Consider the following 110873-nt stretch of genomic DNA (forward strand, 5'->3'; position numbering starts at 1 on the left):
GAGAGCGTCTCAGGGAGGGAAGTTTCAGCCCTGCGGCTCACTAGCTCCACCACCTCGTGAAGCATGAAGAGCCTCGCTTCAGCGGAAGAAGCAAGCCTAGAGTAGGCTTCGAGAACACGCGCCTCTAGAGGGCTGAGCGCCCCCGCTAGCTTCTCGCTGGCCAGCTTCTTTACTCGACCCAGCTCGGCGTAAACCTGCGGCGGGTTCAGCGGTACAGGGGTCAGCTTCGCAGAGCTCAGCTCTCTCGCTATCTCGAGAAGCTTCTTCTCGCTCTCCTCCAGCTCCAGCCTCTCGTGCGGCATCACTACGTGTAACGCCTTGTGAATCAGCTCCTGCACCGCTTCAAGCTCGCTCAGCATAAGCCTTACAGCTTTGCTGTACTCAGCGCGGGCTCTAGCCTCTAGCTGCTCCCCCTCCTTCACTAAACTGGAAAGAACATCGGCTGCTTTATCCAAGTTGAGCGCGCTCAACCCGCTCAGCACTCGAGATGACCTCGAAGCGAACCTGCTCAACTCCGAGTACAAGGGAGGGTTAACATCCCTGAGAGCTGCAGCCCACGAGCTCAACCTGCTCTCGAGCTCCCTCACGCGGGGAGCTAGCTTCCCAACGTGCTCCACCGCCTCTAAAATCGCCCGCAGCTTAACGATCAAGCCGTCCAGCTGCTTCTCGTAGTCCTCCAGCCTCCTTCCCACCTCTTCTGCGCTGCTGGGCAGAGGGGGGTCCGGCACCCATAGCGTTTCAGCCACGTTGCCCAAGAGCTCCTTAAGCACCGGCTCGCTCTCTACCTTACCCTTTATCGCGCTCAGCAGCCTCTCTGCTTCGGCTAGCTTCTCCCGAGTTCTCGAGCCAGACGCGAGAATGTAGTCGAGGAGCTCTCTCCTGCTTTTCTGCTCGAGCAGAGCCGCTTCCATACCCTCCTAAAGAAGACGCTCCGTAGCCTACCAGATTAGGCTATCTTTCAGAAAAACATCTAGAAGCCCGGCAGCCCTGCCCGTCTAAATGAGGCCCTTCTCTTTCGCTTTCGCGATAACCTCCTCAACCAACTGCTCTTTAGTCTTCCCCTCGCTCGCAATGCCGAGCTTTTCGGCAAGCTTCTTCAACTCCTCATCAGAGACTGACGGCTTCCTGCTTTCCTGCGGCTCCTCGGACGTGAGCTTCTGGCTTTCTTCCCTGAAGACACGGACAGCCTCACCTGCGGCTCTCGCAAGCTCGGGGAGCTTCTTCGGGCCGAAGAGAATCAGCGCTATTATGATCAGTAGGAGTATCTCCGTGGGGCCCACCTGGAACTGCAGCGGCAGAACCTCCTGGCTGCCAACGGGGAGCATCGAGCCTTCGCCAGAAGTAGCTGATGTTCTGCATAAATATAAGCGTTTAGTACGGGTGGCGTGAGCGGAGAGACAGTAGCCGTTCATGGGGGCGCTGGTAGGCTGCGCAGAAGCCTCCTCGATACGAGGCAGCAGCTCGAGAGAGGGCTCAGGGAAGCTTTGTCCGCGGGATTAGAGGAGCTGGGCTCGGGGAGCGCGCTCGACGCCGTGGAGGCAGCTGTTAAGAGCATGGAGGCCTCCGGCGTCTTCAACGCGGGTAAGGGTGCTGCTCTCAACGCGCTAGGCCAAGTCGAGCTCGACGCGAGCATCATGTTCGGGAGAGACCTCTCCCTAGGTTCTGTCGCCGCCCAGAGGTACACCTGGAACGCCGTCTCCCTAGCGAGGAAAGTGATGGAGCTCACAGACCATGTCCTCATCGTCGGCGCGGGAGCCGACGAGCTAGCGATGAAGCTGGGTTTCGAGAAGCACCCGGGTCCCAGCCAGCGAGCAAAGGAGATCTACGCCGAGATGCTGGAATCCGCTAGGAGAGGCGAGTACGCGCTCTGGCGTAAAAACGCTGAAGTACTCAGAATGCTTGCTGGCGACACTGTCGGAGCGGTGGCTCTAGACAAAGAAGGCAACCTGGCAGCTGCGACGAGCACTGGCGGAATCTACCTGAAGCTCCCCGGCCGAGTGGGGGATACGCCTTTACCAGGAGCGGGAGTCTACGCGGAAAACGGAGTGGTCGCGGTCAGCGCCACGGGGGTTGGCGAGTACATCGCCAGGTACCTCGCGGCAGCGAGGGTGGCGGAGCTTGTCAGGAGGGGCACCCCGCTGCGGGAAGCAGTAGTCACCGTTGTTAAGGGTATGACGGAGTTTTTCGGCCTAGTAAACACGGTTGGCTTGATCTCGCTGAGCTCGACAGGCGAGTACGGTGAAGCGACGAACTGCGAAGTCTTCCTCAGGGGGCTGGCTAGGCGAGGGGAGCCTCCGCGGGTGGCTGTGCTAGCCGAAGAGTCGGTCACCTGACAAGCATTACCGCGAAGGGGAGCATCACTAGCGTAGAGAAGAGCGTTGATACGAGAACGATCCTCGCGGTTTTTGCCGCGTCGAGATTCAGTGCTCTAGCTACGGGAATGCAGCTCGCGGCGCTCGGCATAACGCTCTCGATGAAAGCCACTCGTGCATCTATGCCCTGAACTAGCTGTGCAGCAGCGAAGAGCAGAGTCAGCGGAACGGCAAGCGAGACCCTTAACGCGTAGGGTTTCAGGTCTCCGGCCTCCACGCGCCCTAGGCTCCTGCCCATCTCGAGACCTACAGCCATCAGAGCCAGTGGTGGAGCGGTGGAGGCCAGCGTGCTTAGCGTACTTGCTATGAATTCCGGAAGCTGTGCGCGCGCGAGCGAAAGCGCTAGGCCTAAGAAGAGTCCGTAGAGCGGCGGGAAAGCTAGGAGCCTCCTGCTGCTTTCTCTAAGGCTCTTACCGCCCAGCACTAATGGAGCGGCGGTGTTGGAGAAAGCGTTATTCCCTATGATGTAGAAGCCGACGCTAGCTGCTCCCTGCTGGCCCCAGAAGCTTGTAGCGACACCAAGCGGTATGTAGCCGGCGTTCGCGTACATAGCTGTAAGAGCTTCCTCGGCGGAGAACCTGAGGAGGCGGGCAGCCGCTAGAGCTGCTGCTGAGCAGAGAGCGCTCAGGGCGATGAGGCGCAAGCCGAGAAAGTCGCCTGAGATGAGGCGAGAGTACGTTGACGTGAATATAACTAAGGGCATGAGAACGTCCAGGATCAGCTTTTCGAAGAAGCTAAGCTGCTCCTCGCTGGGTTTTCTCAAGATCCCGTAAGCTGCGCCCGCGGCGAGCGGCACGTAAACCTTCGCTAGCTCTGCGAACACAGCTCGCTTAGTAAGCAAAGCTTTTTAGCGCTTTACTCGCCTTCTCAGCGATTGAAATGTTCGCTGTTCTATCGAGGAAAGGCGAGGTTGAGGTTGTAGCCCGCTTCCCCTGGCGCGTCAGCATTGTCGGCTTCATGGCGAACCCGCAGGTTCTTCAGGCTGTCCCTCAGGCCGTCAAGGAGACTTTCGAGATGCTCAGCGAGGATCCGTTCTTCGATATCATTGAGGTGCAGCCCCTTCCAGAGGAGGCGTGGCAGGTAGCAGAGAAAGTAGCTTCCGCGAGGGGTGTTGAGATCGCGCTAGGCATGCAGCCTTTCGTGCTCACGAGGGGGGTTAACCCGAGCGCACTGGACGAGGACATTAGGAGAAAGTCTGTGGGAGTGATTCTCGAAGAGATGAAAAGAGCCTACGCGCACGGGGTGAGGAAACTGGCTTTCAGTAGCGGGCCTGACCCAGGGCCGGCGAACCGTGAGGCGGCGTTAGACGCGCTCGTGAGGAGCCTGAAGGAGGTTTGCGCTGAGGCGCAGAAGCTGGGAGTTACAGTGATCCTTGAGACGTTTGACCGAGAGTGGGACAGAAAGCAGCTGATCGGCCCTATAGGAGACGCCGTGAAAGTCGCTAGAGAAGTTCGAGAGAGCTACGGCAACTTCGGGCTCATGTGGGATCTAAGCCACGGACCCCTGCTCAACGAGAAGCCTTCCGACATCAAAGTGGCGAAAGAGTACCTGGCACACGTGCACATAGGATGCGCGAAGAGGCTTCCCGACGGGAGGATGGTGGACTGGCACCCCGGTTTCTACAGGCCGGGAGCCATCAACGGGGTTGAGGACGTGGCAGAGCTCCTGAAGGTTCTGCTAGAGATAGGCTACAAGGGCGCTGTGGGTTTCGAGGTTAAGCCTGAGGAGGGCCAGGCCTGGCTAGAACCTGTTCAGGCAGCAAAAGGAGTCCTCTACACGGCGTTCGCGAGGCTGGTGAGCCAGCTCCATGGGTGAACTTGTACTCATCTTCGAGAGCATAGGCGAGGTTCACGTGGAGCTCACGGGAAGGAATCGGAGGACCGCGGAAGCACTGATCGGTGCGGCGCCTTTCGAGAGCCGCGTGAACCTCTGGGGCGACGAGATCTACTTCCGCACTCCCGTAAAGGTCGCGCAGGAGGTGGGCAGTGAGGTCGTCGAGCTGGGCGATGTGGCGTACTGGCCCCCAGGCGATGCGCTGTGCATTTTCTTCGGCCCCACTCCCGTAAGCAGGCCAGGCGAGATCAGGCCGGCCAGCCCAGTGAACGTGATCGGCAAGGTGAAGGGCGACCTCGAAAAGCTAAGGAAAGTTAAGCAGGGAGAGAAAGTCAGAGTAGAGTTCAGGCCATGAGCGGGAAAACTATCAGGTTGAGGAGGCTTTTCCGCGACGGGAGAGCGCTCATAGTTGCTCTTGACCATGGGCGGAGGCACGGCCCCATACAGGGTATAGAGGATCTCGGGTCAACGCTGCGGGAAATACTCCCGGCTAGACCGGACGCTGTAATGCTGACGCCAGCGATGATCGAGCGCTACAGCGACCTGCTCGCTGACACCTTCATAGTTGCTCGGGTAGATGGCACGGGTGCTGTTAGGAGCACTTCGGAAACGGACGACAGGCTGATATCCTCTGTGGAGAGGGCTGTCGCCGCGGGAGCAGATGCGGTCAGCGTAATGGTGTACCCCGGCAGCCTTCACGAGCCACAACTGTGGGAGAAGCTGGCCACCGTCGCCGAGGAGGCCCGCTCTCTCGGGATTCCCGTCATGGCTGAAGTTGTGCCCAAGCCTCCTGTTTTCCAGACTTTCTCGGCCGATATTATCGCCTACGGGGCCAGGATCGCTGCCGAGCTTGGCGCCGACATCGTGAAGACGCTCTACGTTGAGGGGTTCGAGAAGGTTACCAGGGGGGTGCCGGCTCCAGTGGTTATTCTCGGCGGTGCGAGGGCTTCGATCGAGGAAGTCCTTAAGTGGGTCGAGAGAGCTGTGAGAGCTGGTGCCGCGGGCGCAGCAATAGGTAGGAACATTTTCCAGCACGAGAAACCGAGAGCAGTCGTAGAGGCGCTGATGGCAATTATCCATAGAGGCGAGAGCGCGGAGGAGGCTGCAGGGAAGTACCTCACCTGAAAGGTTTTATCTAACTGAAGGGATTAATCACGAGACTTCGAGATGGAGATCACAGCCTCCAGCGTGATCGGCAAACCGGTGTACGATGCTTCAGCGGTCAAAGTCGGTGAGGTTAAAGACCTTGTCCTTAACCCGAGCACTGGGGAAGCTTTTCTCGTCATCCAGTCTCGAGAGTCCGAGAAGCGAGTACCTATCGCGCAAGCAGTTATCGGGGAGATCGTCCTTCTTTCAGAGCACAGCTCGCGGAGCTGCCCCAACTGCGGCTTCGGAAGAGTTCCTGCCGACGCAAACTACTGCCCAAGGTGCGGCCACCCTTTAACGCACCCTTTACAAGTAGGCCAGGGTTGATTGGCGCAATACTCCGCATTTTCTCCCGCAGATCTGGCGGCTTCAGCGACGAGAGCGCTGGCGCGTGCGGCGAGTTCGTCGAGACCAGCCTTAGGAGCCTCGAGGCGGGAGGCTCGCTCCCTAAGAGCCTCCTGCTGGAAATCATCGAGACATGCGGTGCTAGCTTCCTTGACGCGATCTACGCGAAACCCAAGCTTTCACTGGCACTAGCACCACCCCTTGCGAGCATGGTGATCAGTGCTAAGCTGTCACCGAAAACCTTGTCGAGGGCGGCTGCCCTGCTAGACGTCGCAGCTGGCGCCGGTTATGTCCCGCCTGCCGAGGTGGCTGTGCGCTTGATGGGAAGCCCTCTCACCAGGAACAGGGCTTGGCGCATAGGTTTAGCAATCTTCGCCCGCAAGCCTTTTCAAGTGCTAGCTATACCGGAGCTTGCGGGCGACAAGAGCTTTGCACGCTACCTTAGATCTTCCCTTCGGGAGGTAGAGTTGGAGGAGGCTTTCCGCGAGGCTCTCAGCAAGAGGCTTGACTTCCAAGCACTTCTCGCGCTCCTCCTAGCTGCTGGCGAGCAAAAAGCTGTAGCTTTTCTCGCACCCAAGCTCCTCTCGAGGGGACGTGAAGCATCTCTCGCTTTAAGGCTTCTTCTCGCTATGGGAGCCGAGATGCGTATAGCAGCTCAAACGCCCCAGGCGGCAGTAATCTCCTTACTCTCAGGGGAGTTTTCCCGGGATCTCCGCCCGGAGGCGCTCGAGAGGGCTCTCGTGGAGGTGCTAGCAGCAGCGGTTTTTCTCGATGGTAGTCTACCCGAGGAAGCAGCTCGCGAAGCAGTGCGCAGAAGTGCAATAGCGTTCGCCAAGCTGGCGAGGAGCGGCGAGCCCTACACGGTAGCGCGGAAGCTGCTCTCTCGAGTAGACCTCTTCCTGTCGGCGGCTGAAGCATGGGAGAAGCACGGTGTGCTTGAGGAGCTCGCCGCCGACCTCAAGGAAGCGTTGGGGGTATACGCGCTCATGCTTTACGCAGCGCTTCTGCAGCATAGGGGTAAAGGGCGCCGCGCGTCAACTGCTGCAAAGCTGGCTAACTTGCTGTCTCCTGCGCCTGAGCCTAGCGCCGTCTCGAAACCACTGAAGGTGGGAGTGCCGCGCGCGAGCGGGCCGCTGGAGGCGGGCGAGCTTGACGGCTACTCTGTTTTCATCGACGTTAGCAACGTCATCGGCAAGAGGGGAGAGCTCTCGCTGGACGACTTGAGAGGGTTCATCGAAGAACTTGCGGAGAGAGGGGTTGAGGAGGTCGTGCTCTGCTACGACTCTAACCTTCCCTGGAAGCTCTTCGGTCACTATGCTAGGAACAAGAGGAAGCTTTACTCCGCGTTTCGGCAGCAGATCTTCAAGATTGAGGAGTTCGCGAGGAGCTTGGGCTTGAACGTCAGAGTGCTCGACCCCGCACCGGGGCAGAGCGCCGACGAACTGATCATCGAGGGCGTGGAGCGATGCCTAGAAGCAGGGGGGAGGTGCGCTATTCTCTCCAACGACCGCTACGCTGAGTATGCCAGGAGATACAGCTGGCTGAAAGATGAGCGGCTGTTCATCAGGTACAGGTACGATGGGGATCGCCTGGCCCTCTACAGAGCTGGCAGAAAAATATAGCACGAGGGTCTTTCCTACCGCTTTTCACTCTCCTTGGAAAGCTTCTCGAGATGCTCCTCGAACGGCTTGAGCAGCTTGAAAACCTCTAGGGGCACGACTATCTTCGTGCTGGGAGCCGAAGCTATCGTCCCCAGAGTCTCGAAGTACCGGAGGAGGAGCGTGGCTGAATCTAGAGTGCGTGCCGCCGCGTCAATTTCCTTCAACGCGATAGCCTCTCCCTCCGCTTTCAGAATCGCAGCCTGCCTCTCACCTTCAGCCCTCAGGATAGCTGCCTGCTTCTCTCCCTCGGCTTTGAGAATCAGCGACTCCCTCTCTCCCTGAGCGACGCGTATCGCAGCTTCACGCTTACCCTCAGCTTCAGTCACCATCGCGCGCCTGTTCCTCTCGGCTGCCATCTGCTTAATCATCGCCTCCTGCACGTCGCGGGGCGGGATAATCTCCCGGATCTCCACAGCCGTGACCTTGACGCCCCACCTAGCTGTCACCTCGTCTAGCTTCTCGCGCAGAACCTCGTTGATGTACTCTCTCTTCGCGAGCACCTGGTCGAGGTCTATGTCGCCTACAACCGCTCTGAGCGTAGTGGTTGCTATGCCGACGGCCGCCCCTCGAAAGTCCAGGACCTCTACGACGCTCTTCTTCGGATCCATCACGCGGAAGTAGATCAGGAAGTCTATGTCGACGGGCGCGTTATCCTTCGTGATGCACGTCTGCTTAGTTACCTCGATGTACTGTTCTCTCAAGTCGACGACTATGCCCTTGTCGATCAGGGGGACGAGCACGACGAGCCCGGGGCCCGCGATTCTCCTCACACGGCCCAAGCGGAGGATGACGAGGCGCTGGTACTCGGGGATAACCCTAATGTGGTTGGCTATGATCGCTAGGACTATCAGTAGAACTAGCGCAAGGATTAAGAGGTCTATCATTTTTCGGCTTTTGAGACTCGAGGAACAGAGCTATAAACTTGCTGCAGCTCCCCCTACTCTGCTTTCCTCACGCGCAGGGTTAGGCCATCCACTCCGACGACGATAACCCTGCTGCCAGCGGGTATCTCCTCCTCGCTCACAGCGCTCCAGAGCTCACTCTCAACGAGCACAACTCCTCCCGCCTGAGAAACAGGGGTTCTTGCGATCCCAATCTTCCCTATAAGCACGCTTTCCCGAGAGGGAGCGGGTGTTCTGACGACCTCTGCTCCCTTTGCGACGATCACTGCTGCGAGACCCGCGAGTATAGCCAGACCCGCTAAAACCGGTACAGCAGCACCGCTAAGCGCTGGTGGGTTGCTGAAGTACTCGAGGAGCGTGGCGAGGAGCAGCATAGCCGCCCCAGCTAAGCCGAAGATCTGGATCCCCGGCTGGAGAAGCTCGAGGAGAATGAGGGCAGACCCTAAGAGGGCTAGAAATAGAGTTACCAGCCCGAGACCCACTAAGTTGAACGTGTAGAGTGCTAGGAGAACTAAGGCCGCGCCTGCAACTCCCCAGCCTTGGAAGCCCGTCACGTGGAACTCGAGCGAGATTAGCAGTACTCCCAGAAGCAGGAAGAGAATCGCGAGCAGCGGGTTGAAGATGAGAGAGTATACCTCCCTAAGGGTATCTGAAGGTAGCCGCTCCGCGACAGCTCCCGAGAGCCCTTCTGCTCTGAGCAGCTCCTCAATGCTCCCAGCGCTCCCATCAGCCACTCTCAGCCTCAGCGCCTCCTCATAGGAGATAGCCTTAGCGTCGTACACCATACTTCTAGCGATCAAAGTGGAGTTCGGGACACCTTTTCTCTCAAGTAGGCTGAGCAGCCGGCTGTACACGTACTCCATCGTCTTCTCATCTGAAGGCGTCGGCTTAACAGCGCCGAGCACGGCGCCTGGCGCGATGTAAAGTTTCTCCGCGGCAAGGGCGATGATTGTAGCTGCGCTGGTAGCTTTCCCCCCTGGCGGGACCCAAGCCACTACCCTGCAGTTGCAGGCGATAATCTCGGCTACAGCTCTATCCGCGGACTGTAGGTAGCCGCCGTAGCTGTCCAACTCGACAACTAATACTCCCCGCTCTGCCTCCGCGGCAGCTCTGCGGATCAGGTAGACCATTCCCTCGTCCACTGCGCCGTCTAGACGCACTACGACGACGCGCGGTGGCTGGGCTGCCGCCAGGATCGCTATCGCCGTGAGAAGAGCTACGAGCAACTTCCAGCGCTTTCTCATCGTTCCCTAAGCTAGAAGCGATTCCGAGCTATAAAGGTTCACGGAGCTGCCGCTAGGAAGCCGAGCAGGGAGACTGCACCTGTCGCGATGACGTTCGTTACTTCGTTCGTGACCTGGGTGAAGCCCCCAGCTAGCTTTGCCGGCGAGCCACAGCCGTGAACCTCCTTATCTGTGAGCACTGAGCAGCGAGGACAGTAAAACTTCCTCTGCAGCGTTGCTCCAATGATGCTGTCTAGAAGCTCGCCGAGCCAGCCTAGGAGGAATACGAGCACCAGCTGGGCTGCAGAAGCGGGGCTGCCTAGAGCGGAGGTTGCGAGGAGGAACGTGAGAGCGATGAGGGCGGAGCCTGCAACTGAACCCAGCTCTCCGAGAAGCGTGACACCACCGGAAGTGCCAGGCTCCACAAAGACCCTTGGGCGCGTTATCAACCTGGGTCTCTCCCGCGAGAGAGACCCGATCTCGGCAGCCCATGTGTCGGCGTTCGAAGCAGATATCGCAGCCAGTGCTGCGGTGAGAACTTGCTTCTTCATAGCTTCCGGTGCTGCCACGAATAGAATGCTCAAGGCGGCAGCGACTCCTCCAGCGCCTACGACTTGAGCCGCGCTTCTTCCCGCTTCTTTCTCTGCAGACCCCTTAGCTTTCTTGGCCGAATAGCCAATCTTCGTGACTGCTGATGAAGAGAAGAAGAACGCAAGGGAGCACGCGAAGAAAGCTGGCCCCATCAGCATGTACAGTCCTGAGAAGAGAACGCTGAGCACAGCGGCGCCCCTGTCCAGTGATCTTCTGCTTCTCGCTAGGACGGCTAGCGGGATGCCGACGGCCACTCCCATGGCGAAGCTTTCCAGCACGCTCTGCACAGGGAAGGCTGTGGGAGGAGGATCCTAAAATATGTGCATTTTTCAAGCTCGGAGCTGCTTCTCGGCGCCGCACACCCCTCCTCTGGCCCTCCTAGCCATTCTGCAAGCCGAGTACCGCGGGAGGATCGCCCTGAACGGAGCCGAGGCCAGCAGTATGAACCCCTGTGAGGAGTGGCCCGAGAGCGCGAACCCCTTTGAGATTCAGGTTGTCTTCGGCGGAGCTTCACGAGTAAGGAGAAACACCGGTGCTGGCTGATGGGTGCTAGAGCGTGAATACTATTCGCTCGTAACCGTGAATCCTATCCCCTTCCTCGATCTTCACTGCTACGACGTTTGGGCCTAGCATTATCACCTCTCCTGACATCTCGACAGTCTTAACGCGGGAGCGGGGCGGGAAGAGCCAGTACGCGGCTATGGGGTATTCCGCTACCTCGTCTTCGTAAACATTCTCGTAGTAGTTCTCCCCCTTGACGGGCTTTCCTTTGAAGTGGATGAAAAACGCGATGTAGATGTCCTCGGGAGATCCTCTGAACCCCACGTCGACGCTCACGACGCGAGGCCTCACTCTCATCCCGTTTATCACGACTTCCTCTCTATCCAGAAAACTCTGCATGTTCGCCGTCAGCGTTCTCAGCTCCCGCTGCGCGCTCTCCTCGTCCTCCATCAACTTCGCGTACTCTCCGGAGGTATCTAAGTAGTCAAATACGACGATCTGGTGGACTTCGAGTCTTCGGCTCACCGCGAAGAAGCCGACAGCGCTTATTGGTTCGAGGTCAACCATCGCGACACCCAGCTACGCGCGGAGTGGGGAGCCCATAACTTTTGCTACGGTGCGCGGGCCGGAGGCGCGACATTAACAATTTAAGATGTTATGCAGTTTCTTTTGTGGCTGTCAAGAGAATGATAAAGAATGCTGTTGTTCTGGCGGGCGGTAGAGGGATGAGGCTTATACCTCTCACCTTACGCACGCCTAAACCTCTTTTGCCTGTCGGTAATACTCCCATGATCGATCACATCATCAGCTCTCTAGCCAGGAGCGGCTTCGATAGGATTATCGTCGCGGTGAACTACCTCGGCTGGAAGATTCTCGCCCACCTGCTTCAGCGCTGGTCCGAGAGCGGGCTGGAGATCATCGCACCATCTATTCAACCCGAGGACACGGCGGACGCCGTGAGGAAGCTCCGCGACCATATCGACGGAGATTTCATCGTCGCGATGGGCGACGTCATAACCAACATGAAGCTTCGGGAATTCGCGAATGCGCACGAGAAGTGGGGAGGAATCGCATCGGTAGCGCTCGTCGAGGTCCCTAGCTTGAAGGACTTCGGCGCGGTGATAATCGACAAGGGTGGAAGGATCCTCCACTTCATAGAGAAGCCGAGGCACGAGGAAGTCTACGTGGTCTCGCTCGCCTACTGCGATCCCGCAAGGCTTCACATGCCTTACAGGAACTTGGCGAACAGCGGCTTCTACGCTTTCCGCTACGATATTCTCGACATTCTAGACGATAACCCTCACCTCATGGACTTCGGGAAGCACGTTTTCCCCTGGTTGCTCGAGAGCGGTTACGAGGTGAGGGGGTGGGAGGCGGCGGATGCTTACTGGATCGACGTGGGAAGGCACTCGACCTACCTGCTGGCGAACTTCGACCTACTCTTGGGTAGTGCTAGCCCGCTGAAGCCTTACGGCGTCGAGCACGGCGGCGTCTGGCTCGGGGAGGATGTAGACATCTCGGAGGGTGCGAGAGTGCTCCCGCCTTCAGCCATCGGGGATAACGTGGAGATCGGCAGCGGTGCTACCGTAGGGCCTTTCGCCGTTCTCGGGCACGGAGCGAGGGTAGAGAAGGATTCCCGCATTAGCTACAGCGTCCTCTTAGACGGTTCCAGTGTCGGTGAATCCTCTGTAATCTACCAGAGTATTTTGGGGAAAAACGTTTATGTATCTCCCAGCTGCGCCCTCGAGAGAGCCGTGGTGGGCGATAACGAAGTAGTCAGCGGCAGGATCAGAGCTTCACTAGAACCTATTATATACGAGAAGATGAAGTTCGATGGGGTGAAAGCGTGAGGCGCCCGTTCCCCATCTACAATAGGAGAATTTACGGGCCAGCAAATACGTTCCTGACACCCGAGACATCTGCAGAGCTCGGAGCAGTGCTGGGCACGCTGCTCGGCGAAGGGTCTCTAGTTACGACGGCCAGGGACCTCTACCCCCCGTCCAGGATGCTGAAGAGAGCCTTCACCGCCGGATTAATGTCGACAGGAGTAACTGTGATCGACTTCCACGAGGCGACGCTGCCTGAGCTCGCCTTCTCGGTAAAGCGCTTCGGGGCGAAGGCGGGCGTGCACTTTTCAGCAGCACCTTTCAACGGGAACAGCATCCAGATCACCGTGCTCGACGCGACGGGTGCCGAGATCTCGGAGGATAGGCTCAGCGACTTAATCTCGATGTACGAGGCTCATAGAGCCGTACGCTCGCTGCCCACGCGGGTGGGCTGGGTTAGCTACGCAGAGTACATACACGATATTTACACCGCGTCAGCGGCTGGCTTCGTGGACTCCTCACCCATCGCCGCTAAGGAGCCTATGGTCGTTATAGACATGAACCACGGTCCAGCTCACCTGGTTCTCCCCAGCTTGCTTAGCACGCTGAACGTGCGCTACATCGCCGTTAACGCCGGGAGACCTGCCCCCAGGGCCCCCCTCGGGCTGTTCCCGCAGCCGAAGTTCCTGACCATGCTCTCCGACCTGAGCAGGGCGACCTCTTCCTACTTCGCAGCGGCCCTCTCCTCAGACGCCTCACAAGTGTTCATCGTGGACGACAAGGGGCGCTTTGTCGACCCCGACGTACTTATAGCTGCTGTGGCGTCTGTGCTGCCCCCAGGATCGCGGCTCGCCGTAGTTGACTCTACAAGCAGGATTGTTGACGAGGTAGCGGAGAGGAGCAAAATCACCCTCATCCGGGTTAAAGGGCTCTCGAGCGATATATCGAGAGGCATGAGGAGGTTGAAAGCGACGCTCGGCGGCTCAGACTCAGGCGAGTTCATTTTCCCCAACTTCTCTCTAGCACCCGACGGAATGCTCTTCATCGTGAAGCTTTTGGAGACCCTCTGCGCGAAGGAGATGCGCCTATCTACACTCGTGGAATCTCTCCCCGAGGTGCAGAGGTTCAGGCTCGAGATCGACGTCGAGGAGAGCAAAGCAATGAGCGTGTTAGAGCACCTTCTCGATACAAACTCGGAAGTCGCTCTCACACCCTTATCGGTAAAGTACAGGGTCGCAGACGTCTGGGTTAAAGCCGAGCTGGATCCCATCCGGTCCAAGCTGTACGTGAGTGCTGACGCCGTTTCGAGAAACTCCATAGAGACCGTGAAGAGGGAGTACGAGAGGCTGATCGAGTTCCTGGAGGGCCTCCAGTGAAGCTCTCGCTATTCGGAGACCCGGAGAGGGCGAGGAGGGTAGGCCGGGCTTTGGCGCGCAGCGGGCTAGTAGAGAAGCTTGTCTCCGCAGACCCTCAGATGGCAGCCGTGGAGGAGATTCTCCGAAAGCTGGGCTTCAAGGAGGGCGCTCTCTTCATCGTCGGAGTCGCTCTCGTGAGCTATATGCTATCCAGGAAAGGTGAAGAGCATTGGGCGCTAGCCGCCTCCTCAGCCCGCGCGCCGTACTGGGAAGCGCTCACGAGTTTCGTGGAGAACAGCCCCTCTCTCGCTCGTCTGCGCAGACAACGCCTGGCTAGGCTCAGCACGTATCTCGAGCACGCCAAGCGCTTCGAGAGCCTTCTAGAGGCTCCGGAGGTGGACCTAGATGCTTTTCACAGCCTGCTTGTGAGAGCTATGGGGTCCAGCGCGGACAGCAAGACAGCTGCTTTCGCCGCCAAGATGCTACTCTACTCCTGCTTAGCTTCCGGCCGCAGGTTTACGGGAGGGTGGAGCATCCCGATGCCCGTAGACATCAGGGTTGCTCTCGTCTCGCTGACTTCAGGGATGGTTCGCGGGTGGAACTGCTCAAGCGACCTGCTCGCTCTAGCCTCCGAGCTCAGGAGCCGCTGGAGGCCAAAGCTGATAAGCCTCTGGAACCTGGCGTCGGAGGAGGCAGGCACCCCTCCCGTAGTGCTGGATGCCGCCGTTTGGGTGCCGGGCGGGTGCATTGAGGAGTATCTGCGCACCGGATCTCCGCTCAGAAGGTGCGTTGAACAACTTGTCGGCAGCGAGGAAGACTACGTAGCCCCGCTTGAAGAGCTCTGGGGCGCTCTCTCCGCCTGCGGGGAGCGAGCAGATTAAAACGAGCTGTTGCGGTAACCAGGTGGCGATGATTACAAACTCGGGTTCTGAGCGGTGAAGAACAGGGCTAGATGATGAGCCGCTCCGGTAAAACATTTCAAAAAGCGGAAGGCGAAGCTACTTCAGTATTGGCTCCACGAGGTCTCTGATCGCTTTCTCCCAGTCTTTAGCCTTCACGACGCCCGAGGCAAGAAGCACGCCTACGGTGCCCAACCTCAGGGCGGCCGCTACGTCGTCACCCGTCGTAATGCCGGCGCCGCAGAGAACTTTCACCTGGGGGTTAACCCTCTTAACCAGATCCACGGAAGAGGTGACTACCTCCGGCTTAGCCTTGGAGACGGGTATCCCTGTCCCGATAAGCTCCGGCGGCTCGATGGCTACCAGGTCGGGGCCGAGGGCCGCCATCGCTGCAGTAACCTCGGGGGTATTGGTGCACACGACGGTGACGAGGCCGAGCTGTTTCGCTCTCTTCACCACCACGTCCACCTGGTCAGCTCTCACCCTCCTCTCGGAGTGGTTCAGCATCGTCCCCACAGCGCCCGCGTCCTTGACGGCCTCCAGGGTGATGTGCCCCGTGAAGCTCCCGGGTGCTACGTCGTCGACATGCTGCGAGAACACCGGTATCTCCACCTGGTTGGCGATAAAAGCGAGGTCCGTTAGCTGAGGTGCGACGGCGATCGTGATTCCAGTATCGCGGCTAACTTTCTGCGCGACCTGCGCTAGCTCCAGCCCCTTGCGGCCGCTCGCTTCCCGGTATGCTTTGAAGTTTATCAGAATTAGTGGGTACTCTATCTTCATCGGCTTAAGCTTCCAAGGCGAGAAATTAAAGGCAGAGAAATAACATTTAGGCTTAACTTGCCTTCCCGGCGAAGACAAAGCTTTTAGCAGCGGGTCGACCCTGGAAAGCGGAGGGATGCCGAGCTGGTACGCGCTTGTTAGGCCCGACTCTCTTAGCGTGTGGGAGGACCCCGAGGTTCGGAAGCGGCTTAGCCACTACTACGCCGTCATGGTTAAGGAGAGGCCCGCGAAGTACCGGGTGGTGAAGAAGGTTGAGGTGGACTTCTCCCCCGAGGAATCCACCGGGAGTTTATGGAGGCTTCACGATTCGCTGAGTAGAGAGTTCGAGGATCTCTACAGCCAGGTGGTTGCAGGCGAGGTGAATTTCGAGAGCCTAAAGCCCCCGCGCCAGAGCTTTCTCGACTTGAAAGTAGAGTTACTCAGAAGGATTGTGAGCAGCTGCCACTTGTGCGAGTGGAGGTGCGGCGTGAACCGCTTGAGCGGCGCTACTGGGGCTTGCCGCCTCGATGCGCGTGTGCGTGTTGCCTCAGCGTTCCTCCACATGGGTGAGGAAGCGCCGCTGGTTCCCTCGGGGACGATCTTCTTCACCGGCTGCAGCTTCAGGTGTGTGTTCTGCCAGAACTGGGATATCTCTACGAAGCCTGAGAACGGAGTCGAGGTGTCGCCCCAGGACCTGGCGGATATCGCTGTCCAGCTGTACCTTCGGGGGGCGAGGAACATAAACTACGTGGGAGGGAACCCTGACCAGCAGGCTCACGTGATAGTTGAGAGCCTGCGCTACATGGACGTCAACGTGCCTCTGCTCTGGAACACGAACATGTACATGAGTACGGAACTGCTGAAAATCCTGCTGGATCTCATCGATATCTGGCTCCCAGACTTCAAGTACGGTAACGATGAGTGCGCGAAAAGGCTCTCTGGGGTGGGGAGGTACTTCGAGGTTGTTTCGAGAAACCACAAGATCGCCTGCAGCAGGGGCGATATGATAATCAGGCACCTCGTTCTGCCTAACCACGTCGATTGCTGTACGAAGCCCGTTCTCGAGTGGATCGCCGAGAACTGCCCTCGAGCACTTGTCAACGTGATGGAGCAGTACAGGCCCGAGCACCTCGTCGCTAGGCACCCCCAGCGGTGGCCCGACATCGCCCGCAGGCCGAGGTGGGAGGAGCTGCAGAAAGCCTACGAGTACGCTGACCGCCTGGGTCTCGTCTGGCGCCCAGTCTCGTGATTCCCATGCTTCGTGCTGGCAGCTTTACCGTGAACGAGGAGCTAGCAGCCAGCTGGGCTCGCGGCAAGCGGTTGAGGAAGCTTCTCGTAGAGGCTCCCGACGGTATAAAACACGTAGCGGTGGAGCTCGCTCGGCGCCTCTCGGAAGCAGGCTTCGACGTGATCGTCTCCGGGCGGCACGCGTGGGGCGGCTGCGACGTGGGCGTTAGAGAAGCTTTAAGCTTAGGAGCAGAGGGGGTGATACACCTGGGACACCACGGGCACGTGGGCCCGCGGGTCACGGAGATCCCTGTTCTCTTCCTCCCAGTCCTCAGCGAGGCAGACCCTATGCCCGCTTTTCGCAGAGCTGTGCTCGAAGCCCTCTCGAGCGGCTACCGGAGGATAGCGATCGGGGTTACCGTGCAGCATATGCACTTCCTCGGCGATCTCGAGCGGGAGGCGCGCGAGCTGGGGGCCGACCCCGTTACAGGCTCGCTGGACGGGTTTAGGGGTTTAGTAGTCGGGTGCATGTACTCTTCCCTCAGCGGTGGAGAAGCCTCGGTGGTTGTCGCTGGCGGTGTTTTCCACGGGCTGGGCGCCGCTCTGTGGACGGGAAAACCCGTCTGGGTTGCAGACCCATTCACTGGTGAGGCGAAGAGGGTGGACGTCAAGACAGCAGTGGCCAGGAGGCTGGAAGCCATCAGCAGGGCGATAGATGCGAGGAGCTTCGCAGTAGTTGTTTCGTCGAAGCCGGGCCAGATGAGGCTGCGGGTGGCTGAGCTCGTCGTTGAAGCTCTCCGGAAGCGCGGCAGAGAGGCCTGGCTAGTTTCCCTAGACGAGGTTACGAACGAGGCGCTGGTCAACCTCGGCGCCGCGGAAGCTTACGTCAACACTGCTTGCCCCCGACTGGCTGTCGATGATCCAGAGCTCTTCCCCGGGCCTGTCGTGAATCCGGGCGAGCTGAAGTACGTGCTGCTCGGGAAGCTGGACGGCTACTCCCCGCGCGACGTCTTCTTCTTTGATGCGCGCGACCTCGCGTAGAGGTCTCTCAGAAGCATCGCATCGCCCTCCAGGTTCGGGCTCTCCGATATCACAACGCCTTTGATGTTGAACTCCCGGAAAGCCCTGACGAGCAGCCTGTAGTCGAGGTCAGCTTCGCTGAGGTTAAGGTGCCTCACCTCTCCCTTACCCGTGTACTCTATTCCCGAGACGTGGATGTGCATGTTCTCAAGCCCCTCTCTTCCCAGGTGTATCTCTATGAGCTCGAAAACTTCTGCGAAGTCGTTGTACCTCTGAAGCTTCCCACCCGATCTAGCATGCAGGTGCGCGAAGTCGACTACCGGCATCACCATCTCGAGCTCTTGGCTTAGCTCGAGGAGCTCCTCTAGGCTCCCGTACTGCGAAGGCTTCCCCGTGGTCTCCGGCCTTATCCAGATCTCCACCCCCTCATCTCTAAGCCTGCGAACTATCGAGGATATTCGCTCTTTCATCAGCGAGTGCACCGCGCTCGGCTCGTTTTTCCCGTAGTACCCTGCGTGGAAACAAACACTCCACGCTCCAGCTTTGAAGCCCACTCTCGCGGACTCGATAATCCGCTCAATGCTCGCCTGCACTTTGCTCTCCTCCTCGCTGTTGAGGTTTATGTAGTAGGGAGCGTGCACCGTGAGCGCGACCCCTAGCTCGCTGCTAATCTTCCTCACGTCTTCGGCGGACTCCTCGTTGAGGAAGATTTTCCTGACGAACTCTATCTCCATAGCGTCTAAGCCCAGCCTCCTCACTTCCGATAAGCCCTCGATTACTCCCCCCTTCTTCACGGTTGTCGGTATACCTGCAGGGCCGAAGTACACGCGCTCAGGACGCCAGAGCGCCACACCCCCTCACCGCGGTGAATCCTTATATTGGTAAGCTTTGTGCAGCAGGCAGGTGAACGGCTTATGGTAGAGTACAAGCCCGCTAACAAGAAGCAGGAGATGGTGGTGAACTCTTTAACAAGCCCCGACGTCGATATCGTTGGGGTTTTCGGGCCTAGCGGTACGGGAAAGACCCTCAGCGTTGTGATGGGCTCGATAAAAGCGATCAAGGAGGGGAAGTTCAAGCGGCTGGTGGTTATCCGCCCGCTAGCCAGCCAGCTCCACTCGAGGCTCTACAACTCAGCTGAGCTGGGGCAGCTCTACTTCAGCTTGGTTTCAGACTACCTTAACGACATGGCTGGGATTTTCATCGAGCGGGACGAGCTCGACGCGCTTGTGAGGGATCAGCGCATCGTGTTCATTGACCCGAGCTTCCTGGGAGGTAGGTCGTTTGACGACTCGGTAGTCTTCGTTGACGATGCCCAGTTCATCGACCCCTCCATAGTCCCGGAGGTCTTCCTGAGGGTGGGGAGGAACTCGAAGCTCGTGGTTGCCGGCGACCCTATAATCCAGGCGCTGACGACTGGTGGCAGAAACAGCGCAGCGATAATCAGGAGCATGCTCCTCGGCGAGGAGCGCTCTCTCGTGATCGACATGGGTGTAGATGACATCGTGAGGCCTGGCTCGCGTAGAGCTTTCAAGCTCGCTCTGGAGGCGAGGCTCCGAAAGCGCGAGCTCAACGAGGAGGAGAGCAAGGTGAAAGCCGCGCTGCTCTCCCATGCTCCAGACGCTGATATCGTGACAGTTGTGTGGCTGAAGGATCTGAAGGAGAAGTACGGAGCGAAGACGTCGCCCGACGCGCTAGCCATAGCTAAGGAGAACACGCTCAGCAGGCTGATCGGGAAGGGCGGCGAGAGGATTAACAAGGCTCAGGAGGAGGTAGGCCTCCACATAAGGGCTGTGGAGCTGACGGGGGATATCGGCGAGGTCATCAAGGCGATTCACCCGGTGAGCTGGATCAGGAAGCACATAGTCAAGGCGGAGCTCGTCGGCGCGGAGGTTGAAGTGCACGTGCGCAGAGACGAGTACGGTGCCTTCGTGGGTAAGGGAGGGAGCTACATACGCTTCATCGACGAGGCTATGAAGAGGATGCTCGGCCTAGGCGCTAGGGGTAGGCAGGCGGAGGAAGCTACGACGCCGGAGGATAGGAAGGGGAAGGCCAGGGCCAGAAGGTAATGAAGTACAGCGAAGTCATCGTAGCTGAGAAGCCCACCGTGGCCCTAGCGTTCGCGAAGTACCTCTCCAAGGGTAGGTACCGGGCGTTGTCGATCTACGGCGTTAGAGCTTACGAGTTCCAGCTGAACGGGGGCCAGGCCCTCTCGATAGGTCTGAAAGGCCACATTCTGGACTACGATTTCCCCGAGAAGTACAACCGCTGGAGTAGCGTTGACCCTCGAGACCTCTTTTTCATCAAGCCCATTGTCGTCGTCCGGGAGGGCGCCGGGAAGTATGTCAAGGCTCTGAGGCGGTTAGCTTCAGAGACTCGTCGCGTGATACTCGCTCTAGACGCGGACGTCGAGGGGGAGTGCATAGCTTTCGAAGTGATGAGGATAATGAGCAGCGTTAACCCAGACTTGGAGTTTAAGCGCGCCTGGTTCTCGGCGGTAACGCCGGAGGACATCTGGAGAGCTGTCCGGAACCTGCGGGAGCCGAACCCCCTGCTCGCTAACAAGGCTGCGGCGCGCATGATCGTTGACCTCACGATAGGTGCTGCCTTCACGCGCTTCTTGACGCTGAGCGTGCAGGATAAGCTGCCCAGAGGCCGCTTCCTGAGCTATGGGCCCTGCCAAACCCCCGTGCTCTACCTCGTCGTCAGGAGGGCTCTGGAGAGGGAGCAGTACAGGCAGAAGCTCTACTACGTTATTGTCGCCGAACTCAAAGCTGAAGGAGTCGTCTTCAAGGCATCCGCTAATGTCGGTGAGGACAAGGAGAAAGCCGCTGAGATCTTCGCGAGAATTAAAGCGAAGGAGAGAGCCCTTGTTCTCGAATCGGAGAGGAACGTGGTCGAAGTGTCTCCCCCTGTTCCCCTCAACACCGTAGAGCTCGAGAGGAGGGCAAGCCTCTACTTGAACATCCGCCCAAAAGAGGCGCTCGACCTGGCGGAAAAGCTGTACCAGTACGGTTACATCTCCTACCCACGCACGGAGACGACGATATACCCGCCCACCCTTGACCTTAGGAAGCTAGCCGGCATGTTCACGCAGTGGGAGGACTCAGGGTGGTACGTCAGGAAGATCCTGTCCAGAGAGGTCGTGCCGACACGCGGTAGGGAGGACGATAAAGCCCACCCGCCCATACACCCTACCCGAGCTGCCGCTCGGGGAGAGCTGCTGAAGCGGTTCGGTGAGAAGGGCTGGCTGCTCTACGAGCTCGTCGCAAGGCACTTCCTCGCGACGCTCAGCGAGAAGGCTGAAATCGAGAAGCAGAGCATCAAGGTCGGCTTGGACGGGCTGGTCCTCGCGGCGGAGGGGAGGAGGATCCTCTACCCGGGTTTCTTCTACGTGTACCCTTACGCTAAACCTCAGGAGGAGATTCTCCCGTACGTAGTCGAAGGCGAGGAGGTTGAGGTGCTTAAAGTTAAGCTGGAGGAGAGGAAGACCCAGCCGCCGCCCTACCTGAGCGAGGCAGAGCTCCTCGCTCTGATGAAGCGCTACGGCATCGGCACCGACGCGACAATGCAGGACCACATCCACACGAACGTTTTGAGAAAGTACATGGTCATTAAGTCGAAGAGGTGCATCCCTACCCCTCTCGGCAGAGTGCTCGCGGTAACGCTTCACGAGACTGCTCCTCAGCTGGTCCTCCCCGAGATAAGGGGGAAGATGGAATCATCACTGATGGCTATCGCTCGAGGTGAGAAAGAGCCTGAGGACGTTGTGAAGAGTATTCTGGAGGAGTTTCTCGAGTACTACGACCAGCTGAAGGCAAGGCAGAGTCTCTTCGCCTCCAGGCTCGCTGAAGCTCTCGCAGAAGCACTAAGCGAGGAGAGCCGAGTGCGGGCAAAAACGGCTAAAAAGCGCTCCCCAGGTTCCAAGAAGAAAACGCCAACGTAGCCGGGCTTGGGCACGCGCGTGGCTGGTTTCGCGCCGGGTCACTCCTCTTCACGGGCTTCCCGCGTGTAGAAAACGACTTTTAAACCGCTGAGGATGGGAAGCATGTTTAAAAAGCGCAGCTTAAAGGAGAAGTGGGATGACTGAAGTTTCCCGCTTGCGTCTCGGCAAGTTCCTGAACTTCAAGAGGAAGTATCTCGAGAGGGTGCTGAGAGGAGAGAAAACAACAACGATTAGGAGAGGGATAGTTACCCCTTCTAAGGATCACGTGTACCTGGCTTGCGAAGGCAAAGTTCTCGGGGAAGCCAGGATAAGTTCTCTCCGCTTTGTGAAGATAAAAGACCTCACCGACGCGGACGCTAAGCGGGATGGTTTCGAGAGTAGAGATGAGCTGCTCAAAGCCCTCAGAGAAATTTACCCGGATATTTCCCAAGAGGACTGGGTAACTGTCATCGCACTGGAGGGGGTAACCCGCTACTCGAAGCCGCTAGCTGTGGAGGATCTCCAGGGTTTACCCAGCGAGCGGCTGGCTGAGGTTTCCCGCCTAATCCTCGCCCACGGCTTAGCGACGACGCTAGAGGAGAAAAGGCTCTTCGCCCTACTCTCTCTCGGGTACAGGTTGGACGACGCAGCCAGGCAAGCGGGGATGAGCAGGTCTGAGGCCAAGAGGGTGCTGCGGAGAGCGGTGAGCGTACTCTTGAGGAGAGAGGTTCCAAGCGATGGCGGTCAAAAAGGTTGAGTTCGCGTGCCAGGGCTTCTCTATCGTTGTCTTTGATGAAGGCAGCTTCTACGCGTTTTCTATCTCGCGAGAGCTCGACGAGCTGTGCTTTGTCTCCCAAGCGCTGCAGGGAGATCCTGCCTCCGCACGCGCGAGGGTGAGCAAGCAGCACTTCGAGGAGCGTTTTCGCAGTATCGAGGCTTTCGTGGACTGGCTCGCGGACAAGTGTAGCATATGGAAGCGCGCATCATCCCTCTCCGCTGTTGAGAAGCAGCTTCGAAGCTCTGGCTGGCTCACCGCTCTCTCCGAGGAGGGGTTAGAGGCACTTAAGATAGTGGAAGGTTTCGCGGTTGAAGCGCGCGCTCGCCCCTTCTCAGCAGTGTTCTCAAAAGTGAGTGCAGTCGTGAAGGCTTACCCGGCGCGCCTAGAAGAGGCTCTCCTGCTTAAAGGCATCTTCTCCTCGGAGGGCTTCACCGTGGAGTCTCTCCTTCCGGTTGTCGTCGCCAGCCTACGGGAAAGCGTAGCGTTCAACTGCAGTATCCCCGGATTCCTTGCAGGCCTCGAAGGGGTAGCGAGGAGGGTGAGGCAGAGGGCGAGCCTCCTCGCATCAACGTAGAAGGTGAGCGTTTTTTAGCCGGGATTATTCTTGCGAGGTGTGGCTTCCAGGGTGGGGGCGAAGCACGTAGCTGTAGTCTGCCACAGGGACCTCGACGGCTTAGCTTCAGCGGCGATCCTGCTGTCGAGCCGGCTAGCAGAAGACCCGTCGCTGAAGTACTTCGTCCGATTCGCTCAGCCTCATGAGCTTGCCGCCGCGTTAGCTGGTTTGAGCTCGCTGCCCAGCCTAGCCGAAGTCTACATCATTGATGTAGCGGTAGCCAGCGACTCTTGGAGCGAGGTGAAGAGGCTCTTGCAGCGCCTTGTGGAGAGGGGAGTGAGGGTCCTCTGGGTAGACCACCACCCCTCGACCGCTAAGAGGGTGGGGGAGCTCGAGAATATCGGGGTAGAGTGCAGAGTTGGCGGAACTGTCTCGGCGGCAACCCTGGTGCGGGACTTTATCCCGAAGACCTCTTCTCCCGAGTTTTACGAGAAGCTAGCGGCGATCGCGGAAGCCTATGACGGCGGCTACAGGGCAGAGGGGCCGTTAGCCGAGGTCATGGAGACTCTAGCTGACGCGCTCGCGCTGGAGCCTTCTGATGAGGAGTTCCTCGCCAGCCTGCTGGCAGCCTGGGTTAAGAAGAGAGAGCTTATTCCAGACGAGGCTGCTGAGAGAGGGGAGAAAGCTCTCGAGCTCTTCTCGGAGCTGCTGAGGAAAGCTGGAGAAAACATCGTGGTCGATACGCCGAAGCTGAGGGTTATAGACCTGCGAGAAACCCGCGTCAGGGGCTTCGCGGGCAAGCTCCTGTCGATGCAGGTCGCCGAGACGGGGAAGATCGTAGTGCTCGTCTTCCGGCTCGGAAGCCATAGCGCAGTAATCTCGGCCAGAGCTCCCCAGGATCTTCACGTGGATCTCAACGAATTGTTCAGCAGAGTAGCTGCCGAGTACGGCGGCAGCGGGGGCGGTCACGCGCGTGCAGCCTCCCTGAGAGTTCCTTTACCGTACGCTGACATCACCCTGAAAAGACTAGTCGAGGCTCTCGGCGCTAGCTGATAGTCACACGCTTGATAGCCGGGTGCTGTAGAATCTTATTCACCGCGCCCTCAGGGATATCCTGGGATACGACGACGTACAGCTTCGGCTCCTGGTATATGTTAGGGTCTTCAGCGACAACCTGAAGTATGTTGATCCCCTTCTCAGCCAGCGCGGAGGCAACCCACGCCAGAATCCCGGGCCTGTCCTCGTGCACCTCGATCACTAAGCAACGGTAGCCTAGAACCCTCGAGACGCTCACCAAGGATGGACCCGCAGGCCTCAGCTTCTCGAAAAACTCCTTCAGCAGGGAGTCCGACCCAATAGCCCTCAAAGTCTCCAAGACCGTTCTCCTGTCTACTCCAGCCTCCTCTGCAATGGATTTCAGCGAGACTTTCACCTTTTCTCCAACGTAGACTTCATCTCCACGGACGCTGAAACCGTACTTCAGCAGCAAGGTTAGCACGCGGAGCCTCTTCTCCCTCCCCCCAACCGCCGCCTTCACGTGATCCCAGAAGCTGTTTTCCACACCTTCCAGCTGCTTCTGCGGCTCATAAACAATTCTGTGCTGCTGAAGAAACAGATAAATACCATCATGCTAAAACCAGGTCTCTTGTGATCAAAAAATGACATTGAAGTACACTATTGATGAGAACGAGATGCCGAGGCAGTGGTACAACATCCTGCCCGACCTGCCCGAGAAGCTACCACCTATGCTGAACCCTGCGAGCGGCGAGCCGCTGCCGAAAGAAGCCTTGTACAGGCTGTTCCCGAAGTCGCTCGTAGAGCAGGAGTTCTCGGAGGAACGCTTCATTAGCATCCCCCCGGAGGTGCTGGACGTCTACCTTCTCTGGAGACCTACGCCGCTCGTGAGGGCGAGGCGGCTGGAGGAGGCGCTCAGAACTCCAGCGAAGATATACTTCAAGTTCGAGGGTGTCAGCCCGCCGGGAAGCCACAAGCCCAACACCGCTGTCGCGCAAGCCTACTTCAACGCTAGAGAAGGGGTAGAGCGCCTAACTACCGAGACCGGGGCAGGCCAGTGGGGGAGCGCTCTCGCTTTCGCAACCAACCTCTTCGGACTTAAGTGCACAGTGTACATGGTCCGCGCCAGCTACGAGCAGAAGCCGCTGCGCCGAGTTCTGATGAACCTCTGGGGGGCTGAAGTCATCCCCTCCCCCAGCGAGCGGACCAAGGCTGGCAGGAGCGTCCTGGAGAGCGATCCCCGGCACCCGGGCAGCTTAGGCATCGCGATTAGCGAAGCTATCGAGGATGCTCTGACGCACGAGAATACGCGGTACTCGCTGGGCAGCGTCCTGAACCACGTGCTACTGCACCAGACGGTTATCGGGCTGGAAGCTGCGCGGCAAATGGAGATCGCGGGCGACTTCCCGGACTACGTGGTGGGCTGCGTCGGGGGCGGCAGCAACTTCGCAGGCTTAGCTTACCCGTTCTACTACCTGGTGAAGAGCGGGAAAGCGCCCAAGGAGACGCGTTTCGTAGCTGTCGAGCCAACAGCCTGCCCCTCGATGACCAAGGGTATCTACACCTACGACTTCGGGGACACCGCTAGACTGACGCCGCTCCTCAAGATGTACACTCTAGGCCACGACTACGTCCCGCCGCCGATTCACGCTGGCGGCCTCCGCTACCACGGGGCGGCACCGTCATTAAGCCTCCTCGTGAAGCACGGCGCGGTGGAGCCTGTCGCGTACAACCAGGTAGAGGTGCTTGAAGCCGCCGCGCTCTTCGCGAGAACTGAGGGCTTCGTCCCCGCGCCAGAGAGCGCGCACGCGATAAAGGCCGTTGTCGACTTAGCGGTAGAAGCCAGGAAGAGAGGGGAGGAGAGAGTAATTCTTTTCAACCTGAGCGGCCACGGCCTCCTCGACCTCCAGGCTTACCGGGAGTTCCTCGAGGGCAAGCTGCCAGCGTACGAGTACCCTAAGGAGAAGGTTGAGGAGAGCATTCTCAGGCTTCAGCAGCTCCTCGCGGGCCGAGTACCGGCTTAACCTTTTTCTAGCTTTCTTCCTCTTTCCCCACGTGAAAGAGATCGTTGCAAGCGCTCCAGGCAAGGTTATCCTCTTCGGCGAGCACTTCGTAGTTGAAGGGCAGCCCGCGGTCGCGGCCGCGATATCCCTTAGGGCTAGAGTGAGCGCGAAGCCTCTCGAAAGCCCTGTAATCCGGGTTACCTCGAAGAACCTCGGCTTGAGCGAAGCCTTCGAGCTTGGCAAGCTGGAGCCTCGCAGCCCCCTCTACCCCGTAGCCTACGCAGCTTCCCTAGCCCTAAGAGAGGTGGAAGCCGGCGGGGGAGTTGAGCTGCTCATAGACTCCGATATAGCTCCTGGAGCCGGCATGGGGTCCTCGGCTGCCGTCGCAGTCGCAGCGGTCGCAGCGGCATCGGCAGCATGGGGGCATGTACTCCCAAGAGAGCAGGTCTCGAAGCTTGCTTTCGAGGCCGAGAAGATCGTTCACGGTAAGCCGAGCGGGATCGATAACACTATAGCGGCTTACGGCGGCGCTATAGCTTACAGGAAGGGGGAAGGCTTCCTAAAGCTGAAAGTGGATTTCTCGCCAGTTGCGCTTGTGCTCGCCGACACAGGGAAGCCGCGCAGGACGGGCGAGCTCGTGCAGAAGGTTCTCAACTTGAAGGCCGCTTTCCCCCAAGTTCTCGACCCCCTGTACTACGCTGCCGGAAGGCTGGTGGTCGAAGCGGCAAAGATGATGGAGAGAGGCGACTTCGAGGCTGTCGGCACGCTGATGAACGTTAACCACGGTCTCCTGCACGCGATCGGGGTCTCCACCCTTGAGATCGAGCAGCTTGTTTACAGAGCGAGACAGGCGGGAGCCTTGGGGGCAAAGCTCACAGGCGCCGGTGGGGGAGGCTTCATCGTTGCTCTCTGCTGGAGGGAAGCTTTGCAGAGCGTGGTGCAGGCTCTGAGCGAGCTTAGTCCCCGCGTTCTCACAGTCGGAATCGACACAGAGGGCGTAAAGGTTGAGCGCATACGCGAGAAAAGTTAATAAGTGAAGAGGCCGCCATCCCGTAGAGCCCCGGTAGCTCAGTCGGTAGAGCAGGAGCGCCGAGAGCGCCGCTCTGGTAACTAGCCCTGCCCGAGAGGCGGAGGTCCCGGGTTCAATCCCCGGCCGGGGCTCCACCACCGGAAAAACTCCCCGTTCCTCAGGGCAGCCGGCTTCTCAAACTCTAACCGCTGAACCGCTCTTTCCCTCCGGCGGTGGCGGGCAGGCTTCGCTTCCCGGCGCTTCTCAGCTGAAACTAAGGTTCGTGAAGCGAGCTGCCCCACGGGTTTGCAATTTTAGAGGCGCCAGAGAGAGATATAATAGCTGAACTGGACAGGTTGCAGCGAATTACTTGCGAGTTTTTAATAAAATCGCTTAATAAAGCAACATGCTCAAGTTCTAGCGAATGAGGATACTCGAACACCCGATCCTGGAGTTCAAGCGTGGCACCCGTGCCGAGTTCCTCTACAATGGCAAGCCTCTTGAGGGGTTCGAGGGCGAGTCGCTAGCAGCCGCGCTGTGGGCCAGCGGCGTCAGGAGCTTTAAGGAGGAGGAGTGGGGGCCGGTCAGCCCCTTCTGCATGATCGGTCACTGCGCCAAATGCACTGTCAGGGTGGACGGGAAAAAAGTTCGCGCATGCCTCGAACCAGTGAAGCACGGTGTATCCGTTGAGAGCGTTAATGAACCCATGCCGGAGCTGGGGCCCCCGCCTGAGTCCCGGCGTGAAGCGATCGAGGTAGACCTCATGGTCGTTGGGAGCGGCCCTGCAGGGCTCTCGGCAGCGATAGCCGCAGCGGAAAGCGGGCTTGAGGTGCATGTTTTCGAGAGGCATTTCCGCCTCGGCGGACAGCTGGTAAAGCAGACCCACAAGTTCTTCGGGTCCGGAGAGCTCTTCGGCGGCCTCCGAGGCTTCCAGATCGCGGAGAAGCTTCTCGCTAGGGCTAGAGAGCTCGGCGTCAAGCTCCACGCCTCAGCCCCCGTCCTCGGGTGGTTCCGGGGCGGCATCTTCGCCGTCCGCGAGGGCGACAACCTGCTCGTAGTTAGGCCCAAGGCTGTCGTGGTCTCCACGGGAGCGGTGGAACGGCTCCTCGTCTTCCCCGGTAACCACCTGCCCGGCGTTATGGGTGCGGGCGCGGCCCAGACGCTTATGAACGAGTACGGGGTAAAGCCGGGAGAGAGGGCGGTGGTCGTAGGAGCCGGAAACGTGGGGCTCATCGTGAGCTACCAGCTTCTGCAGGCTGGCGTAGACGTGCTAGCGATCGTCGAGGCCATGCCGGAGATCGGCGGCTGGCTCGTCCACGCGGCGAAGCTGCGGCGGCTGGGGATCCCGATCTTAACAAGGCACACGGTAGTCCAGGCGGAGGGCAGAGGCCGCGTGGAGAGAGTTGTCGCCGCCCAGGTTGACGAGCGGTGGCAGCCGATCCCAGGCACCGAGAAAGTATTCGAGGCGGACCTCCTCCTGCTCTCCGTCGGCCTCACCCCAGAGGCGAGGCTCCTCGCGGAGATGGGCGCGAAGATGGTCTGGAACCCCGAGCTGGGAGGCTACGTGCCCTTCCGGGACGAGAACATGGAGACCAGCATCCCCGGCGTCTACATCGCGGGCGATGCCGGCGGCATCGAGGAAGCAACGACAGCGATCCTGACAGGGAGGATCGCAGGCTACTCGGCCGCCCTGCGCTTGCTGGGGCCGAGGCCAGATCTACTGGAGAAGAGGGAGGAGGCAGCTAGGCTGCTGCGCGAGGTGAGGCGCACACCGTTCTCCGCGAAAGTTATCCGAGGCCTCGAGAGGGTGATAATACGTGGAGTGGAGGCGTAGAGGCTACTTGAGCCTGGAAGAGCTCCGGTCGAGCGGCTTCCTGCCTCCAGCAGATAGAGTGCTAAGGGGCCCCGTCGCAGTCACCGAGTGCATCGAAGAGATACCTTGCAACGTCTGCACGACTGCCTGCAACTTCGCCGCTATCACCACCGAGGGCTTGAGGGGGAAGCCGAAGGTCGACTGGGACCGGTGCACGGGCTGCGGGATGTGTGTGGGTGTGTGCCCCGGGCAGGCAATGTTCGTGGTGAGCTTAGCAGGCGGGGAGGGGCGGGTGACCCTGCCCTACGAGTTTCTCCCGAAGCTGCGCCCAGGAGCGAGGGTGAAGCTTCTGAACAGGGAGGGGGAGCGCGTGGGCGAAGGCCTCGTCGAGAGGGTGTTTGAGGTGAATAAGACTCAAGTTGTAACCGTTAAAGTTCCGCCGGAGCTCGTGTGGGAGGTGAGAGCCGTATGGCCGGTCTGAAAGCAATGCTGTGCATGTGCGAGGGTGTAACTCTCGAAGACGTTGACAGGGCGATCGAGGAGGGCTTCGCAGACGTCGAGTCGATAAAGAGGAGGCTCAGGATCGGCATGGGCACCTGCCAGGGCCGCTACTGCGTTCCGATCCTCATCGCCTACCTGAGCCGTAAGCTTGGCGTGCCCCCCGAGAAGCTCGCGCCCCCGCTGGTGAGACCACCCCTCGAAATGGCTCCTGCCTACATCTTCACAGGTGGCGACCATGAGGGCTGAGGTAGTGGTCGTGGGCGGCGGGATCACCGGGGTCTCAGCGGCGTACTTCCTGGCGAGGGAAGGGGCGCGGAGCATCATCGTCTACGAGAAAAACTACATCGGCTCCGGCTCGACCTTCAAGTGCGCGGGCGGTATAAGGGCGAGCTTCACGAGCCAGGAGCACATCGTTCTGATGAAAAGGAGCATCGAGCTCTGGGGTGAGCTGGCGAGAGAGCTCGGCGTGAAGTACCTTCGCAGCGGCTACCTTTGGCTCGCGTCCAGGGAGAGGGATCTCGAGAGGTTGAAGAGCTACTCGGCGATTCACAACAGCTTCGGGGTTCCCACCAGAGTTGTGGGGCCCGATTTCCTCTCGAAGGTCGCACCCTACGTGGACTCCTCGAGGCTCGCTGGAGCGCTCTTCGACCCGCTGGCCGGGAAAGCCTGTCCCTTCGACGCGACCCAGAAGCTGTACTCCGTTTCGAGGAGGATGGGCGTCGATTACCGCTTCGAGGAGGTGACCGGCCTACTCGCGGAGGGAGGTTCCGTGAGAGGGGTGCGCACGCGCACGGGAGACGTTCACGCGGAGCATGTGGTCGTGGCTGCGGGCGTCTGGTCCAAGCCGCTGCTCGAAAAAGCGGGTGTCGACCTCCCCCTGGCTCCGGAGCCTCACCACGCCGTCATCACGGAGGAGTTCGGTAGGCTGTTCGACCCCCTCATCATCGACGTGGAGACGGGCGCTTACGCCGTGCAGACGTTCGAGGGACATGTCCTGATGGGTGTGGAGGTCCCGGAGGAACACTTGTGGGAGCCCACACCCAGGCTCGACTTTCTCGAGAAGGTGGTCAGGGTCTGGTCTAGGTGGCTGCCCTGGCTGCCTCGCGCGAACTTGATCAGGTACTGGGTCGGTCACTACGAGGTTACTCCAGACCACCACCCGGTGCTGGGCCCGGTAAGCGGCGTTGAAGGGCTCTACGTGGCTACAGGCTTCAGCGGGCACGGCTTTATGATGGGGCCTGTCGTCGGCGAAGAGCTTGCAAGCTGGGTTCTGAAGGGGCACTCGAGGACACGGGAGGCCCGGAACCTCACGGTCGACAGGTTCAGGGAGGGCCGGCTCATAAAGGAGCTGGCAGTCATCGGCTAGCTTTTTAACGAGACGTCAACCTAGCAGGCGGATGCAGGACTCTCTAGTTAACCTGCTAATCATACTTAGAGCTAAGCTGGAGGGGCGCCGGCTAGGGCTAGCGGACGCAGGCGACCCAGACGGCGTTGTAAGCGCAGCGCTGTTCAAGAGAAAGTACCCGGATGCCGCTATCGTCCTCGCGCACCCTTCAAGCGTGCAGAAGGGGATGCTTTACCGCGCAGTGAGGTGGGACTTCGTCGCAGACCTCCCCTGCCCCGGCAGGGTTAGGGTTTACGCCGACCACCACGAGACGAATACTCCCTGCGGCGAGGTGAATTTCCACGACCCGCAAGCTCCAGCTGCCGCGCTTCTCGCGCTTCAAGCTCTCGGGTTGGAGGGCGACCCCGTAGCTAGGCGGCTAGCGGAGCTGGCGGTGGAAACCGATACCGCGAACATAGTTTCAGCGGAGGCGGAGGCTCTGGAGGCTTCAGTGAAGGGGGCGAAGCACACCGAGAAGCTGAGGCTAGTCGAGAAGCTCTCGGAGAAGGGTGTGGAGGCCTTGAAGGAGGATCCGGCGCTGAGAAGCTCGCAGCGTTTCTCCGTGAGGAAGAGGAGGACGGAGGAGTTCGCATACCGGCTTGACTCCCAGCAGGTGGTGATAGCTTTCTTCAGAAGAGACATAGGCCTCTCGTACAGGTACCTCACGATCCTCCTGGAGAGAAGGGGGGCGCGGCTCGTCGCCTTAGTAGTCCCGCGGGGGCTGTTCACGTACCGGGTTTATCTCGGGGCTCAGCGAGGCTCGGGCTACGACGTCTCGATCCTTGCAAAGATGCTCGGCGGCGGAGGGCACTCCTATGCTGCCGGAGCCCTCGTCCACGCGCTCACACCCAAAAGAGCCTGGAGCAGGCTGCTCTCCACAGCTAAGGAGCTGTACAAGCTCGACAGCGTGAAGGCATTCGTGGTGGAAAGCGAACTGGAAGTGAGGGAAGTGGATGTCTAGCTCTGCTGAAGCACTACCCCTCGCAGCCGCAGCTTTCGCCGCTGGCGGAGCCGCTAAACCTCCGGTACGCTAGTCAGATTTCCTTCCTCATGATTATGGCGTCTGTCCCGTCCAGGTAGAATCTCTTCCTGATGCCCACGGGGCTAAACCCCAGGCTCTTCCAGAAGCTTATACCGGCCTCGTTCGCTATGCTTACCTCCAGCACGACGCTTTTGACGCCACGCTCTCGAAGCATGCGGAAAGTTTCCTCCATGAGCGCCCTCCCCACCCCCTTCTTCCTGAACTGAGGGTCCACCGCTATCGAGTGCACGTGCCCAACAGAATCACCTCCGCTACCCTCTACGCAAGTGACGGAGTAACCGATTACGCTGCCGCTCAGCTCCGCCACGAGGAACAGATCGCCGCAGGAGCGGTAAAGGTAGAGAAAAGTCAGCCTATCGTAGGCGTCAACTCCGAACGACTTCTCTTCGATCTCTAAAACGCGCTTAAGGTCTTTCAGCCGGAAGCGCCTAATTGTCGGTTCCACGCTTTCTGCCCCTTCTCCTTCCGCACCGATATATCTTCACCGCGCGCCGGCAGTGCCCCGGAGGCGTTTAAGCATCACTACGTCGTCTTCGTAGGCATAGAGGGGAGCCTCCAGCTTCTCGAAGACCTTGGAGCCGCGCCAGTGCAGCTCATAGCCCAAGGACCTGAAGAGAGCTAGGGATGCTTCGTTATCGCTCCTAGTGCTTGCAGCGGCATACGCGCAACCCTCTTCAGCGAAGAACCTCTCAGCAGCTTCAAGGAGCTTCCTGCCCACCCCTCTCCCGCGGAAACCTTTCTCCACGGCGATGAAGGAGACCACCCCCACCTTACCGTACTCTTTCACCTCCGTAGTGTAGAGTTCAGCAGCCCCGACCACCCTGCCCCCCACCTCGGCGACGAGGAGCTTCAGCACGTCGAGGAGGCGGAGGCTCCAGTACCTCCAGCTCCCCGTGAAGGACTCTGCGAAAATTCTCGCAGCATGCTGCTTATCCTCCTCTCGAGCCTCGCGGACCACTACTTCTTCCCGGCCTGTCATGGCTATCGCCTCAAGGAGGCGATAGCCTCCCTGAGCATCGCGAGGCTCTCCAGCACTGCACGCTCGAGCGCGGTATAGTACTCCCTCAAGCTGCTCTGCGAAAGTGTAGAGCGCCTCAACGGCTCTAGGGATGGAAGCGCCTGCTCGAAGCCGGGCACTCTCCGCAATCCTCTCAAAGCTGCGTCCAGCGAGCCGCCCCCTGCTAGAGCCTCCCTAAGCTTAACGAGGTCGTCAGCTACGTCGAGCTGGTAAGGGTAAACTACCTCGCTCTCTACGAGCTCTGTCTCGTAGTGGCCCCTGAAGATAGCTCTAGTTAGAGCACGCCTCAGCTCGCGCGCTTCCTCCTCGCAGCCAACCCTCAGCTTCGCCACCTCACTCGCGAGCTCGCGCGCCTCTCTGAGGAAGGACAGCCTCTCCAGCTTCTCCAGTATACTGGACACCAGGAGGTCGTACCTCATTAAGCTCCACCTCTTCTCCGCGAGAACCTTCGCCACGTGCACCACGGCGCGGTACGCTCTCTCAACTCCCTCCCAGTTCACAGCCGCTGATGTATCTGCGTCGCTATGGTACACGCTCCACAGCTCCGGGAAGGTGTGGAAGGTCGCCGCAGGGATGCCCGCCATCGTGAAGCTAAAGCTGTCGAATAGTACGGAGTCGGGCCCCACCTCGGCGCCTGCTAGCTCCCGAAGGGCTTCAGCGAAGTCGGGCCCCGAGGCAGCAATCCTCAGTCTTGCACCTCCGAGCGTGTCTAGGTTCAGCAGAGCTCCGAACTCTCCGATGCTTCCTGCCCGCGCAAGGTGCTTTACGAAGCTTCTTGAACCCCATATCCAGTACCAGGGGCTGTACGCTGGCGCACCTGACTCCTCAGCTCCAAAGAGCACGTAGCCCGCACCCTCGCGGAGCTCTCTAGCTAGCTCGAGCAGCATGCCGACGCCGAGAACATCGTCTGTGAAGCCTGAGAGCCACTTATCAGCGTGTGCTGAGATCACGGGTCCGGAGAGGTCCCCAGCGAAAACCACCTGGGATGTGGCAGCGTGGTCGACCTCTGCTTCAACTCTCACGGAGACTTTCTCGCCTCTCCGCGCAATCTTCGTAAGGCGTACTCCATCCTCGAAGCTCACAGCCACTGCGGGCACTGGCGGCGGCGCGCCCGGGCCGAAACGGTAGTCAAGAGAGAAGAGAACCACCATCCTCCTCCTGCGGGAGGGGAAGCGGTCGTAGAAGATGACTGCTTCCGCACCGTGGAGCACGGCTTCGATGTACTGCCACGTAGCCTCGTCCAGCTTCCTGTACAGCTGAACTAGCGCGACTTTACCGCTGAGGTCTAAGCCCTCCCAATCCCGCGGGTGAGCAGCATCGCCCACGTGGACGAGCTCTCCCTCGATCTCCGCGGAAGGCGAGTAGGGCATCGCAACCGCGCTAAACCTGTGAGACTTCACGCTCACTTCGGTGTACTTCTCCCTCCAAGACATGCACTCGAAGCTGTACCTGCTCACGTCGAGCCCTAACCCTTCCAGCTCAGCAGCTGCGTGATCGATGATCTGGCGTTCTTCCGGAGAGCCGGCTACAGCGTCGCTCGGCGGGAAGAGCCTGCCCTTGGCTTCGAGCCTCTCTCTCAGCACGCGGTTTAAAAAACGCCTAGGTGATAAGCCTGCCGTGGAAGAGCAGCGCAAAAAGCTTTCGAGAGCGCTGGACCTGATCGACGAGGCGATCGACCTTCTCCGTGACGCGGCGAGAGCGGACAGAGCGCTGGCGGAGCTGCTCGAGGATGTGCTCTACAGCCTGGAGGAAGCGGGAGAGGCCCTCAGCAGCATTCTTGAAGGGAAGAGCACCCGGTAGCTTCTGTAGTGTTTTTCTTTCTCGTTCCTGCCGATCGAGCCGGGAGCCAGCTTTCTATCCCATCGTAGCGGTGGAAAACGACGCATTACATTTATTTCTCGTGGGGCAGGGGGTTGCAGCGGTAAATGAAGGGGTCGATTACTTACGCGGTCAGGGAGTACTCAAAGGAGGAGGTTCTTAGAGTTCTGAACCCGCTCGTAGCGGAGTGGTTTTCGAGGAAGTTCGATGATTTAACGCCGCCTCAGCGCTTGGCGCTGATACCGATTCACGAAGGGAAGAACGTGCTGGTTTCTAGTCCCACGGGTACGGGTAAGACGCTCACAGCTTTCCTCATAGCTTTAAGCGAGCTATTTGACATGGCGCAGCGAGGGGAGCTGGAGGATAAGGTCTACGTTCTCTACGTCTCTCCGCTAAGAGCGCTCAACAACGATATTTTCAGGAACTTGGAGGAGCCCCTCCGCGAGATCTACGAGCTCGCTAAGGAGAGGGGTGTCAGCCTTCCGCAGATAAGGCACGTCGTGAGAACCGGCGACACCACTTCCAGCCAGAGGCAGAGCATGCTGAGGAGACCCCCTCACATCCTCATAACAACGCCCGAGACGCTCGCGATAGTGCTCGTGGCCCCGAAGTTTCGGGAGAAGCTTAGGAGCGTGAAGTGGGTAATTGTAGACGAGATACACAGCCTCGCTGAGAACAAGCGCGGCGCTCACCTGACGCTATCGCTCGAGAGGCTGCGCGAGCTTACCGGCAGAGACTTCATCAGAATCGGGCTTTCCGCCACCATCAACCCCTTAGAGGAGGTCGCCCTCTTCCTGGTCGGCTACGACGACGAGGGCAACCCGCGGCCCTGCGTCATCGTCGACGCGAGGTACGCTAAGAGGAAGAGCATCAGGGTGGTTTCGCCGGTTAGGGACCTTGTCCACACGCCTGCTCAGCAGGTAACGCAGGCGATGTACGAGACGCTCTACGAGGTTGTGAAGAGCAGTAAAACCACCCTCGTGTTCACGAACACGCGGAGCGGGACCGAGAAAGTCGTCTTCCACTTGAAGATGCTGGCTAGGAAGCGGAAAGACTTCAGCGAGGACTCTATCGCTGCGCACCACAGCTCGCTGTCTAGAGGCGTGAGGCTAGATGTGGAGGAGAAGCTCAAGCGCGGCGAGCTGAAAGCGATCGTGAGCAGCACCAGCCTGGAGCTAGGCATCGATATAGGCCACATCGACGTTGTCGCTCAAGTCGGCTCCCCTAAGAGCGTGACTAGGTGCCTCCAGAGGATTGGGAGGAGCGGGCACAAGCTTCACGAGACCAGCCGGGGAGTGATGGTGTGTGTTGACCGCGACGATCTCGTGGAGGTTGCCGTGATGGTGAGAGAGGCCTACAGGCACCACCTCGACAAGGTGCACATCCCTAAGAACGCGCTCGACGTTCTCGCTCAGCACGTTGCCGGTATGGCTATCGAGAGAAAGTGGAGTGTCGATGAGGCTTACAGGGTCGTGAAGAGGAGCTACTGCTACCACGAGCTACCTAGAGAGGATTTCCTTAACGTGCTGAAGTACCTGAGCGGGGGCTACGGCGAGCTGGAGAGCTACAGGGTCTACGGCAAGATATGGTACGATGAAGTGGAGGGGGTTTTCGGGAGGCGCGGCAAGTATGCTAGGGTCATCTATACCCTGAACGTGGGCACGATACCCGACGAGGTGAGCGTTAAGGTTCTCACGCTCGACAGGAAGTACGTCGGCAACATCGAGGAGGAGTTCCTCGAGAGGCTGACCCCAGGCGACCGCTTCGTTCTCGGAGGGAAAGTCTACGAGTTCGTGAGAAGCGACGGCATGGTCGCGTACGTGAAGCCGGCCTTCGAGCAGAAGCCGACAATTCCGGCCTGGTTCAGCGAGATGCTTCCGCTCAGCTACGACCTAGCGCTGAAGATCGGCGAGTTCAGGAGGAGGATGTTCGAGTGGCTAACCGGCGGGAAGAGCGAGGAGGAGGTGAAGCGCTACCTGAAGAAGGAGTGCCGCGTCGACGATAACTCGGCTGAAGCGATAGTCGGCTACTTCAAGGAGATGATACTCTTCCTCCGCTCGCTCGGGGTCAGCGAGTTCCCCAGCGATAGAGTCATCCTCGTTGAGCGCTACGTAGACGAACAGGGGAGGACGCACCACGTTTTCCACGCGCTCTACGGGAGGAGGACGAACGACGCACTGGCGCACGCCCTCGCTTACCTGGCGACTCAGGCTTCAGGTGTGAACGTCGGCTTAGCTGTGCACGATAACGGCTTCGCGCTAGTCTACCCGAGAGGCGTGGAGCCGCGAGTTTCCCTATCCGATGTGAAACCCGAGAAGCTGGAGGAACTTTTGAAGAGGGCTATAGGGAACACCGAGCTGATGAAGAGGCGCTTCAGGCACGTGGCTGCGAGGGGCTTGATGATCCTCCGCAACTACAAGGGCCACGAGATCAGCGTGGAGAGGCAGCAGGCGAATGCTGCCACTCTACTGAAGGCTGTGAGGAAGTGGGAGGATTTCCCGATGCTGAAGGAGACGTACAGAGAGATCCTGGAGGACTACATGGACATCGCGCACGCGAGAGAGGTTCTCGAGAAGATCGAGAAGGGGGAGGTGAGGCTAGTGGAGCTGCCCCGCTTGGATACCCCCAGCCCCTTCGCCTACAACATTGTCCTGGAGGGCCTGAGCGATATCGTGCTAATGGAGGATAAGCGCGCGATGATCGCCCGATTCCACGAGCAGTTAATGAGAAAGATATCGACGCTTTCAATAGCGAAGAGATCCTGAACCGCGGAAGTTCGTGCTCAGGCTTTCTGGAGGAGTATCCCCCTCTTCTCTATCTCCTTGTAGACCAACCAGGTCGAGCCGGCGCTCACCGCTACGTGGATAATGTTGAAGATGGCTGTAAGAATGAACAGTGCTTCCACGCTCCCGGCGAGCTTGAGAGCGTAGCCGAGGAAGTTTGGGAACAGTACGTAGAAGTAGATGTAGTTCATCAAGCTCATGAACAGCGACCGCGAGGCTGCGGCTAAGGCGAGTCTCGCCAAGAAGCCGCCCCTAACGGGGATTGCGAGACCTACAAGCATTGATAGAACCGCTAGGAGCTTCATAGACGCGTCGATAGGCTGAGAGCCTCTTATTAGGAGACCGAGGAAGTGAAGTAGCTCTGCCGCGACCGCGTACTTGAAGCCGCAGAGGAACAGTGTGAGCGTGACTGGTAGCTCTGCGAAATCCAGCTTCAGGTAGGGTAGGGGCAGGTACGGTAGCTGGAGACGTAGGATCGAGAAAGCAATGGCTAGAGCTCCGAACACTGCTGTCAGGACTAGATTTCTCGTCCTCCTCATCGGTGCAGCCTCCCTCCAACCTGAAATTTAAACAATTCCTCAACAAAATTATCTTGTTATACATTACACCGTCTTGCAGTATGGAAGTATAGTGTTACAAAAAGCAGATTTAGCATATCCGCCGCGAGGAGCACAGCTACCACTCTCAGCTCCAGCGGCAAGCCGTATGTTACCGCGGCAACGTTGTAGGCCGCGTGCGCTGCCGCGGAAAGGCGCCAGCTTCTACGGTCAGCTATAACTCCGAAGGTCAGGCCCAGCGCGAAGTAGTGCGGCCAGAGGAGAGCTGTGAGAACGAGGCTCACGGGGTCCGAGAGCGACAGGTGCGTGAGCGCGAATACAAAAGCCTGAATCGCCAGCCCCGCTTTCTCGAGCAGAAACCCGCGAAAGAACATCTCCTCAACTATGCCCGAGACTGCGGCGAAGACCAGCGATACTGCTGACGGGTTGTAGCTGAAAGCGAAGCCCGCGGCCGGCAAGTGCCCGGCTAGAACCAAGAGAGGTACTACTACGGCGTCTCTCCTCCTGGTTCTCCTGTCGCGGACCCCTCCTGTCTTCAGTAGAGGGGCTGCGTACAAGAGTAGGAGAATGTACGCTAGAGTTGGTGACAGTGTGCTCGCGGCAGCTGTGTAAGCGAGGCAGACAAGAGGCCACGCGTCCTCGAGCGTAACGCGCACGCACGTGAATGTAGAGCGCGAAATATATAGTAGCGCCCGCACTTCTCTTCCTCGTGAGCGACCTTATCCGGAGCCTGAAGCAGTCCCATGACTCTAAGTCTCTTGCTATGCTCGATATTCTACGCGCTCTCGTTGCTTTCGGCGGCTCTCTCTGGGGTAGCGAAATACCTGATACGGTGAGCCAGCTTCACGTGGAGGGTTTAAGTTATGAGCTGAGCAAGAAGCTCATCGAGTCTGCGTTAAAGGAGCTTGCGAGCGCCGGCGTGGTTTCCGTAGAGAAGGCGAAGAGAGCCACGGAGAAAGGCGCGGAGGACGATGTGCTTGTGAGGCTGAGGGACGACAGAGTCAGGGTCGAGTTGAGCGGCGACCCGGTTTTAGCCAAGTACTTTGCTTACCTCTCAAAAATCACTTCATCGAATTACAGCGCTTCGGAGTGAATAGCTAGAAAATCGCTCTTTGACTGTTTCCTTGAGACCGGAGACTCCGGGAGCTTTGGTCTCGCTCTACCCCTTTCTGTCCGCTTCCCCTTCTCTCGAGAGCTTCTCGATGAGTTCCTGGGCGTAAGCGAAGTTGATTTTACCTTCGCGAACCATTATCTCGGCTACCTTGTCGATGAGGTCGCCTTTCGCCCCCGCCTGGATAGCAATGTTCCTAGCGTGAAGCTTCATGTGCCCTCTCTGTATCCCCTCGGTGGCCAGCGCTCTAAGAGCAGCGAAGTTCTGCGCGAGCCCTACAGCGCCCATAACCTCCGCCAGCTCGGTCGCGCTCTTCACGCCGAGAATCTTCAGCGCAACCCTAGCCACCGGGTGAACTTTTGTAGCACCGCCGATCGTGCCGACCGCTAAGGGCATCTCGAGCGAGCCGACCAGGTTGCCCTCCGGGTCCTTCTCCCACACGCTCAGCGGCTTGTACCTTCCATCTCTCGCAGCGTACGCGTGGGCACCTGCTTCTATCGCCCTGTGGTCCTGGGCTGTTGCAAGCGCGACGGCGATAACTCCGTTCATGATTCCCTTGTTGTGGGTTGCCGCACGGTAGGGATCTGCAGCGGCGAAAGCCCAGGCGTCGACGATCGCGTCCACGACCTCCTCGCCGCCTATATCCTCCTTGTAGACTTTCACCCAGGATCTCACCAGCCTCTTGTCGGCTAGGTTCGAGATTATCCTGAGGAGAACCCTACCCCCCGTTATCCTCTCGATTAATGGAGCTACCCTCTCTGCCATCGTGTTCACAGCGTTAGCGCCCATCGCGTCCCTCACGTCGACGATAAGGTGTACGACGAGCATAGGGCCTCTCGGCCCATCGACCACCCGCGCCTCGAGGTCTCTCGCCCCGCCCCCCACCTTCACCAGCATGGCGTCTACCTCGTTGGCAGCTTGGAGGATCTCCTCCTTGTGGTCGAGGACGAGCATGCGCTTGTACCAGGGGTCTTTCAGGCCTAGAACTTGGATCTGGCCGATCATGAGGGGACCGGTGGTTTTAGACTTGATTCCCCCGTCTCTCCTCATCACCCTGGCAGCGTTGCTCGCAGCTGCCACTACGCTGGCCTCCTCGATAACCATCGGGACCAGGTAGTCTTTCCCGTTGATCAGGAAGTTCGTAGCCACGGCGAAGGGGTAGCTCATCGCGCCGATCACGTTCTCAATCATCCTGTCGGCGATTTCAGGGTCAAGGTTGCCGAAGTTTCTCAGGAGCTTCACTTCCTCCTCGGAGAGGCCGGCGAACTCGGCGACGATCCTCAACCGCTCATCGATGGGCTTCTTGTAGAACTCCGGTATGCGCGAAGTCTTCTCCCCGCTCATCGAGCTTCTCGGGTGCCGGGCCCTTAAATATTTAGGCATATGAAAGTTGATCTGTGCAGAAGTTCGGATAACCTGTGCGAGTGGTTTGGAAATGCAGGTGCCGAGGCTCAGGATAGGTGAGGGGGTGGAGATCGTCGGTCTAGGCCTCTACGTCGAGAGCCTTGACGCGCTGCTAGCGGCGGATCTGCACTTGGGCTACGAAGAGGCTCTAGCTGCCCAAGGTGTTTTCCTGCCTCCGGCGCAGTACTCGGAGATAAGGGAGCTGTTGACGTCGATGGTGAAGGAGAGCGGGGCCCGCAGGTTGATCCTGCTGGGTGATGTAAAGCACGAGTTCGGCGACGTCACCAGGATGGAGTGGAGGGAAACGTTATCGCTTCTCGAGCTCCTCCAGCGAGACTTCGGCCTCAGGGTTGAGGTTGTCCGCGGGAACCACGACAACTACCTAGCCGGCGTTCTGAAGCGCTTGGGCGTGCCTCTTCACGACCCGTATCTGCTCGAGGATGGCTGGCTGCTCATGCACGGGCACTTACCGCCGCCGATGGAGTTCTACTCCGATAAGGTAGAGCGCTTGGCCATGGGGCACGAGCACCCAGCCATCCTGCTTAGAGACGAGCTCGGCGCTAAGCTGAAGCTGAAGGCTTTCCTCTCCGGCGAGCACTCGGGGAAAGCAGTCTACGTCCTCCCGGCGCTCAGCCCCCTTATGCCCGGCACCGAGGTGAATGTGGATAGGCCTCTGCTCTCGCCGCTACTGAAGGACGCGGAAATCGACGCTTTCCGCGTGTACGCAGTCGACGTCGAGGCTGGAATCTTCGACTTCGGGGAGCTGCGCAGCGTTAAGCTCGCGCTCGCCTACCCCTAGGCTTTCTCAGTGCGATGACAAAGCCTCGAATACCCACAACCTCCGCGCCCAGCTTCTCTGACAGGAGCTTCGCTACCTCTTCCCGCGTGAGGTCCGCGCTCTCCCGGTAGCTTCTCAGCAGCTTGACTTTCACTACACCGCGAGCGCGAAGCACGTTATCCAGCTCGCTGAGGAGCGAGTCCGTTATTCCTTTTTTACCGATGTTCACTGTAACTACGCTCTCGTCCTGGAAGATTTTGCTCATACCGTGAGCTCTTCAGAAGCGGATAAAAATCTTCAATTTATCCCTGTTTTTCCCGGTGCTGAGCGTGAATAGCGGAGGAAGAATCAGAGTAGTGGTCGACATCTTCGGCAGGGAGGTGAGAGAGCTAAGCTTAGCCGAGGGCGCGACTGTGGTAGACTTGCTGAACCTTATCGGCTTTAAGGCGAGCGAGGTCGTCGTCGCTGTGGATGGCGAAGTCGTAGCTGAGGACGAACCCTTGAGGGACGGATCCCGGGTCAAGCTCCACTCTGTAGTGTCGGGAGGCTGAGGTGGTCTACGCGGCTAAGTGTTTTATCTGCGGCGAGCGTGCTGCTGCACGCGTATCTTACTTGAGCGAGTTTCTCTGCTCTAAGCACTTCGTAGAGTACTTCGAGAGGAGAGTCCGCGCTGCCATAGAATGGTTCCGGATGGTTGAGCCGGGCGATAGGGTCGCGGTCGCGGTAAGCGGGGGGAAAGACAGCCTAACTACTCTCTACCTTTTGTCGAAGTACTCCGGAGAGCTGGGCTACGAGGTTTTCGGGATCGCTGTCGACGAGGGCATCGCCGGCTACCGGGAGTTCAAGCTCGAAGCGCTGAGAAGCTTCACAAGCGAGCTTGGGGTCGACCTCCATGTCGTCTCCTTTAAAGAGCTTTTCGGGCTGACGCTAGACGATGCTTTCAAAGCTCTAGCGGAGCGGGGCCTGGAGATAAAGCCGTGCGCGGTCTGCGGCGTGTTCCGGAGGTACGCGCTGAATAAAGCTGCTAGAGAGCTGGGTGCAACGAAGCTAGCTACGGGGCACAACCTCGACGACGAGATCCAGGTCTTCGTGATGAACCTCCTCAAGGCGCATGTCGACGGTGTAGTCAGGGAGGGCGTAGTCTCGGAGCCCGGCGAAGAAGCTCTAGTCCCGAGGATAAAGCCGCTTTACTTCGTACCGGAGAAGGAAGTGCTCGTGTACACTCTGCTAAAGGGGATCTACACACCGTTCGTGGAGTGCCCTTACATCGTCCACGCGCTCCGCCACCCCGTGCGGCGCTGGCTCAACGCTGTTGACAGCGAGGATCCGGGCGTGAAGTACAGGGTGCTGGCGATGAAAGAGGTTTTCAGGAACGTTCTACAGCCCCCCTCTAAAACGCTGGGGCGCTGCGAGCTGTGCGGAGAGCCAACCTCTCACCGCGTATGCCGAGCCTGCGAGCTAAAAACCTATATACTTGGCAGTCATAACAGTTTAAAGAAGCCCGCTGTTTGAAAGGGGGCCGTCCTCGCGGGTTGCGGTCTCGCCCCCTCTACCCCGGGTGAGGTTGCCCGCTGACGGCCCCCACGCGCGGGTAAATTCGGCCCTATTTATCCTCCTCGCGAGCTTGGCGATAACATTTCCATTTGAAACCTCACTTTTCCGAATATCTTTCAGTGAGCCATGCGGATAGCTTTCTCGCTGCTGCGCCGCGGTGTGAGTACAGGTTTTTCTCCTCAAGAGTCATTTCAGCGAAGGTTTTCGCTTGCCCCTCAGGCTGAAAGATCGGGTCGAAGCCGAAGCCTCCAGTACCTCTCTCCTCATGGGTGATAGTGCCTCTTGCCTCCCCGGTGAACACGAGTATCTCGCCGCCGGGTAGGCGCAGAGCGATGGCTGATTTGAAGGTTGCAGCCCTGTTCTCAACCCCCCGCATCAACTTCAGGAGCCCTCTGCATCCTATGGTTTCGTACACGTAGTGGCTGAAGGGCCCCGGGAAGCCTTTCAAAGCCTCTACGAAGAGGCCCGCATCCTCGACGACTGCTGGTGCATCAAGGGGAGGGAGGTGCTCTGCAGCTACGCGCGCGATTTCTTCGAGGCTCTTCGACTGGACTTCCAGCTTCTTCAAGCTGAGCTGAACCGCCTCTATCTTGCTCCGCGCTAGTACCTCAGCCATTTCTAAGAATTTCCCCCTGTTTCCAGTGACTATGTATACACGCATACCCGCTATACGCGCAGCGCAGTTTATTTATCAGTCACACGGTATTTCTACTGTGCTATACTGGCGTTTACCGCCAAGGATAAAGGTCCTTGAGGCGCTCGGCTGCATAGCAGACGGCAGGGTGCAGTTCGTCAGTGACAGGGAGGCGCGCGTGACAGGGTCTGACGGCACGAGGACGTACCGCGTTGTCTGGGATGGGGGTCTCGGTATAACGTCCAACGACAACGGCTCGATGTACAAGGGTTACCTAGGATACCCATCGATAGCTTTCCTCATGCTTAAGGGTATTCTGCCCTATGACGAAAAGCTGGCGGAGGCGCTGAAGGGTATTCCTTGGAGGGATCTGAACGAGAAGTTCAGGAGCTACTCCGCTACCGAGAACTACGTGAGAGAGCTGCTCGCGGAGAAGGGGATCAGCTGGGCGTATACCGAGGCGTTCGTGGAGAGAGTTCTCGCGGAGATTAAGCGTTTAAAGCCTTATAAGATCATGTAATCCATCGCTATTTTTTTAAGAGAGGCGGTACCTCCGCGCAGCGGAGAAATGGCGAGAGGAGTTGAGGTAAAAGTCGAGAATGTCTGGAAGACCTACAGGGATAGGGGTGCGACTCAGGCCTTACGCGGCGTAACGCTCGAGGTGAGGAGGGGGGAGCTCTTCAGCATCCTGGGTCCCAGTGGCTGCGGGAAGACAACTCTCCTACGGATCCTGGCGGGGCTTATCGAGCCCGACGAGGGGAGAGTCTACTTCGATAAGCGCGACGTGACGCACACGCCTCCTTACGAGAGGCCTATCGGCATGGTCTTTCAGGATTTAGCCCTCTTTCCCCACCTAACAGTTTACAGGAACGTTTCCTTCAGCCTCGAGATTGCCGGCTGGCCCGAAGATAGGATTGAGCGCCGCGTCCGCGAAGTGCTGGAGCTGGTTCGACTACCTTTCGACCAGTTTGCCAACAGGAGGATTAGCCAGCTGAGCGGTGGGCAGCAGCAGAGGGTGGCTATTGCCAGGGCTTTGGCGCGGGAGCCGAGGCTCCTCCTCCTCGACGAACCGTTCAGCCACCTGGACTACAAGGTTAGAGTTGAGCTGATAACTGAGCTGAAGCGCCTGCAGAGGGAGACAGGGGTCACGACGATCTATGTCACTCACGACCAGAATGAGGCGATGATGCTTTCGGACAGGCTCGCGGTCATGAAGGACGGGGTTGTTCAGCAGGTCGGCTCACCGCTGGAAGTTTACCGCCGCCCAGCCAATGCTTTCGTCGCTTCATTTCTCGGTGAGGCTAACATCCTGCGCACCAGGGCTGTAGCTGGCCTCATCAAGCTGGGGGGCGCGAACTTCCACCTCGGAAAGCTCTCCCCCGAGCTCGACAACTATACAGGTGAGGTCATGCTGCTCCTCCGCCCCGAGAGCTTGAACCTGGAGCCGCTACGGAGTGAGGCAGCGCTCACCTTCACCGCCCGCCTCCTAGATAAAATCTTCCTCGGGCCGCTCACGAGGCTTATTCTCGACGGTCACGGCGACTTCGAGCTTCAAGCTCTAGTACCGACGCGGGAGGCTCTCCCCCTGGAGCCCGGCTCCACGGTTAGCGTGTACGTGGACCCTGAGGAGGTACGGGTGTACTTGGTTGACGGCGAGGAGGCAGCCTCCGCGCGTTAGCGCCCTGGCAGCTATAGCGGTAATCCCGCTCGCGTACGTGCTGGCGACGTTCTACCTACCTCTCCTAATCCTCTTTGCTGAAAGCGTGAGGTGGGAGGGGCTTGGCACGTACTCAGGGGTTTTCCTGAACCCCGACTACCTTTCGGTGATCGGGTACTCGCTCACGCTAGCCGTGCTAACAACTAGCCTCACTTTCTTAATTGCGCTGCCGGCTGCTTACCACCTGGCGTTCAACGTGGATGATGAGGCCGTGAAGAGTCGTCTGCTCGTCCTCTTCACCGTGCCCATGCTGGTGAACTTCCTCTTAAGGACTTACGCGCTAATGAACATCCTCTCGTTTTTCGGGCTCACGGGGACGTATGCGGGAATGGTCATCGGCATGGTATACGAGTTTTTGCCGTACATGCTTCTACCCCTTTACTCGACCTTCGAGAGGATAGAGCGAAGGTACCTGGAAGCCGCGCAGACGTTGGGGGCAAGGCCGGCGCAAACTTTCCTTAGAGTTACATTGCCGCTCGCTATCCCGGGTGTAGCCTCGGGTGTAGCGCTAGTCTTCCTCATGTCTTTCACCGAGTTTATCGTGCCTGCCATGCTGGGAGGCGTCTACGGGTACACGGTGGGCTACTTGATCTGGGACTTGTTCTTGAAGTTCCGGAACTGGCCTGCGGGTTCCGCGCTCGCTTTCGTAGTGACTCTAGCTTCTCTGCTAATCGTTTACGCTTACGCACGATGGGGGCTCGGGTATGAGGCTTAAAACGATCCTCTCAGGCTACACGATCCTACTCCTCTTCCTGCTGTACATCCCGCTCGCGTACGTGGTTGTCCAGTCGTTCAACTCCTCAAGGTACCCTGGCACCTGGGAGGGCTTCACGCTCAGCTGGTACGCTAAGCTGCTCTCAGACGCAGAGGTCGCTCGCGCGGCACTCAACGGGTTCGCGGTGGCTCTAAGCTCTGCTGTAATCTCGACAGTGCTGGGTGGTGTCGCGGCCTACCACTTCTCAAAGAAGAGCTCACACAGCTTTCTAGACAGCTTCTTCTACGTGCCGATAGTGCTTCCCGAGATTGTCGAGTCTGTATCCCTGCTCATGCTCTACTACTATGTCGGGGCTGAGCTTGGCTTCTGGACTGTGCTCGTTGGACACACAGCTTACAACATTGCTTACGCGTACGTGGCCCTGAAGCCCCAGTTCGCGATAACCTCGAGAAATATCGAGGCCGCGGCCCTCACTCTCGGCGCAAAACCATTCGACGTCTTCATCCGGATCTACTTCCCTCTAGCTATGCCCGGAGTCGTGAGCTCCCTCCTAATCACCTTCGTCATGTCGTTCGACGATTTCGTGAAAACAGCTTTCACGACGGGCCCCGGCTTCAAGACACTGCCGCTGGTAATCTGGTCGAGAGCAGCTAGAGGGAGGGCTACCCAAGACCTGAACGCGCTGGCTACAATACTAATCGTGGTTTCGCTGGTAGCGAGCTACGTATACACGAGGCAGGTTTTTGCGAGAAGAGAGTGAACCGTTTCCGCTAAATCCTTCTCACAGCAGTGCTTATCCTCTCTACGGTTCTGATGGCTTCCTCTGTCAGAGGAGAGGTGTGAACCAGCTTCACCCCGCTGGGCGGGTAAACTGCCGGGTTCTCCAGTATGCTTTCCTCTACTAAGCCCTCGATAACTTCTCTCCTCAACGGGCTGGGGTAGTAGGTGTAGCTCGTGTTTTTCGCGGCGATTTCTGGATCAAGGACGAAGTTTATCCACGCGTGCGCAAGCTCCACCTCTCTAGCTCCTCTAGGAATTGTCATGAAGTCTATCCAGATGAAAGCCCCCTCCTTCGGCAGGACGTAGCCTACGCTCGGCTCCTCAAGCTGAGCCTGCACCACGTCGCCGCTCCAAGCATGTGCGGCGTGAAGAGTCCCCCGCGCTAAGCCCGGGATGTACAGATTCGCCCCGTAGTATCCGGCGAGGTATGGCTTCTGCTCCCTCAGCAGCTCGATCACTCTCTGCACGCTCTCCTCGCTCCAGTCGTCGAGCGGGATTCCCAAGTAGAGCTTTGCAGCATTCACAACCTCGAGAAACTCCTCCAGCATGGATACCTTCCCGGAGTGCTTAGGGAGGAAAACCCTCGTGTCGAAGAGCTGCTCGTAACCCTCCACCTCTCCCTCTGCCACGTGCTTGCCGTTGTAGCCGATTCCCGTGGTTCCCCAGCCGTAGGGCACCGAGTACCTTAAACCTGGGTCGAATCTGTTCTCGACGAGCACGCTATCAACGTACTTGAGGTTGGGGATCAGCGAGTGGTCGATCGGGCGGATGAGCCCTCTCGCCGCTGCCTGCGCGACGTACTGGTCAGTGAGCACGATGATATCGTAGCCTCCGCCCCCCAGCTGGAGCTTCGCGAAAGCTTCTTCCGCCGCCTCGTACTCGTCGTAAACCACTCTCACGTCGAACCTGGACTCAAACTCCTTGATTACCTCCGGGTTGATGTACGCGCTGTAGTTGTATATTCTCAGCTCTCTCTTCCTCGGTGCGAGGTACTGGTAGAGGCCGAAGGCACCCAGTGCGGCAGCTGCTGCTAAACCAGCGATAAACTGCCTTCTTGTAATTTTCACGAGCTCGCGAAGTTATCTAGGGTTAAAAACTTCACGCGCCTAGAAAAGGTTAAACGTCCGCTCGCAACCACTCGGGCGTGCCGCTGTTTTACAAGGGAGAACTGGTAGAGCTGCTGGTCGCCGTTACCGCGGTGTTCGCGGTGTTCGCGGGAAGCTTCGCGTGGTCTTTAACTCCCGTGAGCGCAGCGAAGCTTTTCCTACTGGCATTCGTCATATATGCCCCTCACGAGCTGGCTCACAAATTCGTAGCGGAGTACTATGGCTTCCCGGCCAGGTTTCAGATCAGCCCGACGCTTCTAGCACTCACGCTGATCAGCGCCATCCCTTACATGCCTCTCAAGTTCATCGTCCCAGGGGCCGTGCGGGTCTACGTTCACTCAGGGTACAGCAGGAGTATCGACGGAAAAATTTCAGCTGCGGGGCCGCTCGTCAGCGTAGCTCTAGGCTTCGTAGCTCTCCTCTCAGGGTTGAAGTGGCTGGCAATGTTCAGCGGGTGGATCTCGCTGTTCAACCTCCTCCCCCTGGGCCCCCTAGACGGGAGAAAAGTTCTCTCCTGGAGCCCCCCGTTCTGGGCTCTCCTGATGGGGGCCAGCCTCTTCCTACTCCTCCTCTCCTGAAAAGCCTTTTATTTCGACTAGGGCTGCTGGGGTTATGACCACAGAGAAGGAGAGAGCCTTAAAGCTGGAGATGCTGCGTAAGATGCGGGAGCAGGAGGAGCTCGCCAGGCGGAGGCTGAGCAGCGTTAAGCATAAGGTGGCTATTCTAAGCGGTAAAGGAGGAGTTGGCAAAAGCTTTGTCACAGCAAACCTCGCTGTAGCGCTAGCCGTTAAAGGGCGGTCAGTGGGCGTTCTGGATGCCGATATACATGGCCCCAGCATACCGAAGATACTAGGGCTTCACGGACAGGCGATGTACGCAGGTCCTGCAGGGCTTTTCCCTCTTGAGGGGCCGGCCGGCGTCCGCGTGGTTTCAGCAGACCTCATGCTCCCCGACGATGACTCGGCGCTCATCTGGAGAGGGCCGATAAAGACCTCTTTCCTCAGAGAGCTTCTCTCGATGGTTGCGTGGGGGGAGCTGGACTATCTTCTCGTCGACCTACCCCCCGGGACCGGAGACGAGCCGCTTACAGTGGCGCAGCTGATCAAGGAGCTGAACGGTGCGCTGGTCGTGACAACTCCGAGCGAGCTGACCCAGCTCGTGGTCAGGAAGGCGATCACTTTCTGCAAGCAGCTGAAGATCCCTCTTCTCGGGCTCGTGGTGAACATGAGCTACTTTACCTGCCCCGTGTGCGGTACTAGGCACCGACTATTCGGAAACACTAGCTCTCAGGACATAGAAAAGCAGCTAGGAGTGAGGGTCCTCGCCGAGATACCTGTCGACCCTCGCGTAGCAGAGAGCGCGGACTCAGGAGTGCCGGTGGTCCTCGCCTACCAGGAGTCAGAAGCTGCGAAGAGTTTCCTGAAGCTAGCAGAGGAAGTTGAAGGTATTCTCAACTCGCAGAGCGCTCGAGAACCTCGAGAAGGTTCCTGATGACCTCGACGGCACGCCCTACATCGCTTCTGCTAACCACGAAGATCACATCCCGGTAGCTCGACAACACTTCTGTCAGGTTGATCCCCCTACTTGACAGCGACATCGCGAGGTGCGAGACGACGCCCGGAGTCACAAGTATGTCTGGAGGCCCTGTGAGGATGATCGCTGCTTGCTCTCGCAGGTATTGGAGCACGTTTCTCGAGCTGACTCTGGAAAGCAGTTCGCTAGCGACACTTTCCTCCGCGACAACCGTGAATGCTGAAAAACCTTGAATGAACTGAACGAACTTAGCTTTCTCTACTTGGCTGAGACCTTCCAGTAGTTTATCCCCTTCATGCATGGCCACCGAGAGAACCGATAAACCCTCAACCACCCGGAGCTCGCTGCCTCTAAGAGCACGCGATAGTCTCTCCGGCGGGGGATACTCTTCGAGCAGGCTTTTCACAGCCCTCAGGACAGCTATCTTGACGGATCCTTCGCCCAGCTTTCTCCCGGAGAGTCTCTCCATATCTTCTTTTAGAAGCCTCGCGAGCGATGAATAGTTTACAATGTTAAGCTTCATAGCCTCTATAATGTAAGGCATTGAAAGGATGAGCCTTTGAGCGATTTTTACTAAACTGGGCTTTCTTCTCATGCTCGCTGCTCACAGAGCCCGTGAATATAATCTTTTTCTTGAGAAAGGAACTTATATTAAGCATTTTAACTCTGGTTAAAGAATCGTTAATAAATGAAAAGATATATAAAGCTAGCTGAGCGAGGCTCTTTTGACAGCAACTATGCAAAACACCAGAGCATTTCTCCCAGCGGGAGGGAAGCTCTTTCTCGCAGGATTGCTCGTCGGCCTTCTCCTTGGAGCGCTGCTAGGGTATTCGCTACTATCGCTAACAGGAGGATATGTGGCTACACCAGCTCAGAGCTATGTTGAGAAGATAAAGAGCAGGGGGAAGCTGATCCTAGGCACGTCTGCTGACTGGCCGCCTTTCGAGTACGTTGATGCGAAGGGGCAGTACGCGGGGATAGATATCGAGATAGCGAAGAGAATCGCAGCCGAGCTCGGAGTGCAGCTGGAAGTGAAGGATATGAAGTTCGCCGCCCTCATAGAGGCGCTGAAGAAGGGCGACATAGATATCATCCTCGCCGACATGACTCCAACAGCTGAGAGGGAGAAGGAAGTCGACTTTTCTCTACCTTACTACTACAGCAAGGGGTACGCTGTCGTAACTCTGAAGACGTCTGCAATCTCCAGCGGCGCAGACCTGCTGGGGAAGAGAATAGGTGTGCAGCTCGGGACGATACAGGAGGATTGGGCGAAAGAGAACCTTGAAGGAAAAGCTACGGTAATATCCTACAACAGGGTCTACCCAGAGATGGTGATGGTTCTGAAGAGGGGGGACATCGACGCCATCATAATCGGCGACACTATCGCGAGCGCGCTTGTTACGAAGGACCCCGACCTCAAGATCGCGACCTACGTCGGGCAACCTACGATCGGTGCCGCTGTGGCAGTGCCTCAGGGCGCAGAGGATTTGAAGTATGTGGTGAACCGGGTTATTGAAAGGCTTATCGAGACGGGGGAGATCAGCGCTATCTTCCAGCAGGAGACGCTGAAGTGGCTTGGCGAACAATAAGCATATCTCTTCAAAAGAATATTTTTCTCTTCTGAGGTGGAACTTCGTGATAGATTTCCTGACGAGCTACGCGGGCTATATCGCGGAGGGTATCGCAGTAACGCTTCAGATAACTTTGATGTCCTACACGCTGGGCTTCGCGCTTGGAGCTCTCCTCCTTGCGGGAGGTCTTTCCCCGCTGAGCCTGTTGACTCGAATGTACATAGAGCCCGTTAGAGGCACCCCTCTACTCGTCCAGATCTTCATCATCTACTTCGGGCTGCCGGCAATAGGCATCAAACTCGATGCTTTCACTTCAGCGGTGCTGGCGCTAGGCCTGAACAGCGCGGCTTACCAGGCGGAGATCTTGCGCTCCGCCGTGAAGGCGATCCCGGAGAGCCAGATTCACGCTGCCGAGGTTCTCGGCTTCTCGGGGGCCCAGACCTACAGGTACGTTATCCTGCCCCTAGCTCTCAGATCCTCCATCCCCGCGCTTGTCAACGAGTTCGTCACAGTGCTCAAGGAGAGCTCTCTGGCGAGCGTGATCGGCATCGTCGAGCTCACCCGCCGGGGAGAGTACGTGGCGGCTTACACGTACAGGGCTTTCGAGGCATATCTGATCGTCGCGCTGATCTACTTCATCGCGTGCTACACTTTCTCCCAGTTTTCGAGGCTACTTGAGAGAAAGCTGAGAATACCGGGGTACACGGGTGCGTAGCATGAGCGAGAAGGTGCTCGTCCTCGATAAGGTAGTAGCGGGCTACGACGGCAAGCCGGTAGTTAAGGGCGTATCGCTCGAGGTCAGCAGGGGAGAGAAAGTAGTGATCATGGGCCCCAGCGGCAGTGGGAAGAGCACGCTCCTGAAAGTGGCCGTGCTGCTTGTGAGGCCTTTCTCGGGTAGGGTCTTCCTCGACGGGGATGAGCTTACGTCTAGGCACGCGAACCTGCGGAGAGCGCGCGCAAAGACAGGGTTCGTCTTCCAGAGCTACAACCTATTCCCCCACATGAAGGTGATAGACAACATCGCTCTGCCCTTAAGAATCGTGAAAGGCTTCTCTAACGAGGAGGCCAGGCAGAGGGCGCTGGCAGTGCTTAGGGAGCTAGGCCTCTCGGGCTTCGAGGACAAGTACCCCCTGCAGCTCAGCGGTGGACAGCAGCAACGGGTAGCTATCGCCAGGGCACTGGCCATGGACCCCGTTATAATGTTCCTTGATGAGCCCACCTCCGCCTTAGACCCCGAGCTGAAGGCAGAGGTTCTCGAAACTCTGCGTGAGGTCGCCCACCGGGGCATTGCGATGGTGACGGTGACGCACGAGCTCGACTTCGCGAAAGATATCGCCGACCGGGTGGTGATCATGGAGGACGGCGTCATAGTCGAGGAGGGTGACAGGAGCGTTCTCACAAGCCCGAAGACGGAGCGCGCGAGAAGTTTCCTAAGGTTGATCGAGAAAGAGGTTTAGCCAGCCCGCTACCCCCTCGGTCGTTCCTAGAGGCAGCACGCGAGCACCCGTCTGAGGAGCTTGAGCAGCTCGTAGCTGCTTCTTACACCGATTTTCGTAAGGAAGGAGGAGTAGTAGCTCCACGCGTGCTCGGCGAGGAGGTCCAGCTTCCTCCTCGCAGCGCGCCTGAGCCACCCCTCGCAACTATAGTTGCGGAAAGCTTCGAGGACTGCCTTAAGGGCGGTTGCTATTTCCACGCCGGCTACCGCTGCAACCGACGCAGACGCTAAGAGCAGAGGGCCTGGCCCGTGCACCGCGTAGGAGCGGCAGAATCTCAAAACTGCGGAGCAGTTACTTGGGTCGAGCGGTTCGAGCCCGAGGAGCTCTGCTTCCGCGCGGAGAGCCTCAGCCTCGAGAGGGTCTCGGAGAAAAGCTTCAGCGCACTTGTCCAGAGGAAGCCATACTGCGTCGAGAGGCATTAGTAGAGCGTAGTAAACTGGCACCATCGAATCCCAGATAACAGTGATCTCGGATAGAGGGGTGCAGAAGCCGAGGCTGAAGGGGACTGCAACCACGGGAACGCTGGGGTTTAAGTATTCGAAGAGCGACTCGCGCAGTGAGAGGCGCTTGTGTTTCGTCACCGCGAGTGCTCTCGCCGCAGATGCTGCAGCCCAGCCCCCGAAAGCTACTATGCTTTTGAAGCCTCCTGAATCCAGGAGCGCTTTCACCTCCTCTAGCTCCAGAATGTCGGGAGCCCTGACCTGGAAGTGCGGCTGGATGCCTATCTCGGCTAGCTCTCGCGCTGCGAGCTCGTCTGAGAGGATTGCCGCGCGCTCTGGAAGCTTCCTCGGTATGAGATCGAGCCTCGTGAAAACGATTCTCATGCGAGTTTCCGCGAGATAGGGATATATATTGTCCTCCGCAAGTGGGATGCCTGCTGGTGGTCCCTATTGTGCAGCGAGTATTCAACACGCTGACGCGAAGCCTTGAGCTTTTTGAGCCTGTTACTCCAGGCAGAGTGAGTATTTACGTCTGCGGGCCAACGGTCTACGACTACACGCACCTTGGCCACGCTCGAACCTACGTTGCTTTCGACGTCATTAAGCGTTACTTTAGGCTTCGAGGCTTCGACGTCATGCACGTGCAGAACATCACGGACATCGATGACAAGATCATTAACCGCGCTAGGCAGGAGGGTCGTGACTGGAGGGAGATCGTGGACGTCTTCACTAGAGACTACTGGACGATGCTGAGCCAGCTCCGCATAAGCGTCGACGCGCACCCCCGGGTAACTGACCACGTTCAGGAGATCATACGGTTCATAGAGGAGCTGATCGAGAAGGGTTACGCCTACGTGGCTCCAAGCGGGAGCGTGTACTTCGACGTTGACACGTACGATGACTATGGTAGGCTGAGCGGCAGGCTGGACAAGCAGCTGTGGAGCCAGGAGGAGTTCGCCGCGGAGAAGAAACACCCTTACGATTTCGCCCTATGGAAAGCGAGGAAGCCCGGTGAGCCGTACTGGGATTCTCCCTGGGGTCCCGGGAGGCCGGGCTGGCACATTGAGTGCAGCGTAATGTCCTCCAGGTACTTTGGCCGGCAGTTCGACATACACGGGGGAGGCTCCGACCTCATATTCCCCCACCATGAGAACGAGAGGGCGCAGAGCGAGGCTCTTTTCGGGACCAGGCCGTGGGTAAAGTACTGGCTGCACACGGGTATGCTTCAGATACGTGGAGAGAAGATGAGCAAGAGCCTCGGCAACATCATCCCTATGCACGAGATTCTAGGAAAGTACGACCCACTGGTGTTGAGGCTCTGGCTGGCTACGGCCCACTACAGGACTCCACTGAACTACACCGAGGAAGCTTTAGAGCAGGCGGCTCAGAACCTCTCAAGGCTGAGAACTTCAGTGTCCATTCTTAAGCAGATTCTCAAGGAGGTTGAGCCCAAGGGGCGGGCTGACGAGTGGGAGCTCGAGGTGCTTAGGGAGCTTAGCGCCATAAGGTCCCGGTTCCATGAAAGCATGGAGGACGATTTCAACGCGAGCGCGGCCTTTGCGGAGGTCATGGCGCTTTCGAGGGTGATCTTCGCTAGGATAGCTGAGAAACCATCGTACACGCTCGCGGTTAGAGCTTACAGCATGCTCCGGGAGTTCAACGCCGTTTTAGGCGTTCTCGACGAGGAGTTCGCCGAGGCTCCGAGGGAGCTCGTAGAGGACCGGCTCCTCGACTTGCTCGTCGAGGTAAGGAGTGTGCTCAGACGCGAGAAGCGCTACGAGCTCTCAGACTACATTCGGGAGAGGCTTCTAGAGCTGGGTATCCAGCTGATGGATGAGAAAGATAAGACACGATGGGTTAGAATGCGCTAACGTAGGGGGATTTTCTTCTCGAGGCCAAGCCCGAGAGCCAGAGCACCGAGTATTCCCACGTTCCCCCCGAGCCTCGTCAGCACGATCTCGGGAACAGAGTTCACGGCGTACTTTTCAACCCTTCTCCTCAACCCCTCCAGAAGGATATCCTGATTGTTGAGCGCTACGGAGCCCCCCACAACTATCAGCTCGGGGTCGTACACGTCCACGATGTTCGCAAAGCCGTAGGCGTTGAACCGGTTGACCCAGGTGATCACCTCGCGGGCGAGGGGGTCTCCTCTTCTGAAAGCTTCGAAAACATCCTTAGCGGACAAGCCGGAGTCAAGGACCAGCGATGTTTCTTCCCGAAGGTCCGGCCTGAGCTCTGCGAGGTACCTGGTTAGGTTGGGAATGCCGCGCCCCGAGGAGTAAGCCTCCCAATGACCTCTCCTGCCGCAGCCGCACTCGAGGCGCTCCTCAGCATCCACGACCGTGTGTCCCACCTCGTGGGCGTTACCCTCCTTCCCTAAGAGAAGCTCGCCATCCACGTAGACTCCGCCGCCGATCCCAGTGCTGATAGTCACGTAAACGAAGTTGCCGACGTCCCGCCCCCCACCCCACCACTTCTCCCCGACAGCTGCAGTCACAGCGTCGTTGGCAAACGCCACGGGCCTGCCGAGCAGCTCCCGCAAGGGTCTCACAACCTCGATTCTGCGGAAGGGCATGTTGGGTGCTCCCACGACTTCCCCTCTCCTGATATCGAGAGGGCCCGGAGACCCGACACCGACTCCTGCTGCCTCCACACGGTGCTTCCGCTCAAGCTCTCTTGCGATGCTCGCTATCCTAGCTATGTACTCCTCCGGATCCCTGGTTTCCCACGTGGCGAAGACAACAACCTCGAGAAGCTCGCCGTCATCGCTGCCGAGAGCCACTCTGGTGTTCGTCGCCCCGATATCTACTGCAATGGCGTATCTCACGAGCTCTCGACCATTGATGGTGTTCGTTTCGCTTTAACTTGATTTCGCCTCGCTAGCTCAGGTCTTATTCTTCACGCCCGAAACGCATTAAAGATCCTTCGCGAGAGGTTGTACGGAATGATGAGGGATAAAAGCTCAGAGGCGTGAAGAGAGCCACCGGGCTGACGTTTACTCCTTGGCTAGCAGGCGGCTGAGGAGAACTACTACATCTACGTTTTCCGGGCTGATGACGCCCTCCGCGACGACGTGCCTGCCTTCAGTGCGGACCACGATGAGCGACCCGCTATTCTCCTTCTGGAGGAGCACCCACTCCTCGCCTGCATCAAGGAAGCTGGAGACGGATACTGCCACGCTCTGCATCGCTCTGCCATCACTCTCGGTGGGATGGGCGAAGACGATGTCCCACTGCTCGCTGAAAACCGCCACTCTCTCTACTCCAAGGCTAGCCAACGCTTTCACCAGGCTCTGCCTGTCCAAATCTTCTATTTCCACGTAGGGTTTGCTCGCCACACGCGCTCCCTACCGCTTCCCGTACTTCTTAGAGCTTGGGCGCTACAATATAGTGTTTTCGCGATGCCTCCTGCTTTTTCTTCAAGAATAATGGTTTTATAACCCCATGCGAGGCAAGGTCTTGACCCAACATGAAACTAAGAGCCCTACTTAGAGACGAAGAAGAGGAGTGGGAGGAAGAGGAGGAAGAGTGGGAAGAGGAGGAAGAAGAAGAGGAGTGGGGCGAATTCGGAGAAGAGGAGTGGGAAGAAGAAGAAGAGGAAGAGTGGGAGGAAGAAGAGGAGGAAGAGTTCTAAAGCCGAGCTCGGCTTTTTCCGCGATTCGCTTTCCTCCTCTGCTTGGTCTTTCTCTTTGCGTGAAAGAATGCGACGAGAGCCAGCACTACCGCTGCTAATGCCGCTACAGCCAGGTGAGTAAGTTGCAGCCCGGAGCTCTCCTCAGCCTGTGCGTAGTAAACCGCTACATGTAGAAGTACTGGGTCGTGGTTGTCCGCAAAGGCCGTGATTATGAGCGTAGCGTTACCTTGACCGCAGCTTCTCAAGAAGACTAGTTGCCTAAGGCTGCTCCTAGCTGGGAGGTCTCCCAGCCTGATACTCATGTTTCTCCGCCAAGCTAGCCCGTCTATCGAGACTTCCAAACAGCCCGCGGCAGCGAGCTGGAGAAAAGTGTTCAAGGCGGCTCCGCTGCCTCCGTTGGAGATGGTGATCGTTAGCGCTACTACATCGCCTACACGCGCCTTCACTTCGCTCGGGTGGGAGGTGAGGAGTACCGCTGGAAAATCTTCCTGAGCCAGCGCGGGCAGCGCGACCAGTAGAAGAAGAACCGCTATGGTTTCTCGAGAGCGCATGTCAGGATCAATTTCTCTCCTCCCCATAAACTTTGCATCAAGCTGGAGGGAGTGCACACCTCGCCCCTGCAGATTCTGAGCTCCCAATTCCCTCCTACGCCGAAAGCCGGCACGGAGACAACTCTAATTGTGCTTCCGTTACCCTCCACCTCCAGGGCTGTGCAGCTAGATAAGGGGAGGAGCGCAGGAGAACCCGCATAAGTGTAAACTCTCCCACAGCTGAGGGTCATGTTCTCGCATGCGAGGAGAACGTCAGTGCTAACTAAGACGCTGCTGCCCGTAAGGGCTTTCTCTACGTTGTTGACGTCCGTTTTCACAGCAGCTAGCTTTTCCTTCACCTCGAGAAGCTCCACCTGAATTTTCACAAGCTCTAAGTAGACAGCGAGCAGAGTGATTGCCAGGATAAGAGATATGGAGATCGCCGCAACAAGTAAGATTTTTTCCCAATGCATCCGCCAGCTTCCCCCAAATCTCCTAAAAATTAATTTTTTCCAAGAGTCCCTCACTGACGCGTTGGCCGCCTGCTCCCTAGGCTCTAGCCCCTTAGGCTCTCCCGCTCAGCTACCGCTGGCTTTAAAGGCAGCTCGCTCGATAGGGCACGTATGAGCGCAATCGCTCTTCAGTACCTGATAGGTATCGTGTTGATGGTGATGTTTGCGTTCATCAGCGCGATGTTTCCCGAGCAGACAGGCCTCTTCTTCATTCTCTACTTCGCGGTGTTCATGGGGATTCTCTTCCTGGTGACTGGCCGGCAGGCTAGAGGGATTCTGAGAGATATCGACTACGTTAGCAAGGGTGCTCTCGTGTACGAGGCTCCTCGCGATGAGGTTCTCAAACTTCGCGAGCGCGATTTCCAGTACACGCGGCCAGAGCTCTCCGCCCAGATGAAGTACGCTATGCTTCCTTTCCTTTCCATAGTTCTCTTCCTGGTGGTCTACTCGGTTCCCCAGACTCGCGAACTGTTCATGGGTATCGGCTCTTCGCTAACTCGCGACGAGCGGCTCGCCAGCTTCTTCTCTTTCCTTGCGCTATACGGCTTCTTCTACGCAGCTTCTACTCTCATAGGCTTGTACGCGCGGCGAGCCCAAGCGCGGGTTGGGACACTCTCCATAGCCACAACTTACAAGATCACTTCCGCGGGGCTGATAGTGGACGAAAGGCTTCCCGTGAAGTTCCCGATAGAGGGGCGCGTTGTCGTGAACACTAGGCGCAAGTTCGTGGAGATAGAGATGGAGCAGAGCGTGATGGGGTCAAAGGTGAAGCAGAGGCTGCGTCTGTACCACCCCGAGCCCTCGAAGCTGGCTGCGCTCCTGAAGACTCGCGGAGGAACAGCAGAGGGGACAGCAGGCACCGCCTCCCCCTAACTTCTTCTGCCTGCTTGACCCAGGCGCGGAAAACTTAAAAGAACCCTCTTACTTCTTAGCCTCCGGCGGCCGTAGTCTAGTCTGGTAGGATGGCGGCCTGCCACGCCGCAGAGCCTTCAGGCGCGGAGATCCCGGGTTCAAATCCCGGCGGCCGCACCAACTTCTCCCCCGCAGCCCCTATGGGAAGGTTTTTAGCTTTCCCTTGTCTGCTGAGAGGTGTGGAGCGGGAGAAGGGGGAGAGGTTCATCTACGCGACTTTCGACGAGGTCAAGCAGGGGCTGACAACGGACATTTACTTTGTCAGAACCAGGAAGATTCTCGAGAAGTACGGCCTCCTCGATGCCGTGGTGCACGCTGAAGTGACGGTTAGCGGTCTCCCGGAAGGCTACTCCTGGGCTATCTTCGCAGGGCTTCGCGAGGTTTTGAAGCTGCTCAGGGGCCGCAGGGTCACCGTTTACTCCATCGAGGAAGGTGAGTACTTTAGGAAGACGGACTACCGCGGGTACAAGGTTCCTGTGATGTCTATCGAGGGACCCTACGGAGAGTTCCTTGAGCTCGAAACCCCTGTTCTGGGCTTTCTCGCCTCTGCCTCCGGGATATCTACGAAGGCTGCGAGGGTGAAGAAAGCGGCTGGCGAGAAGCTGGTTTTATCGTTCGGTGCTAGGCGCCAGCACCCCGCCCTCTCAACGTTCGTCGAGTACTACGCTTACATCGGAGGCGCCGACGGTGTCTCAGCGGTTTCGGGCGCCCAGGCTCTCGGTATAAGACCTACAGGAACTATGCCGCATAGCCTCATGATACTTTTCAGGGCTTTCTACGGGGATCACACACTTGCGTGGAAAGCATTCGACGAGGTCGTCGAGCCCGACGTGCCGCGGGTAGTGCTGGCCGACACCTTCTACGACGAGGTAGAGGAGGCGCAGCTGGCTGTAAAGGCTTTGGGCGAGCGCCTCTGGGCTGTGAGGCTGGATACACCCGGAAGTAGGAGGGGCAGCATGGAGGATATCATCAGGGAGGTGAAGTGGAAGCTGAAGGTTATGGGCCGCGAGGACGTGAAAGTTGTTGTCTCGGGCGGCGTCGACGAGTACAAGATACCTTCTCTAGCTTCTGCAGGCGCAGACGCGTTCGGTGTGGGAGCGGCTATAGCAGCTGCCCCTCCCATCGATTTCGCAATGGATATCGTCGCGGTTATGAGAAACGGTGAGTGGGTGCCGGTGGCCAAGAGGGGTAAACTTTCCGGGAGGAAAGCGCTCTACCGGTGCAGCTCCTGCGGTGTGGATGCAGTAGCGCTCCTTGATGAAGAGCCTTCCTGTCCCCGCTGCGGGGGCCCCATGAGCAGGCTGACTAGGGTCGTCATGAAGGACGGGGAAGTGGTGGAGGAGCCGCCGGAGCCCCAGAAGGTTAGGGAGAAAGTCCTCCGGAATCTCAGGATGCTTGAACTTTAGAAGTTGTTACGGGCTACCGGCAAAAATAGAATTTAATAACCCCTTTACATAGTTCGAGGGGGACTGATGGAAGCTCTTCACGTGCTTATTGCGGGTCCCGCCGGCGCCGGTGTTTTCGCAACCAGCAACATGCTTGGAAAAACCCTCCTGAGGCACGGCTACGAGGTTTTCATTACTAACGAGTACCCCTCGCTCATCAGGGGGGGACAGCAGTGGGCGCTAGTGGTAGCCTCTGCGGAGAGCCCTGTCTACTCCCACAGGAGAAGAGTCGACTTGCTGCTGGCCCTCGACAAGCAGGCGCTGGGATCGAATCTATCCAAGCTCGGGAGTGAGGGTTTAGCGGTATGCGACACCGCCGATAAGGGGGTTGAGGACCCCAGGGTCGTACCCCTGCCTTTCCGCGAGGCCGTGAAGGAGCTCGGAGCTCCCACTGTCAGCATCAACACTGTAGGCGTCGGCGCGATCGTCGGGGCGCTTGGGGGTGATGTAGAGCTGCTGAAGTCCGCTGTGGCGAGCCAGTTCCGCTCGAGAGAGGTTGCGGAAGTTAACGTGAAGCTGGCGGAAAAGGGCTACTCAATGGGCGTCGAGCTTAGGCGCAGAGTGCGATTTCAGCTTAAACGGCTCAGCTCCTCGAGGCGCCTGCTCATAGATGGGAACTCCGCGTTAGCTCTGGGGCTCCTGGCGGGAGGCATGACGGCTTTCTTCTCGTACCCCATGACCCCGGCCTCGCCGATCCTGCACTTCCTCGCTGAGATACAGAGGGAGTACGGCATCGTCGTCTTCCAGCCGGAGAGCGAGCTCGCGGCCATCAACATGGCGATAGGAGCTGCCTACGCCGGCGCTAGAGCGGCTGTTGCTACCAGCGGCGGAGGCTTCTCCTTGATGGTTGAGGCGCTCGGGCAAGCAGCCATGACAGAGACCCCAGTGGTTATCGTTAATGTGCAGAGGCCTGGACCGAGCACTGGAATGCCGACACACACTGCTCAGAGCGACTTGAGGTTCGTGCTCCACGCTTCTCAAGGTGAGTTTCCCAGAGTTGTGCTGGCCCCCTCGAACCCCCTCGAGGCCTATGAGCTGGGCTGCGAAGCGATGAACATTGCCTGGAAGTACCAGGTGCCGGTGATCGTTCTCTCCGATAAGTTTCTCGCCGAGAGCTTCTGGACGATCCCAGACCTGCCTAGGCTCGAGCCAGAGGAAGGCAGGGTGCTTCGAGGAGAGGTTCAGGGCGATTACGCCAGGTATCGCTTAACCGGGGACGGAGTTTCTCCGATGGCGGTTCCCGGCACCAGGGGGGCGCTTGTCTACGCGAACACCAGCGAGCACGACGAGTACGGTTTCGGAACCATTGACCCTGCCGTTGTCAGGGCAATGCAGGAGAAGAGGTTCCTCAAGCTCCGCTCGCTTAGAGCGGAGGCTGAGAGGAAAGGTGTTAAGGTTTACGGCGAGGGGCAGGTCGTGCTGGCGACGTGGGGATCTACGACCATGGTTGCCCGCGAAGCTCTTCGCGAGCTTGAGGGAGTTAAGCTCGTTCAACTCGTGTGGCTAGAGCCTTTCCCCGCTGAAAGCTTCGCGCAGGAGGTATCCGGGCGTAAGCTCCTCGTGGTCGAGAACAACATGAGGGGGCAGCTCGTCTCGCTTATTAGGGAGCATGTCCTTCGGCAGCCGGAAGGCTTCCTCGGCAGGTACGATGGGAGGCCGCTGGATCCGGAGGAGGTAGTGGAGTTTGTAAAAATGCACATGAGGTGATCTCATGGACGAGAGGGTCTACGACACGAAGAAGCGCCCTGTGTGGTGCCCAGGCTGCGGGAACTTCGCGGTACTCACTGCACTCAGGAGGGCTCTCGCCGAGTTGGACCTTAAGCCGGAGGAGGTGGTTATCGTCACCGGTATCGGCTGCCACGGGAGGATGAGCGACTACGTTAGGGCGAACGCGTTCCACACTATCCACGGCAGGACTCTCCCGCTAGCTACCGGCATCAAGCTGGCTAACCCTAACCTGACGGTCATTGCTCACGCCGGTGACGGAGATGCCTACGCGATAGGGCTAGGGCACCTACCCCACGCTGCACGCAGGAACATTGACATCACGCTTATCGTTCACGACAACATGATTTTCGGGCTGACAACGGGCCAGGTGACGCCGACAACCCCCCAGGGCGTGAAGACGAAGTCGACACCTTTCGGCAACCCCGAGAGGCCCCTCAACCCTCTTCTCCTAGCTCTCGCGAGCGGTGCGACATTCGTGGCTCGAGGCTTCAGCGGCGAAGCGGATCATCTGAAGGAGCTGATAAAGCAGGGGATCTTGCACCGCGGCTTCGCTTTCATCGAAGTTCTCCAGCCTTGCGTAACGTTCTTCAATACTTACCAGCTCTTCCGGGAGAAAGTATACAAAATCGATGGGTCTCACGATCCAACAGATTTCGAAGCAGCACTCAGGCTCGCGCAGCAAGAGGACAGATTGCCCATAGGCGTCTTCTATAGGGTGGAGAGGCCCACGCTCGAGGACTACTTCGCCTACGCGATGAGCCCGCCGCCAGCGCTCAGGAAGCCGCAGGCTCCAGATCTATCAAAGACTATTGAAAGGTTCCGCTGAACAGCTTCCGAGAAGATTCCCCTGGCTTTTTTATGAAGCCCGCTGGCGGCCAGCGCGCCTGCTCAAGCTCTCATGCGTGCTCTTCTCAGCGCGCTTGCGGGAGCGGTACTGCGCTGGGAGGCCCTACTGCGAGGGTGCTGGCGGTTCGAGAAGTGGGATTATCTTATCGGCGATGTACTCTTCAAGCTCCTTCTCGGTGAGCATCGAGAAGGTAACCACGTAGCCAGCGCTTCCAACACCGAACACTCCGACGTCGTCCTCGTAAACCACGTACACCTCTCGGCTCTCAGCAAACCTTTTCCTCAGCTCCTGCAGCTGCAGATCCACCCCGTAGAGCACCGCTGTCTTCAACCCTTCTCCGTAGCTCTTCAGGACAACCTGCCTCACCTTCACCCCCTCTCTGGAGCAGAGCCTGCGTAGCTTCTCTGGGGGGATGTACATCGCCTGCAGGCGTCCCCCTTCTCCGAAGAGCGCGTGTGAAAGCGAGTCAGCTACTCTAAGCGCTCTCCTCCTCTTCGCGAATACTAACGCGTAGCAAGCCCCTCTCACCCACGCCAGGCGGAAACTGTTCCGGACCCGCACAGGTATTCTGGCCGACACCGTATCGACCTCGATGCTTACCGGCAAAACTTCCTCGAAAACTCCGGAAACACCTTCAGGCGTTTCAACGACATCTCGTATAGCTACGCCGAGCTCAACTCTCATGTCGAGAAACTCCAGGTCGCCGAGAGACACGCGGTAACTACGCAGTCTCCTGGCGCTCTCGCCGGGGCTCACCTCCTCCGCTACCTCAAAGACCGTGCACGCCACCGCCACCGGCGTCACCCCCGTAACCCTCCTCGACCAGGAATCTGGTGAGCCCCTCCCTCACCTTCACCAACCGCCTGAGGTTTAAGCGGCGGTACTCGAGCCCCTCTCTAGCAAGGACGGTTAAAGCTTTCCTAGATATCGACGGTGCTGCCAGGATCCCCCTCACTCTCGGGCCCACCGCCCCCCTCATGTGCTCAACGTACCGCTTTAGCTGGTACACTGCCTCCACATCGGCTTTATCCCGCTTTACTTCCACGACCACGAAATTACCTTGCTCGTCCACCATTAAGAGATCCGCGAACCCAGCCCCGCTCAGCTTTGCTTCAACCTCCACGGGCTTCAGCTTCTCCCCGAGAAGGAGCTCAGCAGCCTCCGCAATAGCGTCGCGTATCTCGCGCTCAGAGCCGCCGACCTCGAACTCCGCGTTATCTACAACTTCCGCGGTGATGAGGTGGAGCACGCGTGTCACTCTGATCACCAGCTTCTCGGATGGTTTAGCTCTTGCCGAAACGATCACGAGCGAACCCTCTTCGCGCTTCACGCTTACGAGTGAACCCTCCGGCTGGTAGTTCACGGGGAGAGAGCCGTAGGGGCGGTGGACGAGAGTACACCCGTCCGGCTTTACTATGATGAGCCTTTCCCCCTCTCCAAGCCTGGAGACCGTTCTTCCCTCGTAGCTAACAGTGCACGATGCGAGCATGACGATCAGCTTTCTCTGAGTTACCGCCTCGGCGATTCGCTCTGCAGCTTCACTTATCCGCAGGTAACTCCACCTTCTTCTCACCTAACGGCTCCGCGTTAAAGTTATCGTGCAGAACCCCGGCTTCCTCTTAAATGCCGCTATCAGCCGCGGCTTAGTACCTCAGGATCGTGTAGCCGTGATCATCCATAGTGAAGTCCACTATCTTCTCGAAAATCTTCTCGTCTCGCTCCTTCTCGAGTTTCCGCCACTCTTCAACCATTTTCAAGTTCTTCTCCCAAGCTTCCTCGTCGCGGACGAGAAGGACAACTCGGCTTTTCTCGTCTGTGAGCTTGACCGAGTAGCCGGTGTGCTCTGCGATCTTTGCGGCGAAGCTCTCGAGCTCTCTCATCTCCGGCATAGCCGTTATGGGCAGTCTCTTCTGGCTCTCGCCAACCCAGGTGTACCCTTTCAGCTCTACGAACATCGGAGAAGCTTTTGAGATCAGCTTAGCGTAGCCCTCCGGCTCAACCATGTTCAGTCCTCGAACGAGCGTAAGCCTCACGACAGTCCTACTCTCGCCGAATTTGCCCAGGAGTTCTAGGCTCTCGTTAACCATCTCCCACGCTCTCGGTATACGTGGGTCAGCTGCCGCCTCGAAGACCTCCCTGTTAGGGCCGTAAACGCTTAGGTAGAGGTTGGTCGGCTGAGCATCCTTGCGCATCAGCTCTCTGAGCCTGACCGGGATCGAGCCGTTAGTCACCAGGAACACCGTGAGCCCCCTGCTCTTCGCCTCCTTCACGAGCTCAGCAAGCTTCGGGTATAGGAGAGGTTCACCGTCTAGGCTTATCGTCAAGTGGCGGGGGAACATGGCCTCGAGGAACCTCTCAGAGGATACTGCCGGGTTACCCTTGAAGCCTATCAGCAGGAGTCTCTGCGCGACTATGGACTTGTCGAGAATTTCGGCGGGGCTATCCCATCTCCAGCCAGGAGGGATCTTGAACCTACCGGGCAGGTGCATTCTCCAGCAGAACTTGCAGGCGAAGTCGCAGAAGTTGAGAACCGGTGTCATCTGGATGCACCTATGGCTTTTGATCCCGTACCAGCTCTTGTAGCAGAGCTTACCTCCCTTGATAGCTGAGCGTGCCCAGCGGCAGATAGCAACCGCGCTATGGCTACCGACCAGCCTGTAGCCTGCTCTCAGGTAGCGCTCAGCGCTTAAAGTGCTCTCCACAGGCGCCCCTCTTTCCCCACTAGCTGCGGGGTTAAATTCTTCTGCTCGCCCCGCGAACAGCAGAGCCTACAGAAATCTATATAAACTCTTTTAAATCAATATGTGAAAGGTGCATCTTGAGGGAAAGTACCATCGCGCTTCTCGTATTGGCTACGGAGGTCTTCATAGGCAGCGCTACCGGCATCCAGAGGACCATCCTAAGCATAGAGGTTAGCAGAACCCTAGGCGTCACTCTCTCGCTCACGCCAATAGTCACCTTCGGCATCTTCAAAGCGCTCGCAGACTACTTCGCCGCCCTCCTGGCTCAGAGCAGGGGCAGGAGCCGCGTCCTCCGGCTAGGTGCTCTGCTTTACGCGATCGGCGCTCTCTCAGTACTGCTCCTGCCGCAGCCATTCAACTTCTTCCTGGGGAACGTGCTGATCGGCGCAGGAGAGGGCTTCGTCTTCGCAGCTTCAGCGATGATTCTGCGTAGCCTCTTGGGCTTGGAGAAGTCCGCCCTTTCTTTCAGCTATATCGAGAGCGCGTGCTACCTGGGATACGCTCTGGGAGCCTACGCGGGCGGCGCTGCCCTAGTGCTCGGCGGCTCTGCAGCTCCGCTGCTCCTAATAGCTGTGTTTTCTATCTCGGCGCTCGTAGTCTCGCTGAGGGTGAGGGAGGTCAAGAAGGCAGAGCAGTTTTCAGGCGAAGAGTCCTGGGGGAGTGGCGAGAAGTTCAGCTTAAAGCTAATTTACCGGAACCCCAGCACCCTCTCCGCCCTCCTGGCTGCCCACGTAGCGAAGACTGCTGACAGCATTGTCTGGGGTGTTCTCCCGCTATTCGTCGTGGCGAGGGGATGGGGGTCCTACTACGCGGGCTACGCGCAGGCGCTTATCCTCGTAATGTGGTCGCTAATGATGCCCTTCTGGTCTTACTACTCTGATAGAGTGGGAAGGAAGCTTATCTCCACAGCAGGTCTCCTGTTCACGGCGGGCCTGCTTCTCCTTCTCCCCAGCTCTGGCAGCCCAGCAGAAACGCTACTCGTGGCAATGCTGATAGGCATTGGCTACGCGATGTACTACCCCATCCTGCCGACCCCGGTCGCCGACCTCACGCCTCCCGGTGCGAGAGACGTCGCGATAGGCTTGTATAGGGCGGTGAGAGACTCCGGGTACTTTACCGGGGCTCTACTAGGGAGCATGCTCCTCTCCGCCCCAGGAGACCACATAAGGGAGACTTTTATGAACACGGGAGTTCTACTAGCGCTCTCGGCAACTACCTTCTCGGTGATCTTCCGCGAAACAAGACCAACGTGGCCTTTCCTCGACCTGGTGATAGAGCATGTGAAGATAATTCGCGACGTGCTGCGCCTCCATATCGAGACGATTAGGTGTTTCTTCGAGGGCAGGCAGAGCGAGATGGAGGAGAACGTGAAGAGGATAAAAACCCTCGAGAGGAGGGCGGATACGCTTAAGCGAGAGATCGTGTGGAGGATATGGTCAAGTTTGCTCCCCTCATCGGGGAGGGCGGAGTTCGAGAAGCTTGTGGGGGAGATAGACAAGGTCGCGGGAGCTGTGCTCGAGAGCAGTGAGAGGCTGCTCTGGGCGAAAAGGGGGCCCGAGCTCACCCGCGCTTACGAGCTGCTGGTCGGGATGCTGCTCGAGACGGAGCGCCTCGCCGACCGACTAGTAGAGAACTTGAAGCTGCTGAGCCTTTCCCCCCTCTACGCTGTGAGGGCAGCTGTCGAGATAGATGCTGGTGAGCGTAGAGTGGACGAGCTCCGCACAGAGCTCATCCACGAGCTCCGCAGGCTAGTCAACGAGGGGAAGATCGACACCTTGACTTTCCTAAGCCTTGTAGAGGTTGCGAACCTGATCGAGCTGGCCTCGGACGACTTCCAGGACGCTGCCGACCTGATCAGGGTAATCGCCTACAGGCATGCCGCCACTCCTCTTCGCTAGCCTCTATATGCCGCATGTTTTCTGCAATTAAGGTGAGTCAATAAGGCATCTCCTTATCGTCCCTCCTGAGCGGAGGAAGCAGGGCGCGACACCCTCTTGCTCCCCTGCTCTAATGTTCTCACCCACACTTCCGCGACACCGTTCAGGATCTGCGCGGCGGTGCTAGCTGCTCTCTCGAGCTTGTGGATTGGAGTGGCCGGGAGAGACCTGTACTCCGCGGGAACATCAGGGTACGGTATGAACTGCTGCACTACGTAGACTAGCCTCTCGGCTTTAAGCCCCATCTGGGCGATCTCTGTGGCGATTATCTGCACGTCCTCCTCGTCGAGGAGGCTGGGAACTACCGTAGTTCTAAGCTCCAGGAAGGGGACTCTCCCGGATAGCGAGAGCAGTCCTTCCTCGACCATCTCCACCACTTTTTCCCCGTTTTTAGCGCTCACACCTGCCGCAGCAGCGTACTTGAGGGGGTTTTCGAGAGGCGCTTTCACGTCGACTGCTACATGATCCACGCTCACTTCGCTTAGGATATGCTTGAGCGCCTGAGGCAGCATAGCGTTCGTGTCGAAGCTCAGCTTCAAGCCTGTAGTTTCGCGTACTAGCTTCAAGAGGCGTGCTAGTGGCCTGTACTGGAGGGTTGGTTCACCTCCAGTAACGTGGAAGTAGTCGACTACTGCAGCGGTCTCCCGCACGGCTGCAGCTATCTCCTCGACGGAGACGAGCCTCCTATCCTTACCTTTCGCGAGCTTAAAGTTAGCGCACCAAGGGCAGCTCAAGTTGCAGAACGCCGTCCACAAAGTGAAGCTGACGTTCTCAAGCACATCAACCAGGCTAACTTCCTTCCACCCACCGATCCATAGAAGGTGCTCCGCCGGAGCTCTACCTGACACAGACCCTCCACCTCACAACCTAGGGATAAGTTCTCGAAACGGTTCTCGGGAACGGGAGAGCGTCCACTATGTGATCCAGCCCAGCAATCCACATCACAAGCCTATCCATCCCCAGCCCGAAGCCCGCGTGGGGAACCGTCCCGTAGCGTCTGAGGTCGATGTACCACTGGTAGTCCGCCGGGTTCAACCCAAAGCGCTTAATCTTCTCCACGAGCTCGCGCGGGTCGTAGATCCTCTCCCCGCCGCCTATAATCTCGCCGAAGCCTTCCGGGGCGAGGAGGTCGGCCGAAAGAGTAACCTCAGGTCTCGATGGATCGTTCCTGTGGTAGAACGCTTTTACCTGCTCCGGGAACCCGTAGAGGAAGAAGGGCTTATCGAAGAACTCCGTAAGTACCCTCTCCTCATCTGCGCCGAGGTCATCACCCCACTTGATCGCGAGACCCCTGGACTGCAACAGCTCTACCGCCTTATCGTAGCTAATTCTCGGGAACGGTGGGCAGACGTTCTTCAGCGGTTCGAGGTCTCTTCCAAGGAGCTCGAGCTCATCCTTGTTCTGCTCGAGAACCCTCTCGACAATATGCGTGACGAGCTCCTCCTCCACTTTCAGGATCTCCTCCAGCCCCACCCACGCGACCTCCGCCTCTGCGTGCCAGAACTCGGTTAAGTGTCTGCGTGTCCGGGATTTCTCAGCCCTGAACGATGGTGCTACAGTGTAAACTTTCTCAAGGCTGTAGATCAGCGCCTCTAAGTAGAACTGGGAGGACTGCGTCAGATAGACGGTGCTACCGTCAACGTACTTCACCGGGAATAGCGTAGCGCCCCCCTCCACGGCGGCGGAGATGAACATGGGGGCCTGTACCTCGTAGTACCCGTTGCTCCTGAAGTACTCGTGCAGCGCAGCGAAAACGGTGTGGCGCACTTTCAAAACCGCGGTAAGCTTCCTGCTCCTGATAGCCAGGTGGCGCACTTCGAGGAGGAACTCTCTGGAAGCGTCCTTCCTTATCGGGAAGTTGTCTGCGAGACCCACGATTGCAAGCTCTTCCCCTCTGAGCTCCTTCCCCCCGGGAGCCCTTGGGTCGTTTCTCACTACACCGCTTACGATAACTGAAGATTCTACAGTGACTTTGCTGGCGTGCTCGAAACCCGGTGTTCCAGGCTCGAAGACGCACTGCAGGATCCCCGTAGGATCCCGGACTACGACGAAAGCTTTACCGCCGAGATCCCGCCTCCTGTAAACCCAGCCTCGTGTCCTCGCCCGCGCCCCCTCGGGCAGCTTCAGTACGTCGCTGATGTAGAGGAAACTCTCCGGCATCGCTTCCCACACCTTCTCCGCGCACTCTATCAAGTGTTTTTCGCCGTGATGGCTGATGTTAAACAAGAGGCCTTCCAGACCTCTCCAGGCGCACCGGCGCCAGCTTGAGGCTTATCGTCTCCGCTAAGACCTCGGAAGCCTTCCTCCTCGAGAGCACCTTGTTGTTGTTGCCGCAGTAGGGGGAGAAGATGCAGCGGGGGCACCCGTCCTCGCAGCTGCACTTAGACGTTATGTCGTAGGCGCGCTTCAGCGCCTCCTCAAGCTCCTGGAAGAGCTTAGCGCTGACGCCGGAACCTCCCGGGAAAGCGTCGTAAACGAAGATGTGCCCTGTCGGGAAGCTTATGCCCCCCAGGTCTGTGGGTCCCGCGCCTACGACCATCTGGGCTGCGTAGATCAGCGCGTGCTCGACTGCGTGGAAAGCTTCCGCGTTCTGCATATCCGTCCATTCCGCTTTCGGCGGGAACTCGAGTAGAATCCCCTTCGTCCTGAACGAGTAGCTCAGCTCGCTCTCAAGGAGCCTCTGGGAGATCACCTGCCCCTCCGGGAAGGTTTTCGTGACGTAACCATACACCACCTCCTGCACCGATAGGCTAAGGTAGCTGACCGGGATGCCGAAAGCTCTGCGGGACGCGAGGATTTCCTCCTCCGCCGGCACGGTGTAGTGTAGCGGCGAAGTGGAGATCGGAGGCACTTTCGCCGGGAGGAGCTTGACCACCGCACGCTTACCCTCGAGGCGCAGGGACATGTAGGCCCTCCCCCCGTGGAGGTAGATGGCTCCGGGGAAAAGCTCCTTGAGTGCTTGAGGAAGCTCGCGGTGGCCGATCACGCGCCCCGTATCGGTGACTATCACCACTTGCTCCCCCACCCCCCGGATGTTGTCCCTCTCGCGCAGAAACGCAAGCCCCTTCCTCGTAGGTCTGAGGTAGCCTCCCTGCGCCAGCTTCAGGAGCCCAGCTCCGAGCAGGCTCTCCACCACCGTTCTCTCGAACTCTGTCAGCTCGGAAACTCTGAGAACGCTCTCAGTGCTCATCGAGAGCAGGTGAACCTTAGCCACCTCTTCGTTGCACGGCTCGACGAACACGGGGTCTGGCCTCTGACCGTAGTACTCTTCGGGGTGCCTCCCGTAGTAGCTGCTGATGGGGTCGTTGCCCAGAACGAGAAGCACGTATCCTGCGCGGCCCCGCCGCCCCACCCTGCCGGCTCTCTGAACGTACTTAGAGAAGGTCGGGGGGATGCCGTACATCACTACGGCGTCCAGCTCCCCCACATCAATGCCCAGCTCCAGTGTTGGCGTCGCTACCACAGCGTCGAGCTCCCCCCTCTTAAGCTTCGCCTCGATCTTCCTCCGCTCCTCAGGCAGCAGCCCGGCGCGGTGCACAGCGGCGCGGATGCCCTCCCTTTCGGCCAGGATGGCCAGGCTCTCGGCCAACCTGTGGCTGTCGACGAAGACCAGAGTCCGGAGGCCCTTCGCGGAAAGGAGCTTCATTAAGTGGATGACTTCAGCCCGCCTGGCCCTCGTCTTAGGCTCCAGCATCACGTGGTATACAGGCGCCTTGCGGACAGGCTCAGCGTTCACGACGAAGGCGTCGCTGCCGAGAATTTTCTCCGCGAACTCTTCGGGGTTGCCGATGGTCGCCGAGGCTGCTACCAGCTGCGGTTCTGCTCCGATAGCTCTTCTCAGGCGCTTCAGCACGTAGTGGACGTGCGAGCCGAAGACACCGCTGTACACGTGCGCGTCGTCGAGAACTACGTGGGAAACGCCTCTCACCAGGTCCCTGAAGCGCGGGGACTGCCTGAGGGAGAGGTGGAGCATGTCAGGGTTCGTGACCAGCAGCCTAGGGGGGTACTGGAACAGCATCTCCCGCTCCTTCTCCGGCGTGTCACCGTCGTAGGTGGCTACACGGAGCCCGAAAACACCGCTCGTGTAGGCGTTGATCCTCTCCAGCTGGTCGCGCGCGAGCGCCTTGGTCGGGTAGATCACGACCGAAATTGAAGGGTCTCCGAGGAGCATCTCATCGAGAATAGGCACGAGGAAAGCTTCCGTCTTTCCCGCGCCCGTGCTCGCCAGTATCAGGACGTTCTTCCCCTCCCTGATGGCCTCTATAGCTTCCGCTTGGAAAGCGTAGAAGCGGTGAATTCCCCTCTCCTTCAGCGTCCTAACCAGAACCTCCGACCTTACAACCTCCTCGACCGGGGGGCCCAGGCGGGGCTCCAGTACCTCCTCTACCTTAGTGTAAACCACGCTGTGGCCCCCGTCGCGGAGCAGCTCCTCCAGCACTTCGGCCACAATCACGTTTAACTGCCGCGAGCCGATAAATGCTGCGAAATGATCAGTAGGCTAACGCTCAAAGTGCTCGTCGACGACATGCCCTCCATCGAAGGGGTAGCTACAGCCCACGGGCTCTCCGTCCTCCTAACCCTCCGCTACGGCACCACTTCCAGGAGGATCCTGTTCGACGGAGGGCCTAGCGGCAGCATCCTCTCGTGGAACTCGAGATTCATGGGTGAGGAGGTCAGACCCGACATAACCGTCGGGAGCCTCATGCACTGGCACCACCTCGGAGCTTTGAAGCAGCTAGGCTTGCTCGAGGGGGCGCTTCTCCCGCCGCCCCCTCTATCCTACGGGGTTGGAGGTTTCGAGATGAGGGAGCTCCCCGGTCTCCCCGGGGTCTCAATCGTGCTCTCTAAGACTCCTTGGCCGGAGCAGGCTCTGCTGCTGGAGACCCCGTCGGGAAGGATCCTGCTCGTAGGGTGCAGCGTGCATGGGCTACGTGAAACTTTCGGCGTTTTCCTCGATCGCCTGAAGGGCTTGCGCGGCATAGTGGGTGGTCTCAACGTGACGGTTAGAGACTCATTGAACCTAGCTTTCCTCAAGTCCCTGGCCAGGAGGGGGATGGAGCTCATCCTGCCCCTCCACTCAACCGCCTGGGATGCGCGGCGCTTGATTATGGAAAAGTATAACAGGTTCCCTGTGGAGTTCGAGGTACCCGGAGTGGGGAGCCAAGTTGAGCTTGAATGACTTGCTGTGGCTGGGGATAGGCCTCGCGGCGGTGTACGGGGTAAGCTACGCCCTGTCGAGAAGCAAGATGATCTCTGAGAGGCTGGGCCTTCGCCTAGAGGGGCCTATCATAGTCTTGCGGGGCTCGTCCTTCACTTCGCACATAGAGAAGCTGGGCAGGGGTCGCGCTCGCGTTTTCCGACTCTTCGGGGATCTAAGCATCGCGGGAGGCGTGCTGGCCGGGGCTCTCGGTTTCGCTTTCCTCCACATCAACTTAATTCAGCTTCTGCAAAAATCCCCTTCCGCTAGCCCGGTAATACCGTTGGTCCCGGGCTGGACCATCGGCCTCGACGCTTTGCCTTTCTTCGCGTTCGCGGTGCTGGCGGCGCTTTTCCCCCACGAGCTCATGCACGCGCTGGTTGCTGCTGCAGAAGGCATTCCAGTGAAGTCCGCGGGAGCCTTTCTAGCTGTGCTGTTCCCGGGAGGCTTCGCAGAGCTCGACGAGAACGAGCTCGCTAAGAGGTCTCCCCGCTCTCAAGCTAGGGTGTACGCAGCTGGGAGCTTTGCTAACCTACTCGTCTTCCTACTCGTTATCGCGCTAGCGCAGCTGCTGGTCCAGCCTCTCGGCGTCAAGGTTGTAGGCACGATGGCGGGCTACCCGGCCAGCGGGCTGCTGCAGGCTGAGGACGTGATTGTAGCCGTGGACGGCAGGCAGGTTAGAACAATGGAGGACTTCTCCTCCATCCTCTCTTCCTACAGGCCTGGGGACTCCGTTCGCTTAACCGTCGTGAGAAGGGGTACTGCGCTTAACGTGAGCATCGTCCTCTCAGCCAGGCCGGGCGAGCCGGGCAAGCCCATGCTGGGCGTTTACGTTCAGCAGGCTCTCAGCAGCGAGCAGCTCTACAGCTTGCTGTGGTGGACTGCCGTGGTCAGCGGCAGCGTAGCTCTCTTAAACATGCTTCCTCTATACCCGCTCGACGGGGGTAGGCTTCTCGCCCTGGCGATTAGCTCTCTCGGTTCTCAGGGGAAGAGAGCTCGTGCAGCGACAACCGTTATAAGCACGTACGCCGCGCTCCTGCTACTGCTAAACGTCGTACTGTCGGTCGCGCCAAGCACGGGGCCCTAGACGGTGGGAGCTGTGAGGAGGTGGAAAATCTTCCTGTCTCTGCTGTCTCCCACGCTGATCAGTGCTTTCTTCGTTTTTCTGCCTATAGAGGACGTTGTCAGCGCGTATCCGGTGCCCAGATCTTTCACCTGGTACATCCCCTGGCGCGGCGCTCTGGTGGCTCTCGCGCTGTGGCTGGCTACAGGCTTCCTCTACAGCGATAAGCGCTACTACTTGAAGCTAGCTTTCCTAGGCTCTGCCATAAGCTTCATCGCTTACCACTACATGGTGCTTTTCTTCGTCAGCGGGGTAACTCGCGTGACGCTGCTACCTCTCTTCTACCTGGTAGGGGACCCTAGCCCCCTCTTCCTCGACCTAGGCCAGGTGGTCGCGCTGGCAACGGCAGCGGCTTTCCGCCGTGAGCTCTCGAGGCTTCTCAGCGGAGGAACCTCTCCTCGTACTGCTTAAGGTACTCTGCCGACTCCTTTGTGCTTATGAAGAGCCTAGCGACTTGCTCGACATCTTCTCTCTCCACCCTACTCCTCCCCCTTCTCTCCGCCACTATCTTCGCAGGGTAGAGTAGCTGCACAGCGTACCTGAGGCTTCTCTCAACTCCCAGTCTGACGAGGGATTCGAGAGCGTCGGGGCTCAGGTCGACCCCCTCCTCGTGGCTTCTGATCTTTATGATCTCCCTGATCTCGTCGGCCGTGTACTCGCTGGTCTTGATTATCAGGAGCCTGTCCAAGAGGTCTAAGGGCATCCCGTGGGGCGACTCCACGTCTGTGCCCCTGATCTTCGTCAACCCCCGGTTGGTCGCGAGGATGATTATCGGGCTGAGCTCGCTCTCCATAGCTCTTGAGAGGAAGCTGAAGGCTTCGATGTCGAGCATGTGCGCGTCATCGATGAAGAGCACGCCGGGCAGGAGCTCTGCCCTACCCGACTCTACCCACTCTTTAACCGTCCTATCCACCTGAGCCCTTACGTCCGGCGGTATCTCCCTCTGCGCAGACCCGCCGAAGAGTATGGAGAGCAAGCTCTCCCGCCTGCTCTGCATCTCATCGAGGTCGTGGAGCGTGAGAGTGTACACAAACTCCTTCTCCTTGTAAATGGGCCCGCTCGGCACGTCCACCAGCTCTTTAGGCGAGATATCGTAGTCGCCGGCGTAACCCTTAGCCCTCCCAACCCTGGTCACGCGCCCTGTTTCCTCGTCGATCCAGATGACGTCACCCTCAGTGATGCCCCGCTGCAGCATCTGGTAGATGATGTTCGCGTCAACCCTGAGCGTGCGCGTTTCCTTATCTGTTTTGAGTGTGATCACGCCACCAGTCGGCACCTCCGCGTAGGGGTTGAGCGGGTGTTTCCCGTAGCGAACCTCCATCTTCTCGACAACGCCCTCGTAGATCCACCTCCTCTCCCTTATCCTGACGCCAATAGCCTTCCTCATAGCCTGCATGAGAACCTCTGTCTTCTTCAACTCCGCAGAGTAGATCTCGCTCCCGCTCAGCGCCATGAAGGGTGTCTCGGGTCCGAGCTCTCTCGCTATTGCTACGGCAAGAGCGGTTTTTCCAGTCCCCGGCGGGCCAACGAGCAGTACAGCTCTCCCAGCCATCCTCCCAGACTTTATCAGCTGGACGATGACCCAGGCGGCGCGCCGCGCCTCCACCTGCCCCACGAGCCCCTCCGCCACCGGAAGCGGCTCACCGTCCCTGACTCCCAACCCCCTGATGTGGCTGTGTGTGCCGACGCGACCCCTCTCGGCCACCGTCTCACCAGAGAATCCACAGTAAAGGTGTGGAAGTTTTAACGCTTTCTCTCAGGTCGGGGTCCAGTCGCTCTCATCATCAGCCGTCACGACCAGGTCTTCGCTGAAGAGCCCGTTCACGCGCTTGAAAACCCACCTACCTCTACTGGAGAACCAAACAGCTACCACCGCCTCCCGCTTCTCGTACCTCTTAAACGCGTCGAGGAAAGCGAACAGCCGGGATACCTGATCCCGCTTGATCTTCACCTTATCCTCCTGCGTGCTCTTCACCTCGAAGGCAGCAATCCGCCCCTCGAGGTTGTTTACGAGAAAAACATCTGGGAAGCTTCTCGAGCCGCTGACAGGAACTCTGAAGACGTGGTTGGCTTTGTTTTCTGAAAGCAGCTTGACCAGCCTGCGCTCCACGTTGAAAGCCCTAGCCCTTCTTCGCACGACTTCTGACATTCGCGGATACACCGTGGAGAGCCCTTGAAAAGCTCACCGCAGCCCCCGTTCCGCCGGCCTTGAACAGGTATTTCGAGCGTGAGGCAAAAGAGAATGCTTTAATCCCTCTTCGGCGGGAAAGTTGCAGATGATGAGAGTCATGCCATCGCGACCGGTGAGCTAGACTCCTGGGGTAGCTGAGCTCCGTACCGAAGTTTTCCCACTTCTAGGGTGGTTTTCGGAGGAGATTCGCGAGCTCTGAGAGCGCTTGACAGAAGCTGGGGATCAGAGGGATGTTCATCCCGCTTGCTCGACTACTACTCCTCCCTTCCTCACGAAGATTAGGCGCATCTTCCTGCGCTCTACCTTTCGCGTCTGTCGCGAAGCTGTTCTCGAAGGGGCTGCGTGCCGGAGGTAATCTGCGTCGAAAACCGTTTAACAGTCGAGTACCACGCTGTAACCGGGAACTCCGTTGAGCAGCCGGAGAGTCACTGTTGAAGTTGCCGTTCTAAGCTCAGTGACAGTTTTCGCGGTCCTAGCTCTTTCCGCGCTCTTCGGCTACTTAGCTGCCGAGGCTGGTTTAGCTGAGCTGGGGCCGCTCTTCGCGGAAGGCGACACCCCTACGGGAGCGGTGGTTAACAGCTTAGCGTTTCTCGCGCTCGTGCTGGCCGGAACGGCTATCCTCCTCACGCTGGCTCGGAGAAGGAAGCTGAACTTACTCCACTTCTTGCTCGCCGCTTCGCTCATGCTCTCATCCTGGTTGATACTCGAAATCTACCTAGGGCTCTTCCTGGGCGGCTACCCCTGGGCGTCAGGGCTCATCGACGCAGCTTCCCTACTCATCTCAGGGCTCTTGGCGATCCTCGTCCTCAAACCGTTCAGCAATCTTCTCCTAAATCTCCTCCTGATCCTCTACGGCACGATGGCAGGCGCTCTCTTCGCCACTCTTCTCACACCGATGAGCACGATAGCTGTAGCTTCGACACTCGCAGCTTACGACCTGTACTCAGTGACTCGGGGACCGCTCAGGAAGTTCCTCGAGACCGTGACTGCCGAAACGGAGGAGAGGGAGATTAGGGGAAGCCCGCTGCGCGGCGCGGTCCTGCACTTAGGTCAGCTGAGCCTCGGGATGGGTGATGTTCTAGTGTACTCTATGCTTTCAACGGTATTCTTCCTCACCCCCTCCCCCTCCTCAGCCAGGTGGGCTCTAGCCTCCGCCGCGCTCATTGCGGGCTTCCTGGCTACACTCCAGATGCTTAACCGTAGAAGGTTTATGCCGGCCTTACCGCTGCCAGTGTTTTTCTCGCTGACTGCCTACGCGCTATGCCGATTCTTAGGGATCTAGAAAAGCGCGAGCAAGGCTACCGGAGAAAAAGGGGGTTCAGCCCGCCCAATCGTTTATCATCTGAAGCTCATTCACCAACGCGCTCTTCATCCCCCTGGTGTATTACCGGCTGGAAGCTATTAACGTTGATGTCCTGGTGACTCCGCCCAGCTTTCTTATCGCAGTAACTATCCTGTCGAGTAGCTCGAGGGTCGGGAGACTAAGCTTCGCTATAACGTCGTACTCACCGTAAATCACGTAGGCTTCCTCCACGAACTCTAACCCTCTAACCGCGCTCAGAACCTCGTCCTCTTTGCCAACTTGCGTGTTGATGAGAATAAACACTCTGATAGGTTCACTGCTCATAGTCTAGCAGAAATTAGTTACAGCGCCGGTCAAAAATAAACCTTTTTCTCAAAGCCGAGTGAAGCAAACCCTGCTTCTGGGTGGATCTCCTCCAACGGATTGCGCGGTGCTGCCCACAAAAGGTTTCCTAAGCTTCCTCGCCAGCTGCTCTCAGCTCCCCGATAACACGCCTTATTATCTCGTAGTGCTTTCTCTCCTCTTCAGCAATTGTCGAGAGAAGAGTTTTTTCCAGGTGTGTAAGATGCACGCTTAACGCGGCAGCTGCGACCTGCGTGTATACCTCCTCTCCAGCGAACCTCTCGAGGTCGTTAAGCTCCTCTAGCAGATCCGCAGCCTGTTCGTCGCTAGGCACCCAACCCCCGTCGAGCTTGGCGGCAAGCTCTCTCAGCTTATTCATCATCGAGGCACCGGCCGTGCCGAGCTCGGAGGTACATTGCACGTTGCTCGGCCTGCCGAACAGGCTTTCGAGGAGCTGGGCGTGATTCCTGCTTTCTCGAGCAACGAAGATGAGTGCGGCTGCCGCGTTCTTCCTTTTGAGAACACTCGCTAACCTATCATAGAACTCCGCCACGGCCTCCTCGAGGAAAATCATGCACTGTAACGCAGCGATCACTCTATTCTCCATAATCACTCTACCCCTTACATTACGCTTTAATCTTTATCACCTTTTGGCTCTAGCCGTTAGTCCCCTCTCCGCTTTCCAAGGGTTCGGAAAGGTCCCGGCCACTACTGCGAGACCTCAGCTAGCCTTGCGAGCCTAGAGCTGCAGAGCTGCTAGCTCCGTGAAGACCAGAGCTGCTAGAACCGAGCCGTAGTGCCCTTCTGGAACTTCAAGCTCGTCGACCAGGTAGCGCGGAGCCTCGAGCAGCACGCTCTCGCTCTCGACGATCTCTCTCCACATTTTCTCGAGTTCTCGCAGGGTATCAGCCGCCGAGCTACTGTTGTGGTGCTCGAGAACATACCCGTGTGGAACTCCCCGAGCCCACGAGATGCCGGCGCTGATTTTCGCCGGACCCTTCACGCGCGTCTCGCTGAGCACTACGAAAGCTATGGAGCCCGGCGGGAGCTCGCGGTAGCTCTCTTCCGAGGCATCCGAGGGCAGTATCGACGATACGGGAACTAGATTGAGGTGGTGGATTCCGGCATCTCTGAGAGCATTGTTGAAGGCAACGAGGGGTGATGTTCTGCTCAACCCCTTTCCCTTAACTACGAAGTACTTACGTGGAAGCATTTCACGCTGAAGGTTTCAGAGTGCAGCGGAGTATATATAGCCGCTCGAACAGGCCGAGGGGCTTTTCACCAGCGATATCGACCTCGTACCCGAGAGACGTCGCGTGCTCGAAGAAGCCCTGCAGGTCCGAGAGGGAGGAGAGGATGAGGACGAGCGACCCGCCCCTCCTGAGCTTGAGGCTTGCCTGCTCAGCAAGGCTTGCCGCGAACTCTATTCCCCTCTCTCCGCCGCACCAGAGCGGCTCTCCGCAGTAGTCGCACGGGAGGTACGGCGGGTTGCTGATAACACTGTCAAGTGACCTGTCCCTGATCGGGAGAAGCCTGTCGGCGACTATAACGTCTGCGAGGGCCCTCCCCGCGAGGAGCTGCTTAGCGGTGCTCGCTGCCTCGCAGCTCAAGTCGATCGCCAGACTGTACTCGCACCTGCTTGAGAGGCTGAGCGTCGTTAGGCCGCTCCCACACCCTACATCCGCTGCGACGCGAGCTGAAGGCATGCGCTCAACGTAGCTCATAAGGAAGAAGGTGTCCTCAGCAGGCCTGTATACCCCCTCGCTCCTCAGCTCGGTGCAGCTGAGGAGGTCTAGAGGCCGAGGAGGCGGCGGACCTCTGGCGCCATCCTGTCGGGAGTCCATGGCGGGTCGAGCACCAGTTCTACCTCTACTTCTTCGACGCCTGGAACTCTCTCCTTAATTACCTCTTCAACCATGTCTATGAGGTAGCTTGCAAGCGGGCAGCCTATAGCGGTGAGCGTCATTCTGACCTTCACTTTGCTGCCGTTAACCTCCACTCCGTATACGAGTCCCAGGTCAACTACGTTGAACGGCAGCTCCGGGTCGTAGACTTCTCTAAGAGCGTTTATCACTTCTTCTTCGCGCACCCCCGCCATTTCTTATTCCTATGTCATAGGCTACCTGAGCTTTTATCTCTTTCTTCGCTCTCTCGCTCCTCCTCGCCTGCGCCCCCGAGAAAGCTGTCGAGAGCACCGGTGAAGTCCGTGTCGAGAATCTCCAGGATCCTGCTAACCTTCTTAGGTCCAAGTCCGGCTTTCCGTAGCTCAGCTGGGGTGGCTTGGAAGAACTTTCTCGGTGTTCTAAAGAACGTTAGTATCTGTCTCGCGGTGGCGTAGCTGATGCCGGGAAGGGACGAGACGAGGTTAAGCTGCACATCCTGAACGCTCGCGCGCCCTTTCCTCAAAGCTCTCCTCTTAGCGGGCGGCACGTAGCTGCTATCCTTCTCCAGCCTCCTCGAGAGGAGGTATATCAGCAGTGCTGTGCGCTGGGGGTCTGAGACCTGGAGCACTGGAACTTTCATCTCGGTTAGAGCTAGCAGCGCTCCGAGAAGCTGGTTTATCGAGACTCCGCGTGTGGCTGCCACTTCCTCGAGGTCTCCCTCTACGACAATGAGAGGTTTCTCGTAAGCTTCTCGTAGAAGCCGCGCCTGCTCGAAGAGACGCTTATCGATTATAGAGTTCGCGAAATCGTCCACCGTCTTTCTCTCAATGCCGTAGACGTTGCCGACCACGTAGTCAGCTACTTCTAGTCTCTCTATCTGCAGCTTAAGCCCTAAGCGGATGAGCTCGGGTAGAACGGGTGCCTTGCGCTCCCGATCGTCTACCCGCACCACTGAAACCATAAGACTTACCTGCCGCTAAACCTTTTTCATATTTCCCCGCCGCCCTTCAGCGTTCCGCGCCAGCGCTACCGGCGCTGCCGACGCCGGCAAGCACTCCTCTTAAGCCCAGCCTAGCGAGCAACCTGGGCACAGATTCCCTAGGGTCGAGAGGACCCACTGCAGCTACGTATACTCTGAGTGGGCCGTTAAACCTTAACAAGCCGGCGTCGTGGAGTTTCTGGAGAGCTTCATCTCTCTCCTCTCTCGGTATTCTCTCTCCGAGCTGCCTTGACAGGGCCTCGAAGTTTTCCTCTATCAAGGCTAGAGGTATGCTCAGCTGTCCGAGCTGCTCAACGCTTAGCAGAGCAGCAGCGAGAACTATCCTCTCCGCTCTCGTCAGGCCTCTAATCGTCTCCTCCGAGATGTAGCCGCTCCCAGTGACTTGGGCGAGCGCCTTCTCGACGTGTTTCAAGCCGACGCGCCTCGCCCCCTCGGACTCTGCGATGAAGCCGGCGTAGAGTAGCAGGTCGAGCGCTGCTCTCACGTCGCCGCCGAAGAGGTCGAGTGTAGCTCTGGCCACGTGCTCGGCCACTCCCTCCTCTAGGGCTCCGCCTCTGAAGGCCTCGGAAGCCCGGTAGGTGATGATGTCCACTAGCTGCTCGAGCGTGTAGGGTGGGTACCTGATCACCACAGAGCCTAGCGTGCTTTTCTCTTCTTCAGCCAGCCCCATGCACCACTCTGCTCTCCTCGCGATGAAAACAACAGCGGCTACGTTCTTGGCTCCGAGCTCGGGGAGGCGGGTGAGATTGTAGACGACTCTGCCCCCCTTCAATGACTTGACTCCTGTCAGCTCGTCAGCCTCGTCTACTGTTATCACGTACCGCTTGGAGTCATCCTTCTCGAGAAGCTTAACCAGCTTGAGGAACGCTTCACCAGCACTAATGCTGCGCGATAGCCTGGCCCCCACCTGGGAGGAGATGAACGAGAATATCAGCCACGGGGAGGGCTCGCTGAGCGAGCGCAGATTCACGTAAAGGTGGCTTAGGCTTGGCGCCTCCTCTCTAAGTCTCTGCACGACGAGGAAGTCGGAGGAGGTCTTCCCCGTGCCCACGGGGCCAATTAGCTGGATTACCTGGAGGAACGTTTTCCCTACAAGAGGCTCGCGGATCAGCGAGTAGAGCCGGGATAGTTGCTCGTCCCTATGCGGAAGGCGCGAGGGAACATACCTGCTCGAGAGAGCTTGGGGGTTGATGAGTAGGCTCACGGCTCCCTGCTCGCGACGCAGCTTGCCTAAGTATGCTTTTCTCGAAGAGTGTCATTGGCGAAAGTGATGCGAAGCATCGAGGTAGGTGCTCCAGCACTGTGTGAGGAAAGCCTGAAGAGGGGATCTCCCGCTGCGAGTCCGAAAGTTTGATCTTTCCTCGAGCACCTTTCCAGGTGTCCGTCAGATGGGAACCTACTTCATAGGTTTCCCCGCACCCCTAAGGGCGCTGGACCGCTTCATCCCTCCCGGCTACACGCCGATCCCTGTTGAGCACAGACACATGACGCTATCGTACCTCGGCCCGCTGCGTAGATTGGACGAAAACTGCTTAGGCTTGCGCACACTAGTGGTGGAAAGCTTCTCTGTTGAATTCAAGGGGCTGCAGCCGTTTCCTTCCGCTGTCAAGCCGCGTTTCCTCGCGGCGGTGCCAGTAAAGGGCGATGAAGTCCTTCTCCGAGATCTCCGCGAGAAGCTTTCGCTACTTTTCAGCCCCACCGCTGACCGCTACTCTGAATTCAGGCCTCATGTTTCCATTGCGTTCACGAGGAGGAAGCCTGACCCAGAGCTCCTGAAAGCTGTGAAGAAAGCCGTGAAAGCCAGTTCGGCAGCAGCTGAGCGCCTACTAGTCGACAAGCTTTGCTTAATGGTTGCATCCGGAGGTGCCGTGGAACCAGTATGCTGCATCAGCCTTGCAGCGCTCCCATGAAGCCCGCTCTGGTCATCCCTCGCGGAGGCCGGGGCTCCGAGGCTTAAGCCGAGGAAGGGGAAGTGAGCCGGCGCGGACCTTAGAGGTGAGAGATGCTCTGCACCGCAGCTAGCAGCAACCGGCGCAGAACCGGAGTGTCAGATCGTCGCGAGGCAGTCACAGCTCCTTTACGACTGGAGCGGCCTCATCATCCACGTACTAGACTCTCCACGTACTTATAAGGCTGCGTCGCTAGGAATCGGGCTGGGCGATCGTATCTGCGGCGATCACCGGGCTTTGCGAAGGCGGCCGGTGAGCCTCGCAAGCGACGAGGGCACCGGCTGACTTGCGAGAACGGGGATACACTTTAATACCGCAAGCGAGCTCCTCCCGGGAGAGCGGATGAAGGCGAAAGCCCTGCTGGTGGCGGCTCTCTCGTTTGCAGCGATAGCGCTGTACTGGTCTCCCATTCCCTTAAAACTCGGTGACTACATTCTCGGCGGCTACCCGTGGGTTGCTCCTGAGGGGTCGAGGACTGCGATGATGGTTCTGGGCGGTTTTCTCTCAGCCATCTTCCTGGGGCTTACCGCGCTGATGTTCTACCTTTCGAGCCAGGCGGAAGCCTCGGGAAACCCTGAGCCCGAGGAGGTGGAGGACCTCTCCTGGTGACCGGCTCGCAGCAAGCTTCGGTGCACCGGCATGAAAGTTTGGGTAGAGGCGCTGACCCCGAAGCAAGTACTGCTTTTCTCCTACCTTCAGGGCGAGCTCCCCGGCGAGGCTTTTCTCACGACTAGGGACTACGACCTCAACGTTGAGCTCGCTCAGGCTCTCTGGCGCCGCTTCTACGTTGTGGGAGCTTACGGCGGCGCGAGCCTCGAGGGAAAGCTCCGACAGAGCTTGTACCGCTCGAGAAGGCTCCTAGAGATAGTGAAGTCCGAGGAGCCGGACGCGCACGTGACCTTTGCTTCACCGGACTCGGTTCGGGTGGCTTTCGGGCTCCGGATACCTATCGTTGCAGCAACGGATTCTCCGCACTCCGACGCTGTGTCTCGCCTCACACTGCCCCTCAGCAGGGCTGTCGTCGTTCCCAAGTTCCTTGAGAGCAGTTTTTCAGCTTACGCAAAGCTTACAGAGATCGTCAAGTTTGAGGGGCTTTTCGAGCTCGCCCGCATCCTACGCGGAGAGCCGCGCGAGAAGCACGTGGTGGAGCTCGGCCTCGAGCCTTACCGGTACGCGCTGGTCAGGTTCGGGGAGCAGAAGTCGTACTACTACCCGAGTGCGGAGCGCGCGCTCAGCGACCCGCTGAACATCACAAGGTGGATCCTGCAGAAGACTGATCTGAAGGTTCTAGCGTACCCGAGGTATCCCGACCAGAAGGAGGCGGTGAGGAGGGCGCTGGAAAGGTGGAGCCAGCGCGTCATCGTGCTAGAAAGGCCGGTCGACTTTCTTAGCCTGGAGTTCTACGCCGCGCTCGTCGTCACGGGTGGGGGAACGCTGGCTACGGAGGCCTCGCTAGTAGGGACGCCCGCGCTCAGCACGTACCCAGGCAGGCTGGAAGTTTTCGAGTACTTGAAGTCGCTGCGTTTCCCGCTCTACCAGCTCCCCCAACCCGCCTGGAGGCTGGACAGTCTTCTCTCGCGCGGAGCCGAGCCAAGGGATTGGCGCGCTGTACGCCGCAGGCTGCAACAGCTCTTCGAGGACCCGGTCAAGGTCATCGTTTCGGCCGTATTGTCTGCTGCAGGCAGTAAAAGTTTTTAAGAGGCTGGCCTCGAGCACAACGGCGGTGGGAATGGAGTACATATACGCGAGCCTGATACTCTACCACAGTGGCCGCGAGATTACGGAGGAGAGCGTCAGGAGAATACTCGAAGCCGCCGGTATCCAGGTCGACGAAGTTAGGCTGAAAGCGATGGTTGCAGCGCTCAAGGAGGTCGACATCGGAGAGGCTCTGAAGACGGCCGCGCTGCCAGCCGTAGCTGCAGGACCGACCGCTCCGGCAGCCGCACCGACCGCTGAAGCTCAGCCAGCGCAGAAGGAGGAGAAGAAGGAGGAGGAGAAGAAGGAAGAGGTAGCGGAGGAAAGCATCGAAGAGGGTCTCTCCGCACTCTTCGGCTTCTAGGGCTAGCTCGCCGATGCTGTATGGGCACTGATTTGTTATTTCTCGCTGATTTAGCTAGGCGCGCAGTTGTTGCTGGAGTCTTGCTGCTCTCTGGCTGGAGCGATTACAGGACTCGCGAGGTTAGCGACTCCTACTGGGTAGCTGGGGCAGCCGCAGCGGGCCCTCTGCTCGCCTACCTCTACGTTCACCGCTACTATTATTGGCAGCTCCACCTGCTCTCTATCCTGTTTGCTGCGCTGCTATCCGCGGCCGTTTGGAGGCTGAGAATCACCGGTGAAGCGGATGCTCTTGCCTTCATCTTCATAGGGGTTTTCGAGCCGCCTACATGCTATCACCCACTCACGTTATTCCCCCTTGCCTCTACGGTTCTCTTCTCAGGAGTTGCGGCGCTCGCGATATCTCTCTACAATGCTATCGAGAATGTGAGCCGTGGAGCTCTACACGAGCTTAGAGGGTACTCGGTCTTCAGCAAGGCTGCCTTCCTTCTGGCGTTGCGGTACGTCACGAGAGAGGAGTTCGAGAAGAAGTCCTACATGTTCATCCCGTCTACCAACGAGAAGGGGGGGCCGCAGCTCACGCTGACGACAGAGCCTGCAACCCCTCCCCCCGGCCTAGAGAAGTTCTGGGCTTCAGTGCTCCTACCCTATGTTAGCCTGCTCGCGATCGGCTTTCTCGCGTACATGCTCCTCGCCCTCCTCCTCTGCCCTTAGCCCGTAGTCCTCCGGCTCGAGGTAGAACCTGTTCCTCCCGGTTTGCCAGTCTCTCAGCAGGATCCTCGCAGCCTCCTCCACCTGCGGAACCCCGCCCTTACCCAGCAGCCCACGCTTAACCGCGAGCTCCTCGATGAACTTGTAGAGGCTGCCGCTGTCCGAGCTTGAGGGAGCAAAGCCGTAAAGCTCGACTAGAACCTCGGGCCGCTTGCGGGCAACGATTTCGAGGAAGCGCATCGCCGCCGGAACAGGATCTTCGAGCGCTTCAGGCCTCAAGGCGCTGCGGAGCGCTAACTCCTCCTCGCTCAGCCTCGGCACGATCCCTGGAGTGTCTACGACGCGAAGCCACCGAGAAGCTCTGACTCTCTTCGGGCTAGTCGTGAAGCCGGGAATGGGTGAGGTGCCCGCACTGCGCCGTCCCCGCAGGTAGTTGATGATAGTTGACTTGCCGACATTAGGCAAGCCCACCACCGCGACGGTGACGGGGCGTTTTCGCGTTGCTCTTCTGATCTCAACCCAGAGCTTCCTGGTCCCCATCCTTTCCCTAGCGCTTAGAAACACAGTCCTCCTCTCTCGCCTCAGGAGCTTGGCCCAGCGCTCTAGGATAGCTCTCGGAACTAGATCTGCCTTGTTGACTACGATCACCAGCGGTTTTCCCAACTTATCTGCCAGCTTCTCTACCTCCTTCACTCTGGTCCCCCAAGGGTCTCGTGCGTCGACAACCTCCAGGATCACGTCGGCGCTCTCGATGATAGAGCGCACTTGGCCCCACTTCTCGCTCATACACGCTACGCTTCAGTCAAAATGCGGATAAAAAGAAGCTCTTTCCCCAGACAGGAGGCTAAATTACCTTCACTTTATCCAGCGGGCGCACCGAGAGCACTTCCTTGTTGACCAGCGCGGGCGGCATCTCTCCCTTAAGGACGGCGACGATGTTTCTCGCCGCGAGCTCTGCCATCCTCTGCCTGGCCTCGATAGTCGCGCTGGCGATGTGAGGCGCAAGCACGACATTGTCGAGCTTGGTGAGCGGGTGATCTTTCGGCAGCGGCTCTTGCTCGAACACGTCCAGCGCAGCTCCCGCGATCCAACCTTCCTTCAGCGCCTTAACGAGAGCTTCCGTGTCGACCACAGCGCCTCTCGCAGTGTTAATCAAGTACGCGGTTCTCTTCATCTTCTTCAACCTCTCCTCATTGATCAGGTGGTAGGTCTCCTTCGTGAGCGGAGTGTGAAGCGAGACTATGTCAGACTCCTTGAGGACTGTGTCGAGGTCAGCGTACTGGATATTCAGCACAGTCTCCACGTCCCATCTCCTCTCGATGTCGTAGTAGAGGATTCTCACGTCGAAGGATGAAAGCCTCTTCGCTACAGCCACTCCGATGCGCCCGAGCCCGACGAGGCCTATGGTCTTACCTTTGAGCTCTGGCCCCGTGAGGAAGTACGGGTGCCAGGGTTTGTCCCAGCCTCCTGACCGGATGAGCTTGTCGGCTTCCACGATCCTGCGCGTGATCGCGAGGATAAGCCCCACGGTGAACTCGGCAACGGCGTCGGTGAGGACTCCAGGCGTGTGCGTCACGTAGATGCCTCTTCGCGTAGCTTCGTTCACGTCGATGTGGTCGAACCCCACGCTGTACGTGCTGACAACCTTCAAGTTAGGTGCAGCATCGAAAAGCTCCCTATCGATCTTGTCGGTCAGCAAGCAGAGCAGGCCATCCTTATCCTTAACTTTCTCGAGCAGCTCCTGCCTGCTCGGCGGGAACTCCCTAGAGGGGTGAACCTCCACGTCACAGTACTCCTTAAGAATCGAGAGGCCGGGCTCAGGGATCACTCTAGTCACGTAGACCTTAGGCCGAGGCATACAGGCTAAAATGGCGGAAGATAATAAAATTTTTTCTTTATTTACTAGTTTATAAAATGCTTAGTATTTAAAGTCTCCCGGGTTAGGCCAGACCTGAGGTACAACGCCCGGCGGGTACGTCCTGTGAAGCCAGTCCACGAACTCGACCAGCCTCTGAATGACTGTCTCAACGATTACCTCGCCCTTCTCCCTGCTGGCCTTGCTCGGGTAGCCAACGCTCCCCTTCGGGTAATGGTGTATCTCCATGTAAGCGCTCACGTCGTACCAAGCTAGCGGCCTGTTGTAGACGTTCCCAGCCCTATCGATCCACTTGTCCGGGATTACGCCGACCATCCTCTCCGCGTCAGACTCTTTCAGCTTCGTCGGGTCTACGAGCTTAGGTGCAACGTACCAGAGCACGCTCCCCTCAACTTCATCAGCGTGGATGAAGGGGGTTTCGATGAACAAGCCGGGTTTCAGCTCAGTACCGACCTGCAGCTTGTCGACAGCCCAGCGCCACCAGCTGGTAACCAGTATGAGAGCTTTCACCCCCTCCTCGATGATCGCCTTATCCTTAACTATCGGGAGCACGTACTCCTGGCCGTGGCTGTTGAAGAGAATGATCTTCTTGAAGCCAGCGTTGCTCAGCCACTTAACAACGCTCGTAACGTAGTCGATGTACGCCTCCTTCTTCACGGGAATCGTGCCCGGCATCCCGTAGTGGTGGCTAGGGTGGCTGCCGTAGTAGATAGGTGGAGCGACCGTCACGCCAGTCTCGAAGGCCACGCGCTCCGCGATGTACGTTCCGATTATCGTGTCCTCGCCTATAGCCTGAGCCAGGCCGTGCGACTCTGTGGAGCCGCAGGGAACCATCACGATATCGTTCTTCTTCACCCTTTCAAGGAGCTCAGCCATCGTCATCTGGTCGAGGTAGATTTTCTCGCCGAACTTGTTATAGACGGGACGCGCGAACCGGGACTCGTACTCGACCATGATTTTTCCCACTTATTACGTTGTCAAGTCTAACTTATAGTTTTCTTTTCATGGCTTAATAGTTATCTTTCCATCAATCCTCTGGTGCGCTCTCTCGAAAGCCTTGTAGACGTCGTCCAAGCTGAACCGGGAGGTTATCACCTGGGTCATATCTATCCTGCCTGCAGCCATGAGCCTGATCACGTTTCTGAAATTCCCGAAGCCCGAGTGGCCCTGGCTCCCGAAGAGCTGGCTCCTCCGCACCTGGAAGACCTCGAGGTAGATAGGCACTTCTTTCGGAGCCCTACCGATCCAAGCGATCTTACCATCTATAGCGAGGCTTTTCTGCATCTGCGGCAGAGTGTGCTCCGGTGCTCCAGCGGCCTCGACGTGCATCTCCGCACCGGAGCCCCCCGTAACCTCCATGATCTTCTCCCAGGGTTCTACGCCATTCTTTCTGAGCTCAACAGGGTTGAAAACGTAGTCGGCACCCACCTTCTTCGCCAGTTCTCTTCTCACCGGGCTCACCTCGAAGACAATGATTTTACCGGAACCTGCGGCTTTCGCCAGCGCGATAGCCGCCAGACCGATGGGGCCAGCCCCCCAAACCACCACGTAGGCGCCCGGCTTGAACCCTCCGGCTCTCGTGAACATTGCGTGGTAAGCTACGCTCGTCGGCTCCACGAGGCTCCCTGCCTCGAACGCTTTGTCTTCGCTGCCGTACCTTTCGAGGAGCGAGTCTATCTTCCAAACGTACTTCGCCTTAACGACCACGTAGTCGGCCATAGCGCCGTCGTGCGTAAACCCGAGCTCCCCGAACTCCAGGTCAGCCGGGTCGTTCAGGCGGGTGCAGTGGTTGAAGTCCACGCTGCGGCATGCGTCACACTCTCCACACCAGAACATCTCCTCGGAAGTCACCATGTCGCCAGGCTTCAGCGTCTTCACGTTCGTTCCTACTTTCTCTACTACCCCGCTGAACTCGTGGCCGATCACTACGGGGAACTTCGTCAGCCCCGGGTAGAGAATGTACCCGTCCTCGTCAGTCTCCAGGAAGTGAACATCGCTGCCGCAGATCCCGACAGCTTTAACTCTGATCAGAACCTCGTCAGGTCGAGGCTCGGGGATAGGGTAGTCCGTCCTCAGAACGAGTTTCGGGTTCTTCCACACCATGCTGCCTTCTCTGACTTTCCTAGTCCTCAGCTCATCCTGGCTGAGCTTGTAACCCGGTCTGGGAGCAAAGTCAGCGCTAACTAAAGCGGCTCTCATATTTGCCATTCGTGTCAACTACCTTGAGCTTATCACTACCTATAAGTAAGCCGCATAAAGCTTAAATTTGGAGCCCGAAAGGGGTTAAGCACCTCCGTTAATAATCTCCGCCTTTATGGGGATACACCTGTGTGTGAGCGATGATTGGGCCTTTCAAAGTCTCAATGGTAGCGACGCCGGTAAGGGCGAAGTTCGAGGCTGTGGTTCAGGAGACGTTCGCCAGAGTAGTTGACCTCCTGAAAGAGCTCCAGTTCGACGGTGTTGAAGTATCTGTACTCGAGCCTGAGGAGCTCTTGGAGGCAGCGAAGCTCGCGCGCGATAGAGGCTTAGAGATCCCCGCCGTAGGAACGGGTCTCAACTTCCTGCACTACGGCCTAAGCCTAACGCATCCCGACCCCGGCGTCCGGGAGAAGGCTCTCGCCAAGCTGAAAAAACTAGTCGATGCTGCTTCATCGGCAGAGGCTGGAGGAGTTATCGTAGGCCTGATCAGGGGCAAGGGGGAGGAAGCCCCGAGCTTGGAGAAAGCTCGAGAACTGCTCCACGCCTCACTGCAGGACCTTTGCAGGTACGCTGCGCTGACCGGGGTGAAGATCTTCCTGGAACCGCTCAACCGCTACGAGAGCAAGCTGGTCAACACTGTTGCAGAAGGTCTAGCGGTGATCGAGGAAGTGGGTTGCGAGAACCTGCTCCTCCTACTCGATACTTTCCACATGAACATCGAGGAGAGAGTTATCGAGGACTCTATCAGGCTGGCGGGCGGCAAGATAGGCCACTTCCACATCGCGGACAGCAACCGCCTAGCACCCGGCCTCGGGCATCTGGACTTCGCCAGCATCCTGCACGCGCTGAGCGACACAGGCTACGCTGGCTACGTTTCGGCTGAAGTCGTAGTGAAACCCGATCTCGAAACCGCGGCACGCCTCACGATAAACACCGTGCGTATCGCCGCCGTAGGCTTAACGGTTTACCTCGACCACGCCTAGACCCGCCGGGGCCTTTTCAGCTGGTGGCGAAGAACTCGAGCAGGCTCCTCTGGGCTCTGAGGCTTCTGAGCAGCACGCTTCGGCTGAGTATCTCGCTGATAGGAGTGAGTGTGAGCTGACTCACCTCTTGCAGCGCCTCCTCGAGGGTGCGCGCCCTCAGGGGGCTGCCCCTCAGCGCGTTTCTCACCCCCTCTCTTATCTGCCAGTTTCCGACCGGAGCGAAGTACTCAGGTGTGATCTCCCTTATGGCTAAGCACGCTGCCTGCTTCCCCCTCCTCGCAAGGTTCTCGAGGACTGCGAATCTGATCGCCTGGTAGCCGCCATCCTCCCCCGAAGCCCTTCCGTCGCTCCACTCGTGAATCGCGTAAATGTGGGCTCTCTCGCTCGGCACCCACACGCTGTGCGGCATCCAGACTTCCACCATCTCCATTGCCCAGCTCCCCGGCATCAGGAGGATTACGTACCTGTTCCCGATGTAGCTGGAGTGGTAAACCTCGTACTCCGAGATTTCGGGGTAGCCTCTGACTCTTCCGAGGAGGTAGTCGCCCAGGGTTTTATCAACAGCAGTGATCGCCCACCTCGTCGGTACCAGCCTCTTCTCAACCCCCAGGAGCCCTGAAGTGAGGAGGCGCTGAAGGTAGTACACGTCGAAGCCGTAGCTGTAAAGCTCGATTAGAGCTCGCCTCGCCTTCACGCGGTCCTCGGCGAGCGAGTCCACGCGCCTGGGTATGGAAGGGTTACTAGCGAGCTGCAGCTTCTCGACATGCCCCGAAAGTCCTACGGGCTTCAGGAGAGGGTCGAACCGCAGCCTGAACACGGGAGGCTTCCGGAAGAAAGCCTCCGAGTCCACGGGCTTCACCGACGCAGCCGCCTCCCGGACAGCTTCCAGAGCTGCTGCCGCCGCGCTGCCCACGTGAACCACTTCGTACGAGAAGACGAGCTTCGCCCTGAGCCTGACGATCTCGTAGAGGCTTAGCTTACCCCACCACGAGCTGGGATCCTCGAAGAGGGCTGGCTCACTTTCGTCCGAGAGGGGTAGGTTCGCGCCCACCCGCACGTGAGGGTAGCCGTGCTCCCCGACGAGAACGGAGGGCGGGGTTGCCGACTGCAGCTCTCTCAGCCCCTGCAGCTTCTCGAGCTTGAGCTGCTCCCGTATCTTCACGAGGATGGGGCACTCGGGTAGGCCGCAGAGCCTCCTAGACCCTTTGCAGGACGTGCACAGCTCTGGGGACCTCCGGGTTAACACAGCCTCCGCTGCTCTCTGCTCTCTCCCCCGCAAATACATAACGCCGTTTACAGCGAAAAGATGCGATGAAGCCGATCTACCGCTGCCGCAGGTGCGGTGTCCTCACAGAGGAGGAGTTGCACTGCAGAACTCCAGCCGAGCTAGTTCTCGAGGGGGACAGGCGGGAGAGACTGAGCAAGCTTATGAGCGGCGCGCTCAGGCACTTCCCCAAGGCGCTGGGGCTCCACATCGACGAGGAGGGTTTCACAGCCGTGAGCCAGCTCGCCGCCGCACTGAGGAGCGTAAAAGGCTTTGAGTGGGTGACTGAGAACCACGTGCGAGCTGTAGCTGCGATGGACCCTAAAGGGCGCTTCGAGCTAGCCGGCGAGGCGATACGAGCCCGATACGGGCACTCTCTTCGCGTCAGGATAAGGTACGCAGAGGAGTACCCCTCCACACCACTCACCCCGTGGCGAAGGCTGTGTACACGGTGAGCCACCCGCCCCTCAAGCGCGCCAGCACCACTCTCCCGGGGGCAACGCCCCCGCGTCCCTTGCGGCCATAAATAGGGTTTGGGCAAGTGAAGCTGGGGAGCGGATGGGGGCCAGCACGGCGAGGGGAGTCCCCGAGAAGAAGGCCCCCGGGGAGGGCTTCAGGGTCTTCAGGGTGGAGTTGAACAGGAGAGTGAGGGGAGAGCTCGCGAAGCTCTACCGGCGTCTCGTGAGCAGGGATCCTTCGCTGCCGAAGGGCGCCTTCTACTACCACGAGAGCTGGGAAAACGAGGATGCGAACGTGCGGGAGCTGCGGGAGCGGGCGGGGAAGCGATCCCCGCCGAAGCGCGATCCACCGTACTACCTGCGGGTCAAAATCACCAAGGACGGGAAGAGAATCCACGGCAGCAAAGGCGCCCCCGCCGTGGTCGACCTCAGCAGGGGCGAGCTGCGGATCCCCTGCGCTGGGATCCGGATCCCCCTGAAGCCCTCGCTGCTGAGGGCGCTGGAGGAGGATCTGTCCCTGGTTCCGAAGCCTGAGCTCGTCGCACAGCTGACCTGCAGGGGCAGGCTGCGCATCGTCGCTTTCAGGAGCCCGCCGAAGTGGTGGCTCTACAGGGAGGAGTGCGCGGACCTCGCTGTCACCCGCCTCCAGCCGCCCGTCAGGGTGGTAGCAATGGACGTGAACAGCGTGTACGGCCTCACCATCGTCGTCTTCGACGTCACCGAGGGCGGCGTGAGGGTGCCGAAGTCGCCGATGCGGTGGCAGCCGCCGAACGACACCCTATTCCTAACGATGGCGAGCGTGCTCCGGAAGATCGCCCAGGGCCTGCCGCCGGAGCCGCCTAGGGGCGCCAGCGAGGAGGAGCTCCAGCGCTGGCAGTGGGCGCTCGAGAGGGTGAGGAGGCTGGAAACGAGGGTTGGAGCGCTGACCACTGAGAGGGCTGACAGGCTCCGCTGCCAGCTGGAGCGGGCGGCGAGGATAGCGAGGAAGCGCTGGGCCCGGAAGGTGGTGCACGAGCTCAGGCAGCTCGTCCGCGAGGCGGGCGGCAGGGCAGTAATCACTATCGACGCCCCCGACCCGGAGAGCCTCAGGAACAGTAAGCTGCAGAAGACCTACCTCAGGGTCGAGAAGCTCGTCAAGAACCTCTGCGCTTACGAGGGGGTGCTCTACCGGAGGGTGAGGGCTTCCGGCAGGGCGTGCCCCCTCTGCAACCGGTGGTGCGAGGAGGTGGGGCACCGGTACTACAAGTGCCCGAGGTGCGAGCTGGTGTTCGACCGGGACTACGGTGGAGCTTTCAACGCAGGCCTCGAAGCCCTACCGCCACTGCTCGCAGATGAGCTGAGGAAGTGGCTCAAAGCCCACCCCAAAGCGCTGGCGCCGAACTACGGCAACAAGCCCAGCCAGAGCCCCCGCTTCCCGGGACACCCGCCCGGACGTCGAGCCCGTTCGGGGGGCGCTCCCGGGGGGCCGCGCGCGCGAAGAGGGGACGTGACCCCGCCCGCAGGCGCACCGGCGACGGGCGCCGAGGGGCGGGCGAGCAGGCTGCCGACGAGGCGGCCGGCCCCCATGACCCGCCCCGGTCTCCCGCGAGGAGGCCGCAGGGCGGGCCCCAAGGCTTAAGCCGATGAAGGGAGATGAGCACCGGCGCGGGCCTCTTCCACGGAACCTCGAGGTCTAAGCTCGCCAGCATCCTGAAGAGAGGGCTCCTGCCGATGCGCAGACTCTTCGTCCACCTCACGGTAGCATACGAGGATGCGCTGGCGAGGGCGCTGGCCCACCCGGACCCTGTAGTGCTCGCTGTGAACCCTGACTGCATGAAAGGAAGGGTGAAGCTCTTCCGAGCGAGCAAGACGGTCTACGTAGCTCCCTACGTGCCGAGCGACTGCATCAGCGTCGCGAGCGGGGATCGAGAGCTATCCCTGCCGGAGCGCGCCGGCGAGAGCTAAGCGGGAAGCCGCCTGAACTGCTCGGAGATCAGCCGCCAGTCCTCATCGCTGAGTCGCCAGCCGGCAGAGCCTATGTTCTCCTCGAGGTGCCAGATGCTTCCAGCCTTCGGTATCGGCACGACGGAGGGGAACCTCAGCAGCCAGTTGAGAGCTACCTGAGCGGCTGTCTTACGGTACTTCGCGCCGATCTGAGCCAGGAAACGGTTCTTGGCCAGCTCCCCCTCCTCTAGCGGGGAGTAGGCGATGTAGAGCATCCCCTCCCTCTCCGTGTAGGGTACAACGGTTTCCTCGTCGCCTCTATCAAGGAGGCTGAACTTGTTCTCGACAGCCGCAACATCCTCCCTGCTCAGGCAGGCCCTCGCCTCCTCGATAAGCTCTAGGCTGAAGTTGCTCACACCGATAAACCTCGCGATACCTCTCGCCACGACAGCTTCGAGAGCGCGCATGGTCTCGCAGAGAGGAGTATCCGTAGGCGGCCAGTGAATCAAGTAGAGGTCGATGTGCGTTCCGAGGCGCTTCATGCTCGCCTCAGCGCTCTTAAGCACATCGTCGTACCTCGCGTGAGTTGGCCAGACTTTCGTCACGATGAAGACCTCCTCCCTGGGAAAAGCCTTCACAGCCTCGCCCACAAGCTCCTCCGAGTGCCCCCCTCCGTACATCTCGGCAGTGTCTATCAGAGACGCCCCCAGCTCGATCCCCCTCCTCAGGATAGCGATCCACTCCTCGTCCCTGCTCCTATCAGGGCTCCAGAACCCTCCACCGATACCCCACGTCCCCATTCCGAGAGCCGGGAGGCTCATCCCGAGCTTCGGGAAGTACTTCTTTTCCACAAGCCTCGGCTATGCCAGCCGGATAAATATCTGCTTTCCTTCGTAGTACGAAGGTAGTTTCGCCGAACTTGCACGCATTCATAAAAACGCGCGCTCGCGCGGTGAAGAGCAGGGATGCGCAAAGACGTCGCCTTCATCAACCCCGAGTCCAACGTCGCCGTGGTTACTCTTTGGACTAAGAAGGAGGTGGTCCTGGAGAAGCTTCGCGAGCTCGGCGTGGAGGAGCGTGTTCACGCGGTAGGCACGCTGTACACCGCCTACGGGGTGAACTACCTCCTGCACTCGCTAGCGCGCAACCCGAGGATCGACACGCTAGTTGTTTTCGGGGCAGACCTCTCGGATAGCGGTGACGCTCTAGTGGGCCTCTTCCAGGGGAGGCCCCCGCCCTCCCTGAAGCTCATGTGGCCTCTCGAGGTGCTGAAACCTCTCCTGGAAGCGGTTCGCGTGGTGGACCTCAGGGAAGCTTTCAAGCGCGGTGACTGGGCTGCACTGCGCGAGGCCGTGCTCGAGAGCTATAAGCCGGGCGCCTCCAGGCATGTGCTCGGCCTGGAGCTTGAGGAAGTTAAAGTGGATTCTTGGCCTCTGCAGGCGGCCGGGGCTTACGTCGTGGAGAGCGACCTGCTGAGGGCCTGGGTGAAGCTCCTCGACTCGGTAATGCGATGGGGCCGGGTCAAACCGTCCGAGTACGGTGAGAGGCAGAAGCAGCTGCTGGGCGCCCTGGCCGTCCTCAGGGCTGAGGAGGCGCTGCGCAGCGCCGTGAGGCTTCAAGCCTACATACCTGCTGAGGAGCTGGAGAAGCATGCGCGCAGCCTGCTGGAGGGGGCTCGCGGCGCATCGTACTCCTACGGGGATAGGCTGAGGGCGCACAGGGAGGCTGGCGACCAGCTGTCCACTTTCATCGCGAAGCTTTCCTCGAGCCCGGCCACCCGCCGCGCAGTGATGCTGACATGGGATTTCGCAGCCGACCCGGCCTCTCCCGACCCCCCGTGCCTGCTGCTCGTCCAGGGGGATCTCACAGACCGCGTGTACAGCCAGGTTGCGTACTTCAGGAGCCATGACGCGTTTGGCGCTTGGCCGCTGAACGCCTACGCTCTCCTGCGGCTAATGGAGGAAGTGAAGATGAAGCTAGAGTCGGAAACCGGTGAGAGCATCCGGCTGGGGAACTTGCTGATTTTCAGCGCCAGCTTGCACGTCTATGAGCACGACTGGCCGAGGGCTAGGGATCTGCTCGAGAAGAACCTCGAGGCAGCGCTCCACGCTTTCGTCAGAGACGATAAGGGCGACTTCCTCGTGAGGGTGGAGGGCGGCGAGATAGTACTCGAGCTCAGAGATCCTAGTGGAGCTCTCGCCTTCTCCGCGAGAGGATGCAGCGCGAGGGATGTGCTGAAAAAGATCAACCTAACCCCCTTGATGCCCAGCCACGCAGCCTACCTCGGACGCGAGTTGGCGAGAGCCGAGCACGCTCTGAAGCATGGGCTCGCGTACACTCAGGACGACTCAGGATAAGGTCACACTATACGTCTCTAGACATCTCCTGATCCTGCCCCCTATAGGGAAACGTGGAGGGGGCGGGTATGCGGGTTCGCGGCAGGGAACAGGCGGCTGCAACCCGGAGAGCGTGGAGTGAAAACCTCCGCGCGGAGTGGGCAGCATCTAGGGGGTGAGCGCCCCCTCGAGGGCCTTGTTGAGCTCCTCGTCGAAGCTCAACCCCTCCCGCCTCGCCCCCAGCTCCCTCATGCCCTTGCTGCTTGCGAGCTCCTCCATCAGCCTCACCCTGTGGCGAAGGCTGTGTACACGGTGAGCCACCCGCCCCTCAAGCGCGCCAGCACCATTCTCCCGGGGGCGCTGCCCCCGCGTCCCTTGCGGTCATAAATAGAGCTCGGGCAAGTGGAGCTGGGGGGCGGATGGAGGTCAGCGTGGTGAAGGGAACCTCCGGGAAGAGCGAGGCCCCGGGGTTCGAGGGCTACCGAGTCTTCCGCATCGAGGTCAATGCCGCGCTCCGGCAGCGCTTGAAGGAGCTCTACGGCGAGGTCGTCAGGGCCTTGCAGGGTGCGGGAGGTGTCCCGAAGGGGCTGCTCTACTACGGGGAGGAGTGGGTGAGGGCACGCCTCGCCGCAGTGCTCAACCGCTTCAAGGCGGGGAAGCGCACGCCGCCGGAGAAGCTCCCGCCCATACCCCTGCTGGTTCGGTTCCGGTGGGGTGGGCGGGAGTACGGTGCAGGGGGTGCAGTCTGCGTCATCGACCTCGGCGCCTGCATCCTGAGAGTCTGGAACATCATTGTTCCGCTGCCTCCAAAGCTGTGCAAGATGCTGGAGGGGGAGCTGGAGCTGAGCCCGCCTCCAAAGTTCACGCTGTTCCTCTGCCAGGACGGGGAGCTCAGGCTGGTGGCGTGCCGCAGCCCGCCGAAGTGGTGGGTGGCGGTGCGGGAGGAGTGCGACGACTACACCGACTTCTACTTCCCGCGGCCCTTCGCGGCTGTGGGGGTGGACGTGAACAGTAGGAACGGCATTACGGTGCTAGCCTTTGAGGTCGGCGAAAGCGGAGTGAAGAGAATCCTTAGGAGGAGGATCAAGTTCCCGAAGAAGGGGTGGAGGCTGGTGAAGATCTTGCAGCGCTACAGCAGCCTCGCCGCCAACGTGCGCAAGGGGCGCCAGTCGGCGCAGACCTATGCTCGACTACGCGAGGCTTACGAGAAGCTCCGGGAGGAGTTCCCGGAGCTGCCGCCCACCCCGAGCAGCGCCGAAAAAGTCGTGCGCGTAATCCACCGGGCTCACAGGGCCCGAGTCATGAGGAAAGAACGCAAGCTGTCCGAGCTTGTGAGGAGGCTTGCCAGGGCTTACGGGGGAAGGGTTGCGGTCTTCGTGGACAAGCCCTCCCCCGAGAGCCTGAAGGGGAAGCCATGGCAGCAGAGCCTGCTGCGCGTTGCGAGGAGGATGCGAACGACGGTGCGCTACGAGGGAGGTTACTACAGGGAGGTGAGGGTTTCGGGGAAGCGCTGCCCTCTCTGCGGGGAGCGGGGCGTTCCCTACTCCCCTGAGGGGGAGGAGAGGAGGGCGAGCTACTTCTACTGCCAGGGCTGCAGGATCGCCTGGAACCGGGACTACGCTTCATCATTCACCGCCGTCGTCGAGGCGCTGCCATGGCTCGCCGAGGAGCTCCGGGAGTGGCTGCGCAGCCACCCTACGGATCTCCTCGGCTCAGCGACGCTTACGCCGCCAACCCCCGGGGCCTAGGCCCCCGGGGAGAGCCCCGTTCCCGGGACGCGGCCGGGCTCTGCGCTCGGCCAAGTGCCCGGGTGCTCCGCGCGCGACCGAGGGGGAGAGCAGCCGGGAGGCGCTCCGGCGACGGGGCGCTGAAAGGCGTGAGCAGGCCGCCACGAGCGGCCGCCCCCATGACGCCCGCCCCGGTCTCCCGCGAGGAGGCCGAGGGGCGGGCCCCAAGGCCTAAGCCGATGAAGGGGGATGACCCGGCGCGGAAACAGGACGAGGTCTAGCTGCGCACGAGCTTGAGGATCTTCTCCAGCGTGGCCTGGAAAGCGTCAACCTCCTCGAGAGTGTTGTAAAGGTAGAAGCTCGCCCTCACAGTTCCGAGGGGCGCCCCAAGGCGCTTAACAAGGGGTAGAGCGCAGTGGTGCCCGCTTCTGACGGCAATACCCCCCTCGACGTCGAGAAGCTGAGCCAGCTCGTGAGGAGTGAAGCCTTCCACTGTGAAGCTCACGACCCCTGCTCGGTCCCTTGTGTCGAGAGGTCCGTACACTCTCGCCCCCAAATCGTTGAGCACGGAGAGGATCCTCTCGGTCAGCTTCTTCTCGTGTGCCGCTATCTCCTCCATGCCTACTCTCCTCAAGTACTCGACAGCTGCAGCAAGGCCGACAGCGCCCGCGACGTTGGGTGTGCCAGCTTCGAACTTCTGCGGGGGGCTTAGCCACTCTGCCCTACAACTATCTTCCGTACAGTCGACTAGCGAGATCGCTCCTCCTCCCGGGAAGGGTGGTTCGAGCTTCTCGGCTAGCTCCCCCCTGATATAGAGCCCTCCGGTCCCCATGGGTCCGAGCATCTTGTGCCCCGAGAAGGCGAGGAAGTCCGCGTCCAGCTTCTTGACGTCTACGGGGAAGTGCGGCACGCTCTGGGCCCCATCCACCAGGCAGAGAGCTCCCCGCTCGTGAGCGATTCTGCACACCTCCTCTACGGGGTTCACAACCCCTGTGACGTTGCTCACGTGCGTTAGCGCGACAACTTTAGTCTTTCCGCTCAGCTTCCTCTCGAAATCATCCATGAGAAGTCTACCCTCGCTGTCCACGTCAACTACCTTAAGCTTGGCCCCGGCTATCCTCGCCACGGCCGCCCAGGGCAGGAGGTTGCTGTGGTGCTCCATTCTCGTGACCACGATCTCGTCCCCCTGCCGGAGCATCCCGCTGGCGAGAAGTGAGTAAGCTACCAAGTTGATAGACTCTGTAGCGTTCTTCGTGAAAACCAGCTCCTCGGGGAGCGCGCCTATGAAGGCGGAGACCACTTTCCTGGACTGCTCGTAAGCCTCGGTAGCTCTCAAAGCTAGCTCGTGGATGCTTCTCCCAATGTTCGCGTTCATGCTCCTGTAGAAGTTTTCTACAGCCTCGAGCACCTGGACGGGTCTCTGGCTCGTGGCTGCGTTATCGAAGTAGATGAGAGGCTTTCCGTGAACTTTCTTCTCGAGTATGGGGAAGTCCCTCCGGATAGCGCAACTGTTCAGCACGTGCAAACTACCTTGTCATCTCAATAAAAATGTTAGAGTGGACAGCGCAGCTCGCGGGTAAAACGATATATCACTCTCAGCAGCAGGCTAAGGGAAGCTTTAAAGGGTGTGCTAGGGTATGCATCCCGGTGAGCATGGAGCGCCAATTTACCTCGTTGAGAGGCAGCGCAGAATAGCTCTCGAGGCTGTGAAGAGGAGCGTCGACGTCGACGAGCTCGCGCGCAAGCTGGGCGTCCCCCGAGAGAACCTGATGCGGGACATCGAGGAACTGAGAGCTAAGGGCTTGATTCTCGTGGAGAGAGTCGAGGAGCCCGCCCTCGTTCTAAGCGAGGAAGGCGAGAGGTACCTCCGCGAGGGGCTCCCGGAGAGAAGAGTGCTGGAGGTGCTCAGGAGATTCAGGAGCCTGGACAGGCGCGAGGTGGTAGCTCGGGCCGCGGAGCTCGGGCTGAAGCTTACTCCGCAGGAGGCGGAGATCGGCTTAGCGCAGCTTGCAGCCGCCGGAGCGGTCTCCTTTGCTGGGAGCGTGGTCTCGCTGAGCGAAGAGGAGCGGGGCGAGAGGAGAGTCAGGGAGGTGGAGGAGGCGCTCGAGGGCTTAGCGGGAGGGTTTGCACCCCGCGAGGATATAGCCGCGCTGCTGAGGCGCCGGAGGCTCGCAGAGCTCAAAAAGCGGGTTAAGCTGGTCTTGAGAGCCACCGAGGTTCTTTCGAAGCTCGCCAGCGAGGGCAGGATTCTCGAAGCGCGCGTAGTGACCGAGCTCACGCCTGAGCTCATTTCCAGCGGGGAGTGGAGGAGAGTTGTCTTCAAGCCCTTCGACCTGGCTGCTGAGCCTCCGACACCCTTCTTCGGCAGAAAGCACCCCTACCTCGAGTTCCTCGACTGGGTGAGGGAGATTCTCGTATCCATGGGCTTCGAGGAGATGAGGGGTCCTCACGTGGAGCTGGAGCTCTGGAACTTCGACGCCCTCTTCCAGGCCCAAGACCACCCAGCCCGGGAGATCCACGACACCTACTTCATCAAGGGGAACCTGCTGGGGCGGTGCGGCGACGAGGAGCTGCTCGAGCGGCTCGCGAGAGTCCACGAGGACGGCTGGGATACCGGCTCCAGAGGCTGGGGCTACAGGTGGGATCCGAAGCGCGCGCTCCGCCTGATACTCAGGACTCAGACCACAGCGGTGTCGGCCAGGACCCTCTACGCGAGAGGCGAGGGAGAATACATGTGCTTCGCGCTGGACAGGGTCTTCAGGCCGGAGAATCTCGACGCTAAGCACAGCATGGAGTTCTACCAGCTCGAGGGCATCATCGTGGGTAAGGATGTAACTTTCCGCCACCTCCTCGGCTTCTTCCAGGAGATTGCGAAGAGGCTGAACCTGGGCGAGGTGAAGGTGAAGCCGGCCTACTTCCCCTTCACGGAGCCCAGCGTGGAGGGCTTCATAAAGCACCCGAAGCTGGGCTGGATCGAGGTGTTCCCGGGAGGCATGTTCCGCCCCGAGATGCTGCGCGCGCTCGGCCTCAGGGGGGTGAACGTGGCGGCCTGGGGCATAGGCATTGACAGGATAGCGATGACTGTCCTGGGGGTGGACGATATCCGGCTGCTCTTCGCCCGCGACCTCTCGTTCATTCAGAGGGCTCCCAGGCCCGTGCCCGAAAGCCTCGTGAGGTGAGAAGAATGCCGGTGATCGAGGTCGCTATTTGGGACCTGGAGCGCCTGGTGGGGCGCGCCCTTGATGCGGGCGAGCTGGCCGAGCTGCTCCCCAAGCTGAAGTGCGAGGTCGAGAGCATCGAGGGCAACCGGGTGAGCTACGAAGCTACCCACGACAGGCCCGACCTGTACTCTGCCGAGCTCCTCTCCGTCGCCCTGAAGGGGCTTCTAGGAGTCGAGCGGGGTCTGCCGAGGTTTGCCGTAGGTGATCCCGCGGGCGATGCACGCTTGGAGGGACCCCACTACAGGCCTTACGCATTCTTCGCTGTGGTTCAGGGGGTAGAGCTCGACGACGAGTCCATAAGGCAGCTGGTCCAGCTCCAAGAGAAGATTCACCTCACGTTCGGCCGAGACAGGAGAAAGGTCTCGATAGGCTTCTACGACTTGAGGGGTATCGAGTTCCCGATCAGGTACGTTGCCTGCGATCCAAAGTCCGTTAAGTTCAGGCCCCTCGGCTTCACAGTCGAGATGACGCCGGAGGAGGTGCTGAAGCAGCACCCGAAGGGCATAGAGTACCGCCACCTCGTCGAGGGACACGCTGCAGTTCCGCTAATCTTAGACGCTTCGGGGAAAGTGGTGAGCTTCCCGCCGATAACTAACAGCGAGGATTTCCGGGTCACCGAGGATACTAGGGACGTTTTAATCGACGTTACAGCGACGGATCTCGAAGCAGGCAGGAGAGTGCTTTCGATAGTAGCTTCAGCGTTTGCAGCGAGGAAGGGAACTCTGAGGCCTGTGAGGATCCTGGGGGCAGGCCTTGAGGAGCTGTCCCCGAGGGTCGAGCCGGGCTCCATAACCTACGACAACGAGCTGACTAGGCGGCTACTCGGCCTCGACCTCTCAGTGGAGGAGGTGGCCGACCTCCTTCTCTCGATGCGGATGAGCCCGAGGCAGCTGGACCGGCAGCGCTTGGAGGTTCTTTACCCGTACTACAGGCTGGACATCCTCCACCCGGTGGACATCGCCGAGGAAATCGCGATGGCTTACGGTTACGAGCGGTTAGCCCCCGAGCCCCTGCCGCCGAAGCACCCCGGAAGAGAGCACCCGCTCGAGGTGTTCACGCGCGTAGCTCGCGAGGCGATGGTTGCTCTAGGCTTCACCGAGGTAAACAACTACATGATGTCGAGCAGGAAGCTCATGTTCGAGCTGATGAATCTGCCTGACCAGCCCATTATCGAGGTCGAGAACCCGAGGCACGAGGCTTACCAGGCGCTCCGAACGTGGATCGTGCCTCAGCTGCTACTCGTGATGGCGAGCAGCAAGCACGCAGGCTACCCGCAGAGGATCTTCGAGGCGGGGGACATCGCAGTACCCGACGAGGCTTCGGAGAACCTCACCCGCGAGGAGAGGCACCTGGCCTTCGCGATCGCCGGGAGAGGAGTGACGCTGACTGACGGCTTGAGCACGCTTAAGGGCTTCGCCTCCCTACTTTCCCTCGAGCTGAGCCTATCCCCCTTCGAGCACCCGAGCCTTATCCCGGGCAGAGCGGCTGCCGTGAGCTTCTGCGGGAGGGAGAGCGGCTTCGTGGGCGAAGTGCACCCGCAGGTTCTGGAGAACTTCGGCCTAGAAGTTCCCGTCGTCGTCTGCGAGCTGAACCTTGAGAGGGTGAGGGAATGCTACCTCTCGAGAAGGGCCTTCTCGTAGATCTCTGGGGCACTCTCTTCTACCCCTCCGTCAGCCTAGAGGAGTACCACCTTCGCCGAGCTGAATGCCTATCCAGGGTGCTGGGCCTCCCCCTCGAGAGCGTCTACGAGGCTTACACGCATGCGAGAAGGCTCTCCGACGCTGTGAGAGCATGGTCGATGAGAGAGGTCGACGTTGTGGGGGAGGTTGTGATGATGCTCGCGAAGCTCGGCGTAGAGCCCGAGAGGAGGCTAGTCGAGAAGCTCGTGGAAGCGTACATGACCCCTTACGTGAACCTCCTTCAGGTCGCGGAAGGGGCTGCGGAGCTCCTCGAGAGCGCGCGGGAAGCAGGCTACAAAATCGTCTTAGCGTCCAACACGCTGAGCTCCAAGCACACAGTCCTGCTGCTACGGAGAGCCGGGCTCTACAGCTACTTCGACTTCATGGCTCTCAGCGACTCCATCGGCTTCCGCAAGCCGCACCCCCGCTTCTTTTCCCACGTAATACTTGGGGCCGGCATCTCGCCCCAGCGGAGCATCTTCCTGGGCGACGAGGAGTCGGATGTGGTCGGCGCGCAGCAGTTCGGTATGACCACGGTGGTTTACACGGGCTTCCACGAGTACAAGGGTAGCGCTAAGCCGAGCTTCGCAACCTCCCGTCTTCTCGACGTTATCGGCCTCCTGCGCGGCTAGCCTCGCCAAGCTTTTTAAAAAACGTTCAACAATGAAGATGCGTTGACTATGGCTAGCGATCCCGACGTGATAGTGAGTGTGACTCCCGAGATCGCTCTCGACATCGGCTGGACGTACTCCGGAGGCCTTGGAGTCCTCGAGGGCGACAAGTTCTACGCTGCAGCCCGGCTCGGCCTAAAGTACTTTGCAATCACGCTCCTCTACACCGGCGGCTACGTGGACTACGAGTACGACGAGCAGAAAGGCTTTATCGCCAAGCACCAGGAGCAGAGCGACTTTATAAACTCCCTGGTTCGGAGCGGAGAGCTGGAGGTGGAGATCGGGGGGCGCCGCACGCCTCTCAGCGTCTGGGAGTACAGGCGCGGCACCGCGACCGCCGTGTTCCTGAAACCCGAGGATCCCGAGCTGGCTAGGATAACCTCCAGGCTGTACCTGGAAGATAACGCGCGCGAGCGCTTCCTCAAGTACACTGTGCTCGCGAAGGGGGCTGTCGAGTACATTAAGAGCTTCGTGGGCCTCGACAGGGTCCGCTACATTGACCTCCAGGAAGCGTACACCGCGCTGATTCCGCTCGCTCTGAAGATCCCTGGGCGCTACAGGCTGATCGTCCACACTCCAGGACCCTGGGGCCACCCGGCGTTCCCCAGCGGCTTCTTCAGGGAGGAGTACGGCTACTACTTCATCGAGGACCCCGTGGTCCTCACCAGCATCGGCGCAGCGCTCGCCTGGGAGGTGATCTTCGTCTCCGCCAAGCACTACGACATCATGAGGAGGGTGCTGCCCCACTACATCGACAAAGCGCGCTTCGTCACCAACGGCGTCGAGCTAGAGCGCTGGATGCACCCCCAGCTGCTCAAGAGCCTGGCGAAAGGCGAGCTGGACGTCGAAACCCTAGCTAAGCTTAGAGGGGAGATGCGGGCAGAGCTTCTAAAGCTGCTGAAGTCGAGGAAGCCCGAGCTCCCAGAGGACGCGATGATCGTGACTTGGGCGAGAAGGTTGACAAGGTACAAGCGCCCCTACTTCGCGGCTAAGCTCATCGAGGAGACGGAGGGCAGAGACGTGATCTTCGTCCTGGGCGGTAAGGCCCACCCGCACGACGCGGAGGGCCTCGCTTACATGAAGCAGTTCAAAGAGCTGGAGAAGAGGTACCGGAACGTCGTCTACATCCACGACTTCGACGCGGGGAAAGCCAAGCTGGTTGTACAGGGCTCTGACCTCTGGTTGTTCACCCCGTTCCCAGGCTGGGAGGCTTGCGGGACGAGCTTCATGAAAGCCGCGGTGAACGGCGTCCCGTCCCTAGCCTCGAGGGATGGCGGCGCCGTGGAACTCATCAAAGACAACGTGAACGGCTGGCTGTTCGGAGTAGATCTCAGGGACCTCACCTCTCTCAGCAGCGCCCAGTCCCAGAAGATCGACGAGAGCGAGTACGCAGAGATGAAGGCGAAGTTCAGCAACATTCTCGCGAAGTTCAGAGACGAGAGGAACGAGTACATGCGAGTCTCCCTGAGCGCTGTGCTCACCTTCGCTCCTAGAGTCAGCATGGACAGAGTCATGCGGGAGTACTATCCCGACATGGTTCGTTGAGCTCCGCGTTAGGAAATACGCTTTTTAGCACCCCGCGCTCCTACTCTCGATGATCAGCTTCACGCACTTCCACCCGACCCGCGTCCTTTTCGGCCGGGGAGCGCTGAAAGAGCTCGGGAAAGCCTCCGAAGGCTTGGGCAGAAGAGCTCTAGTGGTCACGGGCAGAACCTTCGCGGTCAAGCACGGCTACCTGGACTTGATCAGGAAGCAGCTGGAAGAGAAGGGTGTGCAAGTATCCAGCTTCTCGGATGTCGAGCCCAACCCCACCCTTAGCACTGTGATGCGGTGCGCCGAAGCAGCGCAGAGAGCTTCAGCAGACTTCTTCGTAGCTTTCGGGGGTGGCAGCGTCCTCGACACAGCTAAAGCTGCTAACGTCGTGTACACGCTCGGGGGCCGCGTAGAGGACTACCTCTACCCGAAAACTGTCAGCGGGGAGCTCCGCCCGCTTATCGCTATCCCCACTACGCACGGCACAGGGAGTGAAGTCACAAAGTACGCGGTGCTCGTCGACGAGAAAACCAAGATGAAAGTAACTGTGTCTGGCGAAGCACTCTACCCCACGGTAGCACTCCTCGACCCTGAAGTTCTCGTGCATCTCCCGCGGGACCAGGCTGCAGCCACAGGGCTCGACGCGCTAAGCCACGCAGTAGAAGCGTACTTCAGCAGGCGCGCCACCCCGCTTTCAGACATGTTCGCGCTCGAGGCTTCGAGAATCGCAGCACGCTACCTTCCGTGTGCTGTCGAAGGCATCCTGGAGTGCAGGGAGTGGTTGCTCTACGCGAGCCTTCTTGCGGGCTATGCGATCAACTTCACCGGAACCAACGTCGGGCACGGCCTAGGCTACCCTCTCACCACGAGGTACAACCTGCCTCACGGCTTAGCGAACGCGATGATCCTTCCCGGAGCTGCAGTCTACTACGAAGCCTACATGCCCGGCAGGGTTGAAACCTACCTCGAGTACCTCGGCCTAAAGGGCATGCTCGGCGGGCTCCGCGAGCTCCTTACAGAGCTCAAGCGGTTGGTTGGAGCACCGCTCAGGCTGCGAGAGCTGGGTATCAGCGAGAGAGACCTGGAGAGCCTGGCGAGCGAGGGGCTCCGGTACCAGAGGAACCTGCAGAACTCGCCTTTCGACTTCCGCGAAGAGCACGCGAAGAGAATTCTGGAGATCGTCTACTAGCCTAGCCGCCGCTGACCAGGCTCGCTATCGTCTTTGCCAGCTCGTACGGCAAGCGCTCCCGCACCTCGAGAGTGATCGTGTAGAGCTTCACGTCCGAACGGGAGAGTATCCTCCTACCTACATCGGTCTCGCCGGCCCTCACGTGGATCGTCGCGAGGACAGGCTTAGGAGAGTCTAGCGCGGCGAAAACAGCGTCAACGAACCGCCGGCTCAGCAGCTCCATCGGGCCGATCTCGTCGATCAGGATGACCTGTGCTTCCCTCATCGCCCTCTCTATAGCTCCCACACCAACACTCTCCAGGTCGGCCAGGTTGACGACGTACCTCCCGATTCTCGGCCCGGAACCCCCACCGACGCTGGCCAGCGTGCCCACGCGCCTCCCCGCAACGTCCCTGACCTCGAAGCCAACCCTCACCCCACCCTCCCGCCTCTCGAGCGTGATCATCCCGCCGACCCTCACCCCCCTGCTGACCAAGAGCTCCGCCGTCCTCTGGACGCACGTAGTCTTCCCGATACCCGGCCTCCCTGTCACGAGAAGGTTCTTCGCAGTCACGCAGCCTCCCTCTGCAACCGCTTAGCGATGCTCTCGATGAAAGCTGAGAAAGCCTCATCTCCTGTCGTGAACAGGGAGCTGAGCGCGAGAGGGGTGATCGCTACTTTCCCTTCCTCTAGCACAGCACGAACGTCGGTACCCTTCTCCGCCTCGACGGGCTGACCGTACAGCCAGTAGTACGGCCTGCCCTGCGGGTCCACGCGCTTCACAACCGCCGCCGAGAACCTTCTCCTAGCTGGAGGCACGACAACAACCTCGCTGGAAATAACGGGTGGAATGTTCACGTTCAGGACGTCTATGCCTCTCGGGAACCCCAGCTGGGTGATCGTGCCGAGAACTGCGCGGACAACCTCGCTGACGAACCTGCGGTAACCCGGCTCCTCCAGCTCACCTGGCTCCCTCACAGCAGCGCTGAATGCCACTCCGGGAACGCCCTCGATAGCGGCCTGGAGAACCGCCCCAAGGGTGCCCGAAGTGAGCATCACCTGGATGCTCAGGTTATCCCCCACGTTCACCCCTGAGAGCACGAGGTCGGGCCTACCGACGACAACGTTCATCGCGATGTATATCACGTCGCTCGGCGTCCCGCTCACGAGGTAGGCGAGCTCACCGCTAAGGTTCAGCTTGTTTACCCGAACAGGCTTGTGTAGGGTGAGGCCCAGCCCCGTCGCGGACTTTGGGGTTTCAGGCACCACTACGAATACCTCGCCGAAAGACCTGGCGACCTCCGCGAGAATCCAGAGGCCCGGGCTGAACGGGCCATCGTCGTTTGTCACGATAAACCTCATCCTGCTTGATGGCTCCCGCGCAGCTAAAATGCTTTCCTGCGCTCGAGAAGAATCTTCAGCAGCGGGATCGCCTCGACCTCCTCCTTCCTGAGGATCGCCGGAATGATGCCCGGAGGCCTCGGCTTATCCCGCGTGCAGCGTATAGCCCTGGTCGGCGTGAAGATCCAGTCCACTGGCACGTCGTGCTCGCCCATCGGAACCCTCTCCACAACCTGTAGGTCATGAACCGTGGTGACGATAGGAGTATCCTCGCCCACCAGGCCCAGCTCCCGGAGAATCGCGTACTCTAAATCCGAGTAGCCGCCGCCTTTCCCCACCCTTCCGCCGCGAGCGTCCACGGCAACGCTCCCCGCAACCTTCAAGTCTACCGGCGGCGCGTCGAGCCTAGTTTCACCGAGGGAGAAGGCTCCCCGAATGGTTGCAGCGAAGCTGTACTTAGACGGGCTGATGCGCCTCGGGTCCACTATGATGAAACCTCTCCTGAGCCTTGGGGACGCCATCACGAGAAGCTTCCCATGCCTCAGCACGGCCTCCCTCACGGGTCTCTGCGGCGAGTCAGGGTTCGAGAAGACTACCTCCGCCTCCTCGAACACCTTCTCCTGGGTGAGTCGCCTCGCGGCTACCTCGGCTCCAACGAAGTTCGGGATTCTGCCTTCGATGGGGAACGGCGGCCTGGCTACGCGGCGCTCTAAGAGGAGGGAGTAAACCCGCCTGCGGAGCTCCTCCTTCTCCTTCGAGAGGCTTCCGCTCATGATCTGGTGCGCCTCGCTACGGGAACGCTGGTGTCGATGGTCTCCTTATCCTTGCCGACCCCCTTGACTGCCATGTAGAGAACCCCGCCCTCTTCCCTCAGCGTAACATCCGAAACGAAGAGAGCCTCAACCTTCCTCAACGCCTCCCACCACTCGGCGCGCTCGTAGCCCAGCAGCTCGAGAACCGCGTTGTAGCAGCTGGCGAGAAGCTCGTGGAGCTCGCCGGCCTCGACACCCACCCTCCTGGCTTCCCTCACTCTAGCGAAGACGTGCACAGCACTGCCTGCAGGTTTGAGAGCCTCCACTACCTCATCGTCCGAGAACGGGAGCACTCCTCTACAAGCTGCGTAGAACCTGGCTGCGCTCCTCACCGCCCTGTACGCGTAGTTGACGCTCCAGACGTATCTGCCGGCTGAGAGGTTCTCGATGGAGAGGGCGAGGCACGCAAGCGCGTGGCGGCGCAGGTACTCTAGAGTCCTCTCGTTGATCGGCGGTTTGCACGCACGCAGGTTCTCGAACTCCTCGTCGCTGTATATCACCTTCCCCCCGCTCAGCACCTCGTGGGCGAGGTACTCTCCCTCGCTCACCATCCTCCTGAAGCTCTCCAGGTCTAGCACTATGGTAGACACGTTGGAGCCCAGCATCTCGGCTATCTGCCCCCTAAGCGCCGCGGGGACCTTTTCCTTGACGAGTATCAGAAGGTTCAGCTCGCTGACCTGAGCCCTGTCCTCTGGCCTGATCATGGAGCCGTAGGCGATCACCGCGGAGAGGTTCTTCCCGAGAACGTTCCTCAGAGCTTCGTGAACCGGGAGCAACTGCGACGACACGCTTGTTCTACGCGAGAAGTGGTGAGGGGAAAGATAAAAGCTTTCACACACCGCTATTTCACGTGCACTGCGTCTTCTGCAGGATAGCGAGAGGCGCGGAGCACGCGTGCATCGTGCACCGAGGCGAGAATGTCATCGCTTTCCTGGACAAGTACCCCGTGAGCCTTGGGCATACTCTCATCGCACCTCTCGAGCACTACTCCGATGTGTTCGAGGTGCCCGAGCGCGTTCTCGCCGAGATGATTGTAGCAGCGAAGCTTGTAGCAAGCGCGCAGAAGCTCTCGCTGGGCGCTACCGGCGTGAAGCTGGTGATGAACAACGGCCGCGAAGCAGGACAGGAAGTTTTCCACGCACACCTCCACGTCATACCCTACGGGGTCGCCCGCCTCGGCAGGCGCGAGCTGAGGGCTGAGGAGTGCGAGGAGGTGGCGGGCGCTCTACGGGAGGCCATCGGCAGGCTGTCTCGCAGGTGAGCTGGTTTTGCTGGCCAGTGCAGCTTTCTCGATGAAGAGAGTGGCGTCGTAGCCTCCCCCCTCAACCCTCCAGCTCAGGGGTACGATCCTCTTCGTGAAGAGCGGGGCGTCGAGCACGAAAGTCTCGTACTCGCCCCCCTCGCCCGAGGGGTTAACGTAGTTCTTTAGGCGCACGAGTAGGTCGACGGTCTCCCGGTCTATCTGCCTCCCGAGCAGCGACCTGGTCAGGGGGTAGCCTGCTACGCGCGTGATTATAGCTTCTATCCGCCTCTCCACGATCTCTCGCAGGAGGGATTCCTCGTCCTCCCCCCACAGGGGGTTAACGCTCCTCAACCCCTGGCTCTCGCAAACCGCCGAGAAGCGCTCCAGCTGGTACCGCGATTTCACCGCACCGGTAACCAAGGCCTCCACCCTGTAGGCGCGCCGCGCTGCCGCCAGGGCTTTACGCAGAGCTTCGATGCCGCTAGGCTCGTCATCCCCGGTGCGCGCTTTCACGAGCGGTAAGTTCAGCGCGCGCGCCTGAAGCTCCGTGAGGTGAGCGTTGGGGAAGTGGAAGAGCGCGCTCTCAACCGAGCTGGGCAGCAGGGTGACGAGGCAGGCGACCTCGTGCTCCTCTTTAACCCGCACCATGGCGAGAGTGGAGTCCTTGCCTCCCGAGAAGAGCACCGCGACCCGCAAGTCTGCTCGGCCGCGGGCACTGCTGCGCGGCTTATAACCCTTCCGCGCGCGGAGAGCGGAAGATAGTAATAGCTGTCTAGTTATGGAGAGGTGGATGGCGAAGAAGGTTCGGAAACGCTCGGGCAGCCTCGAGGACTTCGACCCTCGGAAAATCTACAGCGCCTGTATCGCTGCCGGCGCACCGGAGGAGATAGCTGGCGAGATAGCCAGGGAGGTTGAGCAGAGAGCTTACGACGGGATGACGACAGACGAGATACGCCGCTACGTGCTGGTGAGGCTCAAGGAGCTCGCGCCTCACGCTTACGAGGCCTGGACGTTCTACGATAGAGTCGCGAAGGGGCGCATAACCTTCGAGGAGGGGAAGGCGGTCGCTGTCGAGAAGGGCCGCCTCTACCTGGGACGCGAGGTGAAGGACGTTGGTCCGAAGGGCTTGTCCAGCAGCGAGGAAGTGGAGGGCATCTTGAGGGAGCTCGAGGAGGATCTCCGCTACGGTGTATCGAAAGCGACGATAAACGCGAGGCTCTACGCCCTCTTCATGGGGGTTCTCAAGTCGAGGCAGATGCCGAAGGAGGAGAAGGAGAAGTCTGTGCAGCTCATTAACCGGTTTCGCGAGAAGCTTGGCTGGAAGCCTTACGAGCTGAAGAAGCCGATCGAGTGAGCGGGGCCGGCTCGGCGGGAGCCCCGCCAGCTCACGCTACTCCAGCTTCTCGGGATTTCCTCTCCGGGCTGAGCGCCCGCCGACTAAGCGCCAGGTGCGTGCCATCACAGGAGATCCCGGGGTCGATTAGCTCGGGGAACCCCTCTCTGCACTGGGCGAACGTCAGGTTGAGCCTGTGCGCTTGCTCTCTAACTCTCGCGAGAGTTCTGTAGCGGTAGGCGGCCGGAGCGTAGAGGTAGCCGTGGATTCGCTCACCCCCCTGAGCGTACAGCTCTCGCAGCCGCGGTATCAGGTCGGGGAAGGCCTCCGAGAGTCTCCTCAGGCTCTCTGGCCTCGCCTTGTAAGTGCTGCT

General features: G+C 59.1%; 120 protein-coding genes and 2 tRNA genes (2 of these 122 running past the window's edge). 69 read left to right on the forward strand and 53 right to left on the reverse strand.

Annotated features, from left to right (window positions below; genetic code table 11):
* Together QXU72_06715 and tatA are read right to left on the reverse strand one after the other, a co-directional pair.
* Positions 1-911 carry the 5' portion of a hypothetical protein gene (locus QXU72_06715; protein ID MEM0494929.1) on the reverse strand. Its footprint begins 58 nt before the window's first position, so only the first 911 of its 969 coding nucleotides appear in the window; the start codon lies at positions 909-911; its stop codon lies off the left edge, out of view.
* Between the two features lie 84 nt (positions 912-995).
* Positions 996-1325, reverse strand: a complete 330-nt coding sequence (gene tatA, locus QXU72_06720; GenBank protein ID MEM0494930.1) for a twin-arginine translocase TatA/TatE family subunit — start codon at positions 1323-1325, stop codon at positions 996-998.
* Positions 1326-1385: 60 nt separating this feature from the next.
* Here tatA and QXU72_06725 point away from each other — a divergent pair, with 60 nt between their 5' ends.
* Positions 1386-2333, forward strand: coding sequence for an isoaspartyl peptidase/L-asparaginase (locus tag QXU72_06725; protein MEM0494931.1), 948 nt, complete (start codon positions 1386-1388; stop codon positions 2331-2333).
* On the opposite strand, the gene QXU72_06730 is transcribed toward QXU72_06725, so the two are convergent.
* Complete coding sequence (locus QXU72_06730; GenBank protein MEM0494932.1) at positions 2326-3195, reverse strand: AEC family transporter; 870 nt, start codon at positions 3193-3195, stop codon at positions 2326-2328. The genes QXU72_06725 and QXU72_06730 overlap by 8 nt on opposite strands.
* Positions 3196-3251: 56 nt before the next feature.
* On the opposite strand from QXU72_06730, the gene QXU72_06735 reads away from it, so the two are divergent.
* Genes QXU72_06735 through QXU72_06755 form a run of 5 tightly spaced genes read left to right on the forward strand, consistent with a single transcriptional unit; the run spans position 3252 to position 7318 of the window.
* Positions 3252-4187: a sugar phosphate isomerase/epimerase family protein gene (locus QXU72_06735; protein MEM0494933.1), complete on the forward strand. Its 936-nt coding sequence runs from the start codon at positions 3252-3254 to the stop codon at positions 4185-4187.
* A complete protein-coding gene (locus tag QXU72_06740) occupies positions 4180-4560 on the forward strand; it encodes a cyclophilin-like fold protein (GenBank protein MEM0494934.1) in 381 nt (126 codons plus the stop codon). Before QXU72_06735 ends, QXU72_06740 begins: the two co-directional genes overlap by 8 nt.
* Positions 4557-5330 (forward strand): hypothetical protein, encoded by a 774-nt coding sequence (locus QXU72_06745; protein ID MEM0494935.1) that lies wholly within the window; start codon positions 4557-4559, stop codon positions 5328-5330. Before QXU72_06740 ends, QXU72_06745 begins: the two co-directional genes overlap by 4 nt.
* A gap of 42 nt (positions 5331-5372) precedes the next feature.
* Positions 5373-5678: a PRC-barrel domain-containing protein gene (locus QXU72_06750; GenBank protein ID MEM0494936.1), complete on the forward strand. Its 306-nt coding sequence runs from the start codon at positions 5373-5375 to the stop codon at positions 5676-5678.
* Entirely contained in the window at positions 5675-7318 is a 1644-nt protein-coding gene (locus QXU72_06755) for a hypothetical protein (GenBank protein MEM0494937.1), read from the forward strand. Before QXU72_06750 ends, QXU72_06755 begins: the two co-directional genes overlap by 4 nt.
* A gap of 14 nt (positions 7319-7332) precedes the next feature.
* Here QXU72_06755 and QXU72_06760 read toward each other — a convergent pair whose 3' ends face one another.
* From QXU72_06760 to QXU72_06775, 4 genes are all read right to left on the reverse strand, one after another.
* The gene (locus tag QXU72_06760; protein ID MEM0494938.1) at positions 7333-8241 is read right to left on the reverse strand and encodes an SPFH domain-containing protein; all 909 of its coding nucleotides are present in this window, start codon (positions 8239-8241) and stop codon (positions 7333-7335) included.
* Between the two features lie 53 nt (positions 8242-8294).
* Positions 8295-9503, reverse strand: coding sequence for an NfeD family protein (locus tag QXU72_06765; GenBank protein ID MEM0494939.1), 1209 nt, complete (start codon positions 9501-9503; stop codon positions 8295-8297).
* A 38-nt stretch (positions 9504-9541) separates the two neighbouring features.
* Positions 9542-10360, reverse strand: coding sequence for a DUF92 domain-containing protein (locus QXU72_06770; GenBank protein ID MEM0494940.1), 819 nt, complete (start codon positions 10358-10360; stop codon positions 9542-9544).
* Between the two features lie 262 nt (positions 10361-10622).
* Complete coding sequence (locus QXU72_06775) at positions 10623-11141, reverse strand: hypothetical protein (GenBank protein ID MEM0494941.1); 519 nt, start codon at positions 11139-11141, stop codon at positions 10623-10625.
* A gap of 119 nt (positions 11142-11260) precedes the next feature.
* Here QXU72_06775 and QXU72_06780 point away from each other — a divergent pair, with 119 nt between their 5' ends.
* The 3 genes from QXU72_06780 to QXU72_06790 are packed head-to-tail and all read left to right on the forward strand — an operon-like array spanning position 11261 to position 14636.
* Complete coding sequence (locus QXU72_06780; GenBank protein MEM0494942.1) at positions 11261-12424, forward strand: NDP-sugar synthase; 1164 nt, start codon at positions 11261-11263, stop codon at positions 12422-12424.
* Positions 12421-13776 carry a hypothetical protein gene (locus QXU72_06785; protein ID MEM0494943.1) on the forward strand — a complete coding sequence of 452 codons (1356 nt, stop codon included), beginning with the start codon at positions 12421-12423 and terminating at the stop codon, positions 13774-13776. Before QXU72_06780 ends, QXU72_06785 begins: the two co-directional genes overlap by 4 nt.
* Positions 13773-14636 carry an N-glycosylase/DNA lyase gene (locus QXU72_06790; GenBank protein MEM0494944.1) on the forward strand — a complete coding sequence of 288 codons (864 nt, stop codon included), beginning with the start codon at positions 13773-13775 and terminating at the stop codon, positions 14634-14636. The genes QXU72_06785 and QXU72_06790 overlap by 4 nt, the downstream gene beginning before the upstream one ends.
* A 117-nt stretch (positions 14637-14753) precedes the next feature.
* Here QXU72_06790 and tpiA read toward each other — a convergent pair whose 3' ends face one another.
* Positions 14754-15434 carry a triose-phosphate isomerase gene (gene tpiA, locus QXU72_06795; protein MEM0494945.1) on the reverse strand — a complete coding sequence of 227 codons (681 nt, stop codon included), beginning with the start codon at positions 15432-15434 and terminating at the stop codon, positions 14754-14756.
* A 115-nt stretch (positions 15435-15549) separates the two neighbouring features.
* On the opposite strand from tpiA, the gene QXU72_06800 reads away from it, so the two are divergent.
* Entirely contained in the window at positions 15550-16662 is a 1113-nt protein-coding gene (locus QXU72_06800; protein ID MEM0494946.1) for a radical SAM protein, read from the forward strand.
* Positions 16663-16691: 29 nt separating this feature from the next.
* Positions 16692-17681 carry a diphthamide biosynthesis enzyme Dph2 gene (gene dph2, locus QXU72_06805; protein ID MEM0494947.1) on the forward strand — a complete coding sequence of 330 codons (990 nt, stop codon included), beginning with the start codon at positions 16692-16694 and terminating at the stop codon, positions 17679-17681.
* Here dph2 and QXU72_06810 read toward each other — a convergent pair.
* Positions 17633-18511 (reverse strand): TIM barrel protein, encoded by an 879-nt coding sequence (locus tag QXU72_06810; GenBank protein ID MEM0494948.1) that lies wholly within the window; start codon positions 18509-18511, stop codon positions 17633-17635. The genes dph2 and QXU72_06810 overlap by 49 nt on opposite strands.
* A gap of 63 nt (positions 18512-18574) precedes the next feature.
* On the opposite strand from QXU72_06810, the gene QXU72_06815 reads away from it, so the two are divergent.
* The 5 genes from QXU72_06815 to QXU72_06835 all read left to right on the forward strand — a co-directional run bounded on the left by QXU72_06815 (position 18575) and on the right by QXU72_06835 (position 23966).
* Positions 18575-19726: a PhoH family protein gene (locus QXU72_06815; GenBank protein ID MEM0494949.1), complete on the forward strand. Its 1152-nt coding sequence runs from the start codon at positions 18575-18577 to the stop codon at positions 19724-19726.
* A complete protein-coding gene (locus tag QXU72_06820) occupies positions 19726-21603 on the forward strand; it encodes a DNA topoisomerase (protein ID MEM0494950.1) in 1878 nt (625 codons plus the stop codon). Before QXU72_06815 ends, QXU72_06820 begins: the two co-directional genes overlap by 1 nt.
* 136 nt (positions 21604-21739) lie before the next feature.
* Positions 21740-22339: an ASCH domain-containing protein gene (locus QXU72_06825; protein MEM0494951.1), complete on the forward strand. Its 600-nt coding sequence runs from the start codon at positions 21740-21742 to the stop codon at positions 22337-22339.
* Entirely contained in the window at positions 22320-22934 is a 615-nt protein-coding gene (locus QXU72_06830) for a hypothetical protein (GenBank protein ID MEM0494952.1), read from the forward strand. The genes QXU72_06825 and QXU72_06830 overlap by 20 nt, the downstream gene beginning before the upstream one ends.
* Positions 22935-22973: 39 nt before the next feature.
* Positions 22974-23966: a DHHA1 domain-containing protein gene (locus QXU72_06835; GenBank protein ID MEM0494953.1), complete on the forward strand. Its 993-nt coding sequence runs from the start codon at positions 22974-22976 to the stop codon at positions 23964-23966.
* Here the strand turns inward: QXU72_06835 and QXU72_06840 are convergent.
* A complete protein-coding gene (locus QXU72_06840) occupies positions 23959-24474 on the reverse strand; it encodes an ACT domain-containing protein (protein MEM0494954.1) in 516 nt (171 codons plus the stop codon). The genes QXU72_06835 and QXU72_06840 overlap by 8 nt on opposite strands.
* Before the next feature lie 97 nt (positions 24475-24571).
* On the opposite strand from QXU72_06840, the gene QXU72_06845 reads away from it, so the two are divergent.
* The 8 genes from QXU72_06845 to QXU72_06880 all read left to right on the forward strand — a co-directional run bounded on the left by QXU72_06845 (position 24572) and on the right by QXU72_06880 (position 31598).
* Entirely contained in the window at positions 24572-25951 is a 1380-nt protein-coding gene (locus QXU72_06845; GenBank protein ID MEM0494955.1) for a TrpB-like pyridoxal phosphate-dependent enzyme, read from the forward strand.
* Between the two features lie 31 nt (positions 25952-25982).
* The gene (mvk, locus tag QXU72_06850) at positions 25983-26960 is read left to right on the forward strand and encodes a mevalonate kinase (protein ID MEM0494956.1); all 978 of its coding nucleotides are present in this window, start codon (positions 25983-25985) and stop codon (positions 26958-26960) included.
* Positions 26961-26987: 27 nt separating this feature from the next.
* Positions 26988-27094, forward strand: a tRNA-Thr gene (locus QXU72_06855).
* Between the two features lie 269 nt (positions 27095-27363).
* On the forward strand, positions 27364-28773 hold the full coding sequence (locus QXU72_06860) for an FAD-dependent oxidoreductase (GenBank protein MEM0494957.1): 1410 nt from the start codon (positions 27364-27366) through the stop codon (positions 28771-28773).
* The gene (locus QXU72_06865; protein ID MEM0494958.1) at positions 28757-29233 is read left to right on the forward strand and encodes a 4Fe-4S binding protein; all 477 of its coding nucleotides are present in this window, start codon (positions 28757-28759) and stop codon (positions 29231-29233) included. The genes QXU72_06860 and QXU72_06865 overlap by 17 nt, the downstream gene beginning before the upstream one ends.
* The gene (locus QXU72_06870) at positions 29221-29499 is read left to right on the forward strand and encodes a (2Fe-2S)-binding protein (GenBank protein MEM0494959.1); all 279 of its coding nucleotides are present in this window, start codon (positions 29221-29223) and stop codon (positions 29497-29499) included. The genes QXU72_06865 and QXU72_06870 overlap by 13 nt, the downstream gene beginning before the upstream one ends.
* The gene (locus tag QXU72_06875) at positions 29489-30619 is read left to right on the forward strand and encodes an FAD-binding oxidoreductase (protein MEM0494960.1); all 1131 of its coding nucleotides are present in this window, start codon (positions 29489-29491) and stop codon (positions 30617-30619) included. Before QXU72_06870 ends, QXU72_06875 begins: the two co-directional genes overlap by 11 nt.
* A 31-nt stretch (positions 30620-30650) precedes the next feature.
* Positions 30651-31598 carry a hypothetical protein gene (locus QXU72_06880; protein MEM0494961.1) on the forward strand — a complete coding sequence of 316 codons (948 nt, stop codon included), beginning with the start codon at positions 30651-30653 and terminating at the stop codon, positions 31596-31598.
* A gap of 73 nt (positions 31599-31671) precedes the next feature.
* Here QXU72_06880 and rimI read toward each other — a convergent pair whose 3' ends face one another.
* Genes rimI through QXU72_06895 form a run of 3 tightly spaced genes read right to left on the reverse strand, consistent with a single transcriptional unit; the run spans position 31672 to position 34280 of the window.
* On the reverse strand, positions 31672-32124 hold the full coding sequence (gene rimI, locus QXU72_06885) for a ribosomal protein S18-alanine N-acetyltransferase (protein MEM0494962.1): 453 nt from the start codon (positions 32122-32124) through the stop codon (positions 31672-31674).
* Between the two features lie 36 nt (positions 32125-32160).
* Positions 32161-32658 (reverse strand): GNAT family N-acetyltransferase, encoded by a 498-nt coding sequence (locus QXU72_06890; GenBank protein MEM0494963.1) that lies wholly within the window; start codon positions 32656-32658, stop codon positions 32161-32163.
* A gap of 2 nt (positions 32659-32660) precedes the next feature.
* Complete coding sequence (locus QXU72_06895; GenBank protein MEM0494964.1) at positions 32661-34280, reverse strand: M28 family peptidase; 1620 nt, start codon at positions 34278-34280, stop codon at positions 32661-32663.
* A gap of 34 nt (positions 34281-34314) precedes the next feature.
* On the opposite strand from QXU72_06895, the gene QXU72_06900 reads away from it, so the two are divergent.
* Complete coding sequence (locus tag QXU72_06900; protein MEM0494965.1) at positions 34315-34497, forward strand: hypothetical protein; 183 nt, start codon at positions 34315-34317, stop codon at positions 34495-34497.
* Positions 34498-34622: 125 nt separating this feature from the next.
* Positions 34623-37280: an ATP-dependent helicase gene (locus QXU72_06905; protein MEM0494966.1), complete on the forward strand. Its 2658-nt coding sequence runs from the start codon at positions 34623-34625 to the stop codon at positions 37278-37280.
* A 17-nt stretch (positions 37281-37297) separates the two neighbouring features.
* Here QXU72_06905 and QXU72_06910 read toward each other — a convergent pair whose 3' ends face one another.
* Both QXU72_06910 and QXU72_06915 read right to left on the reverse strand, forming a co-directional pair.
* Positions 37298-37837 carry a hypothetical protein gene (locus QXU72_06910; protein MEM0494967.1) on the reverse strand — a complete coding sequence of 180 codons (540 nt, stop codon included), beginning with the start codon at positions 37835-37837 and terminating at the stop codon, positions 37298-37300.
* A 56-nt stretch (positions 37838-37893) separates the two neighbouring features.
* Entirely contained in the window at positions 37894-38511 is a 618-nt protein-coding gene (locus QXU72_06915; GenBank protein ID MEM0494968.1) for a CPBP family glutamic-type intramembrane protease, read from the reverse strand.
* Between the two features lie 53 nt (positions 38512-38564).
* Here QXU72_06915 and QXU72_06920 point away from each other — a divergent pair, with 53 nt between their 5' ends.
* Complete coding sequence (locus tag QXU72_06920; protein ID MEM0494969.1) at positions 38565-38948, forward strand: hypothetical protein; 384 nt, start codon at positions 38565-38567, stop codon at positions 38946-38948.
* A 66-nt stretch (positions 38949-39014) separates the two neighbouring features.
* Here QXU72_06920 and QXU72_06925 read toward each other — a convergent pair whose 3' ends face one another.
* Positions 39015-40349 carry a hydroxymethylglutaryl-CoA reductase, degradative gene (locus tag QXU72_06925; GenBank protein ID MEM0494970.1) on the reverse strand — a complete coding sequence of 445 codons (1335 nt, stop codon included), beginning with the start codon at positions 40347-40349 and terminating at the stop codon, positions 39015-39017.
* A 52-nt stretch (positions 40350-40401) separates the two neighbouring features.
* Here QXU72_06925 and QXU72_06930 point away from each other — a divergent pair, with 52 nt between their 5' ends.
* Entirely contained in the window at positions 40402-41169 is a 768-nt protein-coding gene (locus tag QXU72_06930) for a metallophosphoesterase (protein ID MEM0494971.1), read from the forward strand.
* Here QXU72_06930 and QXU72_06935 read toward each other — a convergent pair.
* On the reverse strand, positions 41144-41413 hold the full coding sequence (locus QXU72_06935; GenBank protein MEM0494972.1) for a YhbY family RNA-binding protein: 270 nt from the start codon (positions 41411-41413) through the stop codon (positions 41144-41146). The two genes, QXU72_06930 and QXU72_06935, sit on opposite strands and share 26 nt — an antisense overlap.
* A 64-nt stretch (positions 41414-41477) precedes the next feature.
* Here QXU72_06935 and QXU72_06940 point away from each other — a divergent pair, with 64 nt between their 5' ends.
* On the forward strand, positions 41478-41699 hold the full coding sequence (locus QXU72_06940; protein ID MEM0494973.1) for a MoaD/ThiS family protein: 222 nt from the start codon (positions 41478-41480) through the stop codon (positions 41697-41699).
* Between the two features lies 1 nt (position 41700).
* Positions 41701-42660, forward strand: coding sequence for a TIGR00269 family protein (locus tag QXU72_06945; GenBank protein MEM0494974.1), 960 nt, complete (start codon positions 41701-41703; stop codon positions 42658-42660).
* A gap of 139 nt (positions 42661-42799) precedes the next feature.
* Here QXU72_06945 and QXU72_06950 read toward each other — a convergent pair whose 3' ends face one another.
* The gene (locus tag QXU72_06950; GenBank protein ID MEM0494975.1) at positions 42800-43363 is read right to left on the reverse strand and encodes an XTP/dITP diphosphatase; all 564 of its coding nucleotides are present in this window, start codon (positions 43361-43363) and stop codon (positions 42800-42802) included.
* 52 nt (positions 43364-43415) lie between these two features.
* Between QXU72_06950 and QXU72_06955 the strand changes: the two genes are divergently transcribed.
* Genes QXU72_06955 through QXU72_06970 form a run of 4 tightly spaced genes read left to right on the forward strand, consistent with a single transcriptional unit; the run spans position 43416 to position 46528 of the window.
* Positions 43416-43856 carry a hypothetical protein gene (locus tag QXU72_06955; protein ID MEM0494976.1) on the forward strand — a complete coding sequence of 147 codons (441 nt, stop codon included), beginning with the start codon at positions 43416-43418 and terminating at the stop codon, positions 43854-43856.
* A gap of 48 nt (positions 43857-43904) precedes the next feature.
* A complete protein-coding gene (locus QXU72_06960) occupies positions 43905-45014 on the forward strand; it encodes an ABC transporter ATP-binding protein (GenBank protein MEM0494977.1) in 1110 nt (369 codons plus the stop codon).
* Entirely contained in the window at positions 44983-45768 is a 786-nt protein-coding gene (locus QXU72_06965) for an ABC transporter permease (protein MEM0494978.1), read from the forward strand. The genes QXU72_06960 and QXU72_06965 overlap by 32 nt, the downstream gene beginning before the upstream one ends.
* Complete coding sequence (locus tag QXU72_06970) at positions 45758-46528, forward strand: ABC transporter permease (GenBank protein ID MEM0494979.1); 771 nt, start codon at positions 45758-45760, stop codon at positions 46526-46528. Before QXU72_06965 ends, QXU72_06970 begins: the two co-directional genes overlap by 11 nt.
* Positions 46529-46538: 10 nt before the next feature.
* Here QXU72_06970 and QXU72_06975 read toward each other — a convergent pair whose 3' ends face one another.
* The gene (locus QXU72_06975) at positions 46539-47615 is read right to left on the reverse strand and encodes a spermidine/putrescine ABC transporter substrate-binding protein (GenBank protein ID MEM0494980.1); all 1077 of its coding nucleotides are present in this window, start codon (positions 47613-47615) and stop codon (positions 46539-46541) included.
* 77 nt (positions 47616-47692) lie between these two features.
* Here QXU72_06975 and QXU72_06980 point away from each other — a divergent pair, with 77 nt between their 5' ends.
* Together QXU72_06980 and QXU72_06985 are read left to right on the forward strand one after the other, a co-directional pair.
* Positions 47693-48232, forward strand: coding sequence for a hypothetical protein (locus QXU72_06980; protein ID MEM0494981.1), 540 nt, complete (start codon positions 47693-47695; stop codon positions 48230-48232).
* Positions 48233-48266: 34 nt separating this feature from the next.
* A complete protein-coding gene (locus QXU72_06985; GenBank protein ID MEM0494982.1) occupies positions 48267-49145 on the forward strand; it encodes an Mrp/NBP35 family ATP-binding protein in 879 nt (292 codons plus the stop codon).
* Here the strand turns inward: QXU72_06985 and QXU72_06990 are convergent.
* Complete coding sequence (locus QXU72_06990) at positions 49105-49782, reverse strand: hypothetical protein (protein MEM0494983.1); 678 nt, start codon at positions 49780-49782, stop codon at positions 49105-49107. The two genes, QXU72_06985 and QXU72_06990, sit on opposite strands and share 41 nt — an antisense overlap.
* A gap of 130 nt (positions 49783-49912) precedes the next feature.
* Here QXU72_06990 and QXU72_06995 point away from each other — a divergent pair, with 130 nt between their 5' ends.
* Genes QXU72_06995 through QXU72_07005 form a run of 3 tightly spaced genes read left to right on the forward strand, consistent with a single transcriptional unit; the run spans position 49913 to position 52215 of the window.
* Positions 49913-50776, forward strand: a complete 864-nt coding sequence (locus QXU72_06995; protein MEM0494984.1) for an ABC transporter substrate-binding protein — start codon at positions 49913-49915, stop codon at positions 50774-50776.
* A gap of 46 nt (positions 50777-50822) precedes the next feature.
* Complete coding sequence (locus tag QXU72_07000) at positions 50823-51473, forward strand: amino acid ABC transporter permease (protein ID MEM0494985.1); 651 nt, start codon at positions 50823-50825, stop codon at positions 51471-51473.
* 1 nt (position 51474) lies between these two features.
* Positions 51475-52215, forward strand: coding sequence for an amino acid ABC transporter ATP-binding protein (locus QXU72_07005; protein MEM0494986.1), 741 nt, complete (start codon positions 51475-51477; stop codon positions 52213-52215).
* A 26-nt stretch (positions 52216-52241) separates the two neighbouring features.
* On the opposite strand, the gene QXU72_07010 is transcribed toward QXU72_07005, so the two are convergent.
* Positions 52242-53078 (reverse strand): iron-containing alcohol dehydrogenase, encoded by an 837-nt coding sequence (locus QXU72_07010; GenBank protein MEM0494987.1) that lies wholly within the window; start codon positions 53076-53078, stop codon positions 52242-52244.
* Between the two features lie 41 nt (positions 53079-53119).
* On the opposite strand from QXU72_07010, the gene cysS reads away from it, so the two are divergent.
* Positions 53120-54565: a cysteine--tRNA ligase gene (cysS, locus tag QXU72_07015; GenBank protein ID MEM0494988.1), complete on the forward strand. Its 1446-nt coding sequence runs from the start codon at positions 53120-53122 to the stop codon at positions 54563-54565.
* Here cysS and QXU72_07020 read toward each other — a convergent pair.
* Both QXU72_07020 and QXU72_07025 read right to left on the reverse strand, forming a co-directional pair.
* Positions 54562-55521, reverse strand: a complete 960-nt coding sequence (locus QXU72_07020) for an ROK family protein (GenBank protein MEM0494989.1) — start codon at positions 55519-55521, stop codon at positions 54562-54564. The two genes, cysS and QXU72_07020, sit on opposite strands and share 4 nt — an antisense overlap.
* 168 nt (positions 55522-55689) lie before the next feature.
* Positions 55690-56031, reverse strand: coding sequence for a hypothetical protein (locus QXU72_07025; GenBank protein ID MEM0494990.1), 342 nt, complete (start codon positions 56029-56031; stop codon positions 55690-55692).
* 131 nt (positions 56032-56162) lie between these two features.
* Between QXU72_07025 and QXU72_07030 the strand changes: the two genes are divergently transcribed.
* Entirely contained in the window at positions 56163-56327 is a 165-nt protein-coding gene (locus tag QXU72_07030; GenBank protein ID MEM0494991.1) for a hypothetical protein, read from the forward strand.
* On the opposite strand, the gene QXU72_07035 is transcribed toward QXU72_07030, so the two are convergent.
* Both QXU72_07035 and QXU72_07040 read right to left on the reverse strand, forming a co-directional pair.
* Complete coding sequence (locus tag QXU72_07035) at positions 56324-56878, reverse strand: hypothetical protein (GenBank protein ID MEM0494992.1); 555 nt, start codon at positions 56876-56878, stop codon at positions 56324-56326. The genes QXU72_07030 and QXU72_07035 overlap by 4 nt on opposite strands.
* Positions 56857-57330 (reverse strand): hypothetical protein, encoded by a 474-nt coding sequence (locus QXU72_07040; protein ID MEM0494993.1) that lies wholly within the window; start codon positions 57328-57330, stop codon positions 56857-56859. The genes QXU72_07035 and QXU72_07040 overlap by 22 nt, the downstream gene beginning before the upstream one ends.
* A gap of 150 nt (positions 57331-57480) precedes the next feature.
* On the opposite strand from QXU72_07040, the gene QXU72_07045 reads away from it, so the two are divergent.
* The 5 genes from QXU72_07045 to QXU72_07065 all read left to right on the forward strand — a co-directional run bounded on the left by QXU72_07045 (position 57481) and on the right by QXU72_07065 (position 62280).
* Positions 57481-58242 carry a DUF2208 family protein gene (locus tag QXU72_07045; protein ID MEM0494994.1) on the forward strand — a complete coding sequence of 254 codons (762 nt, stop codon included), beginning with the start codon at positions 57481-57483 and terminating at the stop codon, positions 58240-58242.
* A 65-nt stretch (positions 58243-58307) separates the two neighbouring features.
* Positions 58308-58401, forward strand: a tRNA-Gly gene (locus QXU72_07050).
* A 59-nt stretch (positions 58402-58460) separates the two neighbouring features.
* Positions 58461-59687 (forward strand): nicotinate phosphoribosyltransferase, encoded by a 1227-nt coding sequence (locus QXU72_07055; protein MEM0494995.1) that lies wholly within the window; start codon positions 58461-58463, stop codon positions 59685-59687.
* Positions 59688-59753: 66 nt separating this feature from the next.
* A complete protein-coding gene (locus tag QXU72_07060) occupies positions 59754-61433 on the forward strand; it encodes a 2-oxoacid:acceptor oxidoreductase subunit alpha (protein ID MEM0494996.1) in 1680 nt (559 codons plus the stop codon).
* Between the two features lie 4 nt (positions 61434-61437).
* A complete protein-coding gene (locus QXU72_07065; protein ID MEM0494997.1) occupies positions 61438-62280 on the forward strand; it encodes a thiamine pyrophosphate-dependent enzyme in 843 nt (280 codons plus the stop codon).
* 123 nt (positions 62281-62403) lie between these two features.
* On the opposite strand, the gene QXU72_07070 is transcribed toward QXU72_07065, so the two are convergent.
* The 3 genes from QXU72_07070 to twy1 all read right to left on the reverse strand — a co-directional run bounded on the left by QXU72_07070 (position 62404) and on the right by twy1 (position 65003).
* Positions 62404-63096, reverse strand: a complete 693-nt coding sequence (locus QXU72_07070) for a hypothetical protein (GenBank protein ID MEM0494998.1) — start codon at positions 63094-63096, stop codon at positions 62404-62406.
* Complete coding sequence (nucS, locus tag QXU72_07075) at positions 63071-63874, reverse strand: endonuclease NucS (protein ID MEM0494999.1); 804 nt, start codon at positions 63872-63874, stop codon at positions 63071-63073. Before nucS ends, QXU72_07070 begins: the two co-directional genes overlap by 26 nt.
* Before the next feature lie 70 nt (positions 63875-63944).
* Positions 63945-65003: a 4-demethylwyosine synthase TYW1 gene (gene twy1, locus QXU72_07080; protein MEM0495000.1), complete on the reverse strand. Its 1059-nt coding sequence runs from the start codon at positions 65001-65003 to the stop codon at positions 63945-63947.
* A 116-nt stretch (positions 65004-65119) separates the two neighbouring features.
* Here twy1 and QXU72_07085 point away from each other — a divergent pair, with 116 nt between their 5' ends.
* On the forward strand, positions 65120-66940 hold the full coding sequence (locus tag QXU72_07085; GenBank protein MEM0495001.1) for an MFS transporter: 1821 nt from the start codon (positions 65120-65122) through the stop codon (positions 66938-66940).
* 53 nt (positions 66941-66993) lie between these two features.
* Here QXU72_07085 and QXU72_07090 read toward each other — a convergent pair whose 3' ends face one another.
* Genes QXU72_07090 through QXU72_07100 form a run of 3 tightly spaced genes read right to left on the reverse strand, consistent with a single transcriptional unit; the run spans position 66994 to position 71426 of the window.
* A complete protein-coding gene (locus QXU72_07090; GenBank protein ID MEM0495002.1) occupies positions 66994-67827 on the reverse strand; it encodes an anaerobic ribonucleoside-triphosphate reductase activating protein in 834 nt (277 codons plus the stop codon).
* A gap of 19 nt (positions 67828-67846) precedes the next feature.
* Positions 67847-69139, reverse strand: a complete 1293-nt coding sequence (gene asnS / locus QXU72_07095) for an asparagine--tRNA ligase (protein MEM0495003.1) — start codon at positions 69137-69139, stop codon at positions 67847-67849.
* A 58-nt stretch (positions 69140-69197) separates the two neighbouring features.
* The gene (locus tag QXU72_07100; GenBank protein ID MEM0495004.1) at positions 69198-71426 is read right to left on the reverse strand and encodes a DEAD/DEAH box helicase; all 2229 of its coding nucleotides are present in this window, start codon (positions 71424-71426) and stop codon (positions 69198-69200) included.
* A gap of 39 nt (positions 71427-71465) precedes the next feature.
* On the opposite strand from QXU72_07100, the gene QXU72_07105 reads away from it, so the two are divergent.
* Genes QXU72_07105 through QXU72_07115 form a run of 3 tightly spaced genes read left to right on the forward strand, consistent with a single transcriptional unit; the run spans position 71466 to position 73710 of the window.
* A complete protein-coding gene (locus tag QXU72_07105) occupies positions 71466-72158 on the forward strand; it encodes a hypothetical protein (protein MEM0495005.1) in 693 nt (230 codons plus the stop codon).
* Positions 72151-73263 (forward strand): site-2 protease family protein, encoded by a 1113-nt coding sequence (locus QXU72_07110; protein MEM0495006.1) that lies wholly within the window; start codon positions 72151-72153, stop codon positions 73261-73263. Before QXU72_07105 ends, QXU72_07110 begins: the two co-directional genes overlap by 8 nt.
* Positions 73264-73275: 12 nt before the next feature.
* The gene (locus QXU72_07115; GenBank protein ID MEM0495007.1) at positions 73276-73710 is read left to right on the forward strand and encodes a hypothetical protein; all 435 of its coding nucleotides are present in this window, start codon (positions 73276-73278) and stop codon (positions 73708-73710) included.
* Here the strand turns inward: QXU72_07115 and QXU72_07120 are convergent.
* Entirely contained in the window at positions 73679-75004 is a 1326-nt protein-coding gene (locus QXU72_07120; protein MEM0495008.1) for a RuvB-like helicase, read from the reverse strand. The two genes, QXU72_07115 and QXU72_07120, sit on opposite strands and share 32 nt — an antisense overlap.
* A gap of 51 nt (positions 75005-75055) precedes the next feature.
* Positions 75056-75448, reverse strand: a complete 393-nt coding sequence (locus tag QXU72_07125) for a hypothetical protein (GenBank protein ID MEM0495009.1) — start codon at positions 75446-75448, stop codon at positions 75056-75058.
* A gap of 451 nt (positions 75449-75899) precedes the next feature.
* Here QXU72_07125 and QXU72_07130 point away from each other — a divergent pair, with 451 nt between their 5' ends.
* Entirely contained in the window at positions 75900-76772 is an 873-nt protein-coding gene (locus tag QXU72_07130; protein MEM0495010.1) for a hypothetical protein, read from the forward strand.
* A gap of 102 nt (positions 76773-76874) precedes the next feature.
* Here QXU72_07130 and QXU72_07135 read toward each other — a convergent pair whose 3' ends face one another.
* From QXU72_07135 to QXU72_07165, 7 genes are all read right to left on the reverse strand, one after another.
* Entirely contained in the window at positions 76875-77117 is a 243-nt protein-coding gene (locus QXU72_07135; GenBank protein MEM0495011.1) for an Lrp/AsnC ligand binding domain-containing protein, read from the reverse strand.
* Positions 77118-77244: 127 nt separating this feature from the next.
* Positions 77245-77742 carry a hypothetical protein gene (locus tag QXU72_07140; GenBank protein MEM0495012.1) on the reverse strand — a complete coding sequence of 166 codons (498 nt, stop codon included), beginning with the start codon at positions 77740-77742 and terminating at the stop codon, positions 77245-77247.
* Positions 77743-77874: 132 nt separating this feature from the next.
* On the reverse strand, positions 77875-78348 hold the full coding sequence (locus QXU72_07145; GenBank protein ID MEM0495013.1) for a pyruvoyl-dependent arginine decarboxylase: 474 nt from the start codon (positions 78346-78348) through the stop codon (positions 77875-77877).
* Between the two features lies 1 nt (position 78349).
* On the reverse strand, positions 78350-78979 hold the full coding sequence (locus QXU72_07150) for a methyltransferase (GenBank protein MEM0495014.1): 630 nt from the start codon (positions 78977-78979) through the stop codon (positions 78350-78352).
* Positions 78928-79233, reverse strand: a complete 306-nt coding sequence (locus tag QXU72_07155; protein ID MEM0495015.1) for a metal-sulfur cluster assembly factor — start codon at positions 79231-79233, stop codon at positions 78928-78930. The genes QXU72_07150 and QXU72_07155 overlap by 52 nt, the downstream gene beginning before the upstream one ends.
* Before the next feature lie 14 nt (positions 79234-79247).
* Complete coding sequence (locus tag QXU72_07160; GenBank protein ID MEM0495016.1) at positions 79248-79979, reverse strand: ERCC4 domain-containing protein; 732 nt, start codon at positions 79977-79979, stop codon at positions 79248-79250.
* Positions 79980-80025: 46 nt separating this feature from the next.
* Complete coding sequence (locus tag QXU72_07165; protein ID MEM0495017.1) at positions 80026-81222, reverse strand: hypothetical protein; 1197 nt, start codon at positions 81220-81222, stop codon at positions 80026-80028.
* 184 nt (positions 81223-81406) lie between these two features.
* On the opposite strand from QXU72_07165, the gene QXU72_07170 reads away from it, so the two are divergent.
* The 5 genes from QXU72_07170 (at position 81407) to QXU72_07190 (ending at position 84736) form a co-directional block, all read left to right on the forward strand.
* On the forward strand, positions 81407-81928 hold the full coding sequence (locus tag QXU72_07170) for a 2'-5' RNA ligase family protein (GenBank protein MEM0495018.1): 522 nt from the start codon (positions 81407-81409) through the stop codon (positions 81926-81928).
* 381 nt (positions 81929-82309) lie between these two features.
* The gene (locus QXU72_07175; GenBank protein ID MEM0495019.1) at positions 82310-82576 is read left to right on the forward strand and encodes a hypothetical protein; all 267 of its coding nucleotides are present in this window, start codon (positions 82310-82312) and stop codon (positions 82574-82576) included.
* 30 nt (positions 82577-82606) lie between these two features.
* Positions 82607-83665, forward strand: coding sequence for a DUF354 domain-containing protein (locus tag QXU72_07180; protein MEM0495020.1), 1059 nt, complete (start codon positions 82607-82609; stop codon positions 83663-83665).
* A 31-nt stretch (positions 83666-83696) separates the two neighbouring features.
* The gene (gene rpl12p / locus QXU72_07185) at positions 83697-84026 is read left to right on the forward strand and encodes a 50S ribosomal protein P1 (protein ID MEM0495021.1); all 330 of its coding nucleotides are present in this window, start codon (positions 83697-83699) and stop codon (positions 84024-84026) included.
* Between the two features lie 20 nt (positions 84027-84046).
* Entirely contained in the window at positions 84047-84736 is a 690-nt protein-coding gene (locus QXU72_07190) for a hypothetical protein (GenBank protein ID MEM0495022.1), read from the forward strand.
* Here QXU72_07190 and QXU72_07195 read toward each other — a convergent pair.
* The 4 genes from QXU72_07195 to iolM are packed head-to-tail and all read right to left on the reverse strand — an operon-like array spanning position 84665 to position 88817.
* Positions 84665-85519, reverse strand: coding sequence for a GTPase (locus QXU72_07195; GenBank protein MEM0495023.1), 855 nt, complete (start codon positions 85517-85519; stop codon positions 84665-84667). The genes QXU72_07190 and QXU72_07195 overlap by 72 nt on opposite strands.
* Before the next feature lie 58 nt (positions 85520-85577).
* Positions 85578-86591: a glyoxylate reductase gene (gyaR, locus tag QXU72_07200; GenBank protein ID MEM0495024.1), complete on the reverse strand. Its 1014-nt coding sequence runs from the start codon at positions 86589-86591 to the stop codon at positions 85578-85580.
* 60 nt (positions 86592-86651) lie between these two features.
* A complete protein-coding gene (iolN, locus tag QXU72_07205; GenBank protein MEM0495025.1) occupies positions 86652-87575 on the reverse strand; it encodes a 3-dehydro-scyllo-inosose hydrolase in 924 nt (307 codons plus the stop codon).
* A 36-nt stretch (positions 87576-87611) separates the two neighbouring features.
* Positions 87612-88817 (reverse strand): scyllo-inosose 3-dehydrogenase, encoded by a 1206-nt coding sequence (iolM, locus tag QXU72_07210; protein MEM0495026.1) that lies wholly within the window; start codon positions 88815-88817, stop codon positions 87612-87614.
* A gap of 131 nt (positions 88818-88948) precedes the next feature.
* Between iolM and QXU72_07215 the strand changes: the two genes are divergently transcribed.
* Positions 88949-89791, forward strand: a complete 843-nt coding sequence (locus QXU72_07215; protein ID MEM0495027.1) for a sugar phosphate isomerase/epimerase family protein — start codon at positions 88949-88951, stop codon at positions 89789-89791.
* Between the two features lie 16 nt (positions 89792-89807).
* Here QXU72_07215 and QXU72_07220 read toward each other — a convergent pair whose 3' ends face one another.
* A complete protein-coding gene (locus QXU72_07220) occupies positions 89808-91037 on the reverse strand; it encodes an Nre family DNA repair protein (GenBank protein MEM0495028.1) in 1230 nt (409 codons plus the stop codon).
* Positions 91038-91102: 65 nt separating this feature from the next.
* Between QXU72_07220 and QXU72_07225 the strand changes: the two genes are divergently transcribed.
* The 3 genes from QXU72_07225 to QXU72_07235 all read left to right on the forward strand — a co-directional run bounded on the left by QXU72_07225 (position 91103) and on the right by QXU72_07235 (position 93457).
* The gene (locus tag QXU72_07225) at positions 91103-91510 is read left to right on the forward strand and encodes an RNA 2'-phosphotransferase (protein MEM0495029.1); all 408 of its coding nucleotides are present in this window, start codon (positions 91103-91105) and stop codon (positions 91508-91510) included.
* Between the two features lie 103 nt (positions 91511-91613).
* The gene (locus tag QXU72_07230; protein ID MEM0495030.1) at positions 91614-93131 is read left to right on the forward strand and encodes a hypothetical protein; all 1518 of its coding nucleotides are present in this window, start codon (positions 91614-91616) and stop codon (positions 93129-93131) included.
* A 14-nt stretch (positions 93132-93145) separates the two neighbouring features.
* Positions 93146-93457 (forward strand): hypothetical protein, encoded by a 312-nt coding sequence (locus QXU72_07235; GenBank protein MEM0495031.1) that lies wholly within the window; start codon positions 93146-93148, stop codon positions 93455-93457.
* Here the strand turns inward: QXU72_07235 and QXU72_07240 are convergent.
* A complete protein-coding gene (locus tag QXU72_07240) occupies positions 93454-94287 on the reverse strand; it encodes an aldo/keto reductase (protein ID MEM0495032.1) in 834 nt (277 codons plus the stop codon). The two genes, QXU72_07235 and QXU72_07240, sit on opposite strands and share 4 nt — an antisense overlap.
* A gap of 114 nt (positions 94288-94401) precedes the next feature.
* On the opposite strand from QXU72_07240, the gene QXU72_07245 reads away from it, so the two are divergent.
* Positions 94402-95793: a thymidylate synthase gene (locus QXU72_07245; GenBank protein MEM0495033.1), complete on the forward strand. Its 1392-nt coding sequence runs from the start codon at positions 94402-94404 to the stop codon at positions 95791-95793.
* 398 nt (positions 95794-96191) lie between these two features.
* Positions 96192-97520, forward strand: coding sequence for a hypothetical protein (locus QXU72_07250; GenBank protein ID MEM0495034.1), 1329 nt, complete (start codon positions 96192-96194; stop codon positions 97518-97520).
* 256 nt (positions 97521-97776) lie between these two features.
* Here QXU72_07250 and QXU72_07255 read toward each other — a convergent pair whose 3' ends face one another.
* Positions 97777-99018 carry a SufS family cysteine desulfurase gene (locus QXU72_07255; protein ID MEM0495035.1) on the reverse strand — a complete coding sequence of 414 codons (1242 nt, stop codon included), beginning with the start codon at positions 99016-99018 and terminating at the stop codon, positions 97777-97779.
* 118 nt (positions 99019-99136) lie between these two features.
* Between QXU72_07255 and QXU72_07260 the strand changes: the two genes are divergently transcribed.
* Genes QXU72_07260 through QXU72_07280 form a run of 5 tightly spaced genes read left to right on the forward strand, consistent with a single transcriptional unit; the run spans position 99137 to position 105792 of the window.
* Positions 99137-100678 (forward strand): phenylalanine--tRNA ligase subunit alpha, encoded by a 1542-nt coding sequence (locus QXU72_07260; protein ID MEM0495036.1) that lies wholly within the window; start codon positions 99137-99139, stop codon positions 100676-100678.
* Positions 100679-100683: 5 nt separating this feature from the next.
* Entirely contained in the window at positions 100684-102360 is a 1677-nt protein-coding gene (pheT, locus tag QXU72_07265; GenBank protein ID MEM0495037.1) for a phenylalanine--tRNA ligase subunit beta, read from the forward strand.
* Complete coding sequence (locus QXU72_07270; protein ID MEM0495038.1) at positions 102330-103031, forward strand: HAD family hydrolase; 702 nt, start codon at positions 102330-102332, stop codon at positions 103029-103031. The genes pheT and QXU72_07270 overlap by 31 nt, the downstream gene beginning before the upstream one ends.
* 48 nt (positions 103032-103079) lie before the next feature.
* Entirely contained in the window at positions 103080-104615 is a 1536-nt protein-coding gene (locus tag QXU72_07275; GenBank protein ID MEM0495039.1) for a glycogen/starch/alpha-glucan phosphorylase, read from the forward strand.
* A gap of 49 nt (positions 104616-104664) precedes the next feature.
* A complete protein-coding gene (locus QXU72_07280) occupies positions 104665-105792 on the forward strand; it encodes an iron-containing alcohol dehydrogenase (GenBank protein MEM0495040.1) in 1128 nt (375 codons plus the stop codon).
* Position 105793: 1 nt separating this feature from the next.
* On the opposite strand, the gene QXU72_07285 is transcribed toward QXU72_07280, so the two are convergent.
* The 4 genes from QXU72_07285 to QXU72_07300 are packed head-to-tail and all read right to left on the reverse strand — an operon-like array spanning position 105794 to position 108712.
* Entirely contained in the window at positions 105794-106345 is a 552-nt protein-coding gene (locus QXU72_07285; protein ID MEM0495041.1) for an NTPase, read from the reverse strand.
* Positions 106342-107133 (reverse strand): 5'/3'-nucleotidase SurE, encoded by a 792-nt coding sequence (gene surE / locus QXU72_07290; protein MEM0495042.1) that lies wholly within the window; start codon positions 107131-107133, stop codon positions 106342-106344. Before surE ends, QXU72_07285 begins: the two co-directional genes overlap by 4 nt.
* Before the next feature lie 23 nt (positions 107134-107156).
* The gene (locus tag QXU72_07295) at positions 107157-107885 is read right to left on the reverse strand and encodes a 5-formyltetrahydrofolate cyclo-ligase (protein MEM0495043.1); all 729 of its coding nucleotides are present in this window, start codon (positions 107883-107885) and stop codon (positions 107157-107159) included.
* On the reverse strand, positions 107882-108712 hold the full coding sequence (locus QXU72_07300; protein ID MEM0495044.1) for a hypothetical protein: 831 nt from the start codon (positions 108710-108712) through the stop codon (positions 107882-107884). The genes QXU72_07295 and QXU72_07300 overlap by 4 nt, the downstream gene beginning before the upstream one ends.
* Positions 108713-108774: 62 nt before the next feature.
* Here QXU72_07300 and QXU72_07305 point away from each other — a divergent pair, with 62 nt between their 5' ends.
* On the forward strand, positions 108775-109185 hold the full coding sequence (locus tag QXU72_07305) for an HIT domain-containing protein (GenBank protein ID MEM0495045.1): 411 nt from the start codon (positions 108775-108777) through the stop codon (positions 109183-109185).
* Here the strand turns inward: QXU72_07305 and QXU72_07310 are convergent.
* On the reverse strand, positions 109150-109863 hold the full coding sequence (locus tag QXU72_07310; GenBank protein MEM0495046.1) for a diphthine--ammonia ligase: 714 nt from the start codon (positions 109861-109863) through the stop codon (positions 109150-109152). The two genes, QXU72_07305 and QXU72_07310, sit on opposite strands and share 36 nt — an antisense overlap.
* Before the next feature lie 82 nt (positions 109864-109945).
* Between QXU72_07310 and QXU72_07315 the strand changes: the two genes are divergently transcribed.
* Complete coding sequence (locus QXU72_07315) at positions 109946-110521, forward strand: ATP cone domain-containing protein (protein ID MEM0495047.1); 576 nt, start codon at positions 109946-109948, stop codon at positions 110519-110521.
* Between the two features lie 31 nt (positions 110522-110552).
* On the opposite strand, the gene QXU72_07320 is transcribed toward QXU72_07315, so the two are convergent.
* Positions 110553-110873 carry the 3' end of a radical SAM protein gene (locus QXU72_07320; GenBank protein ID MEM0495048.1) on the reverse strand. It continues 639 nt past the right edge of the window, so 321 of the gene's 960 nt are visible here — the last part of the coding sequence; its start codon lies beyond the right edge, outside the window; its stop codon occupies positions 110553-110555.

Origin of the sequence: Thermofilum sp., from assembly GCA_038741495.1 — an archaeon.
GTDB lineage: Archaea > Thermoproteota > Thermoprotei > Thermofilales > Thermofilaceae > Thermofilum.

Excerpts from the sequence above, each read along its gene's own strand:
- tatA (MEM0494930.1), bottom strand. The coding sequence starts at position 1,325 with ATGCTCCCCGTTGGCAGCCAGGAGGTTCTGCCGCTGCAGTTCCAGGTG.
- QXU72_06735 (MEM0494933.1), top strand. The coding sequence starts at position 3,252 with ATGTTCGCTGTTCTATCGAGGAAAGGCGAGGTTGAGGTTGTAGCCCGC.
- QXU72_06740 (MEM0494934.1), top strand. The coding sequence starts at position 4,180 with ATGGGTGAACTTGTACTCATCTTCGAGAGCATAGGCGAGGTTCACGTG.
- QXU72_06745 (MEM0494935.1), top strand. The coding sequence starts at position 4,557 with ATGAGCGGGAAAACTATCAGGTTGAGGAGGCTTTTCCGCGACGGGAGA.
- QXU72_06750 (MEM0494936.1), top strand. The coding sequence starts at position 5,373 with ATGGAGATCACAGCCTCCAGCGTGATCGGCAAACCGGTGTACGATGCT.
- QXU72_06760 (MEM0494938.1), bottom strand. The coding sequence starts at position 8,241 with ATGATAGACCTCTTAATCCTTGCGCTAGTTCTACTGATAGTCCTAGCG.
- QXU72_06765 (MEM0494939.1), bottom strand. The coding sequence starts at position 9,503 with ATGAGAAAGCGCTGGAAGTTGCTCGTAGCTCTTCTCACGGCGATAGCG.
- QXU72_06775 (MEM0494941.1), bottom strand. The coding sequence starts at position 11,141 with ATGGTTGACCTCGAACCAATAAGCGCTGTCGGCTTCTTCGCGGTGAGC.
- QXU72_06780 (MEM0494942.1), top strand. The coding sequence starts at position 11,261 with ATGATAAAGAATGCTGTTGTTCTGGCGGGCGGTAGAGGGATGAGGCTT.
- tpiA (MEM0494945.1), bottom strand. The coding sequence starts at position 15,434 with ATGAAGATAGAGTACCCACTAATTCTGATAAACTTCAAAGCATACCGG.
- QXU72_06800 (MEM0494946.1), top strand. The coding sequence starts at position 15,550 with ATGCCGAGCTGGTACGCGCTTGTTAGGCCCGACTCTCTTAGCGTGTGG.
- QXU72_06815 (MEM0494949.1), top strand. The coding sequence starts at position 18,575 with ATGGTAGAGTACAAGCCCGCTAACAAGAAGCAGGAGATGGTGGTGAAC.
- QXU72_06820 (MEM0494950.1), top strand. The coding sequence starts at position 19,726 with ATGAAGTACAGCGAAGTCATCGTAGCTGAGAAGCCCACCGTGGCCCTA.
- QXU72_06825 (MEM0494951.1), top strand. The coding sequence starts at position 21,740 with ATGACTGAAGTTTCCCGCTTGCGTCTCGGCAAGTTCCTGAACTTCAAG.
- QXU72_06830 (MEM0494952.1), top strand. The coding sequence starts at position 22,320 with ATGGCGGTCAAAAAGGTTGAGTTCGCGTGCCAGGGCTTCTCTATCGTT.
- QXU72_06845 (MEM0494955.1), top strand. The coding sequence starts at position 24,572 with ATGACATTGAAGTACACTATTGATGAGAACGAGATGCCGAGGCAGTGG.
- QXU72_06860 (MEM0494957.1), top strand. The coding sequence starts at position 27,364 with ATGAGGATACTCGAACACCCGATCCTGGAGTTCAAGCGTGGCACCCGT.
- QXU72_06870 (MEM0494959.1), top strand. The coding sequence starts at position 29,221 with ATGGCCGGTCTGAAAGCAATGCTGTGCATGTGCGAGGGTGTAACTCTC.
- QXU72_06875 (MEM0494960.1), top strand. The coding sequence starts at position 29,489 with ATGAGGGCTGAGGTAGTGGTCGTGGGCGGCGGGATCACCGGGGTCTCA.
- QXU72_06880 (MEM0494961.1), top strand. The coding sequence starts at position 30,651 with ATGCAGGACTCTCTAGTTAACCTGCTAATCATACTTAGAGCTAAGCTG.
- QXU72_06890 (MEM0494963.1), bottom strand. The coding sequence starts at position 32,658 with ATGACAGGCCGGGAAGAAGTAGTGGTCCGCGAGGCTCGAGAGGAGGAT.
- QXU72_06905 (MEM0494966.1), top strand. The coding sequence starts at position 34,623 with ATGAAGGGGTCGATTACTTACGCGGTCAGGGAGTACTCAAAGGAGGAG.
- QXU72_06910 (MEM0494967.1), bottom strand. The coding sequence starts at position 37,837 with ATGAGGAGGACGAGAAATCTAGTCCTGACAGCAGTGTTCGGAGCTCTA.
- QXU72_06925 (MEM0494970.1), bottom strand. The coding sequence starts at position 40,349 with ATGCCTAAATATTTAAGGGCCCGGCACCCGAGAAGCTCGATGAGCGGG.
- QXU72_06930 (MEM0494971.1), top strand. The coding sequence starts at position 40,402 with ATGCAGGTGCCGAGGCTCAGGATAGGTGAGGGGGTGGAGATCGTCGGT.
- QXU72_06935 (MEM0494972.1), bottom strand. The coding sequence starts at position 41,413 with ATGAGCAAAATCTTCCAGGACGAGAGCGTAGTTACAGTGAACATCGGT.
- QXU72_06950 (MEM0494975.1), bottom strand. The coding sequence starts at position 43,363 with ATGCGTGTATACATAGTCACTGGAAACAGGGGGAAATTCTTAGAAATG.
- QXU72_06960 (MEM0494977.1), top strand. The coding sequence starts at position 43,905 with ATGGCGAGAGGAGTTGAGGTAAAAGTCGAGAATGTCTGGAAGACCTAC.
- QXU72_06970 (MEM0494979.1), top strand. The coding sequence starts at position 45,758 with ATGAGGCTTAAAACGATCCTCTCAGGCTACACGATCCTACTCCTCTTC.
- QXU72_06985 (MEM0494982.1), top strand. The coding sequence starts at position 48,267 with ATGACCACAGAGAAGGAGAGAGCCTTAAAGCTGGAGATGCTGCGTAAG.
- QXU72_06990 (MEM0494983.1), bottom strand. The coding sequence starts at position 49,782 with ATGAGAAGAAAGCCCAGTTTAGTAAAAATCGCTCAAAGGCTCATCCTT.
- QXU72_07005 (MEM0494986.1), top strand. The coding sequence starts at position 51,475 with ATGAGCGAGAAGGTGCTCGTCCTCGATAAGGTAGTAGCGGGCTACGAC.
- QXU72_07010 (MEM0494987.1), bottom strand. The coding sequence starts at position 53,078 with ATGAGAATCGTTTTCACGAGGCTCGATCTCATACCGAGGAAGCTTCCA.
- QXU72_07030 (MEM0494991.1), top strand. The coding sequence starts at position 56,163 with ATGAAACTAAGAGCCCTACTTAGAGACGAAGAAGAGGAGTGGGAGGAA.
- QXU72_07035 (MEM0494992.1), bottom strand. The coding sequence starts at position 56,878 with ATGCGCTCTCGAGAAACCATAGCGGTTCTTCTTCTACTGGTCGCGCTG.
- QXU72_07040 (MEM0494993.1), bottom strand. The coding sequence starts at position 57,330 with ATGCATTGGGAAAAAATCTTACTTGTTGCGGCGATCTCCATATCTCTT.
- QXU72_07045 (MEM0494994.1), top strand. The coding sequence starts at position 57,481 with ATGAGCGCAATCGCTCTTCAGTACCTGATAGGTATCGTGTTGATGGTG.
- QXU72_07060 (MEM0494996.1), top strand. The coding sequence starts at position 59,754 with ATGGAAGCTCTTCACGTGCTTATTGCGGGTCCCGCCGGCGCCGGTGTT.
- QXU72_07065 (MEM0494997.1), top strand. The coding sequence starts at position 61,438 with ATGGACGAGAGGGTCTACGACACGAAGAAGCGCCCTGTGTGGTGCCCA.
- asnS (MEM0495003.1), bottom strand. The coding sequence starts at position 69,139 with ATGCCGGAGAGTTTCCTCTACATCAGCGACGTACTGAAGCTGCCCGAG.
- QXU72_07105 (MEM0495005.1), top strand. The coding sequence starts at position 71,466 with ATGATCAGTAGGCTAACGCTCAAAGTGCTCGTCGACGACATGCCCTCC.
- QXU72_07125 (MEM0495009.1), bottom strand. The coding sequence starts at position 75,448 with ATGTCAGAAGTCGTGCGAAGAAGGGCTAGGGCTTTCAACGTGGAGCGC.
- QXU72_07135 (MEM0495011.1), bottom strand. The coding sequence starts at position 77,117 with ATGAGCAGTGAACCTATCAGAGTGTTTATTCTCATCAACACGCAAGTT.
- QXU72_07140 (MEM0495012.1), bottom strand. The coding sequence starts at position 77,742 with ATGGAGAATAGAGTGATCGCTGCGTTACAGTGCATGATTTTCCTCGAG.
- QXU72_07145 (MEM0495013.1), bottom strand. The coding sequence starts at position 78,348 with ATGCTTCCACGTAAGTACTTCGTAGTTAAGGGAAAGGGGTTGAGCAGA.
- QXU72_07150 (MEM0495014.1), bottom strand. The coding sequence starts at position 78,979 with ATGGACTCCCGACAGGATGGCGCCAGAGGTCCGCCGCCTCCTCGGCCT.
- QXU72_07155 (MEM0495015.1), bottom strand. The coding sequence starts at position 79,233 with ATGGCGGGGGTGCGCGAAGAAGAAGTGATAAACGCTCTTAGAGAAGTC.
- QXU72_07160 (MEM0495016.1), bottom strand. The coding sequence starts at position 79,979 with ATGGTTTCAGTGGTGCGGGTAGACGATCGGGAGCGCAAGGCACCCGTT.
- QXU72_07170 (MEM0495018.1), top strand. The coding sequence starts at position 81,407 with ATGGGAACCTACTTCATAGGTTTCCCCGCACCCCTAAGGGCGCTGGAC.
- QXU72_07175 (MEM0495019.1), top strand. The coding sequence starts at position 82,310 with ATGAAGGCGAAAGCCCTGCTGGTGGCGGCTCTCTCGTTTGCAGCGATA.
- QXU72_07180 (MEM0495020.1), top strand. The coding sequence starts at position 82,607 with ATGAAAGTTTGGGTAGAGGCGCTGACCCCGAAGCAAGTACTGCTTTTC.
- rpl12p (MEM0495021.1), top strand. The coding sequence starts at position 83,697 with ATGGAGTACATATACGCGAGCCTGATACTCTACCACAGTGGCCGCGAG.
- QXU72_07190 (MEM0495022.1), top strand. The coding sequence starts at position 84,047 with ATGGGCACTGATTTGTTATTTCTCGCTGATTTAGCTAGGCGCGCAGTT.
- QXU72_07195 (MEM0495023.1), bottom strand. The coding sequence starts at position 85,519 with ATGAGCGAGAAGTGGGGCCAAGTGCGCTCTATCATCGAGAGCGCCGAC.
- gyaR (MEM0495024.1), bottom strand. The coding sequence starts at position 86,591 with ATGCCTCGGCCTAAGGTCTACGTGACTAGAGTGATCCCTGAGCCCGGC.
- iolM (MEM0495026.1), bottom strand. The coding sequence starts at position 88,817 with ATGGCAAATATGAGAGCCGCTTTAGTTAGCGCTGACTTTGCTCCCAGA.
- QXU72_07215 (MEM0495027.1), top strand. The coding sequence starts at position 88,949 with ATGATTGGGCCTTTCAAAGTCTCAATGGTAGCGACGCCGGTAAGGGCG.
- QXU72_07225 (MEM0495029.1), top strand. The coding sequence starts at position 91,103 with ATGAAGCCGATCTACCGCTGCCGCAGGTGCGGTGTCCTCACAGAGGAG.
- QXU72_07230 (MEM0495030.1), top strand. The coding sequence starts at position 91,614 with ATGGGGGCCAGCACGGCGAGGGGAGTCCCCGAGAAGAAGGCCCCCGGG.
- QXU72_07235 (MEM0495031.1), top strand. The coding sequence starts at position 93,146 with ATGAGCACCGGCGCGGGCCTCTTCCACGGAACCTCGAGGTCTAAGCTC.
- QXU72_07245 (MEM0495033.1), top strand. The coding sequence starts at position 94,402 with ATGCGCAAAGACGTCGCCTTCATCAACCCCGAGTCCAACGTCGCCGTG.
- QXU72_07250 (MEM0495034.1), top strand. The coding sequence starts at position 96,192 with ATGGAGGTCAGCGTGGTGAAGGGAACCTCCGGGAAGAGCGAGGCCCCG.
- QXU72_07260 (MEM0495036.1), top strand. The coding sequence starts at position 99,137 with ATGCATCCCGGTGAGCATGGAGCGCCAATTTACCTCGTTGAGAGGCAG.
- pheT (MEM0495037.1), top strand. The coding sequence starts at position 100,684 with ATGCCGGTGATCGAGGTCGCTATTTGGGACCTGGAGCGCCTGGTGGGG.
- QXU72_07270 (MEM0495038.1), top strand. The coding sequence starts at position 102,330 with ATGCTACCTCTCGAGAAGGGCCTTCTCGTAGATCTCTGGGGCACTCTC.
- QXU72_07275 (MEM0495039.1), top strand. The coding sequence starts at position 103,080 with ATGGCTAGCGATCCCGACGTGATAGTGAGTGTGACTCCCGAGATCGCT.
- QXU72_07280 (MEM0495040.1), top strand. The coding sequence starts at position 104,665 with ATGATCAGCTTCACGCACTTCCACCCGACCCGCGTCCTTTTCGGCCGG.
- surE (MEM0495042.1), bottom strand. The coding sequence starts at position 107,133 with ATGAGGTTTATCGTGACAAACGACGATGGCCCGTTCAGCCCGGGCCTC.
- QXU72_07295 (MEM0495043.1), bottom strand. The coding sequence starts at position 107,885 with ATGAGCGGAAGCCTCTCGAAGGAGAAGGAGGAGCTCCGCAGGCGGGTT.
- QXU72_07315 (MEM0495047.1), top strand. The coding sequence starts at position 109,946 with ATGGAGAGGTGGATGGCGAAGAAGGTTCGGAAACGCTCGGGCAGCCTC.